At 55.3% G+C, this 105,791-nt stretch carries 104 protein-coding genes, 1 tRNA gene and 3 pseudogenes (1 of these 108 only partly in view); 73 read left to right on the forward strand and 35 right to left on the reverse strand.

Annotated features, from left to right (window positions below):
* Nucleotides 1-184 carry the 3' end of a phosphatidylglycerol--membrane-oligosaccharide glycerophosphotransferase gene (gene opgB / locus QLG07_RS20430; protein WP_048914555.1) on the forward strand. The gene continues 2,108 nt to the left of window position 1, outside the view, so 184 of the gene's 2,292 nt are visible here — the last part of the coding sequence; its start codon lies beyond the left edge, outside the window; it ends in the stop codon at nt 182-184.
* Between the two features lie 39 nt (nt 185-223).
* Here the strand turns inward: opgB and asnB are convergent, their stop codons facing one another.
* Nucleotides 224-2,074: an asparagine synthase (glutamine-hydrolyzing) gene (asnB, locus tag QLG07_RS20435; RefSeq protein ID WP_282470055.1), complete on the reverse strand. Its 1,851-nt coding sequence runs from the start codon at nt 2,072-2,074 to the stop codon at nt 224-226.
* A 322-nt stretch (nt 2,075-2,396) separates the two neighbouring features.
* On the opposite strand from asnB, the gene ampH reads away from it, so the two are divergent.
* Nucleotides 2,397-3,572 carry a D-alanyl-D-alanine-carboxypeptidase/endopeptidase AmpH gene (gene ampH, locus QLG07_RS20440; protein ID WP_048914554.1) on the forward strand — a complete coding sequence of 392 codons (1,176 nt, stop codon included), beginning with the start codon at nt 2,397-2,399 and terminating at the stop codon, nt 3,570-3,572.
* Here ampH and QLG07_RS20445 read toward each other — a convergent pair.
* On the reverse strand, nt 3,559-3,861 hold the full coding sequence (locus tag QLG07_RS20445; protein WP_187497443.1) for a helix-turn-helix transcriptional regulator: 303 nt from the start codon (nt 3,859-3,861) through the stop codon (nt 3,559-3,561). The two genes, ampH and QLG07_RS20445, sit on opposite strands and share 14 nt — an antisense overlap.
* A 119-nt stretch (nt 3,862-3,980) precedes the next feature.
* Between QLG07_RS20445 and QLG07_RS20450 the strand changes: the two genes are divergently transcribed.
* Entirely contained in the window at nt 3,981-4,238 is a 258-nt protein-coding gene (locus QLG07_RS20450; RefSeq protein ID WP_048914552.1) for a helix-turn-helix transcriptional regulator, read from the forward strand.
* Nucleotides 4,239-4,385: 147 nt separating this feature from the next.
* Entirely contained in the window at nt 4,386-5,192 is an 807-nt protein-coding gene (nlpA, locus tag QLG07_RS20455) for a lipoprotein NlpA (protein ID WP_253537465.1), read from the forward strand.
* 46 nt (nt 5,193-5,238) lie between these two features.
* On the opposite strand, the gene QLG07_RS20460 is transcribed toward nlpA, so the two are convergent.
* The 4 genes from QLG07_RS20460 to QLG07_RS20475 all read right to left on the reverse strand — a co-directional run bounded on the left by QLG07_RS20460 (nt 5,239) and on the right by QLG07_RS20475 (nt 8,016).
* Entirely contained in the window at nt 5,239-5,859 is a 621-nt protein-coding gene (locus tag QLG07_RS20460) for a hypothetical protein (protein ID WP_048914551.1), read from the reverse strand.
* A gap of 116 nt (nt 5,860-5,975) precedes the next feature.
* The gene (locus QLG07_RS20465) at nt 5,976-6,536 is read right to left on the reverse strand and encodes a UPF0149 family protein (RefSeq protein WP_053110389.1); all 561 of its coding nucleotides are present in this window, start codon (nt 6,534-6,536) and stop codon (nt 5,976-5,978) included.
* A 117-nt stretch (nt 6,537-6,653) separates the two neighbouring features.
* On the reverse strand, nt 6,654-7,337 hold the full coding sequence (locus tag QLG07_RS20470) for an RES family NAD+ phosphorylase (RefSeq protein WP_282470056.1): 684 nt from the start codon (nt 7,335-7,337) through the stop codon (nt 6,654-6,656).
* Nucleotides 7,330-8,016: an integrase gene (locus QLG07_RS20475; RefSeq protein ID WP_282470057.1), complete on the reverse strand. Its 687-nt coding sequence runs from the start codon at nt 8,014-8,016 to the stop codon at nt 7,330-7,332. Before QLG07_RS20475 ends, QLG07_RS20470 begins: the two co-directional genes overlap by 8 nt.
* Before the next feature lie 191 nt (nt 8,017-8,207).
* On the opposite strand from QLG07_RS20475, the gene QLG07_RS20480 reads away from it, so the two are divergent.
* Together QLG07_RS20480 and QLG07_RS20485 are read left to right on the forward strand one after the other, a co-directional pair.
* Nucleotides 8,208-9,179, forward strand: coding sequence for a hypothetical protein (locus QLG07_RS20480; protein ID WP_282470058.1), 972 nt, complete (start codon nt 8,208-8,210; stop codon nt 9,177-9,179).
* 444 nt (nt 9,180-9,623) lie between these two features.
* Nucleotides 9,624-9,962 (forward strand): SymE family type I addiction module toxin, encoded by a 339-nt coding sequence (locus QLG07_RS20485; protein WP_187497448.1) that lies wholly within the window; start codon nt 9,624-9,626, stop codon nt 9,960-9,962.
* A 24-nt stretch (nt 9,963-9,986) separates the two neighbouring features.
* Here the strand turns inward: QLG07_RS20485 and QLG07_RS20490 are convergent, their stop codons facing one another.
* The 4 genes from QLG07_RS20490 to QLG07_RS20505 form a co-directional block, all read right to left on the reverse strand.
* Nucleotides 9,987-10,313, reverse strand: coding sequence for a DUF1493 family protein (locus QLG07_RS20490; protein WP_282470059.1), 327 nt, complete (start codon nt 10,311-10,313; stop codon nt 9,987-9,989).
* Between the two features lie 210 nt (nt 10,314-10,523).
* Nucleotides 10,524-11,015, reverse strand: coding sequence for a type VI secretion system tube protein TssD (tssD, locus tag QLG07_RS20495; protein WP_187499082.1), 492 nt, complete (start codon nt 11,013-11,015; stop codon nt 10,524-10,526).
* Nucleotides 11,016-11,540, reverse strand: a complete 525-nt coding sequence (locus tag QLG07_RS20500; protein ID WP_282470060.1) for a hypothetical protein — start codon at nt 11,538-11,540, stop codon at nt 11,016-11,018. It abuts the gene before it with no gap.
* Complete coding sequence (locus tag QLG07_RS20505; RefSeq protein WP_187499080.1) at nt 11,537-11,896, reverse strand: tlde1 domain-containing protein; 360 nt, start codon at nt 11,894-11,896, stop codon at nt 11,537-11,539. Before QLG07_RS20505 ends, QLG07_RS20500 begins: the two co-directional genes overlap by 4 nt.
* Before the next feature lie 387 nt (nt 11,897-12,283).
* On the opposite strand from QLG07_RS20505, the gene QLG07_RS20510 reads away from it, so the two are divergent.
* From QLG07_RS20510 to QLG07_RS20550, 9 genes are all read left to right on the forward strand, one after another.
* The gene (locus tag QLG07_RS20510; RefSeq protein WP_282470061.1) at nt 12,284-13,297 is read left to right on the forward strand and encodes an HNH endonuclease; all 1,014 of its coding nucleotides are present in this window, start codon (nt 12,284-12,286) and stop codon (nt 13,295-13,297) included.
* The gene (locus tag QLG07_RS20515; protein ID WP_282470062.1) at nt 13,297-13,887 is read left to right on the forward strand and encodes a class I SAM-dependent methyltransferase; all 591 of its coding nucleotides are present in this window, start codon (nt 13,297-13,299) and stop codon (nt 13,885-13,887) included. Before QLG07_RS20510 ends, QLG07_RS20515 begins: the two co-directional genes overlap by 1 nt.
* Before the next feature lie 532 nt (nt 13,888-14,419).
* The gene (locus QLG07_RS20520) at nt 14,420-14,938 is read left to right on the forward strand and encodes a helix-turn-helix transcriptional regulator (protein ID WP_282470063.1); all 519 of its coding nucleotides are present in this window, start codon (nt 14,420-14,422) and stop codon (nt 14,936-14,938) included.
* A gap of 533 nt (nt 14,939-15,471) precedes the next feature.
* Entirely contained in the window at nt 15,472-16,263 is a 792-nt protein-coding gene (locus QLG07_RS20525) for a phospho-2-dehydro-3-deoxyheptonate aldolase (protein WP_282470064.1), read from the forward strand.
* 14 nt (nt 16,264-16,277) lie between these two features.
* Nucleotides 16,278-16,829, forward strand: a complete 552-nt coding sequence (locus tag QLG07_RS20530) for a glycerol-3-phosphate responsive antiterminator (protein WP_099754715.1) — start codon at nt 16,278-16,280, stop codon at nt 16,827-16,829.
* 20 nt (nt 16,830-16,849) lie between these two features.
* A complete protein-coding gene (locus tag QLG07_RS20535; RefSeq protein ID WP_282470065.1) occupies nt 16,850-18,388 on the forward strand; it encodes an FGGY-family carbohydrate kinase in 1,539 nt (512 codons plus the stop codon).
* 10 nt (nt 18,389-18,398) lie between these two features.
* Entirely contained in the window at nt 18,399-19,160 is a 762-nt protein-coding gene (locus QLG07_RS20540; protein ID WP_048917471.1) for an SDR family oxidoreductase, read from the forward strand.
* A gap of 16 nt (nt 19,161-19,176) precedes the next feature.
* Entirely contained in the window at nt 19,177-20,178 is a 1,002-nt protein-coding gene (locus tag QLG07_RS20545) for a 2-hydroxyacid dehydrogenase (protein WP_282470066.1), read from the forward strand.
* An 83-nt stretch (nt 20,179-20,261) separates the two neighbouring features.
* Nucleotides 20,262-21,524 carry a PTS transporter subunit IIC gene (locus tag QLG07_RS20550; RefSeq protein WP_282470067.1) on the forward strand — a complete coding sequence of 421 codons (1,263 nt, stop codon included), beginning with the start codon at nt 20,262-20,264 and terminating at the stop codon, nt 21,522-21,524.
* 83 nt (nt 21,525-21,607) lie between these two features.
* On the opposite strand, the gene QLG07_RS20555 is transcribed toward QLG07_RS20550, so the two are convergent.
* The gene (locus QLG07_RS20555) at nt 21,608-21,940 is read right to left on the reverse strand and encodes a DUF1493 family protein (RefSeq protein ID WP_282470068.1); all 333 of its coding nucleotides are present in this window, start codon (nt 21,938-21,940) and stop codon (nt 21,608-21,610) included.
* Nucleotides 21,941-22,150: 210 nt separating this feature from the next.
* Here QLG07_RS20555 and QLG07_RS20560 point away from each other — a divergent pair, with 210 nt between their 5' ends.
* Complete coding sequence (locus QLG07_RS20560; protein WP_282470099.1) at nt 22,151-22,504, forward strand: DUF1294 domain-containing protein; 354 nt, start codon at nt 22,151-22,153, stop codon at nt 22,502-22,504.
* A gap of 227 nt (nt 22,505-22,731) precedes the next feature.
* On the opposite strand, the pseudogene QLG07_RS20565 reads toward QLG07_RS20560, so the two are convergent.
* Nucleotides 22,732-22,875: pseudogene (locus tag QLG07_RS20565) on the reverse strand (DUF4942 domain-containing protein); the annotation flags it as partial.
* A 78-nt stretch (nt 22,876-22,953) separates the two neighbouring features.
* On the opposite strand from QLG07_RS20565, the pseudogene QLG07_RS20570 reads away from it, so the two are divergent.
* The 4 genes and pseudogenes from QLG07_RS20570 (at nt 22,954) to QLG07_RS20585 (ending at nt 25,956) form a co-directional block, all read left to right on the forward strand.
* Nucleotides 22,954-23,863 (forward strand): annotated as a pseudogene (locus QLG07_RS20570) (IS5 family transposase).
* Between the two features lie 195 nt (nt 23,864-24,058).
* Entirely contained in the window at nt 24,059-24,967 is a 909-nt protein-coding gene (locus tag QLG07_RS20575) for a WYL domain-containing protein (RefSeq protein WP_282470069.1), read from the forward strand.
* Between the two features lie 3 nt (nt 24,968-24,970).
* Nucleotides 24,971-25,417: a hypothetical protein gene (locus tag QLG07_RS20580; protein WP_282470070.1), complete on the forward strand. Its 447-nt coding sequence runs from the start codon at nt 24,971-24,973 to the stop codon at nt 25,415-25,417.
* Entirely contained in the window at nt 25,417-25,956 is a 540-nt protein-coding gene (locus tag QLG07_RS20585) for a hypothetical protein (protein WP_282470071.1), read from the forward strand. The genes QLG07_RS20580 and QLG07_RS20585 overlap by 1 nt, the downstream gene beginning before the upstream one ends.
* A gap of 335 nt (nt 25,957-26,291) precedes the next feature.
* Here QLG07_RS20585 and QLG07_RS20590 read toward each other — a convergent pair whose 3' ends face one another.
* The 7 genes and pseudogenes from QLG07_RS20590 to QLG07_RS20620 form a co-directional block, all read right to left on the reverse strand.
* The gene (locus QLG07_RS20590) at nt 26,292-29,354 is read right to left on the reverse strand and encodes an HsdR family type I site-specific deoxyribonuclease (RefSeq protein WP_282470072.1); all 3,063 of its coding nucleotides are present in this window, start codon (nt 29,352-29,354) and stop codon (nt 26,292-26,294) included.
* 1 nt (nt 29,355) lies between these two features.
* Complete coding sequence (locus tag QLG07_RS20595) at nt 29,356-30,531, reverse strand: restriction endonuclease subunit S (RefSeq protein WP_282470073.1); 1,176 nt, start codon at nt 30,529-30,531, stop codon at nt 29,356-29,358.
* Nucleotides 30,532-32,022 carry a class I SAM-dependent DNA methyltransferase gene (locus QLG07_RS20600; RefSeq protein ID WP_282470074.1) on the reverse strand — a complete coding sequence of 497 codons (1,491 nt, stop codon included), beginning with the start codon at nt 32,020-32,022 and terminating at the stop codon, nt 30,532-30,534.
* 5 nt (nt 32,023-32,027) lie between these two features.
* On the reverse strand, nt 32,028-33,527 hold the full coding sequence (locus QLG07_RS20605) for a class I SAM-dependent DNA methyltransferase (RefSeq protein WP_211744101.1): 1,500 nt from the start codon (nt 33,525-33,527) through the stop codon (nt 32,028-32,030).
* Nucleotides 33,527-33,754 carry a helix-turn-helix transcriptional regulator gene (locus tag QLG07_RS20610; protein WP_282470075.1) on the reverse strand — a complete coding sequence of 76 codons (228 nt, stop codon included), beginning with the start codon at nt 33,752-33,754 and terminating at the stop codon, nt 33,527-33,529. The genes QLG07_RS20605 and QLG07_RS20610 overlap by 1 nt, the downstream gene beginning before the upstream one ends.
* Before the next feature lie 248 nt (nt 33,755-34,002).
* Nucleotides 34,003-35,243, reverse strand: a pseudogene (locus QLG07_RS20615) (integrase arm-type DNA-binding domain-containing protein).
* 205 nt (nt 35,244-35,448) lie between these two features.
* Nucleotides 35,449-35,533: transfer RNA gene (locus QLG07_RS20620), tRNA-Leu, on the reverse strand.
* Between the two features lie 445 nt (nt 35,534-35,978).
* Here QLG07_RS20620 and QLG07_RS20625 point away from each other — a divergent pair.
* The 20 genes from QLG07_RS20625 (at nt 35,979) to QLG07_RS20720 (ending at nt 55,858) form a co-directional block, all read left to right on the forward strand.
* The gene (locus tag QLG07_RS20625; RefSeq protein WP_048917466.1) at nt 35,979-36,491 is read left to right on the forward strand and encodes a DUF2501 domain-containing protein; all 513 of its coding nucleotides are present in this window, start codon (nt 35,979-35,981) and stop codon (nt 36,489-36,491) included.
* A gap of 597 nt (nt 36,492-37,088) precedes the next feature.
* On the forward strand, nt 37,089-37,646 hold the full coding sequence (locus QLG07_RS20630; RefSeq protein WP_048917465.1) for a fimbrial protein: 558 nt from the start codon (nt 37,089-37,091) through the stop codon (nt 37,644-37,646).
* Between the two features lie 76 nt (nt 37,647-37,722).
* Nucleotides 37,723-37,938, forward strand: a complete 216-nt coding sequence (locus QLG07_RS20635) for a hypothetical protein (protein WP_282470076.1) — start codon at nt 37,723-37,725, stop codon at nt 37,936-37,938.
* 105 nt (nt 37,939-38,043) lie between these two features.
* Entirely contained in the window at nt 38,044-40,527 is a 2,484-nt protein-coding gene (locus tag QLG07_RS20640; RefSeq protein WP_282470077.1) for a fimbria/pilus outer membrane usher protein, read from the forward strand.
* 41 nt (nt 40,528-40,568) lie between these two features.
* Nucleotides 40,569-41,315 carry a molecular chaperone gene (locus tag QLG07_RS20645; protein ID WP_048917463.1) on the forward strand — a complete coding sequence of 249 codons (747 nt, stop codon included), beginning with the start codon at nt 40,569-40,571 and terminating at the stop codon, nt 41,313-41,315.
* 21 nt (nt 41,316-41,336) lie between these two features.
* Nucleotides 41,337-41,960: a fimbrial protein gene (locus QLG07_RS20650; protein ID WP_282470078.1), complete on the forward strand. Its 624-nt coding sequence runs from the start codon at nt 41,337-41,339 to the stop codon at nt 41,958-41,960.
* Nucleotides 41,960-43,018, forward strand: a complete 1,059-nt coding sequence (locus QLG07_RS20655) for a fimbrial protein (RefSeq protein WP_099754639.1) — start codon at nt 41,960-41,962, stop codon at nt 43,016-43,018. Before QLG07_RS20650 ends, QLG07_RS20655 begins: the two co-directional genes overlap by 1 nt.
* A 9-nt stretch (nt 43,019-43,027) precedes the next feature.
* The gene (locus tag QLG07_RS20660; protein ID WP_099754638.1) at nt 43,028-43,576 is read left to right on the forward strand and encodes a fimbrial protein; all 549 of its coding nucleotides are present in this window, start codon (nt 43,028-43,030) and stop codon (nt 43,574-43,576) included.
* Between the two features lie 23 nt (nt 43,577-43,599).
* A complete protein-coding gene (locus tag QLG07_RS20665) occupies nt 43,600-44,265 on the forward strand; it encodes a DNA-binding response regulator (protein ID WP_187497119.1) in 666 nt (221 codons plus the stop codon).
* An 88-nt stretch (nt 44,266-44,353) separates the two neighbouring features.
* Nucleotides 44,354-44,551 (forward strand): DUF4762 family protein, encoded by a 198-nt coding sequence (locus tag QLG07_RS20670; RefSeq protein ID WP_048917458.1) that lies wholly within the window; start codon nt 44,354-44,356, stop codon nt 44,549-44,551.
* A 74-nt stretch (nt 44,552-44,625) separates the two neighbouring features.
* Nucleotides 44,626-45,291 carry a DsbA family protein gene (locus tag QLG07_RS20675; RefSeq protein WP_133625004.1) on the forward strand — a complete coding sequence of 222 codons (666 nt, stop codon included), beginning with the start codon at nt 44,626-44,628 and terminating at the stop codon, nt 45,289-45,291.
* Nucleotides 45,292-45,296: 5 nt separating this feature from the next.
* Nucleotides 45,297-46,247 carry an ABC transporter gene (locus QLG07_RS20680; RefSeq protein WP_282470079.1) on the forward strand — a complete coding sequence of 317 codons (951 nt, stop codon included), beginning with the start codon at nt 45,297-45,299 and terminating at the stop codon, nt 46,245-46,247.
* 8 nt (nt 46,248-46,255) lie between these two features.
* Nucleotides 46,256-48,370: an ATP-binding cassette domain-containing protein gene (locus QLG07_RS20685; protein ID WP_282470100.1), complete on the forward strand. Its 2,115-nt coding sequence runs from the start codon at nt 46,256-46,258 to the stop codon at nt 48,368-48,370.
* The gene (locus QLG07_RS20690; RefSeq protein WP_282470080.1) at nt 48,360-49,511 is read left to right on the forward strand and encodes an efflux RND transporter periplasmic adaptor subunit; all 1,152 of its coding nucleotides are present in this window, start codon (nt 48,360-48,362) and stop codon (nt 49,509-49,511) included. The genes QLG07_RS20685 and QLG07_RS20690 overlap by 11 nt, the downstream gene beginning before the upstream one ends.
* Nucleotides 49,512-49,514: 3 nt before the next feature.
* Nucleotides 49,515-51,446 carry an ABC transporter permease gene (locus tag QLG07_RS20695; protein ID WP_282470081.1) on the forward strand — a complete coding sequence of 644 codons (1,932 nt, stop codon included), beginning with the start codon at nt 49,515-49,517 and terminating at the stop codon, nt 51,444-51,446.
* Nucleotides 51,443-52,837, forward strand: a complete 1,395-nt coding sequence (locus QLG07_RS20700) for a TolC family protein (RefSeq protein WP_282470082.1) — start codon at nt 51,443-51,445, stop codon at nt 52,835-52,837. Before QLG07_RS20695 ends, QLG07_RS20700 begins: the two co-directional genes overlap by 4 nt.
* Nucleotides 52,824-54,077, forward strand: a complete 1,254-nt coding sequence (locus QLG07_RS20705) for a beta-ketoacyl-[acyl-carrier-protein] synthase family protein (protein WP_253537564.1) — start codon at nt 52,824-52,826, stop codon at nt 54,075-54,077. The genes QLG07_RS20700 and QLG07_RS20705 overlap by 14 nt, the downstream gene beginning before the upstream one ends.
* Nucleotides 54,074-54,865 carry a MaoC/PaaZ C-terminal domain-containing protein gene (locus QLG07_RS20710; protein WP_187497125.1) on the forward strand — a complete coding sequence of 264 codons (792 nt, stop codon included), beginning with the start codon at nt 54,074-54,076 and terminating at the stop codon, nt 54,863-54,865. Before QLG07_RS20705 ends, QLG07_RS20710 begins: the two co-directional genes overlap by 4 nt.
* 14 nt (nt 54,866-54,879) lie before the next feature.
* Nucleotides 54,880-55,119: an acyl carrier protein gene (locus tag QLG07_RS20715; RefSeq protein WP_048917451.1), complete on the forward strand. Its 240-nt coding sequence runs from the start codon at nt 54,880-54,882 to the stop codon at nt 55,117-55,119.
* Nucleotide 55,120: 1 nt separating this feature from the next.
* Nucleotides 55,121-55,858 (forward strand): SDR family NAD(P)-dependent oxidoreductase, encoded by a 738-nt coding sequence (locus QLG07_RS20720; protein ID WP_282470083.1) that lies wholly within the window; start codon nt 55,121-55,123, stop codon nt 55,856-55,858.
* Between the two features lie 117 nt (nt 55,859-55,975).
* On the opposite strand, the gene QLG07_RS20725 is transcribed toward QLG07_RS20720, so the two are convergent.
* Nucleotides 55,976-56,461: a FidL-like protein gene (locus QLG07_RS20725; RefSeq protein WP_282470084.1), complete on the reverse strand. Its 486-nt coding sequence runs from the start codon at nt 56,459-56,461 to the stop codon at nt 55,976-55,978.
* Complete coding sequence (locus QLG07_RS20730) at nt 56,454-57,188, reverse strand: helix-turn-helix domain-containing protein (RefSeq protein WP_282470085.1); 735 nt, start codon at nt 57,186-57,188, stop codon at nt 56,454-56,456. Before QLG07_RS20730 ends, QLG07_RS20725 begins: the two co-directional genes overlap by 8 nt.
* Before the next feature lie 172 nt (nt 57,189-57,360).
* Between QLG07_RS20730 and QLG07_RS20735 the strand changes: the two genes are divergently transcribed.
* From QLG07_RS20735 to QLG07_RS20745, 3 genes are all read left to right on the forward strand, one after another.
* Entirely contained in the window at nt 57,361-57,708 is a 348-nt protein-coding gene (locus QLG07_RS20735; RefSeq protein WP_048918870.1) for a FaeA/PapI family transcriptional regulator, read from the forward strand.
* A gap of 431 nt (nt 57,709-58,139) precedes the next feature.
* Entirely contained in the window at nt 58,140-59,642 is a 1,503-nt protein-coding gene (locus QLG07_RS20740; protein WP_282470086.1) for a helicase HerA-like C-terminal domain-containing protein, read from the forward strand.
* A gap of 7 nt (nt 59,643-59,649) precedes the next feature.
* Nucleotides 59,650-60,927, forward strand: a complete 1,278-nt coding sequence (locus QLG07_RS20745) for a DUF445 family protein (RefSeq protein WP_282470087.1) — start codon at nt 59,650-59,652, stop codon at nt 60,925-60,927.
* 252 nt (nt 60,928-61,179) lie between these two features.
* Here the strand turns inward: QLG07_RS20745 and lptG are convergent, their stop codons facing one another.
* Both lptG and lptF read right to left on the reverse strand, forming a co-directional pair.
* Complete coding sequence (gene lptG / locus QLG07_RS20750) at nt 61,180-62,256, reverse strand: LPS export ABC transporter permease LptG (RefSeq protein ID WP_048914532.1); 1,077 nt, start codon at nt 62,254-62,256, stop codon at nt 61,180-61,182.
* Nucleotides 62,256-63,356, reverse strand: coding sequence for an LPS export ABC transporter permease LptF (gene lptF / locus QLG07_RS20755; protein ID WP_048914531.1), 1,101 nt, complete (start codon nt 63,354-63,356; stop codon nt 62,256-62,258). The genes lptG and lptF overlap by 1 nt, the downstream gene beginning before the upstream one ends.
* Before the next feature lie 256 nt (nt 63,357-63,612).
* Here lptF and pepA point away from each other — a divergent pair, with 256 nt between their 5' ends.
* The 3 genes from pepA to QLG07_RS20770 all read left to right on the forward strand — a co-directional run bounded on the left by pepA (nt 63,613) and on the right by QLG07_RS20770 (nt 68,509).
* Complete coding sequence (gene pepA, locus QLG07_RS20760; protein ID WP_048914530.1) at nt 63,613-65,121, forward strand: leucyl aminopeptidase; 1,509 nt, start codon at nt 63,613-63,615, stop codon at nt 65,119-65,121.
* A gap of 70 nt (nt 65,122-65,191) precedes the next feature.
* Nucleotides 65,192-65,641: a DNA polymerase III subunit chi gene (locus tag QLG07_RS20765; protein ID WP_048914529.1), complete on the forward strand. Its 450-nt coding sequence runs from the start codon at nt 65,192-65,194 to the stop codon at nt 65,639-65,641.
* Between the two features lie 12 nt (nt 65,642-65,653).
* Entirely contained in the window at nt 65,654-68,509 is a 2,856-nt protein-coding gene (locus QLG07_RS20770) for a valine--tRNA ligase (RefSeq protein ID WP_048914528.1), read from the forward strand.
* 88 nt (nt 68,510-68,597) lie between these two features.
* Here QLG07_RS20770 and QLG07_RS20775 read toward each other — a convergent pair whose 3' ends face one another.
* Together QLG07_RS20775 and QLG07_RS20780 are read right to left on the reverse strand one after the other, a co-directional pair.
* Nucleotides 68,598-69,620: a M48 family metallopeptidase gene (locus QLG07_RS20775; protein ID WP_282470101.1), complete on the reverse strand. Its 1,023-nt coding sequence runs from the start codon at nt 69,618-69,620 to the stop codon at nt 68,598-68,600.
* A gap of 2 nt (nt 69,621-69,622) precedes the next feature.
* Complete coding sequence (locus QLG07_RS20780) at nt 69,623-70,810, reverse strand: YjgN family protein (RefSeq protein ID WP_282470088.1); 1,188 nt, start codon at nt 70,808-70,810, stop codon at nt 69,623-69,625.
* A gap of 224 nt (nt 70,811-71,034) precedes the next feature.
* On the opposite strand from QLG07_RS20780, the gene QLG07_RS20785 reads away from it, so the two are divergent.
* Complete coding sequence (locus QLG07_RS20785) at nt 71,035-71,538, forward strand: GNAT family N-acetyltransferase (RefSeq protein WP_048917313.1); 504 nt, start codon at nt 71,035-71,037, stop codon at nt 71,536-71,538.
* A 38-nt stretch (nt 71,539-71,576) separates the two neighbouring features.
* On the opposite strand, the gene miaE is transcribed toward QLG07_RS20785, so the two are convergent.
* Both miaE and rraB read right to left on the reverse strand, forming a co-directional pair.
* Nucleotides 71,577-72,335: a tRNA isopentenyl-2-thiomethyl-A-37 hydroxylase MiaE gene (gene miaE / locus QLG07_RS20790; RefSeq protein WP_099754124.1), complete on the reverse strand. Its 759-nt coding sequence runs from the start codon at nt 72,333-72,335 to the stop codon at nt 71,577-71,579.
* 51 nt (nt 72,336-72,386) lie between these two features.
* On the reverse strand, nt 72,387-72,809 hold the full coding sequence (rraB, locus tag QLG07_RS20795; protein ID WP_048917315.1) for a ribonuclease E inhibitor RraB: 423 nt from the start codon (nt 72,807-72,809) through the stop codon (nt 72,387-72,389).
* 156 nt (nt 72,810-72,965) lie between these two features.
* Here rraB and argF point away from each other — a divergent pair, with 156 nt between their 5' ends.
* The 5 genes from argF (at nt 72,966) to ridA (ending at nt 76,385) form a co-directional block, all read left to right on the forward strand.
* Nucleotides 72,966-73,976 (forward strand): ornithine carbamoyltransferase, encoded by a 1,011-nt coding sequence (gene argF, locus QLG07_RS20800; RefSeq protein ID WP_048917316.1) that lies wholly within the window; start codon nt 72,966-72,968, stop codon nt 73,974-73,976.
* A gap of 92 nt (nt 73,977-74,068) precedes the next feature.
* Nucleotides 74,069-74,254: a hypothetical protein gene (locus QLG07_RS20805; protein WP_187498591.1), complete on the forward strand. Its 186-nt coding sequence runs from the start codon at nt 74,069-74,071 to the stop codon at nt 74,252-74,254.
* Nucleotides 74,255-74,352: 98 nt separating this feature from the next.
* On the forward strand, nt 74,353-75,291 hold the full coding sequence (gene pyrB / locus QLG07_RS20810; protein ID WP_099754123.1) for an aspartate carbamoyltransferase: 939 nt from the start codon (nt 74,353-74,355) through the stop codon (nt 75,289-75,291).
* A 10-nt stretch (nt 75,292-75,301) separates the two neighbouring features.
* A complete protein-coding gene (gene pyrI, locus QLG07_RS20815) occupies nt 75,302-75,766 on the forward strand; it encodes an aspartate carbamoyltransferase regulatory subunit (protein ID WP_048917318.1) in 465 nt (154 codons plus the stop codon).
* A 232-nt stretch (nt 75,767-75,998) separates the two neighbouring features.
* Nucleotides 75,999-76,385 (forward strand): 2-iminobutanoate/2-iminopropanoate deaminase, encoded by a 387-nt coding sequence (gene ridA, locus QLG07_RS20820; protein ID WP_048917319.1) that lies wholly within the window; start codon nt 75,999-76,001, stop codon nt 76,383-76,385.
* 50 nt (nt 76,386-76,435) lie between these two features.
* On the opposite strand, the gene QLG07_RS20825 is transcribed toward ridA, so the two are convergent.
* Nucleotides 76,436-78,808 carry a family 20 glycosylhydrolase gene (locus tag QLG07_RS20825; protein WP_282470089.1) on the reverse strand — a complete coding sequence of 791 codons (2,373 nt, stop codon included), beginning with the start codon at nt 78,806-78,808 and terminating at the stop codon, nt 76,436-76,438.
* Nucleotides 78,809-79,000: 192 nt separating this feature from the next.
* Here QLG07_RS20825 and treC point away from each other — a divergent pair, with 192 nt between their 5' ends.
* On the forward strand, nt 79,001-80,662 hold the full coding sequence (gene treC / locus QLG07_RS20830; RefSeq protein WP_282470090.1) for an alpha,alpha-phosphotrehalase: 1,662 nt from the start codon (nt 79,001-79,003) through the stop codon (nt 80,660-80,662).
* A 26-nt stretch (nt 80,663-80,688) separates the two neighbouring features.
* Here treC and QLG07_RS20835 read toward each other — a convergent pair whose 3' ends face one another.
* From QLG07_RS20835 to uxaC, 3 genes are read right to left on the reverse strand one after another with little or no spacing between them, the layout of a single operon-like run.
* Entirely contained in the window at nt 80,689-82,179 is a 1,491-nt protein-coding gene (locus QLG07_RS20835; RefSeq protein WP_282470091.1) for an altronate dehydratase family protein, read from the reverse strand.
* Nucleotides 82,180-82,188: 9 nt separating this feature from the next.
* Nucleotides 82,189-83,637: a tagaturonate reductase gene (locus QLG07_RS20840; RefSeq protein WP_282470092.1), complete on the reverse strand. Its 1,449-nt coding sequence runs from the start codon at nt 83,635-83,637 to the stop codon at nt 82,189-82,191.
* A 12-nt stretch (nt 83,638-83,649) separates the two neighbouring features.
* On the reverse strand, nt 83,650-85,059 hold the full coding sequence (uxaC, locus tag QLG07_RS20845) for a glucuronate isomerase (RefSeq protein WP_048917324.1): 1,410 nt from the start codon (nt 85,057-85,059) through the stop codon (nt 83,650-83,652).
* A gap of 367 nt (nt 85,060-85,426) precedes the next feature.
* Here uxaC and QLG07_RS20850 point away from each other — a divergent pair, with 367 nt between their 5' ends.
* The 11 genes from QLG07_RS20850 (at nt 85,427) to QLG07_RS20900 (ending at nt 92,557) form a co-directional block, all read left to right on the forward strand.
* On the forward strand, nt 85,427-86,737 hold the full coding sequence (locus QLG07_RS20850) for an MFS transporter (protein WP_282470093.1): 1,311 nt from the start codon (nt 85,427-85,429) through the stop codon (nt 86,735-86,737).
* Nucleotides 86,738-86,884: 147 nt separating this feature from the next.
* Entirely contained in the window at nt 86,885-87,661 is a 777-nt protein-coding gene (gene exuR, locus QLG07_RS20855) for a transcriptional regulator ExuR (RefSeq protein ID WP_048917326.1), read from the forward strand.
* 315 nt (nt 87,662-87,976) lie between these two features.
* The gene (locus QLG07_RS20860) at nt 87,977-88,648 is read left to right on the forward strand and encodes a DedA family protein (protein WP_048917327.1); all 672 of its coding nucleotides are present in this window, start codon (nt 87,977-87,979) and stop codon (nt 88,646-88,648) included.
* The gene (gene mzrA, locus QLG07_RS20865; RefSeq protein WP_048917328.1) at nt 88,648-89,037 is read left to right on the forward strand and encodes an EnvZ/OmpR regulon moderator MzrA; all 390 of its coding nucleotides are present in this window, start codon (nt 88,648-88,650) and stop codon (nt 89,035-89,037) included. Before QLG07_RS20860 ends, mzrA begins: the two co-directional genes overlap by 1 nt.
* Before the next feature lie 167 nt (nt 89,038-89,204).
* Nucleotides 89,205-89,573 carry a DUF1090 domain-containing protein gene (locus QLG07_RS20870; protein ID WP_048917329.1) on the forward strand — a complete coding sequence of 123 codons (369 nt, stop codon included), beginning with the start codon at nt 89,205-89,207 and terminating at the stop codon, nt 89,571-89,573.
* Between the two features lie 41 nt (nt 89,574-89,614).
* Nucleotides 89,615-89,920 (forward strand): YqjD family protein, encoded by a 306-nt coding sequence (locus tag QLG07_RS20875; RefSeq protein WP_048917330.1) that lies wholly within the window; start codon nt 89,615-89,617, stop codon nt 89,918-89,920.
* Between the two features lies 1 nt (nt 89,921).
* Entirely contained in the window at nt 89,922-90,314 is a 393-nt protein-coding gene (locus tag QLG07_RS20880; protein WP_048917331.1) for a phage holin family protein, read from the forward strand.
* Nucleotides 90,314-90,595 (forward strand): YqjK-like family protein, encoded by a 282-nt coding sequence (locus QLG07_RS20885; protein WP_048917332.1) that lies wholly within the window; start codon nt 90,314-90,316, stop codon nt 90,593-90,595. Before QLG07_RS20880 ends, QLG07_RS20885 begins: the two co-directional genes overlap by 1 nt.
* A gap of 208 nt (nt 90,596-90,803) precedes the next feature.
* Complete coding sequence (locus tag QLG07_RS20890) at nt 90,804-91,193, forward strand: DoxX family protein (RefSeq protein ID WP_048917333.1); 390 nt, start codon at nt 90,804-90,806, stop codon at nt 91,191-91,193.
* Between the two features lie 77 nt (nt 91,194-91,270).
* A complete protein-coding gene (locus QLG07_RS20895) occupies nt 91,271-92,257 on the forward strand; it encodes a glutathione S-transferase family protein (protein ID WP_282470094.1) in 987 nt (328 codons plus the stop codon).
* Nucleotides 92,258-92,410: 153 nt separating this feature from the next.
* Nucleotides 92,411-92,557 carry a hypothetical protein gene (locus QLG07_RS20900; protein ID WP_166643151.1) on the forward strand — a complete coding sequence of 49 codons (147 nt, stop codon included), beginning with the start codon at nt 92,411-92,413 and terminating at the stop codon, nt 92,555-92,557.
* 22 nt (nt 92,558-92,579) lie between these two features.
* Here QLG07_RS20900 and QLG07_RS20905 read toward each other — a convergent pair whose 3' ends face one another.
* Complete coding sequence (locus QLG07_RS20905; RefSeq protein WP_099754119.1) at nt 92,580-93,485, reverse strand: LysR family transcriptional regulator; 906 nt, start codon at nt 93,483-93,485, stop codon at nt 92,580-92,582.
* A 127-nt stretch (nt 93,486-93,612) separates the two neighbouring features.
* Between QLG07_RS20905 and QLG07_RS20910 the strand changes: the two genes are divergently transcribed.
* Nucleotides 93,613-94,317: a pirin family protein gene (locus QLG07_RS20910; protein WP_048917336.1), complete on the forward strand. Its 705-nt coding sequence runs from the start codon at nt 93,613-93,615 to the stop codon at nt 94,315-94,317.
* Nucleotides 94,318-94,360: 43 nt separating this feature from the next.
* Here the strand turns inward: QLG07_RS20910 and QLG07_RS20915 are convergent, their stop codons facing one another.
* Nucleotides 94,361-95,839 carry a SulP family inorganic anion transporter gene (locus tag QLG07_RS20915; RefSeq protein WP_282470095.1) on the reverse strand — a complete coding sequence of 493 codons (1,479 nt, stop codon included), beginning with the start codon at nt 95,837-95,839 and terminating at the stop codon, nt 94,361-94,363.
* A complete protein-coding gene (locus QLG07_RS20920; RefSeq protein WP_048917338.1) occupies nt 95,836-96,459 on the reverse strand; it encodes a carbonic anhydrase in 624 nt (207 codons plus the stop codon). Before QLG07_RS20920 ends, QLG07_RS20915 begins: the two co-directional genes overlap by 4 nt.
* Nucleotides 96,460-97,192: 733 nt before the next feature.
* Between QLG07_RS20920 and QLG07_RS20925 the strand changes: the two genes are divergently transcribed.
* The 4 genes from QLG07_RS20925 to aroQ are packed head-to-tail and all read left to right on the forward strand — an operon-like array spanning nt 97,193 to nt 101,128.
* Nucleotides 97,193-98,572 (forward strand): aromatic acid/H+ symport family MFS transporter, encoded by a 1,380-nt coding sequence (locus QLG07_RS20925; protein WP_048914525.1) that lies wholly within the window; start codon nt 97,193-97,195, stop codon nt 98,570-98,572.
* Nucleotides 98,573-98,589: 17 nt separating this feature from the next.
* Entirely contained in the window at nt 98,590-99,849 is a 1,260-nt protein-coding gene (locus QLG07_RS20930) for a gallate dioxygenase (protein WP_048914524.1), read from the forward strand.
* Nucleotides 99,849-100,685 carry an amidohydrolase family protein gene (locus QLG07_RS20935; RefSeq protein WP_282470096.1) on the forward strand — a complete coding sequence of 279 codons (837 nt, stop codon included), beginning with the start codon at nt 99,849-99,851 and terminating at the stop codon, nt 100,683-100,685. The genes QLG07_RS20930 and QLG07_RS20935 overlap by 1 nt, the downstream gene beginning before the upstream one ends.
* Nucleotides 100,685-101,128 (forward strand): type II 3-dehydroquinate dehydratase, encoded by a 444-nt coding sequence (gene aroQ, locus QLG07_RS20940; RefSeq protein WP_282470097.1) that lies wholly within the window; start codon nt 100,685-100,687, stop codon nt 101,126-101,128. The genes QLG07_RS20935 and aroQ overlap by 1 nt, the downstream gene beginning before the upstream one ends.
* 19 nt (nt 101,129-101,147) lie before the next feature.
* Here aroQ and epmA read toward each other — a convergent pair whose 3' ends face one another.
* A complete protein-coding gene (gene epmA / locus QLG07_RS20945) occupies nt 101,148-102,125 on the reverse strand; it encodes an elongation factor P--(R)-beta-lysine ligase (RefSeq protein ID WP_099754289.1) in 978 nt (325 codons plus the stop codon).
* A 252-nt stretch (nt 102,126-102,377) separates the two neighbouring features.
* On the opposite strand from epmA, the gene frdA reads away from it, so the two are divergent.
* The 4 genes from frdA to frdD are packed head-to-tail and all read left to right on the forward strand — an operon-like array spanning nt 102,378 to nt 105,667.
* Nucleotides 102,378-104,168, forward strand: a complete 1,791-nt coding sequence (gene frdA, locus QLG07_RS20950) for a fumarate reductase (quinol) flavoprotein subunit (RefSeq protein ID WP_282470098.1) — start codon at nt 102,378-102,380, stop codon at nt 104,166-104,168.
* Nucleotides 104,161-104,895: a succinate dehydrogenase/fumarate reductase iron-sulfur subunit gene (locus QLG07_RS20955; RefSeq protein WP_048914519.1), complete on the forward strand. Its 735-nt coding sequence runs from the start codon at nt 104,161-104,163 to the stop codon at nt 104,893-104,895. Before frdA ends, QLG07_RS20955 begins: the two co-directional genes overlap by 8 nt.
* A 10-nt stretch (nt 104,896-104,905) precedes the next feature.
* On the forward strand, nt 104,906-105,301 hold the full coding sequence (frdC, locus tag QLG07_RS20960; RefSeq protein ID WP_048914518.1) for a fumarate reductase subunit FrdC: 396 nt from the start codon (nt 104,906-104,908) through the stop codon (nt 105,299-105,301).
* Between the two features lie 9 nt (nt 105,302-105,310).
* Nucleotides 105,311-105,667, forward strand: a complete 357-nt coding sequence (gene frdD / locus QLG07_RS20965; RefSeq protein WP_187497209.1) for a fumarate reductase subunit FrdD — start codon at nt 105,311-105,313, stop codon at nt 105,665-105,667.
* Nucleotides 105,668-105,791: the final 124 nt, after the last annotated feature.

Genomic DNA, 105,791 nt, shown 5'->3' on the forward strand with positions numbered 1-105,791 from the left:
GCAGGTGACCTTCGGCGCGCAGGACACCACGATGACGCTGCAGGTGGATAACCCGTCACGGGCGCGCAGCATCGTCATCACGCCGCCGGAGCCGATTGAAACCAGTGAAGGTACGGTAGATGGTTTTGCGGCACGTAAGCTGGGTATAGGGCTGGTCAGCCTGAAGGTTACGGCTCAACCCTGAGATTAAGGTGGCCCCGGCATGCGCGGGGCCACCCTGACTTTATAGTGCCAGCTCAACCTGGTAGTTTTCCATCCAGCGATTCAGGCCTACCACCATCTCCAGCCCGACGCGAATATCCATTGAGCTGCTGCTTCCCATCGGCAGCGCTAACTTATCTTTGACCTGTTTATCATCCAGCAATGCCCGCACGGGCGCATCCTTATCCGCCATAATCGCGGACGTCAGCTCGCGCAGTGCCTGCTCGTAAGCCGGATCCTGCGTGGAGGGATAAGGGCTTTTCACCCGTTTAACGATCGACTCGGGCAGCAGGTCCTGACCCGCGGCACGCAGGATACTCTTCTCACGACCGTCAAAGCACTTCATCTCCCATGGAATATTGAACACATATTCCACCAGCCGGTGGTCGCAGAAAGGCACCCTGACCTCCAGCCCCACCGCCATACTCATGCGGTCTTTACGATCGAGCAGGCTGCGCACAAACCGCGTCAGGCTCATATAGCTGATTTGCCGCATACGCTGATTGGTCGGGCTTTCACCTGGCAGCAGTGGCGTCTCCCGCTGTGCCTGGGTGAAGCTGTCGTGCAGGAACTCATCAATATGCAGCTGCTGCAATAAACTGGCATCCAGCAGCGTTGTACCATCAAAATACTTACCGGAACCCTGTGCCAGCCACGGGAAAATCTGGCCCTGCACCGCCTCGACATCGTGGAACCAGCGGTAGCCACCAAACACCTCATCCGCTGACTCCCCGGATAGCGCGACGGTGGAGTGATGGCGGATCGCCTCGAACAGCAGGTAGAGTGACGGCCACATATCTCCCCAGACTACCGGCGGCAGATCCAGCGCGCGGATAATCTTGTCGCGCAGTTTGCAGTCGGCCATGCTGCGGCTATCAAGCACAATTTCACCGTGCTGTGAGCCGATCATCGCCACCAGATCGCGTACGAAGGGCGCATCGGGCGTGCCGCGTAGCTCGTCCTTAACGAAATCAATGCCGTGTGAACGAAAATCCACTGAGAACGAGCGAATATTCTCTCTCCCCTGGGACAGCAGCTTTTTTGAGGCCAGCGCGGTGATGAGAGAGGAGTCCAGCCCGCCGGAGAGCAGGCTACACAGCGGGACATCGGCGACGATCTGCCGCCCGACGATATCATCCAGCAGCTCGCGCGTATGGGCAATTGTCTGCTCTAGCGTATCGGTATGCTCCATCGCCTCAAGCTGCCAGTAGCGGTGATATTGTTTTCCGCGTCTGGAAAAGTGAATCATCTCACCCGGCAGCACTTCATATATTCCCTTAAATATCGCCTGCCCGGGCGTTTTAACCAGCTTGAGTAATTCACGCAGTCCATCGGCATCAACCCTGGCCTTTACCAGCGGATTTGCCAGCAGGGCTTTAGCTTCTGAACCAAAAATAACCCCATCCTCAGTGGGAAAATAATAGAGCGGCTTCACCCCCATGCGATCGCGTACCAGCAGCAGGCTCTGGCGGCGGATATCCCAGATAGCAAAGGCAAATATGCCATTAAGCCGTTGGACAAAATCATTGCCCCATTGCAGCCAGGCACGCAGCACCACCTCAGTGTCGCTGCGGCTAAGGAAGCGCTGGCCAGCTGCTTCCAGTTCTGCGCGTAGCTCTTTGAAATTGTAGACTTCTCCGCTGTAAGTCATTACTGCCTCCAGATTGCCGCGATTGCCGGCCATCATCGGCTGGGCACCGCCGGCCAGATCGATAACCGACAGCCGCCGATGCCCTAACCCTACCGGCCCGTCAATCCATAGCCCGCCTGCATCAGGGCCGCGCAGCGCCATGGTATCGGTCATGTTTTGCAGTACATCTCGTTGCTGCTGCATTTGGCGACTAAATGACAACCATCCTGTTATTCCACACATGAAAAGCTCCTTTTAATTGCACAATAATTTGCCTGTTAATATGTAGCGAAAAAAAATCAAATAGTCCTGCCGGAGCAACTTAATTAGTAAAAGCATGAAGTAAAAAGGCAACAAAACATTAAAAATATATCGAAGTTTATTTAATGACAAAAATGGCTTATTCGATTTCAATTACAATTATGGACGTCTGGCGAGTTAATTATTTTTTTGATAAAAAAATGAACAGGCATGACACTTTTTTTTACTCAGGAAAGGCTTGCAGTTAGGACCAGAAAATCTACTATGAAGCGGTCAATCATTCACTTACAGGGATGCACGCCCGTTGAAATCTTCGCTCTATGCTTTTCTGCTGCTTCCCGCCCTAGCTCTGCCACTGCTGAGCCAGGCGCGAACCACGCCGGACCCGCTGCTGGCTTCGCAGACCGTCGAACGCTACGCCGATAATATTTTCTACAATACCAAGGCCAGCGGTATGGCGATGGTAGCGATTGATGCCAACCAGCGGGTGTTCGTCAGCCGCGGTTCCGTGCGCCCCGGCAGCAGCCAGCGGCCACAAAAAGATTCGCTGATCCGCATCGCCTCGCTCAGCAAGCTGATGAGCAGCGAGCTGATGGTTAAACTGGCCGAAGAGGGGCGCTTACAGCTCAATGACCCACTCAGCAAATACGCCCCGCCCGGCAGCCGTGTACCGAGCTACAACGGCCAGCCTATCCGCCTGATCAACCTGGCCACTCACACCGCCGCCCTGCCGCGTGAACAGCCCGGCGGCAAAGCAAACCGTGCGGTATTTACCTGGCCAACTTACAGCCAGCGCTGGGCCTGGCTGCGCAGTGCACAGCTAAAATATGCGCCGGGCGAACGCGCCGCTTATTCGAACCTGGGCTTTGACCTGCTGGGCGATGCGCTGGCGCGCGCGGGCGGCAAGCCCTATCCCGCGCTGCTGCAGGAGAAGATCACCCGACCGCTGGGAATGAAAGACACCACCTTTACCCCTTCTCCTGACCAGTGCGCACGCCTGATGATCCCGGCGAAAAGCCCAAGCCCGTGCAACAACTCGCTGGCGGCGATTGGCAGCGGGGGCGTATACTCAACGCCTGACGATATGGGCCGCTGGATGCAGCAGTTCCTCTCCTCCGACGTTCACACCCGCAGCCCGCAGGCTGACCGCCTGCAGACCATGATCTACCAGCGCGCGCAGTTGACCAAAGTCGACGGCATGGACGTGCCGGGCCGCGCCGACGCGCTCGGCATGGGCTGGGTCTATATGGGGCCGCGTGACGGCCGACCGGGCATTATTGAAAAAACCGGCGGCGGCGGCGGCTTCATCACCTATATGGCGATGGTGCCGCAGTACAGCGTGGGCGTCTTTATCGTGGTAGCCCGCTCAGCAGAGACCCGCTTTACGCCAATGAGCGATGGGGTCAACAACCTGCTGACCGAGCTGATAGGTAACAGTTCTGGCAGCGCACAGCTTGCCGCCAGCATTATGGCGCAGTGATATCCTCATCCTCTGCGCGATCCGTCGCCACCGACCGTTGGCGGCGGATCAGATTTTCTCTTGGCAGCAGGCGCCCCCGCCTGTCGTAGTACCGCGTTGGCCAGATGTCCGCCGGATGCTTGCCTAACGCCACTGCAATAATAAACTCCCCTTTCGGCCAGGGCCGCTTCAACGCATTGCCCAGCGTTCCCGAACTCAGCCCAACCTGGCGCGACAGCTGCGCCAGGGAGATCCCCTTTTTCTTAAATGCCGCAATGATATCGGCCGGATGCATATCTTTTCTTTTCATCGCTCCCTCTGCTGCTGGCTAAACTCCTGAGTCTGTAAAATTAACACTAAGTATAACTTAGTACAATTTGCATAAGCAGCTAAGAGAATCCTGTTACTTGTTAACGCATCAGGATCGCCATGCTGTCACACCGTTTAAAGGAAGCCCGCCTGCGTAAAGGGATCTCTCAGCAAAAACTCGGCGTGTTGGCCGGGATTGATGAAGCGACCTCCAGCGCGCGTATGAACCAGTACGAACGCGGCATTCATGTGCCGGACTTCGAGCTGGTGTGCCGCCTTGCGTCGATACTGAACGTGCCTTCCTGCTATTTCTACACCGTTGAAGATGAGCTGGCCGAGCTGGTGCGCCAGTGGTATTTACAACAGCACCCAGAGTAACGCCTGCGCTTTACCTGCCGCGATAACCCCTCTTACTCCTCCTGCTTATATCATGTGCTTTTTTAGCCTGGACTGCGCCGTTGACTCAGCGGCGGATTCACGGATAGTGGTTAGCTTTCTACCTCTTTGTATTTAAGGACAAATAACGTGAAACTGCCTGTACTTACCGCCGCGGCACTGATGCTGGGCATGCTGCTGAGCGGCTGCGATCAGAAAAGCGCCGACGCGCACCATATTAAGGTCGGCGTGATTAACGGTGCCGAGCAGGACGTGGCCGAAGTGGCAAAAAAAGTGGCGAAGGAGAAGTACGGGCTGGATGTGGAACTGGTTGGCTTCAGCGGCTCGCTGCTGCCTAACGACCCGACCGCGCATGGCGACCTCGATGCCAACGTCTTCCAGCACCGTCCGTTCCTTGAGCAGGACAACAAAGCCAAAGGCACCACGCTGGTCGCGGTCGGTAACACCTTCGTCTTCCCGATGGCGGGCTACTCGAAAAAGATTAAGCAGGTCAGCGAATTAAAACAGGGCGATACCATCGCCATCCCTAACGACCCGACCAACCTGGGCCGCGCCCTGCTGCTGCTGCAAAAAGAGCAGCTGATTACCCTCAAGGCGGGCACCGGCCTGCTGCCGACCAGCGCCGATATCACCCGCAACCCGCTGCAGCTGAAGATTATGGAGATTGAGGGCGCGCAGCTGCCGCGCGTACTGGATGATGCCCAGGTCGCCGTGGCGATTATCAGCACCACCTACCTGCAGCAGACCGGGCTGAACCCGGTGCGCGACAACGTGTTTATCGAAGATAAGCAGTCGCCTTACGTCAATATTATCGTGGCGCGGGAAGACAACAAGGATGCGCAGAACGTGCAGGATTTTGTGAAGTCGTATGAGTCGCCAGAAGTGGCCAAAGCAGCGGAAGGGATCTTTAACGGCGGCGCGGTGCCGGGCTGGTAACAGTAGATGCGTTCTGTAACTGGGCAGAACGCACTTATCGCAGAAGCTAAAGCAGTTTGATGATCAGGCAGGCAGCGCCCCAGGCGCCATATTCACCTTCATCATGAATATCGGAAACCACCTGCTCAACCTGGAATTCATGGGAAATTTTTTCCCTGACAAAGTCTTCAACGTTAGAAAATTTATTTAACACACGCTGCTCGGCACTCAGACGCTCGCCGTTTGGGGCTGAAAAGTAATAGGCAAAAACGCCGAACTTGATGCTGGATGCACCATTACCCATTTTGAGAACGGAAGTAATACGATCAATATCTTTATACCAGCCAGATTGCCCGCCCGGCTGATTTTTAACTTCAATCACCGCTCTCGGCGTTGAGTTTCCCCACCAAAGCAAAATATCGAAGCGGCCGCGCAGGCGCGCTTTGCGTGGCTTAGGCCCCGGCATCGTTGCACCGGCTTCCGAAATTGATGACAAACCGTTACTCTCGATGGTAACGAACTTGGCGCCATCGATATCTCCCAGCTCTTTAGCGATATAGGTTGTGAGCATATATTCCGCTGCTGCCCATACCCACTCACCGCCGGAGATACGCTCATAATCAATTTGCGCTTTTTCGATGCCGTTAATGATGGCACCGCTGATAACATCTTGTGCAACTATTGCCATTATTTGGTTCTCCCTGTTTAAAAATTGGCAGGGAGACATTACGGCAATCGGGGTACAGGCAATAGCGCGGATAGCCCGCGTTATTGCCGTCAGTTACAGAGATTATCTTGAATTGTTTAGTGCAGAACCTTGGGGCTGAACAGGCTGAGTGCCGCCGGGCGGATCGCCTCGATACTCTGCTCATGCTCTTCCGGGCTCATGCTTTCCAGCTTGTCGAAGTTCTCTTCGCTGCCGTGCAGAGCGATAGCCGCCAGCGCAGGCTTCAGCGCTTCCGACAGGGTTGGCCAGTTGTTGCCCAGCGCCACGCCCTTCATATAGCCGTAGCACCACTCCTCAACCACCACAAACTCGGTGCCTTCCATCTCGTTGAGGCCAAACAGCGGTTCGAACTGCTCCGGGTACTCGCTCAGGCGGTCAGCAATATCATTCATATGCTGCGCGATCAGCTCCATAAACTGCTCGAACTCTTCTTCCGATTCCCACTCCGGGTCGTTCTCTTCGCCGCCCCAGATCGCCGGCAGCCACACCTGCGGCTCCACCAGCGTTGGGCCGGAGAGGATAGCGGTGAACATACCGTCGAGTTCAGAGGCATCCAGCACCGAATCGTCATTACCGTACTTGGTTAAGATTTCGTCCAGGAACTCGAGTTCCTCTTCGGTTAAGGGTCCTTGTTGCATGCTGTACCTCCACGGCGTATTAAATTGCGTCTGCGAGTATTCTGGGTGCCCGAGAGAGAAAAAGCCAGTTAACTGACGGCAAACTTTACCAATTCCGGGCAAGCATACATATCAACATCACTTATTACTGGCAGTATCAACACGACTGTCCGCAATAAGTACCACACCTAACTGATCGGCTTCTGCCTCAATCGCCTCTATCACCGCCTCCGATCCCTGTACAGACTCAGATTCAATCATTACAGCAAGCTGTGCAGTATTGATCCTGTCCCCAAACAGCATTAACGCTGAATCACCATGCTGCTTAGAGGACCACTGCATCCCATCAGCAGTGGGGCAAGTCTGATGAATGGCGTCAGAGTATTCTCTGGTGAAAACATATTGATCGGCAGAGGAGTCAAGCAGCTGTGCTCTCTTGATGCCCATTTTGCGCAGTGTTTTGGGATTAAGATCGACCAGATTGAGTGCTTTCTCGGGTTTGATCACTGAATAGACCAGACCGGTCAGCTTGGCCAGATCGTAAGGCGCCCCGGCTGAATCTACGGGCAGATCGTGGAACAGGGTTTCCATGATCGCCACACCGATGCTGTCACCACCATACAGCGTTGCTACGCCATTTTTCATCGGGCTAAAGCGCGCTCGTCCCTTACCCGGGTTGAACTGAACGGCGGTATATGCCGCAGAATGAATGCGATAGATGGGTTTTCCTGCCTTCCAGCTGATGAAGTTGACCTCAAGATCTTTCTTCGGTGCGGGTATTTTCCTGACAACATCGTCCCTGTCGTTATCGGAATCAGCCATGGCTGCCTCCCTCCATTTCTGCCTCAGCGGCTGCCATGACCTGTTTAGGCATCGTTGCCAGAACCTCTTTTGGCTTCCTGCCGCCTAACCAGCTATTAGCCGACGCAAACCAGATAGCCAGGCCCCACGGCGTTTTGCTATCGCCAAACAGAGAAATAATCTGTTTAACCACCGGGATGGGCCGGAACCCCTCGTCTAATGCATATTCCGGGTATTTATCTTTACCGTTAAGCTGTAGCGCAAAAATACGCCCTTCCGCCTTCCAGCGATTGGGACCCGCGCTGGGGTTGTTACTCTGAAAGTTGGCTTTTTCAGACAGCTCACGAGATGTTAACCATCTGTCCTCCGACAGAATCCGGGCGTTAAGCTGCTCGCGTCGCTGGGTATTGCGCTGCGCCCGCGCCTGCTTTTCGGCCTGACTGGCGCTGTTTTGGGGCGTGCTGGCGGCTGCCGGTTCGCCTTGTGGCAACGCTGCCAGTACCGCATTCACCGCTGCATTCATTGCCACTTTCAGCGTTTCATTAAAACCCGGCAGGCGCCCCTGGAACGGGCTCAGATCAATAACTAAATATTCGGCGTGGGACTGAGTATCCAGGCAGTGTAGCTCATCTCCGTTCAGCGTTTTGATGTCAAAGGATCGTGCTTCACGCAAGGTGCGGTTCACTTTAGTGGTCATCATTCACCTCAGGCGATTAAGAGATATTAGTGATATTCATTATATAGTGCTGCAGATGATTGTCATGGTTTTTGAGTAAATTTTCATCACCCGGTAAGCTGATGCATTCAGAGATGCGCGGGATAAGAACTGCGCGCAACGGACAATTTTCACCACAGGAGTTAACCACCATGGGGTTCAGGCAGCGAGCGGCAATGATTTTAAAAGGGATAGCGGGTGCCATCAGGAAAGAGCCGTCACTGACCGCACTGTGCCTTTTTGGCCTGCTAAATATCTGGCTGGTCGGGGTGCAGCTGCCGGGCAAAGGCATCATCCTGCTGCTGAGCCTGGCGGTGCTGCTGCTGTTTCTGTTCTGGCGCGATGACTGGCGCTGGCTGGACCGGTTCCGGCGCGGCTGGCTCTGCTTCTCCCTGCACTCCCTTGAGGAGAATGCGCACACGCTGGCAACCTGGGCACTGCTGGCGTTCTTCCTCTCAATATTTACCGTGAACGGCGGCTGGATATGGCCGGGGCGCTATCTGCTGCTCGGCTTTGTCGCGCTGGGGATGCTGTCCGCCCTGCTGCTGCTGATCGCCTTAATGCGCAACGAGAACCAGACGTTAAAAAAGGCGGGATATATTCTGGGTGCCGCCGTACCGGTGATTTACGCTATTACCAGCAGCTACGCCGCCAGCGATTTTTATATGATGAGCGGCATTAAGCTGGATGACTCACCGGTACTGAATCTGTGGGTCAAGGTGCTCTACTTTTCAGTGTGGTTCTCGCTGCTTATTTACCCCGCCGCCAGTATCACCTTTCTGGTGGTGATGAAAGGCAGCAGGCCGAGAATGATGCTGACCCTCACCACCTTCTTTTTTATTATCGTGCTGTCGATGCAGGGGCTGGTGCAGTGGTTCGGCAAGATAATGGTGGAAACGATGGATTATGCAATTAACCGCGAATGGCAGAGCAGCTATTACTGCGCCGGTGAAGCGCGGCGCAGCGACCACGAGCGCTATTTCGCCATCGATGATGAGAACTGGGCGCTCTACTACTCCGGCCGTGACGGCAGCTGGGGCTTTGAGCGCCTGCACTGCACGACAGGCAGCGATGGGCAGCCCGATGCACTGCGCCGCCCCATGGAAGGCCCGCACCCCGTGCCGCAGTGGTTTAAGGATGTGCGCTGAGGGCTGACTGTATCCGTCACGTTGTAGGGGCCGATCCTCTTTTTCGATCGGCCCTCTATTACCGCCCGGCATGAATCCTGTAGGGGCCGATCCTTTTTCCGATCGGCCCCATATTACCGCCCTGCATGAACCCTGTAGGGGCCGATCCTTTTTTCCGATCGGCCCTATATTACCGCCCGGCATAAATCCTGTAGGGGCCGATCTTCTTTTTCGATCGGCCCTCACTATCAATGATATTAATTTTTCACATCCATTATTCGGGAAGGGTTGTTTCACGGCTTGCATTTATTTTTTCGAGCCGCTTTGCATTTTCCAACACGGCTTTTATTTTTCGCTGTTTTCCTTTATCCCGCTGGATATAATTACAGGGTATTAAGTCGCGGCGTAAATGTGTTCGAGCACAATTACGCCGCTAGCCACAACAACTAGAGTGAGGTAGTTATTATGGATGAGCAGGATTGTAATGCAGAAATCATTGAACCAGAAGCCGCAGCGCCGGAATTGCATCATTGCCGCGTGGGTTATGTGAGAAACCCTCCAAAATACTGGGATGTGCCCTTACTGCGCATCAGCGGTCAGTGGCTGGCTGATGCGGGCTTCCCACGGGGCACACCGGTGGAGATGCGCGTCGTGAACGGCTGCATAATGATCACCGTACGCGAGCAGTATGAATCACGTCTGCAAAAAGGGATCCGCATCGTGCGCAGGCTCCCGGAATCCAAGCAGCGCCGGGTGGAGAAGTATGTGGCGCGGCTGGCGGGAATAAAGATTAAAGAGTCGTAAATCACTCAAGGGGCTGACGGCCCCTTAATCATACAGCCAGCGGCCGGCTTTGGCTGAGTCGGCAAACATTCTGGTCGAGAGCGTTATTTTCGTCTGTAAGAAAGACTGACGGAAAAGCCATCGGCGGATCGCAGAATCCCTTCGCCTGGGATAGTAGTTTGCCCAATGGATCCGCGTGACATCCAGCTGAAACTTTTCGCCGTATGCTGCAATGGCATCGACGAGCTCCCCTTCATTTGCATACTCTTGCAAAATATCATCCATCTCGAGTGGGACGTGCCTTAACTTCCATGTTGTGACTATTGATAACTCCTCATGAAAAAACTCAAGCACGCCATCCTCAACATCCATGTTCCTCACCTCCCTGCTTAAAAATTTTTTCCACTTAGTTATCTACGCACATGCGCTTTTAGTTCTTCCGCCAGTGCTTCTATCGTCCACAGGCAGTCTACTCCCTGCGGCCCGACATCTAGCAACGCCAGAAATAATAATACGGAGATGGCGATTAGAGTTAGCCACTATTTCATTGAGCCCGCACTGACAGTTTACAATGACACCACTTTATGCGGTTTTTCTCTCATTCCAGCTATCAGAATGTATGATGTTTCCATCAACATATTTCCAGCTGATTTTTTCATAGATAAATTCAACGATTTCCATATGATTGAAATTTTCTTTTAAAGGATCTTTCACATCATGCATTAGCGGCATTATATACTTTACCCGTGCATTTTCCAAAAGAGTATTAAAATACTCAACTTCATATCCGGCATCATTAATTTTAAAAAATTTCAACGCTACTTTTTTCAACAAACGCCCAGAACTTAACGCCTGATACAGATACGATGAAGATGCATCAACCTCCTTTTCGATAAGATAAGCTAAGTGCTTACGCGTGCTAATAGTCTTACCGGATAGATCATCCGTTGGCAGATGCACTTCATGATGCAGCCCTAAAACTTCAATACTATTTTCTCTCCCGTAAATATCAACACTCCCTTTAATGAGATTACCGGAATCATCGTGTATAAACATATAAACTGGAATTGCCATCTAATCCACCATTTTAAATGGGCCAGCCCGGCCGACCGTGTTGATAAGCTGCCACAGACATCTTTTAGCCTGTGGTGTACCGTCTTTGTAAAGCGCCTGAACTGCTTTGACAAAGTACTCGTTTTTCTCTGGAATCGTTTCGTTATAAAGCGGCATCGAACAGACGTTAGAAATACTAACAGGAGGTATTTTGTCATTGATTACATCCATCACCCCCTTCGCATTTTTAGGAATAGCCTGGGCCAGCGCAGTAGCAATATCCTCTGCGAACCCTGCATCTGTGTTGCCAGCAATAAGGGGAACTATCTTCAGCCAGGTGACATCCCCGCTAGATATATTTTCAACAATAGATTCCCAACTGCTCGTTGAAGTGGCCGTTGCATTTTTATTCGCTAATTCTCGCAGGTAAATTTCTGCACCATCGCGGTGGATATTTTGCAATACGATTTCAGGCGTAATCATAGTGGTTTCAGCTGTGGAATTGCAGGCTAGCAACAACAGTGATAAAAAAATTAAACCTTTCATCTGACCACCAGTATATCGTCACCAGAACTATAAATATTTTTTCTGAGATTTGCACCATTGATGACAATACAACCTTCAGAACTGCTTCCGATTGTATTGGGGTTATCCCCATGAATTCTGAAAGCAAAGCGTCCATAGGTATTCGTACCAGCGATAGGTTCCAGCTCTATCGTCCAGGGTCCTTTATTATTAGTATGCCTTGTAATACGCCAGTAGCCATGAGGTATCGGACCAACGAAACCTACATCTTCCTTTGAAGGATCATTCTTACCTCGAGGACTTCCGCTGTAACCATTGGCATAGTGAGCTCCATTATGAGTCATTTCACCTGTTCTTTGATTATACTCCCACGTCATAACGCATCCTTATGTTATTTTAAAAAATCAATCGAGACTTTAATTTCGTCATTATTGATATCATACTCGCTGCATAAACCTCAATAAAAAAGGCACGTATAATCAATGTAATTAAATTAACAACCGAAATTTACAAGTCAACGCGGAAATTTATTAATCGTTTCGATAGTATATTAAACACCATTAGGGAAGTGACATTTTAATAATGTCCTCTTAGTTCAATCCAATAGCAATACCAACACCTAAACCTTCCCGTTATCTTCACTCCTTTCACGATTTTGCGAGCCATCCCGCATTTCTGGTTTACATCGCCGCCATTTTGCTATGTGATCACGTTACTCGTTTAACCCACTTATCGGGCGCTAACCGTAGCGGGATCCATAACCTATGCGCTTCTATCAGGCCGACCCGACGCTGGCGAACTACTGGCGCGGAGTGATCCTGTTTGGCAAAAACGTTGCCTCCTATAAGTTCGCCCTCGCCCATGCGCTGTATGACCTGCAGCAGCATCAGGACGACCTGATCCCACTGGAAACCTTAGCCGCACCGTTTGCCCGCCACCTCTGCACGCACCTGCGCCATGCGCCTAAACAGATCACGGTGAGTCGAAGCCAGTTTCTCGATGCCTGCGTGCAGTTCAACAAGGAGGAGATCGGCGAAGCGCAGCTGATTGAGCAGACGGTACGCCGTGGCTTTGCCAACGTGATTGACGCTTTCCATAACGTGAACAGCGCCGAGATCGATAAACGCTTCTTTATCGACGAGCGCAAAACCGCCAAAGGGATTCGCCTGACCGATAACTTCTACCAGCTGACGCAGACCGCGCAGTTTAACAACCTGGTGCAGGAGACGGATGCCCGCTGGCGACTGGTGGAACAGGCGTGGGCGATGGGCGTATCGCGCAACCTGATCGCGCTGGAATACGATCAACAGGAGCAGCTGCTGTTCAGCCGCCAGCAGCAGCGACGCATCAACATCACCAGCTGCCGCGACAGCCTGAACGGCTACCAGAAGGGGCGCTGCTTCTACTGCTATCGCGACATTAGCCTGCAGGCGGGCGATGACAACCTCGCCGACGTCGACCACTTTATTCCCTGGTCGCTGCACGCCACGCACGCTAACCTCAACGGCGTCTGGAACCTGGTGCTGGCCTGCCAGTCATGCAATCGCGGCCACGAAGGCAAGTTTGCGCGCATCCCGTCGCTGCAGCTGCTGGAGCGGCTACATCACCGTAATGAATACTTTATTAACAGCCACCTGCCGCTGCGGGAAACGCTGATCCAGCAAACCGGCAGCAGCAGCCAGCAGCGCCACAACTTCCTGCAACAGCGCTGGCAGAGCGCGCTCAATGCGCTGCTGCACACCTGGCAGCCCGCCGCACAAGGGGACAGTATTTTCTGATGAACAGTGACTATTACCAGCTGCACGCACAGCGCTTTTTCAGCGAGACGGTGGATGTCGATATGTCCGAACTGTATCGCCCGTTCGTCGCCCACCTCAAGCCGGGCGCGCGGATACTCGACGCCGGTTGCGGCTCCGGTCGCGATGCCAAAGCGTTTAGCGAGATGGGCTATGAAGTGGAAGCGTTCGATGCCTCCGCCGAACTGGTCGAGCTGGCACACCAGCACACGGGATTACCGGTTAAGCAGATGCGCTTCGAGGACATCACCGAAGTGGAGCGCTACGACGGTATCTGGTGCTGCGCTTCCCTGCTGCACGTGCCGCTGGCGGAACTGCCGGGCGTAATGGCGCAGCTGGCAAAGGCGCTGAAGCCAGGCGGGGTTTGGTATCTGTCGTTTAAGTACGGCTGCGGGGAGAGGGAGAAGGATGGAAGGAGGTTTACGGATATGGATGAGTCTGGATTTGCAGAATTTCTCTCTGGGTTATCCGGGGTTGAGGTGATGGAGTGCTGGCTAACTGGGGACAAACGCGCGGAACGGCAGAACGAGAGATGGTTTAATGCTCTAATTGCAAACAAACCCTCTCACTAACCCTACTCGAAATAATCCATATCCAGTTTTGGTACGCGCAGCAGACGGGAAGAGCCCCCACTTCACTCTAGCGAAGCGGCTCATGCGATCACAGACTATATCGTCCGGTTTTACAGCCTGTTAAAGCCGCATGAATATAATGGTGAGTTATCTCCAAACGAATCGGAAAACCGATACTTGAAAAACTCTAAAGCGGTGGGCAGTTTTAGTGGGCCACTTCGCATCGCATCATAATTTTTTTGCACCTGGAAGGGAGTTAAAGCTGGAATTAGATGTGCTGGTAGAATGGCCTGCCCAAGCAATCGGTTAGAAATCCTTTCGCCATCAAGTGTATAAATGACCTTCAAAACTCAGTTTGCCATCTCCGCCTGACCCACTACCACCCTCATAAAGTGCTAATATTCTTTTTCTTTCCATCCTAAAAAACAATAATATTATCTTTTCATCATCTCCTATCAGCTGCCATGCCTACCACAATATATGTGCTATTATTATTTCCACAAAAACCATAAAAAGATAAAATATTAGCACCATGGCAAAAAAAACAGCACCTCTACTTCCTGTCACAGCCCGGCTGCTTACCGATTTTGGTGAGAGGCTCAAGCTGGCCCGCCTGCGCCGTAAACTAACCGCCAAACAAGTTGCGGAACGGGCAGGTATGACGCCAATGACGCTGCGTTCGCTTGAAGCAGGGGGGGCCGGTGTCACAATAGGTGCCTACTTGTCCGTCATGCAGGTGTTGGGGCTGGAAAACGATGTTAATAAGTTAGCCGCTGAGGATGAACGGGGCCGCCAGCTCCAGGATTCCCGCCTGTTAAAAAATGATAGCGTTGCGGCAGCTAAACCCAGGATGCCCCGCAAGCCCATTGCGGATAAAACTCCACTCAGCGATGCCGCTACCGCTGTCACCGATAAAGGATCTGACGTTCCGGCAGGGCACGCGGTAAAAAATCATCGCGCCTCGTCCCTCCAACGGAAAGAGGCGGGTACCACATCAGCGGATCTGGCTGCACTGCTTAAACCGCCGAATAAACCGACAAAAGGAAGCTAATGATGGCAATGATCGGTGTCTACGCAGACTGGAATGGATTATCCGGGCCAAAACGAGTCGGTTTTCTGCATAATGCCCCCATAACACTGTCCAATCCAGCACTGAGCCGCATGAGGTTAGTATTATCCGATACTTTCGTCTGAACCTGGCGGAGGCTGATAAAATCATTCAGGACTTTATTGACATCGTGAGTCAGTGGAGGACCATTGCCAATGGTTTACAACTCCCTCAGCGGGAACAGGAATATATGGCGGAAGCATTCAGGCTTGCGGTGAATTAGCCACTTACCAAGTCGTGATGAACATCTCATTTTATCTATCCCGACTGGACAGGGCGAACGGCCACATGCTAGTTGTTAACCGCACGGAAGAGTGAATTTATATTGTAAATATAAATGCCTCTTTCCAGGATAAATAATTCAAGAGTAATGGTTTGGCCCCCCGAACCATTATCATCAGGGTACGTGAAGAGTAAGCCCTCAGAGATTCGTTTCTCTGAGGGCTTTTTTTGTTTTTCTACTCAGGAGGAAATCAATGTCTAAACAACGTCGTCTGTCGAGAATTTTTGCAAAAGATGGCAAATCGGTCACGCTGGCGCTGGATGGTTATCACTTTTCAACTAAAACAGCGGGTATTGATAATACACTCAGTCAGCTGCCAGATTTGGTCGCGCAGGGTCTGGACTGCGCGCTGGTCACTTACGGCATGCTGAAAAACTTCGGTGAGGCATTAAGCCACGTTCCGGTGGTATTACGCGTCGATAGCACGGTGAGTATTTTTGATAATAGCGTGCCCGATACCGTTGCGGTGTTCTCCATTGAAGATGCGCTGAAAGTCGCGGCGGAGGGCGTGGTGTGCATGACCTTCCCCGGCGCCTTCAACGAAGAGAAGACCCACCTTATGGCGATGCAGCTGGCGCAGGCGGCCGACCGCTGGAATATGCCGCTGATTGTTGAATCCCTCCCTTACGGCTATGCCGTGACCAGCGACGACTCGAACAACCCGACGATCATTGCGGCGGCGGCCAGAGCCGCGGTGGAGCTGGGCGCAGACGTGATCAAAACCCGCTTTAGCGGTACTGACGAAGACCGGCTGATCGTCGAGGCTGCGGGCGTACCGGTGCTGGCGCTCGGCGGGCCTAAAACCGGTATCGAGGGCTACTTTCAATTCGTACAGCACTGCATGCAGGCTGGCGCAAAAGGGGTGGCGGTGGGCCGCAATATCACGCAGGACCCACAGCCAGCAAAAGTGGTAGCAGGTCTGAATGCCATCATCCATCACAATGCCACGGCGGAAGATGCTTACAGCCTCTACATGGCTCATTAACATCGGAAATCACTATGCAGTTAAATAACACCATTATTCCCTCAGTCAGAAAGTATAAGCACCTGGATAAGGCGCTCGCCTGCCCGTCGGAGTATCTGCTGTTGTCGGAGGCCAATATCGGCAACCTGCAGTCGCTGATTGGCAAATGTCATCAGGGCGGTAAAAAAGTGCTGGTCCATCTCGAACTGCTCGGCGGATTTAAACCGGACCAGGCAGGGATCGCCCTGCTAAAAAATTATTACCGGGTTGATGGTGTTATCTCATCCAATCTTTCCGCGCTGCGCTATGCCAAAAAAGAGGGGCTGCTGACCATCTTTCGCGTGTTGCTTATTGATTCGCGCTCGCTCGATCACTCTATTGATATCGTTAAGCACAACCCGCTGGATGCGATTGAAATTCTACCTGCCGAATACGCCTGTCAGTGCCTGGAATTAATCAGCCGCAATTTAAACGGCTGTGAGGTGGTATTTATCGCCGGGGGCTTCGTAAAGCGCAAATACCTTGTCGAGAAAATATTCCATGCCGGATTTAAAGGGATCACCACCAGCGAACCTGGCTTATGGTAACCAATCAGGAGTCCACGCTAATGAATGATGAATTCGTCATGGGCATTGATAATGGCGGCACCTTCACTAAGGCCGCCATCTACGACCGCCGCGGTAAGGTTATCGCCAGCGCCGCACAGTCCACCCGCATGCTGACCCCGCAAGAGCATCACACCGAACGCGATATGGATGAACTCTGGGCCGCCAATCTTGCCGTTATCCGGCAAGCGCTTGAGCAGTCCGGCATTGCCGCCAGCCAGATCAAAGGCATTGCCGTGACCGGCCACGGCAACGGGCTGTATCTGGTCGATAAAAGCGGTCATCCGCTGCGTAACGGCATTATCTCTACCGACAGTCGGGCAAAAGAGTATGTGGAGAGATGGCAAAACTCGCCGGAATTTATCTCCCACGTTCTGCCCAAAACCATGCAGTCGGTCTGGGCCGGGCAGCCCGTCGCCCTGCTGGCCTGGCTGCAGGACCACGAGCCGGAAACGCTGCAAAAAACCGACGCGATTTTTATGGTGAAGGACCTGGTCCGCTTCTGGCTGACCGGGGAAGCCTGCGTGGAGCTGACCGATATCTCCGGCACCAGCCTGATTAACGTGCGCGAGCGCCGCTACGACGACGAACTGCTGGCGTGGTGGGGCCTTACTGAGCTGCGCGACAGGTTACCGCCGATTAAGCTCTCCACCGACTGCTGCGGCACCCTCAGCGCGGAGATCGCCCGCCAGACCGGGCTGCAGGCGGGAACGCCGGTTGCCGGGGGCGTGTTCGATATCTCTGCCTCTGCTATCGCCTGCGGCATCAACAGCGTGGATAAGCTGGCGATCGTCACCGGCACCTGGAGCATCAACGAGTACGTCACCGATCGACCGGTGATCGACAAAGATCTGTTTATGACCTCCATCTATCCGATCGACGGTAAATGGCTGATCACCGAGGCCAGCCCCACCTCGGCCAGTAATCTGGAGTGGTTCATCAATAACTTTATGGAGGGCGAGCGGGATAAAGCGGCCTCGGAGGGTGCATCCGTTTACGACCTGTGCAGCGCGCTGGTCTCCTCCACCACGCCGCAAGAAAGCCACCTGCTGTTCTTTCCCTTTGTGTTTGGCTCCAACACCATCCCGGATGCCTCCGCCGGCTTTATCGGCGTCAGCAGCTTCCATAAAAAAGCCCATTTCCTGCGGGCGATCTACGAGGGCGTGGCCTTTAGCCACCTCTATCACACCGAGCGTTTACGCCACATCAACCCGCAGTTAAGCCGCACGATTCGCATTGCGGGCGGGGTAACTAACTCCCCTGCCTGGCTGCAGCTGTTCGCCGATATCTTCCAGGCGCGGCTGGAAATCGTCGATGTCAAAGAGCACGGCACGCTGGGCACGGCGATGACGGCAGCGGTGATGATCGGCTGGTTTGACGACGTCTTTAGCGCCTCTCACGCGATGGTCCACGTCTCGCGCACCGTGCTGCCCAACCCGGACAATCAGCAGGTCTATCAGGACAAATATCAGCTGTATAAAAATCTGCTGTCAGAGATGCAGTCCCCGTGGCGGCGCTGCAGCCACTTCATCACCGATTAATGAGGCAAGCATGGATCTGAACTTAAAAAACCGTAGCGCCATCGTCACCGGGGGGGCCAGCGGGCTGGGGAAAGAGCTGGTGCTGTCGCTGGCAAATGAAGGGGTCAACATCTGCTTCAGCTATTTAACGCATGAAGAAAGCGCGCAGCAGCTGGTTGCCAGCGTGAAAAATGCCACCGGCGTTAACATTATCGCGGTGAAAACCGATCTGGCGGATGAGCAAAGCCGGGAGGCGCTGTTCGCAACCTGCGTTGCAAGGCTGGGTAGCGCGGACATCCTGATCAATAACGCGGCGATCTGGCTGAGCGGCTACGTCACTGAATTATCCCAGCAGGACTGGGACCGGGTGATGAATATCAATCTGAAAGCGGTATTTCACCTCAGCCAGCTGTTTGTTAATCACTGCCTGCAGCGGGACCAGGCGGGCAGCATTCTGAACATTACCTCCCAGGCGGCCTTTCACGGCTCTACCACCGGGCATGCGCACTACGCGGCCAGTAAAGCGGGCCTGGTGGCGTTCGCCATTTCACTGGCGCGCGAGGTCGCCAGGCAGAAAATCAACGTCAATAACCTCGCCGTCGGAATGATGGATACCGCGATGGTTCGTCACCAGCTCGAACGGGATCCTGACTATTACCTGAAGCGCATTCCGCTGGGCCGGGTGGCCCAACCGGAAGAGATCGCCGATATCGGCGTGTTTATGGTCTCCCCTAAAACCCGCTATATGACCGGAGCCACGGTCGATGTCACTGGCGGGATGTTGATGCGTTAACCCATGGAGAACAGTTATGAAATGTCTGGCGATTGCCGATCTTTTTATCAATAAAGCGATGATGGAATCTGGCCTTAAGGCGCTCAGGGATGAAGGTATTGAGGTTGAAGTGCGCGAGTGGACGCATCCCTCCGTCGAGAAATTACAGCAGGATAATCTGCGGGTTGAGCAGCAGGGTGCCGAAGCCGTGGCGTTACCCGCAGAACTGCTGCTGGCAGCGGAGGACGCCGACATCCTGATCGTTCAGTTCGCCCCGGTGAATACCGCCGTCCTCAACCAGCTGCCACAGCTGAAAATTATCGGCGTGCTGCGCGGCGGCGTGGAAAACGTCAATCAGGATGCTGCGCAGGCGCGTGGCATTGAGGTGATAAATACGCCGGGGCGCAATGCGCGCAGCGTGGCAGAGTTCACCGTGGGCATGATCCTCGCGGAGATGCGCAATATTGCCCGTTCGCACGCTGCGCTGCGCGCTAAAATCTGGCGCGGGGAGAGCCCTAACCATCGGGCGATCCCGGAGATTGGCGGTAAGGTGGTCGGCCTTGTCGGGCTGGGCAATATCGCCCGGCGGGTCGCCGGTTACCTTAGCGCGTTTGGTACGGAGATTATCTTTTACGATAAGTACGTTAGCGGACACGATCGCTATGAAAAAGTCGATTCGCTGGATGAGCTGGTCAAACGCGCCGATGTTATCTCGCTGCATGCCCGGCTGACGCCGGAAACCGCGCAGATGATTAACGCGCATCATTTTTCCCTGATGAAAAGCAGCGCGATTATCGTCAATACCGCCCGCTCCGGGTTAATCAATGAGGGTGACTTAATTGCGGCCTTACAAGCCGGGAAAATTATGGGTGCCGCGCTGGATACCTTTGATGACGAACCGCTGCCGGATAACAGCCCCTTTTACACGCTGAGTAACGTGACGATTACGCCACATATTGCCGGTAGCACTATGGATGCCTTCAGCAACTCGCCCAAACTATTTTCTGAGGCGCTGCTGGCCTGGCTTAATAAAAAATAACCCTCACGCTGTATTCAATCCACATAGCCAACCGGGCGCGGAATATTCCGTGCCCGTATCTTCCGCACGCTGAAGGAATGATTATGGATATTATCAACAGTATTATCAGTCTGGGGGCATCCGTCATGATGCCCGTAATATTCTTTATTATTGCGCTTTGCTTTGGGGTCACCCTCGGCACGGCATTTAAAGCCGGGATGCTGGTTGGAATCGGGTTTGAAGGGGTCGGACTGGTGATTGGCCTGCTGCTGACCCATCTCGGCCCCGCCTCGCAGGCGATGGTTGAACGCATTGGCCTGCATCTGACGGTGGTTGATACCGGCTGGCCCACGGCCTCAACCATCGGCTGGGGCTCGCCGCTGATGCTGCCGGTGGTGGTCGGTTTTATTATCATCAACCTGGCGATGCTGCTGCTGAAAATCACCAAAACGGTGAATCTCGATATCTTCAACTACTGGATATTCCTGCTTGTGGGTTCAGTGGTGTATGCCGGAACCGGTAATTACTGGCTTGCTGTCGGGATTACCTTCGGCATATTTATCCTGACGCTGCTGGCGGCAGATTTCACCGCGCCCTACCTGCAGAAAAATTATCACCTCAAGGGGATCTCATTCCCCCATCTTACCTGTATAGGCTACGTGCCCTTTGCCATGGTCTGTAATTACCTTATTGATAAGACTCCGCTGATCAGAAAAATAAACTTCGACCCGGAAACGATTAATAAAAAGTTTGGCGTTTTTGGTGAGCCGCTGACGTTAGGCTTTGTGCTGGGGTTACTGCTGGCGCTGCTGGCCGGATATGGTGCGTCGGCGGCGGTTGCGCTGGCGATTAAGGTCGCGGCGGCCATGCTGCTGCTGCCAAAAATGATCGAGATCCTGGTGCAGGGATTAATGATCCTGCGTGATGCGGCGGAAGCAAAGCTGAAGGCGAAATTCCCCGGTCGGGATTTCTACATCGGTATGGATACGGCGTTACTGATTGGCGAACCTTCGGTGCTGGCAACCGGGCTGCTGCTTATCCCTGTAACGGTAGTGCTGTCCGTCATTCTGCCGGGCAACCGCGTGCTGCCGTTCGTTGACCTGGCGTCACTGATGTTCCTGCTGGCGATGGTCACGCCCTTCTGTAAACGCAATATGTTCCGCATGTTTATTACCGGCACGCTGATCGTCACCTGCATTTTGTACGTCGGCAGCGACATTTCCCCGGAGTACACGCAGGCGGCGCGAAACGCCAATATCCCGATCCCGGAGGGGATGTCTGAGGTAACCAATATGGTCGGGGGCGCAACCACTCCCGTCGGCTGGCTGGCAGTGAAGTTCGCGGAGCTGTTTGGCACGGCGCATTAGCGGCGAAGGATTGGGGTGGGCGGAGTGAGCAGGACTGAGTTGATACAGTTGCAGGGGCAACCGTATCAACCCGATGCCATTGATTAGTCGTACAGCCACTTCCCTGCCTTAGCCGATTCAATCAGCATCCCAAGAGTGAAGTCGGGTACGGGAGTGACTGGAAGTTTCTTGAAGGGATTCCACGAAAAAGGCTCATCAGGATAGTAAGTTTCAATCATGTAACTCCCCCGTTGAACCTTGAATTCTCTAAAGAACTCGTCCATTAAATCTTCGGCTTCACCAACATCTAAGCGCATATCCGTGTCTAAATCAGTTGCGGGTGTGAGCAGCCGTTGCTTCTTTTCGTTGTTAAATAAATAAACACCGTTGTAGCGCCTTGCCAGTGCGATAACCCGCTGCTCAATATCATCGTCCATGCTTTATCGTTCCTCCCTTTTCGTGAGGGAATGGCAGTTGCGCCCCTCAATGAATCCAAAATCATAGCGATCAAATTATCAGCGTTCTGGAGTTTAAAAGCGATCTCATGCCTTGGATATCGCTCCTTCCCCTCTCTTGCTTTCTCGCGAATCATGCGCAAAATCAGCTACAATCGCCCCTCTCTATCAACAGTGGCCACCGTAAATCCCATGACCCTCAATACCTTCTGTTACCTGCTTCTGGCCTTAGCGGCAGTCGCCAGTGCACTGTTGCCGCACCCGCTGGTGATGTGGCTGCTGCTTGTCAGCGTGCTGACGTTTGTCATCTACGGCGGGGATAAAATGGCGGCGCGCAAAGGCTGGCGCAGAGTGCCGGAGTTAACGTTGCTGGTGTTGGGACTGGTGGGGGGATGGCCGGGTGCGGTGCTTGGTCAGCAGCTGTTTCGCCATAAAACGCAGAAGCAGCCGTTTAAGCATTACTTCTTTATTACTGTTCTGCTGAACATCGCTGCGCTGGTCGCGCTTTACTGGTTTTATCCGAACGTCATCAGCCTGGTGATGTGATTGAGGAAAGCTGAATCTCAGGCACAAAAGAACCACCTCGCGGTGGCTTAAATGTTCATACCTGATTTATGGTGCGAAGGCCGGACTCGAAAATAATAACTAACCATCTAATTTAAAATAATAAAAAATAGACATTTAGATAATGTACCAACATCGATACCAACACATTAACTCGTTGATTTTGGGACTCGAATCGGGGCGAAGACACGATTTGATCCAGTATGAATCTAACGTGCTGCTAGCATCCCCGGGTAGTGCTTCGCAATAATGTCATTCATCCTCTCTATCAGTTCCAGACGCTTAAACGTCAGATGCGCGGTACCCTTCTGAAAGTAACGAATGCTGAAGAACTCATCCTCGTAAACGTCCTTAGGCTTTGTTGAATAAATCGAACTTTTACTGAATGGAAGGATCAGATCACGCATCCTCCCGACAACACAGACCGGTCCGTGGCAAAGCAAAAGTTCAAAATTACCAACTGGCCCACCTACAACAAAGCCCTCATCAACCGTGGCTCCCTCACTTTCTGGCTGAATGATGAGGTCATTAAGGCTTGGTATGAATCAACTATACCTTCATCACGAGGAAGACCTCAGCGTTATTCTGACCTTGCCATCACCACTGTCCTGGTCCTCAAACGCGTATTCCGGCTGGCCCTGCGGGCTGCACAGGGTTTTATTGATTCCATTTTCTCCCTGGCGCTGCCCGGATTACACCAGCGTCAGTAAGCGGGCAAAGTCGGTTAATGTCAGTTTTAAAACACCCACCCGGGGTGAAATCGCACACCTGGTGATTGATTCCACCGGGCTGAAGGTCTTTGGTGAAGGGGAATGGAAAGTCAAAAAGCACGGCAAAGAATGCCGTCGAATCTGGCGGAAGTTGCATCTGGCCGTTGGCAGCAACACACACGAAATCATCTGTGCAGATCTGTCGCTGAACAATGTCACGGACTCAGAAGCCTTCCCGGGTCTTATCCGACAGACACACAGAAAAATCAGGGCAGCAGCGGCAGACGGCGCTTACGACACCCGGCTGTGCCATGATGAACTGCGGCGCAAGAGAATCAATGCGCTCATCCCGGCCCGAAAAGGAGCGGGTTACTGGCCTGTGGAGTACGCAGACCGTCACCGTGCTGTTACGAATCAGCGGCTGAGCGGGAGTAATGCGCGGTGGAAATGGACAACAGAATACAACCGTCGCTCGATAGCGGAAACGGCGATGTACTGGATAAAACAGTTGTTTAGTGGTTCACTGACGCTGCGTGACTACGATGATCAGGTTGCGGAGGCCATGGCCATGGTGCGGGCGCTGAACAAAATGACGAAGGCAGGTATGCCGGAAAGCGTGCGTATTGCCTGAATATGCGATCAGCTACAGGGACGCTCGCCCGGTATCTGATTTATTCAACAAAGCCCATTGATGCATGAAATCTTTAAGATAAACTGTTTTTGAGCCGATATAGAAAAAGGAGGCTCTCCATTTTTCTGTCGCTTACTGACATAACCTGTCAGTAAGTAAGATTACCATCAGGGAAAAGCTATCAAGGGAAGACTTATGAGCGGGCATGAAGTCATGGTACAGAGAATAACCGTCATTATCTCAGAACTTTATCAATACGGTTTTGTGTCTCGCCAAAAGTTGATGAACGAATTCAAAATAAGCGAACGCACCTTGTATCGGGATCTTAACCGCCTGGGCGATCGTATTATCCATAATGGAGAGGGTATTTACAGGCTGGCACCTGCTTATGCCAAACCTCAATCACTAAAAGAACTGCAAAATCTCGTCCGTATTTTAGGTATGGAAGCGTTATTTCCCGCAAAAAAACTCTTGTCCCAGCCTGATTTAACGTCGTTAAGTATCCGTGCTTTACCGAGCGATCCTGAGGCTCAACGAGTACTTGAGAATAACTTTAGTCTGTTTGATAAAGCGATTCGCGAAAATAACATTTGCGAATTTCACTATAAAGACAAGCTCCGTACCGTTGCCCCTTATAAGCTCATTAACATAAAAGGTGTCTGGTATCTCGGTGCTGTGGATAGAGGAAATGTGAAGGGTTATCAGCTCAGTAAAATTCGCTGGCTGAATCTTACTCCCGTACATTTCACGCCAGAGCGGCACATAACCCAGTACTTTGCTGAAGAAGATGATGTCTGGTTTTCTCTGAATAAGCAGACGGTACACGTCAAAACCGCAGCCGAGGTTAGCTACTACTTTCAGCGCCGCAACTTATTACCTGCGCAGAAATTAATACGACAAGAATCAAACGGTGATTTGATTGTGCAAACCGAAATGGCGCACGAAAACCAGCTCTTCCCTCTATTACGATACTGGTTACCCAATCTCATTATTATTTCCCCTATTAGCATGCAACATCGTTTTCAGCAGAAGCTCAATCAACAGATGGATGAAATGGAAACAAAATACGGCATGGCTATTTTTGACGACATGCAACAGGAGTAAATCATGCTACGCGGTTCAGAAAGAAAAGAAGCATTAGCCAGTCTCACCAGAGCAACTAACCAATATGAAGCACAGGCAAAAGATACTCAGGAGGAGATCACTGCGCTCTTTTTGCTGCGCCAAAAGTGCAGTAAAAATTTGATTACTCGTGGTGAAAGCTTTGTAAACCGACTGGCGAATAAACCCAAAGAATTTGATAAATCCTGGAGCGAACTGAAAGCGGAAATTGCTGAATTCGATAACGTCGTCGAAAAACTGGAAGAAGAATACCGAACATCACACGTTGGAAAAGGGACCGCTGCCGCAGGGGTTGCAGTCGGAGCGGGAGTCGCAGCATTTGCCCCCACGGCAGCCTTAGCCATTGCAACGACTTTTGGTACGGCCTCAACGGGTACCGCAATTGCAACTTTAAGCGGCGCTGCGGCAACTAATATGGTAGGGAGGTTTTAATGAAAGATATAGACGGAGTTCATCAGATTTTAGAAATAATGAAACCTCACATGGATAGTATCGAGAAACATTTCTCTGAAATGAATGGTATTTTTATTAATTTAATGGAACAACCGCATGATAATATTGGTAGGGTTCTGAAATGCCATCTTGTGGTGGAGCATTTTTTGACAAAATTCTTAGTGGATTTTTACAGAATAGACGGACTTGAAAATCTACAATTACGTTTTGCTCAGAAAATTGAACTTGTTCCTAGGGCTGGTGGAAGTGCATCATTTGTCAGGCCAGGAATTATTCAATTGAATAAAATAAGAAACAAGCTTGGCCATGATTTGAGTACGCAAATTGAGAGGCACAACATCTCAGCAATTTACGAAGTGTTAGCTATCGCAAGGAAAGGTATCAATCTCGATGACCCGATTAAAGCGATCGAAGCCTTTACGCCAATTGCATGTGCTTTTCTTTCTGTGCCGCCTCCTGAACTACAGAAGATATTCATGGAGGCTTTTCAAACAATCGTAACCCATGACCCTGAATAAATGTTGATGCTATTTTTTTAATTTAACACCACGTTGTTTTAGCTCTTTTCTGACAATTCCATTAGCCATGCAGAAAGTATTTCGTCACCCTCTTCTTACATGGCTAAAAGCATAGTCTCCTCTAGTGAAGGGTCTATCCGGAAGCTATTTGTTTATTGGTCCTATCCGCGTAATATGGACACAGCCCTTTTATCAAAGTAGTTTTATCATCTCACCAACTTATCCATTTATAAACTAACTTACCTATCACTTAGTGTGCAACCTAGACCAGCGGTGCTCAAAGTGTCTCAGTTACATTCTGTAATCAGTGAATAAAGTTAATTCATTGAATAAATTCAATAATACTCCTCAATGTACCCATACGCCTTCCTGAATAACTCTTTATCTTTACCTAATCCAAACTGAGCCAAAGTCAGTAATAGTGCCTTTTGGATTTCACGCGGACCGCTGTTAGAATTCTGCCAGCCATCAAAGCGGGTAGCTTTCACGATTTTATCAATTTGCTCTACAACATCACCGATTAACTTAGGGGTAGTTTCCGGGCGTGTTTCCAGAAAAAGCTTGGTCAAAGCCTGTTTATTATCAGCTTCAGTTACTGGGCGCTCACCCGTTTCGCGCTCGGCTTGAACTGTATCTTTCGCAGCATCCAATAGGCCTTTCAACCAGTCGATAGCCTTGATAACACCAGCTTCATAATCCTGACGAAGTTTTTCCAGGCGCTCGCCCAATGCCACAAATTTAGGATCATGACTGCCACGCAAACGCCCCATAAGATCAATCTCCAGGCGTTTGGCGCGTTGTTCCTGTTCTTTAGCGGTCAGGGTAAAAATAGCATGCTCGTCCATGATCAACTCGTCAATATCATCGCGAATACGATTGATATCAGTATGCTCATGGATCATCTTAATTGTTTCGGGGCCAAGGGCAGCCCAAACAAGCGCACCTGTCTGCCCCACCGGACGCACCGATTCATAAATTTGCGCCAGCCATTTATAGTCCTGACGATAAGGGGTCAAAAAAGGATCTGGGTTGATAGCTGACCATAACTTGGATAACACACCAAAGCTGGCAGCGAATTCATCGCGTTTCTCGTTGGTCGGCAGGCATTCCTGTGCAGCCATAATACCTTCAAAACCTGCTATGGACCGATCCACACCAGGGAAGAAGGACAAACATTTATTCAGTTGTAGCGGCAATAGCTCTTTAAATGCCTCAATGCCTTCCACAACCCCTTCAATTTCTTCAGGGTTATAGGCCAGAGCGGTGCGCAGATTTTCGAAAACGCCGAGGTAGTCAATAATTAATCCCATGTTCTTGCGTACATCATCGGTTTCGTACAATCGGTTGGTGCGACACATAGCCTGCAGAAGCGTATGATCGCGTAAAGGCTTATCGAGGTACATGCAGTAGCAAATTGGTGCATCAAAGCCCGTAAGCAGCTTGGCGGTAACGATGATAAGCTGTAAAGGATGCCCAGGATCTTTAAAGCATTCAATCAGATCCTTTTGTACCTGCTCTTCTGCATCAATGTGCTGCCAGCGTTCGAAATCAGCTTGTTTAACAGGTAGCTCCAGTTCGTCATGCCATTTGAGCCAGTCCTTGTTGAGCTTATCTTTTTTACCACCCTCTTCAGCTTTAACCGGAGCCTGGTCAACGTTCATAACCACTTCAACTGCATCAAAACCGAGCTTTTCACCGAGCAAATAATACATCTGCACACAGGCTTCGCGATCGTATACCACAACCATGCCTTTCATCTTTTTCGGCATAACATGGCTGGTAAAATGCTCAACAATGTCATTACTCACCGCAGCCATGCGTCTCGGAGATTTCAGCATGATGGCCAGCTTGCCGGCGCGTCTGGACAATGCTGCTTTTTCTTCTTCATCCAGGTTGTTTTCGGTAGCCAGTTGCTCGAATTCTTCGTTGATAGCATCACGATCCACTCGGAGTTCAGCCAACCGAGGTTCGAATTTCACCGGGTTAGTCGCGCCGTCACGGATCGACTGCTTATAGCTATAGCGGCTCATATAGCGGCCAGGATCTTCTTCGGCACCGAACAACTTAAATGTATTACGATCAATGCCAGAAATCGGAGTACCCGTCAGGCCATAGAAGTGGGCATTGGGCAACGCCCAGCGCATTTTCTCGCCTAATCCACCCTCCTGAGTCCGGTGAGCTTCGTCAACCAACACAATGATGTTGTCACGATTGTTCAAGCCATTAGGGTTGCTATCGTCAATTTCGATATCTTTAAATTTAAAGATGGTGGTGATTAAAATGCCACGGCTGTCTTGCTCAATGTATTCGCCCAACTTTTTGCAGCTTTGCACTTTAATCAGATTCTTAACGTCGGCCCCACCAAAAGTTTCATTAATTTGGCTGTCCAGATCTCGCCGGTCCACAACGATAAGTACCGTCGGATTTTTTAACGCATTATCGGCACGCAGCATTTTGGCGGCGTAAAGCATCAACAAGGATTTACCCGACCCCTGGAAATGCCAAATAAGACCTTTTTTTGGATAGCCTCTACGAACACGCTCAACGATTTGTTTTGCTGCTTCAAATTGCGGGTAACGCGGCAGGATTTTAACGCGTTTAGGCGGAGTATTTTTGCCCATTTTGACGGTTGAAAATAATGCGAAAGATTCCAGTAGCTGCAATAAGGTCTGTGGATTTAACAAACTCTCGCAGCTGTTAAGTACCGATGCCAGGCCTGACAGAATCTCTTCACGAAGCTCAGTATTATGCCAGGGCCCCCAGTCCTTAACTCGGGCATTAATGGCGCCATAGGCAAAGGTTTTTCCTTCGCTGGCAAAGCACAGCAAGTTAGGTACAAAGAAAGATTCAACGTTTTTCCAGTAGTACTTTTTGCCGCCCATGAAGTCGGCGGCCCCGTCTTGCCAGGTCACACTGGGGCGAGTTGCGGTTTTAACTTCCCCCACGACTAACGGTATACCGTTCACATAAAGGACAATATCAAAATAGACTTCAGTGGCCGCGATATAGTGAACCTGCTGTGCCACCACAAAGTGGTTATTTTCTATATTGTCAAAATCAATAAGATTAATGGTGATATGGTCGCCGTTCTCACCGAAGGGCAAGGTTTTGTCGGCCATCAACCATTCCTGGAAGTTTTCATTAGCCTTTACCAGACCGGTATGGCGGGCTTCTAAAACTACTCCCCGCAATTTATAGATGACCTCATCGGCATAGTCAGGCTGTCTGCCGATATCGGGGTTTAACGAACAAAGCGCGTCTTTTAGCCACTCATCAACGAAGATATCCTGCGCTTGTTTAGGCAGTTTTTCACCGTAGCAATATGTCCACTTGACCCCGCTTAAACCTTTTAAACGGTCGATAATTCCATTTTCTGTGACGGTTTGTTCGTTAAACATATTATACTCCGTTAATTATGCCTGAAGCCAATCGAATCGTAGCAGCTTTTGCTTCATTGCAAATCGCTATATTAGATCTAAATGTATCCCAAGCATCTACTATTTCTACTTGTTGCTCTATGCTTAACATGGGAACCGGAAACTTTTTCTGAGCTGTTATTCCTATATATGCACGAGTAGACTGTGCGGATAGTGATTTAAGTATTCGTTGAAAAATTCGGCTCCGAAAATAAACCTCTAGAAATCTAGGCGATATTCTTCCATTTTTATTTACGCGGTAGTACGTAACTTGTGGAGTAAGCATGATATAATCATCCACATCTGGCGTAACTGCAACAAGCCCAACAGTACCTTTGTGACTAAGTAATATATCTCCCGGAAACGAAAACCCTACTCTTAATTTATTCACACGTTCTCTCGGCAATTTTTTACAACTTGAAAGGTTAACTTCACCTAAACTTAGGTCACTGGCCATAACAAAAGGAATACCACCCGAAACATACTCAGATGCTTTTGGGTGATCATTCCCATGATTTCCATCCTGAATTTCTAAAATATCGCCAGATGCAATCAAATCGCCAATGTTTGTTTGATAACCAATAGAATTAGCAATTCTATTTTCTATAAATCTCTCACACAACTCAGCCCCAGAAACAGCCATCAAATCATATTTATCAATACATTCATTTACTTTTTTCAGTAAACGTACCGATTTTTTTTGCGCTTCTATTGGAGGAAATCTAAATTTTTGAGATGATAACGTTTTCCACTTTATGGTTGGAGAAAGGGAACCTTCGGAAATAGCTATCGCTCTTTCCATAAACGCATCTGACTGCATGAAAAAAGCCAAAAAATCAGGTATCACTTTATCAGAATTAGCTTCTAAAACCATCGCATGAGCTGAACAAATACAATCCCAATCCGCTACGGCTACCTTACGTTGATAAGCACGACGCTTGCCAAATATAATCTGCCCTTTCTTCACCAAAAGCTTTTGCCCTTCGACATCACATGGTACGCCATGTCGCTTAATCTTCAGGCTATCAGGATCTAGGTGCTCTAAACCAACATAAATTTCAAGGTATGTCTCGCTCGGTTCCACTCGTTTAGAGATATGTTTAGCGATATCGCCAAACCTCACCATTTGCCAGCCTTCCGGTAATTGCTGCTCCATCATTTACTGCTCCACCTTGCTTTCAACGTTATATCCAAGCTCTGCAAGGCTTTGGAATAATTTATTAGTTTGTTTTTTTAGCTGAGCGCGACTTACTTTCCACGCCTCAATTGCATATTCAATATTATGTACTTCACCGTTGCTTTGTGCTTGCACATACAATGGAATCGACAGGTTGTAGAGATTCTCTTTAATAACTTCGATATCCACTAAAGCGGTAATGTCGCTTTGCTTTGCCGGTGTAAAATAAGCCTCGTACAATACTGCTAAATCATCATCGGATAGACGGCTATGAGCACGTTCGCGGGTGACATGGTCTACTCCATTAATAAACAGCACCTTATTTTTTCGTTCAGCAGGTTTATTGCAGTTAAGCACCACCACACAAGATTCCATTGGCGAGTTATAAAATAGGTTAGGCCCCAAACCAATCACCGCTTCAATAATGTCTGATTCAATCACCTGTTTACGAATGGCCTGCTCAGAATTACGGAACAGCACGCCATGTGGCCAGAGCATGGCTGCGCGACCGGTATCTGGCTTCAGGCTTTTGATAATATGTGTGTAAAACGCATAATCAGCGCAACCCTGCGGTGGTACACCATAAAGATTACGACCATATGGGTCAGCGGCAAACTTATCACGATTCCATTTTTTGATGGAGTACGGTGGGTTCGCAAAAATCACATCAAACTGCTTGAGCCGATCGTTTTCAATAAACTTTGGTTCAGCCAAAGTATCACCGCGCACTACATCAAACTCTTCAATATCGTGCAGGAACATATTCATACGGGCGATAGCGGAAGTGAGCAGGTTAACTTCTTGGCCATAAAGGTGCACAGAGCGCCACTCTTCCCCCCTTGCACGAAGATCCATCACTGCATTTAACAACATCCCTCCAGTGCCGCATGTCGGATCATAGGCAGTTTCCCCCGGTTTTAAGCCCATAATGCGCGTCATTAAATGCACGACTGTTCGATTGGTATAAAATTCTGCTGCCGTATGACCGGAATCATCAGCGAATTTTTTAATCAGGTATTCGTAGGCTTCACCAAGATCATCCTGGGCGACAGATTTAATGCCTAGCGGAATTTTACTGAAATGTTCAATCAGATCAGCCAGCAGATGATCGGGAAGGCGCTCTTTATTGGTCCACTGCGCATCACCGAAGACGCCATGTAAACGCGGGTTATTGGCTTCAATTAGTCGAAGCGCATTCTGAATCGCTTCACCAATGTTTTTACTGGTATTGCGGACCTTTTCCCAAGCTGCCTCAGAGGGGATGTTGAAACGATGAAACATCGGCATAGCTGCGTATTCAGCATCGCCTTCATGGAGTTCCAGCGCTTCGTTGTATTCTTCCAGATAGACATCTGACAGGCGTTTGTAAAACAGCAACGGGAAGACATATTGCTTGTAGTCTGATGCGTCGATTTGGCCGCGAAGAAATTCGGCGGCTCCCCAGAGCAGCTCTTCCAGCTTTTTATTACTCATAGTACTCATACCTCGAACCCTTCTTTGATAAGCAGGGTTTCCAGCTCCTCTTCTGCTTTTTCCAGTTCAGCCAGCTTCCGTTGAAAATCTTTGAGCGCCTCTTCCACAGTGATAGTTTCTTCTTCGAGTGGCTTTTGCACATAACGAGCAATATTTAGATTGAAGTCATTTTCTTCAATCTCCTTCAGAGGTACCCAGCGCGTAACGCCTTCGATTTCTTTTGCATCTGGCCCCTGCTGAGCCTGGTCACGATAGATTTGGTATATGTCATCGGCCTGCTTGTTGGACAGCGTATTCTGCGCACGCCCCTTGGTATAGATTTCTTCAGCATTGATAATCAATACATGATCTTTATGCGCTGCCTGGCGAGATTTGCGCAGCACCAAAATACACGCTGGAATACTAGTCCCATAGAACAGATTGGAAGCGACACCAATAATCGCCACGATGCGATTTTCTTGCAGCAATTTGGTTCGAATTGCCCCCTCAGCTCCGCCACGAAACAGCACACCATGAGGTAACACGACAGCCATACGCCCATTGTCGTTAAGTGAAGCAAACATATGCTGCACCCAGGCAAAATCACCATTTGTTTTAGGTGCCAGACCATATTGCTTGCGGCCATAGGGATCGTTCGACCACAGATCGTATCCCCACTCCTTTAAGCTAAACGGAGGGTTGGCAACAACGCAATCGAAGGTTTCTAAACGATCACTTTGTAAAAACTTAGGTTCACGCAGCGTATCCCCGCGAACAATATCAAAATCCTCCTGACCGTGTAAAAACAGGTTCATCCGTGCAATAGCTTCTGTTGTCAGGTTTTTTTCCTGACCTTTGATTTTTAGCAAGCGCGGATCGCCACCGTTTTCTTTTACATGGTGGATAGTCTCGAGCAACATACCGCCTGTGCCACAGGCGGGATCGTAGACACTCTCACCGGCTTTTGGATCCAGTATGTTAACCATCAAGCGAACGATAGTACGTGGGGTATAGAACTCACCGGCTTTCTTGTTAGCTTTGTCTGCAAAGCGTTTGATCAGGTACTCGTATGCACGCCCCATATCATCATCACGGACACTTGAAACGCCAAGGTTCACCTTATTGAAGTGATTAAGTAACGTAGCCAGCAACTCATCAGAAAGGCGTTCTTTATTGGTCCAGCTGGCGTCCCCAAAAATGCCATGCAGTTTAGGATTTGCCAGTTCTATACCACGGAAGGAGTCTTTTAAAGCCTGACCGATGTCTTTGGTCTCAGCGAAAACATCACGCCAGTGGCAATTTTCAGGTATCTGAATTCGGTGAAACATCTTACCTTTGGCAAGCTCTGCATCCCCAACGCTCTCCATCGCATCGGCAAATTCTTCGTCATATACATCACAAATACGTTTGAAGAACAGGATGGGGAAAATGTACGTTTTGTAATCTGACGCATCAATAGGCCCGGTGATAATATGGGCAGCATGCCAAAGATGGGCCTCGAGATCTTTTAGATTAATCAGTGTCATTAATTTTTCTCTGTACGATTCTGCGAAGCAGGAACCTTTTGCAGTAAATCGTGTATTTCACATTCAAAAAGCACGCAAAGCCTTTCTAATGTATCCAGGTCAACCTTCTGAGCCGTCTCTTTGTAAAGCAAAGTGATAGTGTTGCGACTCAGGCCAGTTTCCCTGACAACATCGGCTATTCGCATCTTATGTTCGCCTATGAGCCGAGCAAGATGGCAGCGGATCATAATGGTCCTTATCGTTGTGCTTAACGATGCAAATCGTATCCCAAAATGCGAAGATAACAAAAAAAATTCAATCTCAAATGAAATTATATCAGTTGGGAAAATATTGAACGTATGGACAGGAAGACATGCATATTCAACATGTTTAAGTACAGGATACATGTCGGGCATAAATACCCGACATAGGTTCCAGTGAGGTCATATGCCAATTAGCGACACTTTGGCCTGCAGGAACTTATAACTAATCATTACTATCGTTTTTTGTCTTTAGAGGATTCAAACGGACTCACCCCCTTCTCACGGTTCGCATCCAGGTAATCCGCCCACCACTGCAGCATTAGCCTACGCTCCCCCAGATGCTCCGCCTTATGGATATAAGCCGCACGCACAGAACTACGCTCCTGATGGCTCATCTGCCGCTCCACTGCATCCCTCAACCACAATCCTGAGTAAATCAACGAACTACACGCCATTGTCATGAACCCATGCCCACAGACTTCCGTTTTTGTGTCATTGCCCATCACCGCAGAGCTTTATTCACCGTATTTTCACTCATCGGCTTACGCGGATAGTGATCGCCAACGAAGATCAGCTCTCGATTCCCACTCATGCCTTTGATCTGTACCAAAATGCCTAAAGCTTGCCGCGACAACGGAACAAGATGAGGTGTCCGCATCTTTGAACCACGTTGAGAATGCTTAACACCTTCCAACGGTTCACGCTCACCCGGAATCGTCCACATGGCTGTTTCAAAATCCACTTCCGACCAACGAGCAAAACGCAGCTCACTTGAACGGATGAAGACCAACAGTGTGAGTTCGGCCACAAGTCGAGTTGACGGCCTGCCTGAGTAATGATCAATACGATGAAGTAGTTCAGGAATGCGGTTAAGCTCCAGAGCAGCACGGTGCTGTCTTTTCGCCGTAGCAACTGCACCGGCAATCTCTTGTGCTGGGTTGTAATCGATTAAGCCGCTCTGAACGGCAAACCGCATAATAGCGCTAGTACGCTGCTGTAAACGGGCGGCAACTTCGAGCCGCCCGGATGATTCCACCGCTTTGGTGGGCACAAGCAAATCCCGTGTCTTCAACTCAGCAATATTCCGCTTACCAATAGCAGCAAAGAGATTATCTTCGAGACTTTTTAATGCACCAGACTATGTGATGCAGACCACTTCTGATTACTGGCGTGCCAGTCTCTGGCGACCACTTCAAACGTGATCGCCTCTTGTTCGTGTTCTACCTTAACGGCTTTCTTGCTCTCACTGGGATCGACGCCATTAGCTAACCCCTTACGGGCTTCATCCCGGCGTGCCATGGCATCAGCCAACGAGACTTCAGGGTATTTCCCCAACGCCAGCATCTTCTCTTTACCGCCAAAGCGATAATGTAGTCGCCAATATTTTGAACCGTCAGGGTGAACCAGTAACACCATGCCTGCCCGTTAGTAAGCTTATAGGTTTTGCATCAGACCTAGCCGTACCAACCTTCACATCACTAAAGCCATTATATGTGACCTTTCAAGGGTTCACAGTGGTTACAAAAAGTATCGAACCGGGATATATCCGCATCACCAAATTGAGGCAGTTTGAATCAGGTTTTCTGAGCCGAATGAAAAGCGAGGAAAGCCATGCCGAGGCTGAATCTCAGGCACAAAAAAACCACCTCGCGGTGGCTTAAATGTTCATACCTGATTTATGGTGCCGAAGGCCGGAATCGAACCGGCACATCTCTCGATGGTTGATTTTGAATCAACTGCGTCTACCGATTTCGCCACTTCGGCACTGAAGGGTATGCGGAAAACGTTGTGGATTATACCGTTACCCCCTGTATACGCAACCCCATTCCGCACGTGCTGGGTGTGAATGCTGAAAAAACACGCGCTGGGGGCAGTGAATAACGGGCCGGGCATGCCCGGCCCCTACGAAAAACGGTGGGTGACAGGTGTGAGAATGGCCGAGCATAAAAACGGTTGGCAACAGCGAAAACGGTGGATGACAGGTGTGAGAATGGCTGACCAAAAACGGAAAACGGTGGGTGATGGGGGTATAACGGGCCGACCCTAAAAGCGGTCGGCCACTACAAAAACAGGGCGTAGGTAGAGGTGGCGGCATGAGTTACGGAACATTCCTAAAGGAACTCAGCGCGGATAACAGGGTCCGAAAGGGAAGCTATCGTTGCAGCGCCACGGAGGGCTGCGCGCCACATCACATTGTATAGGTCACCTCATGAAAGCAGCTTCTCAGTTTGTTCTGGCACTGTCCGTCTCCACCGCCCTGTTCACCGCTGCGGCGGGGGCTGCCAGCTGGCAGGATCAGCTTAACTCGGCCGCCAGCGCGCTGGGGCAGAACGCCAACGGCAACTCCGCCTCTTCTACTACCACCACTCAGAGCGGCACCTCGCTGGGCGCGCTCACCGGGCTGCTGAACGGCGGCAGCCAATCGCTCAGCTCCGGCACCATGACCAATGCGGCGGGCGTGCTGCAGTACTGCGTGCAGAACAACATCGTGGATAACAATGTCTCCTCGGTGAAGGATAAGCTGCTCGGCAAGCTGGGCCTGGCGGATACCCAAAAGCAGCAGGAAACCACCGACTACAAACAGGGGCTGATGGGCCTGCTGAATACCAGCAACAATCAGCAGGTTGACCTGAAGTCGCTGGGCGATACCGCCATCGGCAAAAAGGTGAAAACCAAAGCCTGCGATCTGGTTCTCAAACAGGGTAAACAGTTTATCTCGTAACCTCTCTCTCAGGCGGTGAGGCTGTCCCCTCCCCGCCTCTTTCTGCCGTGCCGGGCAAATAACCCGTACCGGGTAATGTCACTATTTAGCCCTAAAGTTTATGGGGATAAAACCCATCGTAATCCGTCGCTAACCTATTTCTCAAGTCAGCCTGCGGGCGCTCTTATTACCCGGCTTTTGCATCGCTCTAATTCCATTGCTGGAGATGGATAATCCCCATAAGAGCCCCTACGACCAGGAAATATCTTAAAAAAAATAGGAAATAACACCTCAATTCATCTTTATACAATCTTATAAGCCACGGGTTAGGATTATTCTAACCTCTTCGCGAGATATACCTTAGAAAAAGACCCCGATCTTAAATTTTGATGGCGTATATCACTGAGCTAGTGCGCAACTCTTTTAGGATTTTCTTTATTTTGATAGCATCCTTTCCAGTTCGGTTAAGCACTTTCACTCATTACTGATTTACAAGGGATGGGCGAAACATCACTTAAGCGAACAATACGGATAGCACCTGACAAGGATCGAATTATAGATTGATCGTGAGGTTGTGACTCTTTATTTCTCAGGATTTTAATATAAACAGGATGAATTATGAAAATGACTAAAGTAGTTATGGCTGCTGCTTTCACTGCTGCTCTGAGCTCTGGGGCTGCTTTTGCCGCTGATACCACCACAGGGCAGATCAAATTCGAAGGTGAACTGGTCAATACCGCCTGTGGTCTTTCTGCAAACTCCAGTCCAGTGAACGTTAATTTCTACCAGGTTCCTGTATCAGCACTGGCAAATGGCCAGCGTGCAGCCAGCGTTCAGAAAAACATTGAACTGCAGTACTGCGACACCACCGTAGCGCAAAGTGCTGTTGTTACCTATAACCCAACCAGCCCAAATGCCGTTGATGATTCACTGGCAGCATTTACTTCTGGTACTGCCTCTGGCGCGGGTATCGGCATGCTGGACAGCGCTAACCAGGAAGTTAAGTGGGGCCAGCCTACTGCATCCGTGAAGCTGGTTAACGGCACGACGACCATTCCATTTGTTGCTTTCCTGCGTTCTGAAAAAACCACAGATGCTGAGAATAATGTTGCTTACAGCCCGGTTACAGCAGGTTCTTTCGAGTCGACCATTAATTTCGAAATCGCCTACCAGTAATACGCAATAAAGATACAGTGCGGGGGGATCCCCCCGCACATTTTCACATTCGATGGCAATGCCAGGGAGAGTCAGAATGGAGATCGGCAACGCAATAAGTAGCGATGAGCGCCTCATTGCTCTTTTTTCTGCGCGAGCTGAAGCAGGAAAAAATCATACCCGATCGGGCCATAACCAGAAAAATAAAATATCACCACAAAAAAGAACCCCAGCTAAGAGCAGAAAAATTAAACTCAGAGCATTAAAACACTTATCATTGAGAGCGCTAACCAATAAAAAAACACCCCGATGATATTACGGAAGGCATCTGTTTTCGGGGGGTAGGTTTACGCTATCCGTACTGAAAAGTTCGTTATGAAACGCAGAGCATTTAAACATTTTTTCCAGGATTGAAATCATGTTGGGAACTTTCAGAGTTAAATCAACCGCGGCAATTTTGCAGGCAATCAGCGTCTGCTACGCCACGGCAATATATGCTGACGATAGCGTTGAATTCAATACCGACGTGTTAGATACCGCCGATCGTACCCATATCGATTTATCTCGTTTCTCAACGGATAACTACATCTCGCCTGGCAGCTACCTGCTTGATATTCGCGTTAACGGCAAGTCGCTGGATCAGGAAAAAATTCGCTATATCGAAACCGCAAAGGGAAAAAGTGCCCAGCCCTGCATCAGCAGCAGCCTGCTGAATAAGCTGGCGCTGAAAGAAGAAGCGCGGCTGAAGGTCGCCCAGCCCTATGAGAATTGCTACTCGCTGCAAACGCTGCCGGGTGTGCAATTAAGTAACTATGCCGGTTCGCTCGACATTACCGTGCCCCAGGCATGGATGAAATACGACGATCCTGACTGGACGCCCCCCGAGCGCTGGGATAACGGCATCGCCGGGCTGATTTTTGATTACAGTCTCAATGGACAAATGACCCGACAATTCGACGACAGCCATAATTACAGCACGGTATCAGGCTACGGCCAGGCCGGCGCTAATCTTGGCGCGTGGCGTCTGCGCGGTGAGTACCAAACCAGCTATTACAGTGACAATCACCAGTTTGCTTTCGACTGGAATCAGATTTACGCCTATCGTCCCCTGCCGATGATGGCGGCCAAACTGACGCTGGGTGAAATCTCGCTCAATTCGCAGGTTTTTAGTACGGTGCGTTTTACCGGGGCAAACCTTGTCAGTGACGAACGCATGCTCCCCCCCGCCCTGCAAGGCTACGCGCCTGAAATTCAGGGAATTGCGCGCGGGAACGCCACCGTAACGGTCAGCCAGAGCGGTCGTATTATCTACCAAACCACCGTGCCTGCGGGACCGTTCAATATTCAGGATTTGCGCAGCTCGGTGCGCGGCACGCTGGACGTTCGCGTCGAAGAGCAGGACGGCTCGGTGTCTACCTTCCAGATTAATACCGCCGACATTCCCTATCTGACGCGCCCGGGATACGTACGCTACAACCTTGCCGGCGGCACGCCGTCGACTTACAGCCATAAGCTGCAGGGGCCTTCGTTCATTTCCGGGGATTTTTCCTGGGGGGTCAGTAATGCCTGGTCGTTATACGGCGGGCTGCAAACGTCTGGTGAGGAATTTTCCGCCTCTACAGTGGGCGTCGGGCGCGACCTGAGCGTGCTGGGGGCCCTTTCTGTCGATGCCACCCAATCCCTGAGTAAACAGCGTGATGGCGAGCGTCTTACCGGCACCTCCTGGAAGCTGAGCTATGCGAAAACCTTTGACGAATACCACAGTGCGATCACCTTCGCAGGCTACCGCTTTTCGCAAAAAAATTACCGAACGATGGCGCAATACCTCGACGATCGCTACCGCGACTATCAGGACTCACCGTTTTTTGGCCGTGAAAAAGAGCTGTACACCATCACCGCCAATAAAACCTTTTGGCCGGATAGCGCAGACCAGGCTACCACGCTGTTTTTGTCCTACACCCATCAAAATTACTGGGAAAACAAGCGCAGGGAGCGCTACGGCATGTCTGTCAGCCGCAGCTTCCGCGTGGGGGATACCAAAGGTATCAGCGCTAATCTTTCGGCATACCGCTCCGACTATCGGGGACGCACGGATGATTCTCTCGCCCTCTCGCTCTCGATCCCGATAGGTGACAGCCGCTGGGCCGGTGTGGATGTACAGAGCTATAACGGCAAGAGCAGCCCGATGGCGTCCTACACCGATAACAGCGACGCTAACAATCTGTGGCGTATCCGCAGCGGCGCCAGCCAGGACGGCAACGCCAGCGTTGACGGCTACTATCAGCGGCGCGCGCAGATGGCAGATATCAACACCAATGCCAGCTACCAGCAAAATCGCTTTGTGGCGCTGGGCACATCAGTGCGCGGCGGCTTTACCGCCACACGTCATGGCGCGGCGCTGCACAACGGCGGAGCCACCATGAACACGGCGCGGGTGATGGTCGACACCAACGGGATCGCCGGTGTGCCGCTTAATGACAAACGTTCAAGAACCAACAGTTTTGGTATTGCCGTGGTGCCGGACATCGTGAGCTACAGCAGTTTTGATACCCGCGTTGACGTTGACGCGATGGATGGCGACATCGAACCCGCCAAAGCCATTACCACCGCAACGCTGACCGAAGGGGCCATCGGCTATCAGGCTTTTGGCATGGCAAGGGGATTGAAAATCATGGCCACGCTGCGCCTGGCTGACAATAGCGTACCGCCATTTGGTGCCGAGGTTTATAACGCAGACGGTGTCAGCGTGGCGATGGTGCTGGATAACGGGCAAGCCTGGCTGGCCGGGGTCAATCCTGACGAGACGCTGAACGTGGTCTGGAATGGTAAAAATCAGTGCCGCATTGCCATGCCGTCGGATATCAACGAGCAAGCCACCAGCTTGCTGCTGCCGTGCCGCTAAGCACGCCCATGATGTTAATTCACAGTCATAAAAGGTCAAAAATGAGCATGAATAAATACACAACCCATTGGATGGCCGCCGTGGCGCTGAGCGTACTCAGTGGCCAGGCCGTAGCGGGTATTTCACTCGATCGGACCCGGCTGATTATTACCGAGAAAGAGGCCTCAGCTAGCGTAAATCTCTCGAATACCAGTTCAGCCATTCCTTTTCTTGCCCAGTCATGGGTAGAGGATGAAAAGGGCAATAAGATCACGGCACCGCTGCTGGTTTTACCTCCGCTGCAGCGCATTAATGGCGGGCAAAAGGGAATTGCACGCGTCACAAAGACTTCGGGAATAGAGCAGCTGCCCAAGGACAGGGAGAGTCTGTTCTTCCTCAACGTGCGTGAGATCCCGCCGAAACCCGATAAGCCGAATACGCTGCAGCTGGCGATGCAGTCACGCATCAAGCTGTTTTACCGGCCGGCTGCCGTGATCCCAAAAAGTAAAAGCGAGGTCTGGCAGGACCAGGTGGTGTTCCAGAAAAACGGCAATCAGATAACGGCACAGAATCCGACGCCTTATTACATCACCCTTCTTGGCTTGTCGGACGATGCGAAGCGCAAACTCACCCACTTTCCGGGGATCATGATTGCGCCGAAATCGAGCCAGCAGTTTGCTATCACGGAAGCGAGCGTCAGCACCTTCTCCATGATGTTCGTCAACGATTACGGCGGCCACCCGGAGCTGAAATACCGCTGTGACGGCAACACCTGTAAAGCGCTACCGCCTGCGCAGCAGGATCAGTAACCAGGTAACAGGGAGCCGACAATGCGCCACACACTTTCATCTCTGTCTCTGTTGATGATGAGCCTGACACTTCCGCTGCAGGCAGAGACGTTACGGCTGCCAGATCTTAAGGCCGGGGAGCAGGCTCGCGAGGTCAACGGCATTGTCCGGTTCCACAGTCTGGATCTTACCTTGCCGTGTACGGTGATAACGCAGAGCCATATGCGGTATATTGCGCTGGGAGCAATCGACGCGGGACGTTTTCATCAGGCTGGCGATCGCAGTCAGCCGGTACACATCAGACTGAATCTGAAAAATTGCCTGAAAGGAGCCGCCGGTGCGCCAGCCCCTAACGGGGCGAAGCGGGTGGTCAGTAACAGGGCGGCCAATCCCGCGGGTGAGCGAACTATCCAGCTGATTTTTATGGGAGAGGCCGATCCCATCAACGCGGAACTGCTGCGCATTCACGGAACCGTGCAGGGCGCAGGCATCCGGCTGCTGGATATCAACGGCAACGCGCTGGCGTTCAATCAGACAGCCCGCTCTTATCTGATCAATGCCGGCGACAGCGAGTTTGACTTTATGGCCGCGCTGGAATCAACGGGCGGTCACGTCAGCAATGGCGAATTTAGCAGTCTGATCCGCCTGAAAATGGAGTATCTGTAATGAAAAATTCCACGCTGTTACGCCAGCCACGCTGTCGGGGCCTGCTCTCTGCTGCTGCACTGCTGCTGCCTCATTTAGCCTGGTCCGCCGAGCCTCATGGCGCCATTGAGCCGACGGCGGGCACCTATGACTACAACATCAACCTGGAAAATCAGGACATTACCGATAATCGCATAGGTGCCACTATCCCGCGCGCTTATAGCCTGAGCGGAAGCTACTCGGCCAGGGTGTTTTGCAACAGCAATATTAGCAATGCGCCTATCTACTTCTCCTCCACGGCGACGCTGCCACAGGACAGTCGCTACGCAGGATTTCTCAAGCTCAATGACTACCTGTCCGTCAAAATTGAGATCTGGATTAGCGGCGCGCGGCGCGAGTATTTTGCCGTGCCGTTTAATAACGTTTCAAATATGTTGGCGAACAGCTGCACCGCGCCCTCCTCAAGAATAACGCCCGATATGGACTCGGGCTCGATGGGCCGCGTGACCTTTATGGTGACCAAACCCATTATTAACGGCATCAGGCTGGAGGGTACCGAGATTGCCAGGCTGTTCGGCAGCCTCGTCGCGGGTAACCAGGGCACGGTGGCCCTTTCGCGCACCAACATCAATTCCGCCATCATTACCGTTCCGGACAAGTGCATCATTAATCAGGGCACGCCTGTGGTGGTGGATTTTGGCACCATCCCCGGGACGGGCAGCAAGCTGAACGGCATTAATTACAGCCAAAATATACCGATCCACGTGAAGTGCCAGGGAGGAAGTTTTGCCAGTGGCGCACTGAATATCAAGCTGGGTATTCAACAGCCCTCGCCGGCTTTTGACGACGGTCGATATCTCAGCGTCAGTGGCTCTCCTGCGCGTCCCGAGCTGGGTATCGCCCTTAAGGACAGTCAGGGTAAAGCCATCATCCCCAATACTTTTTATGACGTTCCGGGCTTTACCAATAATGAAGGGAACTGGAATCTCGTGGCCGCGCCGATTGCAAAAAGCGCCACGTCGATGATTCAGGAAGGCGAATTCAGCGCCTCGGCAACTATCGTCGCGCAATTCCAGTAAGGGAAGAGAATGAAAAATATCATTATTGGTCTCGTACTGATGCTGCCTCTGCTTCTTGCGGGTCCCGCGCAGGCCGCTGGCGAACTGATTGGTGGCCAGCTGGATTTTAAAGGCGTTGTGGTGGCTATCCCCTGCAGCATCGCTCCGGAATCGGAAAGTGCACCGGTAGATTTTGGCAAAATTTCAACGCGCGATCTTTATCACTCTGAGAAAAGTGAGCCCATTGCTTTCACGCTCAAGCTACAGGACTGTAATCCGCAATTGGCAAGTACCGTCACCGTAACCTTTAGCGGCAGCGAAAACCCCAATCTGAAAGACCACCTGGCGATAAAGCCCTCGACATCCAATGGGGCCAGCGGTATTGGCATCGGACTGCTGGAAGAAGATAACACGCCGATCCAACTGGGAGTGGCAACGCTTCCTGTCACGCTTAAAAGCGGGATGATGCAGCTGAACTTTAAAGCTTTTGTCGCCGCAGAGCCTGAAGCGCTATCAAAAGAAACCTTGACCACCGGGCCTTTTACCGCCACGGCAAACTACATATTGAATTATCAGTAACGGCATCAAAAGGGATTTTCAGCATGACGTATCGATGTTTTTTTTATGACGAAAATGCCTACTTTTTTGAGGGGATGAAGGCGAGCATTTCATCTTTATTTCGTGAAACAAGAAATGTGTCATTTTCGCTAACGGATGATTACGAACAGCTTATTGATCGAACTAAAAGCAGGATCGAGGGTAACCAACACCTGTGGCTTTTCTGCGATTTAGATATGCTCCCTATGGAGCGTTTTGTGATGCTGAACAGAATGCAGGGTTGTTATAAGCACCAGAACAAAAAGCTGGTCATTATGCTAAGCAATCATCATATGCCATTTTTTTTAACCATCTACAACCTGTTTCCACAGGCGCACTGGTTAATGAAAAATGAAAAAATGGAGCATATCCCTGCTTTTCTTAATGGACTGAATCAAAAAAAAGCCAATGAAAACCGGTTCAGCTACTCGCTGATAGATTATACCCGTAACACTATACGTAGTGGTGATGTACATCATTTAATCTCCTGTAATGAGTGGTGGTTAATTGAAGAGATATTGAGAGGGAAATCCCTGTCAAATATTGCTCATCAGGCGGACACGGACATCCGAAAAATAAGCTATGTAAAGCGCAAGCTAATGAAAAGGCTGAATATAAAAAATAACATCGCTCTTTTTGAGAAGTTCAAATGGCTTACGCCCTCAAGATAAAGCAATAAATTCGATATTTACCGCCGGGTTTTCCGTCGGTATCGCGCAGCACCTGTCTGCAAAATCAACCTAAAGTAAGGAAATAAAGATGAAAAAAGTGACCGCTGTTGAAGCCGCACGCATTATTGGTGGCACCTGTAAGACCTGTGAAAGCACCTATCAGCTGATTACATCAGGTAGCGTGAAGTCCTGTAAGCTGGTAACAACCTGCACCGATAAGCACGGTACGGTTATTTCCAGCACATCAAAAGATGCGGCCAGCAGCAATTGTGGCGTGTTGAACTAAACCCTTGAAGGGCTAATACCCGGAGTCACTCTTTTCCGGGTATTTTTCTGTTTCATAACGAGATGAAGATGACTATCCAGATTAAACGCCGCACATTTATCGGCTATTCCCTGTTGCTGATAATAATCTCTGTACTGATAACCGTACTGTGCTATCACCTGTTTGTGTTTAATACTTTTTCCTCTGACGTTAACCAGACGCAAGCTTTTCGTGAGGTCAGCGATGAAGAGGTTAAAAATAGCCCTATTAAGGACAACAAAACCATTATTGAGGTGATGTCTCTTGGCTGCCACTACTGTGCCGCGAATGAAGATAACCTCGCCGAATTCGCACGTTCGCTGCCGGCGGGAAGCCAGTTCAAAGCGATTCACATCACCAGCGACGATAATGGCCTGGCCGTCTACGCTCCGCTATTTGCCACGCTGGAGGAGATGGGTATTGAAGAGAAGTATCGCGACAGCGCCTATAACGCCATCATTACGCGCAATATCAACCTCAGCGATGGCGAAGCGCTTGAAGCCTGGCTAACAAAAAATAATATCGACGTGGGGGAATATCATCGTGTCAGTCAGAGTGACGCAGTAAAAAACCGCCTGAACTATATGGCGGAGGTGACCCGCCATTACGCTATCCGCTCCACGCCAATTTTTATTATTAACCGGCGTTACGTCGTCGCTCAGGATCGCGATTTCCCGGCGTTTGCCGACCGAATGCGGCAACTGCTCAGCGAGGATAAGTGATCCCGGTGCTGAAGCTTCTGTTGATCCGTATCGTCTTTAGCGTCAGAAATGGCGTTGAGCGGACGGGTGCATTACGCAGTCTGGGGTCGCGCGCGGCCATGGTGATACTGCGCAAAATTTTGCGATACGGCTATCTGCCCGCGCTACTCGCGGTCGCCAGGGCGCTCTGCGCACTGCGTATTGTCGGCCGGGGCTGGCGTTTGCAAAATGCGGTGGCAACCGAGAACTACCGCTGTCTGACGGGGCAGACTGAGCAGATCAACGCCGCGTGGATTGCGGTGCGCCGTCGCCTGCTGGAAGAAGCGGCCACCTGGGGACAGAACCCGGCACTTCTGCAACAGATCCAGCGCTGCGCCAGACAGCTTGATGCGGTCGTCGCACCGCTGCACCGCGAAAAGCACCCGATTATTCTCGCGCCGTTACACTCCGTCTCCGATGTGCTGGCCGCGATGGTGGGCGCCAGCGTGACGCCGGGGAGAGCCAGCGTGGTCGTCTCCGCCAGTGCGGCGCGCTATAACCGCCACACGCGGGCGCTGGGTGGGATCCAGCTCTCCTACTGCTCAATTCATCAGCAGAATAAGGCGCTGGCTGGCGATCTGATGTCGCTGCTGAACGATGTCATCGATGGTCAGCAGAATATGATCATTTTCCCGGATATCTCTCCGGACTATACCCTGCAGGCAGAGGGCGCGCTGGCGGCTAAGCTGCCCTGCCGTCTGTTTGGACGCGCGGCAAAGTTACACAACGGCGTGGTACGCCTATCTGCTGCCATCTCCGCCCAGGTGGTTTTTTATCATCTCTATTACGATCGCGGCCTGCATATCCATATTCATGCCCCCGTGGCGGCTAAAGCGGTGCCCGGCGCCCTGCCTGGCATTATCGAACAGACGCTGCGAACCCGTCCCCAGGACTGGTTGCTCTGGCACAACCACTCTCTCTATTTTATTAATCACTGAACATCATGATGAAAACGACGATCCCCGATGTTATTTTTCAGGAAGAGACCAACGAGTGCGGTCTCGCCTGTGTAGCGATGCTGGCCCAAACCCAGGGGCACCGCGTCTCTCTGGAAACCTTGCGCGAGCTGTTTCCGGCTTCCGATCACGGCACCTCACTTGATGCACTGATGAAAATGATGGCCCGCCTGGGCGTGGCCACTACGCCGGTCCTGTTTGAACATGCTGAGCTGCGGGATCTGCCGCTACCGGCCATTTTGCACTACGGTGCCAGCCACTTTGTGCTGCTGGCTTACCGCAAAGGCAATCATGCCTGCGTGATGAATCCGGCGATAGGAGAGCAGTGGCTGCCGCTGGCGGCGCTGAAGCAGGAGATCAGCGGCTATGCCCTGATTGTCGATCCCGACACGCATCTGACCGCTCAGATCGCTGACCCCCCGCAGAGCAAAGCGCCGCGCGCGCCGCGTGCTATGAGCCTGAAAGAGACCGCCGCCGTACCGGGGATCTACCGGCTGATGATGCTGACTTTTCTGGTGTCGCTTAGCCTGTTTTTGATGCCAACGATGGTGAGCAACGCGATTAACCAGGCCTTCTCCAGTAGCGGGAGCGACACCTTCCCCTACGGGGCATTTATCGTGGCGTTTATTGTCTCCACGCTGATGGCAATGGGTGTCAGGATCGTCAGCGAAAGATTTATCAAACGCTTCGTGCTGATCAACAGCAGCCTCGGCTTCTCGCGTCTGCTGAACAACCCGCTGCGCTTTTTTGAAAAGCGCGCGCCGGGGGAGATTTTCAGCCGTTTCACCGCCTGGCAGTCGGGAATGCTACAAAAGATCGAGCTCGACAATAGTCTGCGCTCCGACTGGGTGATCGCCGTCATCTCCCTTGCCATCATGTTCTGGATCGCCCCCCTGCTGGCGGCCATCTCTGCCGTCGGCGTGACGGTCATGGGCCTGATCAGCATCTGGGCGGTGATCCGCGATCGCTGGTACACCCAGCAGCTACAGCTGAAGGGAGCGGCACTGAACGATTTCTTTATGGAGACGTTACAGGGCGTTCTGACGGTCAAAACCGCCGGGCTGGAGAGCCAGCGCCAGATCGCCTTCGCTGCCTATAGCCGCGATCTGTTCTCCTGCCTGCAGCGGCAAAAAATCTATCAGCAGGTAAAAGAGGGGCTTTACCAGCTGACGGGCAGCATAGAGATGGTGATTTTTATGCTGCTGGTGCTGCCCATGGTCCACAGCAAGCTGATCTCGCTGGGCGATTTTTTTGCCTACAGCTTTCTGCGCCAGATCTTTACCTCATACATTACGCGCATCTTCTACTCGGTGATCCAGAAGTCTCAGCTGCACATCATTGACGGCCGCGCGCACAGCCTGTTTCTGCCAGCGGAAAACGGTGCAGAAGCCGCCCCGCCCGAACCGGTCCTGGCGCACAGCCCGCCACATCTCCACTTTGAGGCCATTCGCTATGCCTGGGATGCGGAAAAAACGATTCTCGATTCGGTCTCTTTCTCTCTGGCGGCCGGTGAGCAGATAGCCATTTTCGGTGAGTCCGGCGCGGGGAAAAGCACCTTACTGCGGCTGATTGCCGGGCTGTTTTCGCCGCAGGCGGGCACCTGCTATGCCGGTGATATTCCGCTACCTCGCCAGCAGCTGGCGCAGTTTGTCTGCCTGCAAAGCCAGGAAGATATCCTGTTTAACGCCTCCGTACGCGAAAACATTACCCTGTTTGACGCCGCCTACCGCGAGCGCGACCAGCAGCGCATTGAGGCACTGCTGGAGTCGCTTGCGCTCGGGGAGGCGGTGCGCGGCTTGCCCGGTGGGATTAATGCCCTGATCCGCGAAAGCCATGCCGCACTGTCGCTGGGGCAACGTCAGCGCCTGCTGCTGGCGCGGGCGATGTACAGCTCGCGCCCGGTTCTGCTGCTTGATGAACCGACCGCCAATCTTGACGACGAAACGGCAGCCATCGTGATGGCGGCCCTCCACGCCCACTGTCAGCGCAACGGAAAATCGTTGATTGTCGTGACCCATAGCGAACAGGTGATGTCCGGTTTTCATCGCGTTTATCGTCTCGCTGAAGGCCAACTGACGCCACAGGAGCCGCGACGTGAAGCTTAGACCCCGTTGGATAGCGACAGGCTGTGTGCTGGCGATAGCCGTGACCCTCGCCGTCATTGCAGCCTTCGACACCTCATCTTCCCCACAGGAAAGCCTTCAGCTTGAAACGCTTGAACGTGGTGACATCACAAAAATAGTCATGGTCACCGGCATACTGAAACCCGCCGTGCAGGTTAACGTCGGAGCCCAGGTGAATGGCCAGCTGCGCAAGCTCTACGTGCAGCAGGGTGACACTGTGCGTAAAGGCCAGCTGCTGGCCGAGATCGATCCCACTCTCCAGGAGTCAGAGCTGAACAATGCGCTGGCGCAGTTAGCCAGCGCGAAGGCGCAGAAGCTGGCGGCGCAAGCCACGCTGCTGCGCTACCGCCAGGAGTATCAGCGGCAGAAGATGATGATGCGCGATGGCTCCGGCATTCGCAGTGAATTTGAACAGGCGAAGGCACAGTACGATGCGCAGCAGCAGCAAATTGCGGTAAACGACGCGCTGATTGTGCAGGGTGAAATGGCGGTGAAAACGGCCAACGCGAATCTTGGCTATACCCGCATCGTCGCCCCAATGGATGGCGAGGTACTCGGTATTGTGACACGCGAAGGTCAGACGATTGTGTCGTCGCAAACCGCACCGACGATCCTGGTGCTGGCCGATCTCGACACCATGCAGGTACAGACGCGCATTTCCGAAGCGGATATTCAGAAGATCCATCCTGGCCAGCCGCTGCAGTTTTACGTTATCGCCAATCCCGACAAACGCTACGACAGTGAGATGGGCTACGTGCAGCCGGCCCCCCAGGAGGCGCTGGAAGAGCAAAACAGCCGGGGAAATAGCACCAATCAGCAGGCCTCTGCGGTCTATTACACCGGCACCTTTACCGTGCCCAACGCCGACCGCGAGCTGAAAACCTCAATGACGGCTCAGGTGTTTATCCGCATTGCTGAAGCGAACAACGTGCTGCGCATTCCGCTGGCCGCACTGGGGCAGCCGCTGGAGGCCAACCACTACCGCATCCGCGTCTTTAATCACGGCAAACTCTACTCGCGCACCGTACAGATTGGCATCTCCGACCGTCAGTACGCCGAAGTGCTGGCGGGGGCTCAGCCCGGCGATCGGGTGGCACTGACCCCGGACGGAGGCCAGGCGTAATCCATGGAACCCATAATCATCTTACGCCATGTCTGCCGGGCGTTTCGTGCCGGAACGCAAACCCTACCGGTATTAAGCGATATCTCACTCACCATTGGGCACGGGGAGATGGTGGCCATCGTCGGCGCTTCCGGTTCCGGTAAATCTACCCTGATGAATATCATTGGCTGCCTGGACCGCCCGACCTCCGGCGAGGTGCTGATCGATGGCGCGGCGGTACACCTGGCCGACAGCCAGCATCTTGCCGAACTGCGCAGTCGCTATCTGGGCTTTATTTTTCAGCGCTACCACCTAATGCCCTATCTGACGGCGGAAGAGAATATCGCCATGCCGGCGCTGTATACCGCGATGCCGGAAAAAGAGCGCTACGCCCGTATTCATTCCCTGGCAGACAAGCTGGGCCTGCGCGAACGCCTCCATCATCGCCCGACCCAGCTTTCAGGCGGTCAGCAGCAGCGCGTCAGCATCTGCAGGGCGTTAATCAACGGGGCGCAGGTCATCCTCGCCGACGAGCCGACCGGTGCGCTCGATAGCGTCAGCGGCAAAGCTCTGATGGACGTACTGCATCAGCTTCATGCCGCAGGTCACACGGTGATTATCGTCACCCATGACCACCAGATTGCCCGCCAGGCGCAGCGGGTGATTGAGATCCGCGACGGCAGAATCATCAAAGATGCCCGTCAGACCCGGCCAGCTACGCCCGTCTCCCTGCCTGAGCAGGATAACGGGCGTGCCTCGCTGACGCGCAGTCTGACGGAATCTTTCCGCATGGCCTGGCGCGCCCTGCGCGGACACCGCATGCGCGCCTTTCTCTCCATGCTGGGGATTATTATCGGCATCTCCTCCGTTGTCTCCTCCATGGCCGTGGGTGAAGGCGCCCGTCAGACCATCATGAATGAAATTGGTAAGTTCGGCACCACCACGCTGGAAATCCATCCCGGTAGCGGCTGGGGCAATCAGCGCCCGGATATGACACGTGCTCTGTCAATGGATGATGTCAGCAGCCTGGAAAAACTCCCGTGGGTGGTGGGCGTCTCCCCGCTGCTGAGCAGCATGACGACAGCCGTGCGCAAAGGCTACGACGCTTCCGTCATGCTGAACGGCGTGTCGCAGAACTACTTTGCCTTACAGGGACTGCAGTTCGTACAGGGACACGGCTTTGGCGCACGGGATGTGGTTGAAAGCGAACCGGTGTTGATCCTTGATGAAACCGGCCGTGATGCCCTCTTTCCGGATGGTGAAGATCCGCTAGGGAAGATCGTACAGATTGCCGGGGCGCCGTGGCGCGTGATCGGCGTGGCCTCACGCCCCGGGCCGAAGATGATCGGCGGTTTTGTCAGCGGCTGGATACCCTACACCTCGCTACAGCAGCGCATCACCGGCGACAAACCGCTCGAAGCCATCACACTGCGCTTTCAGGAGACGCTGAAGCCCGCCGAAGCGACGCGCAGAGCGGTGGATCATCTGGTACGCAGTCATGGCAAAAAGGATTTTTTTACCCAGACCGACGATAAGCTGGCAACGGCACTGCAAAAAACCTCGGACTCGATGTCGCTGCTGATTACGGCGATTGCCGCTATTTCGCTGCTGGTCGGCGGCGTCGGCGTCATGAATATCATGCTGGTATCGGTTACGGAACGCACCCATGAAATCGGCATTCGCCTCTCTGTCGGTGCGCGGCCGTCGGACATTATGAATCAGTTTCTGATCGAGGCCGTCACCATCTGCGTGCTGGGCGGGCTGGCAGGCATCGCCGGTTCGTGGCTGGTAGGTACGCTGTTTTCTCTGATAACGGATGAGTTCACGATGGTTTTTACCCTCTTCCCGCTGGTCATCGCCTGCCTGTTTTCCGCGGCTATTGGAGTGACGTTCGGCTATTTTCCGGCGCGCAGAGCTGCCCGACTTAACCCGATGGAGGCGCTGGCGCGAGAATGAAGATCCCCGCCTTACTTACCGCGATATTGCTGCTGAGCGGCTGCGGTCATCTCGGCAAGAGTGACTATCAGCGCCCGCTGCTTTCACTGCCCGAGCGCTGGCCCGCTGTGGATCGGTCCGATCGGTTCGATCGGCGGTATGACAACTGGTGGGAACGTTTCGACGACCCCACGCTGTCGCGCATCATCACGCAGGTTCTGACCACTAATAACGATGTGGCCGCCGCGGCCATTACCCTGCAGCAGGCGCGCGTGGCCGCCGGGCTAACCGCCACTAACCTGTCGCCGAACGTGGAGCTGACCGGCAGTGCCAGCAACAGCCAGCACCTGCGCGGCGCCGCCGCGACCAGCGAGAGCTACAGCAGCCAGTTAAGCCTGAGCTACGAGCTGGATCTGTGGGGCAAGCTGGCGCGTATTCGCGAGCAAAGCGAATGGCAGGCCGTCGCCAGCGCTGAGGACTATCAGGCCACGGTGCTCTCCACCATTGGCACCACCGCGCAGCTTTACTGGAACATTGCCCTCTATAACCAGCAGATCCGCAACCGGCAACAAAGCCTGGCGATCTCGCAACAGACGGCGCAGCAGGTGGCATCCTGGTTCCGGGCAGGCAAGGTCGGACAGCTGGATGTGCTGCTCTCTCAGCAGGCGCTGATTGAGCATCAGAACCAGCTGCGCACGCTGCAGCAACAGCGTGAAAACGCGCGCAATGCGCTGGCGCTGCTGCTTAACCGCCCTGCGGAGCAGCACACGGCGGAGGCCGACTTCCTGCTGCCCAGCCAGCGCGTGCCGGTGCGGGAAAAAACGCCGCTGCAGGTGATTGCCCATCGCCCCGATATTCAGGCGGCTGAGTCACGCCTGCGCGCGGCACTGGCGGGCTATGACGCCTCGCGTCTGAGCTTCTACCCTTCGCTGTCGTTAAATGCTGCTCTGAATGCCGGAAGCCAGGCGTTCAGCCAGTGGTTCCGCGACCCCGTTCGCACCGTCGGCACGTCACTCGCGCTGCCCTTTATCCAGTGGAATACCACACAGCTCACCGTCAGGCAGTCGGGGCTGGCGATCCAACAGGCGGCCATCACTTTTCGCCGCACCGCGTATACCGCTCTCGCCGAGGTGGATAACGCGATGGAGAAGCGCCTCAGCGCCGCGGAGCAGCGCAGCCGCCTGCAGCAGTCGCTGTCGCTGGGCCGCCAGCGTTTAACCCTGACTGAAAGCCGCTATCGCGCTGGCGCGGTGGATTTTAAAACGCTGCTGGACGCCCAGGACGATCTGCTGACGCTGGAAAATACCCTTGCACAAACGCAATACGATTACCTCTACGCCACGCTTCAGCTCTGGCTGGCGCAGGGGGGTGGCAAAACGCAATACAGGATATTAAATAATGACGTTAAATAATCAGGGAAAACGCGTGGTTGTGACCGGATACGGTGCCGTCACGCCGCTTGGCGCAACGGCAGCAGCTAGCTGGCAGTCGATCATGGAATACCGCCGGGGCTACCGCTACGTGGATAAAACTGAGCTGGGCATTCATACCCGTTTTCTCGGGCTGATCGATGAGGAGCCAAGCCTGAAAGGTGTACCCGCAGCGATCCGCCGTAAGCTGCCGCGCTTTGCGCGTCTGACGGTCGGCGCAGCGCGCCAGGCGATGGCGATGGCCTTTGGTGAGGCGCTGCCGCGGGCATTTTATTCTGCGCTGGATTGTGGGGTGATTATGGGAACAGGCTGGGCGGGACTGGATGAAAGCTACAGCGCCCAGGAGGAGTTTGCCACCACCGGCGTCACCTCGCCGTTTAACTGTTTCTTCGCGATGCCCAGCGTGACCACGGCCGCGTGCAGCCAGTTCTGGGGGCTAAGCGGCTATCAGAATACGGTTATTGCTGCCTGCGCCACCGGTACAATGGTGATTGGCGATGCCTGCGAGGTGATCCGCAGCGGTAGAGCAAAAATGATGCTGGCCGGCGCCGGAGAGTCGCTGACCAGCCACTGTGCGGTGTGGAACATCGACGTTCTGGGGGCGTTAAGTAAGGAGCAGTCCGATCCACAACGCGCCAGCTGCCCGTTCAGCGCCCACCGCAGTGGGTTTGTGCTCTCCGAAGGCGCGGCGGTACTCTGCCTTGAAGAACGCGAAAGTGCCCTGGCGCGCGGCGCAACGATCCTCGGGGAGATCACCGGTTACGCAAACTTCTCCGATGCCTGGGACTTCACGTCGCCCGCCGGGGATTGTCTCGCGCGCGTTAAAACCATTACTGAAGCCCTGCATCAGGCGCAGCTGGCGCCCACGCAGCTGGACTATATCAATGCTCACGGCACTTCAACGCCGCTGAACGATCTCAATGAAACCCAGGCGCTGAAGATGGCGCTCGGTGAGGCCGCGTATGCGATCCCCGTCTCCAGCACCAAGTCCTACTCGGGCCATCTCATCTCCGCTGCAGGCGTTTTTGAAAGCATTGTTTGTCTGCAGGCGATGGCACAGAGCACCATGCCGGCAACCGCCAACTATCAGCAGCCGGACGAGCTCTGTGACCTCGACTATATCGTTGAGGGACATCGCGCCGGGAACATTCGCCGCACGCTGAACCTGAGCTTTGGTTTTGGGGGAGCCAATGCGGCACTGATTCTGGAAAAACACCCATGATGCCGCTGCACTACACCCTGAGCGATGCACACGGCTGGGCAGGCTTCTCCGGGGATTACAATCCTGTCCATTTCGACGCGTCCTGGGCAAAAAAACAGGGCGCAGCGCATCTTAGCGTACACGGCATGCGCGCGTTACTTGATGTTAAAGCCGCAATCAGTCCATCTGCCAGCGATGCCCCCCTGCTGAAATGCACGGTGCGCCTGCGCAGACCGCTGTGGTGTGACATGCCCTATCAGCTGATACGCGATGAGAAAAAAGCGGCAGCGGCCATCGTTCGCGACCCGACCAGCGGAGAAACCTGTCTCACCTGCCAGATCGCACCCACCGCTGCCCTGCCGGACGTCGACAGCGTCAACGTCAGCCGCGGCGAGCTGGATCGCCCCACGCTGACGCGACTTCAGCAGAAGTTTGCCTCGCTTTTACCTGCCGGACAGCGCTGGCACTTCCTCGACGCGCTGCTGTTTCGCCACCTGATTCAGGATGAGGCGCTGCTTCGTCAGGAGGCCGTCGCCGCTATGCTGCCGCAGGGCACGACGCTGGAAGCCCTGTTCGCCCACATTCCCGTGATTCAGACGCATCAGGAAAGCCTTTTTGACCACCGCCTGCTGGCAGACTGGCATCCGCACGACCCGGCAGAAAATCTGACGCTGGAAACGCTGCCGGTGATGGTCATCGGCGATCTTCAGCAAGGTGCGATTATTCGTATTGCAGCCAGAACTCACTCGCGCAATCACTTTATCAGCACTGCCGTCACTCTCAAGATTGGCCCGGTGGCCATAGCATAAATAAGGATAATATTATGACTGTATACCGCAAAATCAGCGAAATGATCTGCGATGCAAAAGATCTGGAACCCGGCGAAATCACGCCAGAAACGACGCTGCCACAGCTTGAGCTGGATAGCCTGGATTATGTCGAACTCATGGTGCTGGCAAAGCGCGAGTTTAAGGTCACGCTGACGGCCGATATGTTTATCAATCATCCCTTTATGACCCTCAAAGAGCTTTGTCAGCTTATTGAGCAGGAGATGGCGCGTTAATATGACCAACAAATGGATATTGATAACCGGCGGCAGCCGGGGAATAGGCAAGGCGCTGGTTATGCACCTGCTGACCGAGTGGAACATCGTCTTTACCGGCCGCAGCGCAGAGAGCATTGCGCCGACGCTGGCGCAGGCACGGAGTATGGGCACCGACACCTGGGTTGAAGGAGTATGCTGCGACGGCACGGATGACGGGCGCGTCGCGCAGGTCGCCGGGTCGTTACTCGAACAGTTTGGCGCACCGCACGCCATTATTCATAACGCGGGGATCGCCCGCGATGCCCTGCACATTCATCAGAATGCGCAGGACTGGCGCGCAATTCTTGATAACAATCTGGTCTCAGTGATGAACTGGCACCAGGGGCTGCTTGCCGAGATGATGACGCAGGGAAGCGGTTCGATCGTGCTGATGTCGTCCGTCACAGCGCTTCAGGGCAACAGCGGGCAGACGGCCTATGCCGCCAGCAAGGCGGCGATGATTGGCATGGCTCGTTCGCTGGCGCGGGAGGTCGGCCGGTTTGGTATTCGGGTCAACTGCCTGGCCCCGGGATTAATCGCCAGCGAAATGATTGAGGCTGTGCCCGCCGCGAAACTGAAAACGATGCGGCAAAATATCGCGCTACGGCGGCTGGGCGATCCTGTGGATGTGGCCCAGGCCGCCGCCTTTCTGATTGGTGATAACAGCAGCTATTTAACCGGGCAGACGCTGGTGCTTGACGGTGGGCTCTCGGCCTGATTAACCCACGCCGCGAAATAGCTGATTTCGCGGCATCATCAGCTGTGATTGAGCCCACCGTTTGCGGTTAACCTGCTGCACCTGGACAGAGAATTTCCTGTTAGCGCAGCGAGGGGATTAACTGTGGGCCTCCGCTGGATTGCGTAGGCAACCGAACTGCGGAAAGGTATTATTGCCGAACAAAATGACACTATCCCCGACACGCTTAAGGAAAATAATTTTTTCCTTCTGCCTCATACCGAAAAGCAAGCCCGAGACCAGCCCATCATCAATATTGTCTGTGTCGTCGCGCACAGTGTCGAGGCTGACAACTTTATAGAGGTCGGCCTTAAGATTATAGCGTTTATACGCTAGCTCAATCGTGCGGGCGATAATATACTTTTTGCTTTGGTGAGTGAGCAGGCCATCCATTTTAATAAACAGTTTATCACCTTCAACATGGACAAACATGACGCCCTGGGCACGAATCACCTCATTATTTACATTTTGAGTCATGGTGAATGGCGTTTCACAGATAAAAACGGGATCCTTGGAAAAATAAATTACTCCGCCTACCGACAGCAGACAGGTAATAATTGCAAGCAAAGCTGACAGCTTAAGCATTGTGAATCTCTCTTATATACTCACTGGTACAACGATTGCCATTTCGTTCGCATTCAACCATCAAAATTTGAACGTGGTAACCTAAATCACTTTCTATAACCTGACTGTAAAGATAGATTTTTTTTGGCACCGAGCAGTCCAGCACTCTTCCGGACAAAGAAAAAGCGTTATGAATATCCTGCATTGACATGGGAAGATAGACATAAAAACTGCATTGATTCAGTGACATCTTTGAGGGAATTAATTCTGTGATGTGCTCTTCCACCCTGAAGAAAAAGACAATAAATGCTAAAAAAACAACACTCCCTCCGGCCATAAAATAGATCCGACCCGCGATGAGCTTTTCGTATAAATAAGGCAGCCATCGTTGATTGACGGCTACACTGGGAGCGTTGACTTCTTCATTAATTACCGCATGTTCCGAGATCGTAAACCCAACGCGAGGAACAGTAATAATAATCTCCTGTTCGATCCCCAAATCATGTAAATTTTTTCGCAGTATTGAAATATATTGATTCAAATTACTGTTAGAAGCCCGTGCGCCAAACTTATCAAAAATAGACTGAAAAATCTCATCGCGCGCTAATACCTCTCCGGAATGCGTCAGCAATGCAGCCAGCAGGCGCGCCGATGTTTGGGATAACTCGATACAATCTCCCGTGAGCAGATTGACAAGTAAAGCCTTTTCGGTATCAAAAATAACTACGCCTTCGATATTGAATCTCATATTCTCCTCCAAACTTAGATTTACTGAACACCCAAAAACAGAACAATAAAATAAAAAAATGATAAATTTTAGATAAAACTTCTGATTCAAGCTTCATTTCACGTTAATGTTGCTAACGAATTACTGGGATCTCATACTACGAGCTTCCTTTGAAGCCCATGGAGTAGGCAAAATGAAAACCTCTGTATGTTCTTACAGTTCAGGTGAGTTACGCAAAGGTCACCACAATCATCTTAAAAATCTGCTTATGCTGGCAATGGAAATGGGTATTAGCAATGTCGAGATTAAAAAGGTTAATATCCCCGAACAGATCTTTATTCTCAACTCGTTAAAAGAGCACTCTTCTGAGGGGTTGTCGACAAGAGAAATTGCCGACCTATGCGGCATTTCCATTTACAAAGTCAGACATTTGCTTCTCCCGTTAGAACAACGCGGCTGTGTGAGCAGAGATAAAATAAAAAAGTATCATAAATGGTACTTACTCAAGGACCAACAGGATCTTAAAATATTGCAGCGATGAATGTTCCCTCTTAGAACAGAAAATCACGTTATATTCATCGCATTTAGAGCATTAAGAGCCGTTGCATCCAAAATGGGGTGCAACGCTCTTTCATTTAAATTGTAATTATTAATAACATCCTGTCTAAGACGGATGATTTAACTTTAAAAAACACCCCTGCCCATCAGCACATTTTTTAACCTTCCTGGCTTTTATTTTCATCATAAAAATAAAAAGAGATGAGGAGTTGTTATTATCTCCGCCATCCTCCCCTGCCGTGACATCTTGAAAATCCGCATTGACAGAGAGTAAATAGCGCTATTAATTTATCCTTTACACTACGCGATGATTTCCTCATCATCGCCTTATGGTTATGTATTTTTTGTAGAAAAATGGATGCCTGCCAGGCTTACAGGGGGCCCCTCCTCTTCCAACCCGATGGATAACTCACTATGACCGAGCCGCTGCTGATTGCCCAGACCACCGAACACCAACTGCACCTGCTGCCCGCTATGGCCAACCGTCACGGGCTGATCACCGGGGCGACCGGCACCGGAAAAACCGTCACGCTGCAAAAGCTGGCGGAGAGCTTCTCCAACATCGGCGTGCCGGTGTTTATGGCCGATGTAAAGGGTGACCTGACCGGCATTGCCAAAGAAGGTGCGGAGTCGGAAAAGCTCAGCGCCAGGCTGGCAAAAATCGGCGTCAGCGGCTGGACGCCGCAGAGCAACCCGGTGGTGCTGTGGGATATTTTCGGCGAGCGCGGCCACCCGGTGCGCGCCACGGTGTCCGACCTTGGCCCGCTGCTGCTGGCGCGCCTGCTGAACCTTAATGAGGTGCAGAGCGGCGTGCTGACCATCATCTTCCGCGTGGCCGATGACCAGGGGATGCTGCTGCTCGACTTTAAAGATCTGCGCGCCATGACGCAGTACATCGGCGACAACGCTAAAGCGTTCCAGAGCCAGTACGGCAACATCAACAGCGCGTCGGTCGGGGCGATCCAGCGCGGGCTGCTGGCGCTGGAGCAGCAGGGTGCGGAGTATTTCTTTGGCGAGCCGATGCTGGATATCAAAGACTGGATGCGCACCGATGCCGACGGCAAAGGGGTGATCAACATCCTCGCCGCCGAGAAGCTGTACCAGATGCCGAAGCTGTATGCCACCAGCCTGCTGTGGCTGCTGTCGGAGCTGTACGAGCAGCTGCCGGAGGCGGGCGACCAGGAGAAACCCAAGCTGGTGTTCTTCTTCGACGAGGCGCACCTGCTGTTTGATGAAGCGCCCGCCGTTTTGCTGGATAAAATTGAGCAGGTGATCCGCCTGATCCGTTCCAAGGCGGTCGGGGTGTACTTCGTGTCGCAGAACCCGGCGGATATTCCCGATGCGGTGCTCGGCCAGCTGGGGAACCGCGTGCAGCACGCGCTGCGCGCCTTTACGCCGAAGGATCAGAAAGCGGTGAAGGTCGCCGCACAGACCATGCGCGCCAATCCGGCGTTTGATACTGTCACAGCAATTCAGGAGCTGGGCACCGGCGAAGCGCTGATCTCCTTCCTGGATGAGAAAGGCAGCCCGTCGGTGGTGCAGCGCGCCTCGGTCATCGCCCCCGGTTCGCGCATGGGGCCGGTCACCGACGATGAGCGTAACGGGCTGATCAATCACTCGGCGCTGTCGGGCAAGTATGAAGAAGCGGTCGATCGTGAGTCGGCTTACGAGCTGCTGCAAAAAGGGGTGCAGGCAGCCACCGACAACGCCAGCGCGCCGGCGGCGAAAGGCGATGCGGTGGCGGTCGATGACGGCATTCTCGGCGGGCTGAAGGATATCCTGTTTGGCAGCACCGGGCCGCGCGGCGGCAAGCGCGAAGGCGTGGTGCAGAGCGTGGCAAAAAGCGCCGCCCGGCAGATCACCAATCAAATCATTCGCGGAGTATTGGGCAGCATTATGGGCGGCCGCCGCAAGTAGGGAGTTTATGGATAAGGAACTGGAACTGCGGCAGGCCAGGCGCCTGCCGCTGATACTGCTGGGCGTGGCGGCGCTGCTGTTTATCGCCACGGTGGTCTGGCCGCTGTACTACCCGCCAAACCTGTGGATAGCCGGGCTGAAGGCGGTGTCGGAGGCGTCGATGGTTGGCGCGCTGGCCGACTGGTTTGCGGTCAGCGCACTGTTTCGCCGCGTGCCGATCCCGCTGGTTGGCCGCCACACCGCGATCATTCCGCGCAACAAGGACCGCATCGCTGATAACCTCGCGCTGTTCGTACAGGACAAATTCCTCAACACCGAGTCGCTGCTGGCGCTGATCCGCCGCCACGATCCGGCGCAGATTATCGCCCGCTGGCTCAGCAGCGCTGAGAACACCGCCCGCCTCAGCGGCTATCTGCTGAAGATGGTGCGCGGCTTTCTCGACCTTGCCGATGACCAGCGTATTCAGGCATTCATGCGCCGCGCCATCCACAAGGCGATCGACAAAGTGGACCTCACGCAGTCGGCCGCGATGATCCTGGAAAGCCTGACCAAAAATAACCGCCACCAGCAGCTGCTGGACGATGCGCTGGCGCAGGTATTGCAGCTGATCAACAAGCCCGGCACGCACGAGTTTATCGCCCAGCAGGTGGTGCGCTGGCTGAAGCGCGAGCACCCGCTGAAGGAGAAGATGCTGCCGAGCGAGTGGCTGGGCGAGCAGAGCGCTGGCGTGGCGGCGAAAGCGGTGCAGTCGATCCTCAGCGAGATTGAAAATGATGAGTCGCACCAGCTGCGCCAGGGCTTTAACCGTGCGGTGCAGCGGCTGATTACCCGCCTGCGCACTGACGCGGAAATGGCAGAAAAAGCGGAGGAGATTAAAACCTACCTCAAGCAGGACGAGGCGCTGAACGGCTATATCAGCCAGCTGTGGCGCGATCTCAGAGCCTGGCTGAAGGCCGATCTCGACCGTGAGGACTCACAGCTGCACGCCAAAGTGAGCGCCGCCGGGCAGTGGTTTGGCGAAACGCTGATGCAGGACAGCGCGCTGCGCAGCTCGCTTAATCAGCATATGGAGGACGCCGCCAGCAGCGTGGCGCCGGAGTTCTCGGCGTTTCTCAGCCGCCATATCAGCGATACGGTAAAAAGCTGGGATGCTAAAGATATGTCACATCAGGTGGAGCTGAATATCGGCAGCGATCTGCAGCGCATCCGCATTAACGGCACGCTGGTCGGCGGGGTGATTGGTTTGATTTTGTATCTGCTGTCGCTGTTGCCGCTGGTGCTGTAAGAAAAAAGGGCTGACCGGTAAAGAGGGTCAGCCCCTACAGGGGACAGTGAACGGTGCGCCATCATCACGGGCTGACCGGAAAAGAGGGTCAGCCCCTACAGGGGGCTGTGAACGGTGCGCCGTCGTCACGGGCTGACCGAAAAAGAGGATCAGCCCCTACAGGGGGTAGTGAACGGTGCGCCATCATCACGGGCGGCACGTACCGATCTTGTAGGGGTCGACCGCTTTTCTGGTCGACCCGCAACCCAACAATTACCTGCGTTTCAACAGCATATACACGCTGATGGCGAAGAACGCCGCGCTGGGCAGCAGCGCGCCGAGGATCGGCGGGATGTTATACACCAGGCTCAGCGGGCCGAAAATCTGGTCCAGCACGTAGAACAGGAAGCCAAAGCTGATCCCGGTCACCACGCGCATCCCCATCGACACGCTGCGCAGCGGTCCGAAGATAAACGACAGCGCCATCAGCATCATCACCGCCACCGACAGCGGCTGGAAGATTTTGCTCCACATATTCAGCTGATAGCGCCCGGACATCTGGCCGCTCTGCTTCAGATACTTCGAGTAGTTATACAGGCCGGTGATCGACAGCGCCGCCGGGTCCAGCGCCACCACGCCCAGCTTGTCAGGCGTCAGGGTGGTTTTCCACTCGCCGGTCAGCGTCTGGCTGCCTCTCACCTGCTGCGGGTCAGTCAGATCTGATTCATCTACCTGCGCCAGCGCCCACGCTTTTTTATTCGCATCGTACTTGGCCGATGCCGCGTAGCGTACCGACTGCAGGCGGCGCTGCTGGTTAAAGCTGTAGATGCTGATGCCCGCCAGCTGGTTGTCGTCGCGAATACGTTCAATAAAGATAAAGTTATTCCCGTCCTTCGCCCACAGCCCGCTCTGCGTGGAGAGCAGCGAACCGCCCACCAGCTGCTGCGCACGGTAGTTACGCGCCATCTGCTCGCCCTGCGGGGCAACAAACTCACCAATCGCCATGGTCAGCAGCACCAGCGGGATGGCGGTTTTCATCACCGAAGCGGCAATCTGCATACGGGTAAAGCCGGATGCCTGCATCACCACCAGCTCACTGCGCTGAGCCAGCGTTCCGAGGCCCAGTAGCGCCCCCAGCAGCGCCGCCATCGGGAAGAAGATCTCGATATCTTTCGGCACGCTGAGGATGGTGTAGAGCCCGGCGCCGAGCGCGGTGTAGTCACCCTGCCCGGTTTTACGCAGCTGATCGACAAACTTAATGATGCCGGAGAGCGACACCAGCATAAACAGCGTCGCCATGATGGTGTTAAAAATCGTTTTACCGATATATCTGTCAAGAACGCCAAACATCAGACCGATCCTCCGCGAGTAAAGCGCGCGCGCAGGCGGCGCATCGGTACGGTATCCCAGGCGTTCAGCACTATCGCCAGCCCCAGATAAGCCAGGTTAACCACCCACATCCAGAGTGCCGGGTCGAGGCGCCCTTTGCCGCCGCTGGAGCGTAACGAGCTCTGCAACAGGAAGAAAATCAGGTAGAGCAGCATGGCGGGCAGCATCGACAGCACGCGCCCCTGGCGTGGGTTGACCACGCTGAGCGGCACCACCATCAGCGCCATCACCAGCACCGAGAACACCAGCGTCAGGCGCCAGTGCAGCTCGCTGCGGAAATCGGGTTTATCGGACTGCCACAGGGCTTTCATGCTCATCTGCTCGGAATCATTGGGATCCAGAATCGCTTCCTGATGGCCGACAATCGCCTGATAGTTCTTGAAGTCGGTAATGCGGAAGTCGCGCAGCAGCGCGGTGCCTTCGAAGCGCGTGCCGCTATCCAGCGTCACCACCTGGGAACCATCGGCACGCTGCGACATATGGCCATGATCGGCCACCACCACCGACGGGCGGGCATTGCCCTTCGGCCGCATCTGCGCCAGGAACACGTTGTCAAAGGTGTTGCCTTTGGTGTTCTCGATAAACAGCACCGACTGGCCATCGCCCGACTGCTGGAACTGCCCGGCCGCGAGTGCAGCGGCACCCGGGTTGGCTTTGGCGTTCTGCATCACTTCGCTTTGATAGCGCGAGGACCACGGCCCGAGGAAGCCAACGTTGACCGCTGCCACCAGCGCGGTAAACAGCATCAGGATCATCGCCGCCTTCACCAGCACGCTTTTGCCTAAACCGCAGGCGTGCATCACCGTGATTTCACTCTCGGTGTATAACCGGCCAAGCGTCATCAAAATGGCTAAAAACAGGCTTAACGGCAGGATAAGCTGCGCCATTTCCGGCACGCCAAGGCCCAATAATGTGAGTACTAAATTTGTTGGAATCTCGCCATCCACCGCGGCTCCCAAAATCCTGACTAACTTCTGGCAAAAGAAGATCAGCAGCAGGATGAACAGGATAGCCAACTGGCTTTTGAGCGTTTCCCGAACCAGATATCTAATGATGATCACGCTGAGTACGCCTGTGAAAACTTGTCTTTTTGCAGGAAAATCGCTAGTTTCATCGCTTACACGCCATTTTTTCTATCAATGGCCCAAGTCATAGCTAAAATAGTATGACAACAATCGCGTTCTGGTGATGCAAAAAAAAACTTATTATCACCAAAACTCAATCTGACAGCGACATATTGCACCAGCGCTATACGGTACGAAAGCGGTCCATTCTAGCCGGAGCAAGCGCCGTTGTCTTTAAGATTCAGGAGAGTGCATGGAGTTCAGTGTAAAAAGCGGTAGCCCGGAAAAACAGCGCAGTGCCTGTATTGTAGTGGGCGTGTTTGAACCGCGCCGCTTGTCACCGATTGCTGAACAGCTCGATAAAATCAGCGATGGCTACATCAGTGCCCTGCTGCGCCGTGGTGAACTGGAAGGAAAAGTCGGTCAGACGCTGCTGCTGCATCATGTACCGAACATTCTCTCTGAGCGCATCCTTTTGATCGGCTGCGGCAAAGAACGTGAGCTGGACGAGCGCCAGTACAAGCAGGTTATTCAGAAAACAATTAACACTCTGAATGATACCGGTTCGATGGAAGCCGTCTGTTTCCTGACCGAGCTGCACGTAAAAGGTCGCAATACTTACTGGAAAGTGCGTCAGGCGGTGGAAACCTCCAAAGAGACGCTGTACAGCTTCGACCAGCTTAAAAGCAACAAGGTCGAGCCGCGCCGTCCGCTGCGTAAAATGGTGTTCAACGTGCCAACGCGCCGTGAGCTGACCAGCGGCGAGCGCGCTATCCAGCACGGCCTGGCCGTTGCGGCGGGCGTAAAGGCAGCGAAAGATCTCGGCAACATGCCGCCAAACATCTGTAATGCCGCATACCTGGCCTCGCAGGCGCGCCAGCTGGCGGATGCGTGGAGCAATATCACCACCCGCGTGATTGGCGAGCAGCAGATGAAAGAGCTGGGCATGAATGCCTACCTCGCCGTCGGAGCCGGATCGCAGAACGAATCGCTGATGTCGGTGATTGAGTACAAGGGCAACCCGGATGCGGATGCGCGCCCAATTGTGCTGGTCGGTAAAGGCGTCACCTTCGACACCGGCGGGATCTCGCTGAAGCCGGGCGAAGCGATGGACGAGATGAAGTACGATATGTGCGGCGCGGCGTCGGTGTACGGCGTGATGCGCATGGTGGCCGAGCTGGGCCTGCCGCTTAATGTGGTCGGCGTGCTGGCAGGCTGTGAGAACATGCCTGGCGGCCGCGCCTATCGCCCGGGTGACGTACTGACCACCATGTCCGGCCAGACGGTGGAAGTGTTGAACACCGATGCCGAAGGTCGCCTGGTGCTGTGCGATGCCCTGACCTACGTTGAGCGTTTCGATCCGGACGTGGTGATCGACGTGGCGACCCTGACCGGCGCCTGCGTGATTGCGCTCGGCCACCATATCAGCGGCCTGCTGTCGAACCATAACCCGCTGGCGCACGAGCTGATTGGCGCGTCCGAGCAGGCGGGTGACCGCGCATGGCGTCTGCCGATGGCCGATGAGTATCAGGAGCAGCTGGACTCCAACTTTGCCGATATGGCCAACATTGGTGGCCGTCCCGGCGGTGCGATTACCGCGGCCTGCTTCCTGGCGCGCTTCACCCGTAAGTACAACTGGGCACACCTCGACGTGGCCGGTACGGCCTGGCGCTCCGGCAAGGCCAAAGGCGCAACGGGTCGCCCGGTCGCCCTGCTGTCGCAGTTCCTGCTTAACCGTGCGGGTCTGAACGGCGACGATTAATCGTTAAGCCTTTGCAGGGGCCAGGTATGCCTGGCCCCTGCGGAAACCACCGAACCCAATTGGCATCATTATGAAAAACGCAACTTTCTATCTGCTGGAAACCGACACCCCGGTTGACGGGCTGAGCGCGCAGGAAGCGCTGGTCTGTGACCTGGCCGAGGCGCGCTGGCGGGAAGGGAAACGCGTGCTGGTCGCCTGCCAGGATGAAGCCCAGGCTATCCGCCTGGATGAAGCCCTGTGGCAGCGTCCGGCCAGCGCCTTTGTGCCGCATAATCTGGCGGGTGAAGGCCCGAAATATGGCGCACCGGTCGAACTGGCCTGGCCGCAGCGGCGCGGAAACTCGCCGCGTGACCTGCTGATCAGCCTGCTGCCGCAGTTTGCAGATTTTGCCACCGCTTTCTATGAAGTGATAGACTTCGTTCCCTATGAAGCATCCTTGAAACAGCTGGCGCGCGACCGCTACAAAGCGTATCGCAGCGTTGGATTCCACTTGAATACGGCAACGCCGCCCCTTGCCTAAGACATAGCAGAAATGGAAAAGACATATAACCCGCAAGATATCGAGCAGCCGCTCTACGAGCACTGGGAACAACAGGGCTACTTCAAACCGAATGGCGACACCAGCCAGGAAAGCTTCTGCATCATGATCCCGCCGCCGAACGTCACCGGTAGCTTGCATATGGGGCACGCCTTCCAGCAGACCATCATGGACACCATGATCCGCTACCAGCGCATGCAGGGTAAAAACACCCTGTGGCAGGCGGGTACCGACCATGCGGGCATCGCCACGCAGATGGTGGTTGAGCGTAAAATCGCCGCCGAAGAGGGCAAAACCCGTAAAGATTACGGCCGTGATGCGTTCATCGAAAAAATCTGGCAGTGGAAGGCCGAGTCTGGCGGCACTATCACCCGTCAGATGCGCCGTCTGGGCAACTCCGTGGACTGGGAGCGCGAGCGCTTCACCATGGATGAAGGCCTGTCGAACGCGGTGAAAGAAGTGTTCGTGCGCCTGCACAAAGAGAACCTGATCTACCGCGGCAAGCGCCTGGTGAACTGGGATCCGAAGCTGCGCACCGCGATTTCTGATCTCGAAGTGGAAAACCGCGAGTCGAAAGGCTCGATGTGGCACATCCGCTACCCGCTGGCCGACGGCGTGAAAACCGCTGACGGTAAAGATTACCTGGTGGTCGCCACCACCCGCCCGGAAACCGTACTTGGTGATACCGGCGTGGCGGTCAACCCGGAAGATCCGCGCTACAAAGATCTGATCGGCAAATTCCTCGTGCTGCCGCTGGTCGGTCGCCGCATTCCGATTGTGGGCGATGAGCATGCCGATATGGAGAAAGGCACCGGCTGCGTGAAGATCACCCCGGCGCACGACTTCAACGACTACGAAGTGGGCCGTCGTCACAAGCTGCCGATGATCAACATTCTGACCTTCGACGGTGATATCCGCGAAAGCGCCCAGGTTTACGACACCAACGGCGAAGAGTCTGACGCCTGCGACCCGACCATCCCGGCGGCGTTCCAGAAGCTGGAACGCTTCGCGGCGCGTAAAGCGATTGTCGCGGCGATTGATGCACTCGGCCTGCTGGATGAGATCAAACCGCACGACCTCACCGTGCCTTACGGCGACCGTGGCGGCGTGGTGATCGAGCCGATGCTGACCGACCAGTGGTACGTGCGCACCGCTCCGCTGGCGAAAGTGGCGGTAGAAGCGGTGGAACAGGGTGATATCCAGTTCGTGCCGAAGCAGTATGAGAACATGTACTTCTCCTGGATGCGTGACATTCAGGACTGGTGCATCTCCCGCCAGCTGTGGTGGGGCCACCGTATTCCGGCCTGGTACGATGCCGAAGGCAACGTCTATGTGGCGCGCAGCGAAGCAGAAGCGCGTGCGGAAAACAACATCGCGCCCGAGGTGGTGCTGACCCAGGACGAAGACGTGCTCGACACCTGGTTCTCCTCCGGCCTGTGGACCTTCTCCACCCTCGGCTGGCCGGAGAACACCGAAGCGCTGCGCACCTTCCACCCGACCAGCGTGCTGGTCAGCGGCTTCGATATCATCTTCTTCTGGATTGCGCGCATGATCATGCTGACCATGCACTTCATCAAGGACGAAGACGGTAAGCCGCAGGTGCCGTTTAAAACCGTCTACATGACCGGCCTGATCCGCGACGACGAAGGGCAGAAAATGTCCAAGTCGAAGGGTAACGTGATCGATCCGCTGGATATGGTTGACGGGATTTCGCTGGAAGACCTGCTGGAAAAACGCACCGGTAACATGATGCAGCCGCAGCTGGCGGAGAAGATCCGCAAGCGCACCGAGAAGCAGTTCCCCAACGGCATTGAGCCGCACGGCACCGATGCCCTGCGCTTCACGCTGGCGGCGCTGGCCTCAACCGGCCGCGACATCAACTGGGATATGAAGCGCCTGGAAGGTTACCGCAACTTCTGTAACAAGCTGTGGAACGCCAGCCGCTTTGTGCTGATGAACACCCAGGAGCACGACTGCGGCTTCAACGGTGGCGAGCTGGAACTGTCGCTGGCGGACCGCTGGATCCTCGCGGAATTCAACGAAACCGTGAAGGCCTACCGCGGCGCGCTGGACAGCTACCGCTTCGATATCGCCGCCAACATCCTGTATGAGTTCACCTGGAACCAGTTCTGCGACTGGTATCTGGAGCTGGCGAAGCCGGTGATGAACGGCGGGACTGAAGCTCAGCTGCGCGGCACGCGTAATACGCTGGTGACGGTTCTGGAAGCGTTGCTGCGCCTGGCGCACCCAATTATTCCATTTATTACCGAAACCATCTGGCAGCAGGTGAAAGTGCTGAAGAACATCAGCGATGACACCATCATGCTGCAGCCGATGCCGGAGTTCAGCGCAAGCCGCGTTGATGCCGCTGCAATGGCCGACACCGAATGGCTGAAGCAGGCTATCGTCGCGGTGCGTAATATTCGCAACGAGATGAATATCTCCCCGGCTAAGCCGCTGGACGTGCTGCTGCGCGGCGCCAGTGCTGACGTGGTGCGTCGCGTTAACGACAACCACAACTTCCTGAAAACCCTGGCGCGCCTTACCACGCTGGCGCTGCTGCCAGCGGGTGAAAAAGGCCCGGTTGCCGTGACCAAGCTGGTTGACGGTGCTGAACTGCTGATCCCGATGGCGGACCTGGTGGATAAAGCGGCGGAGCTGGAGCGTCTGGCGAAGGAAGTGGCTAAAGTGGAAGTGGAGATGGAAAAAATCACCACCAAGCTGGGCAACGAAGGGTTTGTGGCGCGCGCACCGGAAGCGGTGGTGGCGAAAGAGCGCGAGCGCCTGGCCGATTTCGAGCAGGCTAAAAGCAAGCTGATTGAGCAGCAGGCGGTTATCGCCGCGTTGTAATCGCGGCCGGTGTGAGACTGGCGGGCGGACCGGAAAAAAGGGTCCGCCCCTACAACACCCGTAGGGGCGCGGCATGCCGCGCCCTTTTTTATTGCCGCGATCCGTCCTGAATCGCCCTGATGCGCGCAGGCATATCCGGGTGGGTACTCATCCATTCCGGCAAACTCAACCCGCCGCTCACCTTCTCCCCCGACTGCGCCAGCTGCTGATAAATCTGCACCATCGCCGCCAGAGAGCGCCCCTGCGCCTTCATCTGTGCCACCGCGTACTCGTCCGCTTCGCGCTCCATACTGCGCGAGAACTGCAGCTGGTTAACAAAGGCGGCGGACTGCAGCAGCGTATCGCCGATGCCGCTGACGTCCCCGGTTAGCCACAGATAGCTGAGGCTGACCAGCGAAGAGCGCACCAGCATGCGCATCGGGTGACGGTAAGCGTGATGGCCGATTTCGTGCAGCATCACCGCCGCCAGCGCATCGTCGCTTTTCGCCATCTGCACCAGCTCATCGCTGATAATCAGCGTGCCGTCCGTCAGCATAAAGGCGTTGGGACCGCCGGAGAAATGCATCACCTTCAGCCGCAGCGGCGTCGGGTCATCTTTCATCTCAGCGGGCACGGTGGCGGCGAACAGGCCCTGTATGCGCTTAAGCTGCCCGGGCGTCAGCTGCCCGCTGCTAAAGCCGCTGTTTTGTAGCAGGGTGAAAGTCTGCTGCCCCACCTGACGCTCAACGTAGCTGGGGATATGGCGCGCCAGCACGCTGCTGACGGCGGGCAGGATCACCCAGACATATAGCGCGATAGCCGCCAGCGTGGCCAGCAGCATCAGGCCGACGCCGCGACGATGCTGCTCCAGCCGGTGAACCAGCCCCGGGCGATGGCGCTGCTGCCACCACTGGCGAAACGCAGCGTCATCCTGCGGCACAAAGCGGCCGCCGTCGGCAAAGGTCAGCGTCAGGGGGATGGTGCCGAGCGCAGCGGAAACCTTAACCGCGCTCAGCAGCTGGATCTGCTGCTGCCCACCCTGCTCCAGCGTCAGATGGCGCTCGCCCAGTGTGAGACGGGCAGCCTCGCGAGCTGCCCGTCCAGGGTACTGATAGTAGCCGTTCAGCTGCAGCATCAGATGCCCGGGTTAAGATCGAACGCCGCCACCACTTCTTCCGCCACGGCGGTACGCGCCGATTCGTGGTGCGCACTGATATCCAGCAGGGAGATATCGCCTTCCAGCGCGGTGGCGTTCGCCAGATAGCGCGCCAGACGAATTTCAGCAATTGGCGCACCCAGGCCCAGCGTGAAGATCACAATCAGGGTATTAGTCAGCGTCAGCGCAAGGAATGAACCTGTCGATAAAGTTGACTTAAGGCGCAGTTTTTCACCAAGCTGAGTCTGGCCGAAAACATAATTGCGCTGTGCGGCAATTAAATAGGCGGAGGAAACCAGCCCGCCGAAAATTAACACCACAAAGGTCAGGAAAATATTAAACAGATTGCCGCCCATCAGGTTGCCCATCATCGCTGGATCGCTCATGCCCATCGCGGCGGCATAAATAAGCGAAATAAACAGCGAGCCAATCAGCATCCCGGCGACAATCAGGAATGGCAGCATAATCGCGAAGCTGATTAATACCATTTTGATAAAGGTCTTTTTCTGCAGCTCAGCCTTAAAGGGCTGCTGGCCGTAAAACATATTATTGATATACAGGTCGTGATTCATTGCCGCAACCGTGCCCTGCACCGCTGCCAGCCCGGCGAGGAACAGCACAAAGCACAGCACGCCGACGGTCAGGGCCGCGCTGATATTGCCGCTGGTCGCCGCCATCATGGCAATCATACCCACCACCAGATACAGGGCGGCAATCATCAGCACCGGTGCCAGATACATGGTCCAGTAAGCGCGGCCAATGCGGCAGTGATAGTTAAAGCGCACGCCGCGGAAGCTGCTCATCAGCGCGTTGTAGCGCCAGCTGCGTACCACAATCCACGGCACCAGCGCAAAGAACGCCAGCAGGAACACCAGTGAAATGGTCGGCAATGCGGCGGAGAGAATAAAGAACAGCACCAGACCGACAAAGACAATAATGCGCCCTTTCAGAATGTCGACCGGGCGGGCATGATAATCAAAACGGTCACCGGCGATTTCGGTATTGCCATAGAAATAACGGCGGCGGCGCACGGTCGCCCAGGCGGAATAAATCCCCAGGGTAATGATGGTCAGTAATGCGTTGACCAGCCAGATAGAGAAATATTCGCCGGAACGGCCATGAAACAGCACAGCATGGCGCTGTGAAGTCGAGGTATTGTTTTCCATTAGATTTTCTTCCTGAAAATAAGAATAGTTATCTGCCAGGCAGATTATTAAAGTTAAATAAGTAGCGCGGCTATTTAAGCATGCCCCTCAGAAACGGACAATAAATAATTATCATTCAGCTTAATAGCGGTCCCTCAGGGGCGTTGCCACTGCGCAGGCATTGCATCAATACGCCACCAGTGTTATTACACTTACCTGCTGCCGAACTGCTATGAGCCTGAGTTATGACTACCGCTATAAATTCCACCCTGCTGGTGCGCCCGATCGCTGCTGCGGATAATCCCCACATTGCCGCCGTAATCCGCGCCGTGTCTGCCGAATTTGGCCTGACGGCGGATAAAGGCTATACCGTCTCCGACCCGAATCTCGATCATCTGTTTGAGGTTTACAGCGCAGCCAGCTGCGCCTATTGGGTGGTCGAACTGGAAGGGAAAGTGGTGGGCGGTGGCGGTGTCGCACCGCTGGCGGGCAGCGATGCCGATGTCTGCGAGCTGCAGAAAATGTATTTCCTGCCGCAGGTGCGCGGCCTCGGGCTGGCACGTCGCCTGGCGATTCAGGCCATGGATTACGCCCGCGAGTGCGGCTTTAAGCGCTGCTACCTGGAAACCACCGCTTCGCTCACGCGCGCAATCCGCCTGTATGAGCACCTCGGTTTTTCCCATATCGACGGGCCGATGGGCTTTACCGGCCATGTCGACTGCGAAGTGACGATGCTGAAAAGTTTGTAACCGTGGCGGGCGCACCACCCAAGCGCCCCCCAACCCTGTCAGACCGGCACGCCGCTGTGAAAGCGCAGCTGGCTGTCCGGTTCGCTGATTAAGCGCGCTTCGACCTCACCCATCTTCTGCACTCGCGCCGTGATATCCGTCGGCGAAATCAGCGCCGCCAGCGCCAGATAATCCTGATAGTGGCGCGCCTCGGAGCGCAGCAGCGAGACATAGAATGCCGCCAGCTCCCGATCGAGATGCGGCGCCAGGCTGGCAAAGCGTTCGCAGGATCGCGCCTCGATATACGCCCCGCAGATCAGCTTATCCACCAGCGTTTGCGGCTCATGGGTTGCCACTTCGCGCAGTAATCCTTTGGCATAGCGGCTGGCGGTAATGCGCGCATACGGGATGCCGCGCGCCTGCATAATCTCCAGCACCTGATAAAAGTGGTGCAGCTCCTCTTTAATCAGCAGCACCATCTTATCCACCAGCTCGTCGCCGTAAGGCACCTCTTCGCGGCTGATAATGGTCTTCGACAACCCTTTGTGCTGTTCAAGGAAGGTGAGATCGGCCTGGTCGTTGTGGACAAAGTTTTCCCACGGTTTCAGCCACGCCAGCAGCGCATCGCCGCTCTCTTTGTCGGCCACGTATTTGCGGATCAGCCACATTGCGGTCTGGGCCGCTTTCAGCTCGCACACCAGGTGGTCGGTGAGCAGCGTTGCCAGGTTCTCCGGCTGGCGCGCGGCATCAATCCAGGCTTGCGGGGTGCGGCAGTGCAGGAAGCGGGTGACGGGGGCAAGAAGGTGTTCGATGTTCATCAAAGCAAACTCTGTAGGGGTCAGGCATGCCTGACCCGTCCTGATACAAAATTAATGGCGGATGCCGTTGTCTTCGCCGTCGATCTCTTCGCCGTCTTCGTCGTCTTCCTCTTCGCCGTCGGGATCTTCGAAGTAGGTGCCCCAGCCGTCGTAGTCGACGTTAAACTTCGCCACCAGGTCAATCAGCTGCTCGACCTGCGCGTCAATCAGCTCGGCGGTCAGCGCGCTCTCACTGATGATGTCGCAGCACTGCACTTTGGTGCCATCTTCCAGATCCAGCTCTTCTGGTTCAGTCACTTCATAGCCCAGCTTGAAGGCTTCTACCGCGGCTTTTTCCAGCGCGTCGAAGCTGTCACAGGAGAGATGATGCTCAATGGTGTACAGTGCATCAGGGTCGCTGCCATCATCCAGCAGCTCTTCAATAATCAGCCGCGTCTCTTCACGCTGCTCTTCCAACAATGCTTCGTTAGCCATGATCCATTCCTCATTAGGGCGTTATTTCCAGTATTTTCCCACAGTGCCCTCCGCGCCACTACCTTTAAACAAAAGTTTCTTCACGCCGGGGTTGAAAATGCATATTCATACGGTTAAATTGAATTTTAATTCATTAAAGGTTATCCGGAGTGCGTTATGAGTCACTTATATCACCGTCACTTTCTCAGGCTGCTGGATTTCACTCCCGCTGAAATCACCGGCCTGCTGGCGCTGGCGGCCACGCTGAAGACTGACAAGAAAAATGGCGAAGAAATTCAGCACCTGAAAGGCAAGAATATTGCGCTCATCTTCGAAAAAGACTCGACCCGTACCCGATGCTCTTTCGAAGTTGCCGCATTCGATCAGGGCGCCAACGTCACCTATCTTGGCCCGAGCGGCAGCCAGATAGGCCATAAAGAGTCGATGAAGGATACCGCCCGCGTGCTGGGCCGCATGTACCATGCCATTCAGTATCGCGGCCACGGCCAGGCGCTGGTGGAGTCGCTGGCTGAACATGCCGGCGTGCCGGTATGGAACGGGCTGACTAACGAGTTCCACCCTACCCAGCTGCTGGCCGACCTGCTGACCATGCAGGAACATCTGCCGGAAAAAGCGTTCAGCCAGATGACGCTGACCTACGTCGGTGATACTCACAACAATATGGGTAATACCCTGCTGGAAGCCGCCGCGCTGATGGGCATCGACCTGCGCCTCGCCGCGCCGGAAAGCTGCTGGCCGGACGCGGAGCTGGTCGCCGAGTGCCGCAAGGTGGCGGAGAAAACCGGCGGCAAAATCACCCTGACGGCCGATATTCACGCGGCGGTCAAAGGTGCCGACTTTATCTATACCGACGTCTGGGTGTCGATGGGCGAGCCGAAAGAGGTGTGGCAGGAGCGAATTGCCCTGCTGCGCCCTTACCAGGTCAATATGGCGATGCTGCAGGCTACCGGCAACCCGCAGGTGAAGTTCCTGCACTGCCTGCCTGCGTTCCACGACGACCAGACCACGCTCGGCCAGCAGATGGCGCAGCAGTACGATCTGCACGGCGGCATGGAAGTGACGGACGAGGTGTTTGAATCAGCGCACAGCGTGGTGTTTGATCAGGCGGAAAACCGTCTGCACACCATCAAGGCAGTGATGGTGGCGACCCTGGCGCAGCCCGGCTAAATCAGCCAGAGCAAACGATTACCTGCGCGGCGATTTTCGCTTGCCGCCGCCAGGTGAATGCGTATAATGCACCCCGTTTGCCGGGAGGATGCATGAAATCAAACAGCCAGAAAAATGCCGAACTGACGCACCGTAATCGTGGCGGGCAGCATGCTTTTTCCTTCCGTGGCACTCCCGATCATCAGGAAAAGCCCCTCATTGAGGGGCTTTTTTTTGCCCGAAATTCAATGCAAATGCTTTGCTCTATAGCATTCCTGATGCAGCAAGGCGGCAACTGAGTGAATCCCCGGAAGCTTACATCAGCCAGTGACCGGGGTGAACAAAGGCAGCCAACACCGCTGGATCATGAATGATGACGAGCAAGAGGAGAGTGAAGATGGCCGCTAACCCGCTCTATCACAAACATATTATTTCAATTAACGACCTCAACCGTGACGAGCTGGAGCTGGTGCTGCGTACCGCCGCCAGCCTGAAGGCCAACCCGCAGCCGGAGCTGCTGAAGCATAACGTGATTGCCAGCTGCTTCTTTGAGGCCTCCACCCGTACCCGCCTGTCGTTTGAAACCGCCATGCATCGCCTTGGCGCGTCGGTGGTCGGTTTTGCCGACGGTGGCAACACCTCGCTGGGCAAGAAAGGCGAAACCCTGGCGGATACCATTTCGGTGATTGGCACCTACGTTGATGCCATTGTGATGCGTCACCCGCAGGAAGGGGCCGCGCGCCTGGCGACCGAGTTCTCCGGCGGCGTGCCGATCCTCAACGCCGGCGATGGCGCTAACCAGCACCCGACCCAGACGCTGCTCGACCTGTTCACCATTCAGGAGACCCAGGGCCGCCTGAGCAACCTCAACGTGGCAATGGTCGGCGACCTGAAGTATGGCCGTACCGTGCACTCGCTGGCGCAGGCGCTGGCGAAGTTTGACGGCAACCGCTTCTACTTTATCGCCCCGGATGCGCTGGCAATGCCGGCCTACATCACCGATATGCTCGATGAGAAAGGCATTGTCTGGACGCGTCATGACAGCATCGAAGAGGTGGTGCCGCAGGTCGATATTCTGTATATGACCCGCGTGCAGAAAGAGCGCCTGGATCCGTCGGAATACGCCAACGTGAAGGCGCAGTTTATCCTGCGTGCTGCCGATCTGGCGGGCGCGCGCGACAACATGAAGGTGCTGCACCCGCTGCCGCGCATTGATGAAATTGATACCGACGTCGACGCCACGCCGCACGCCTGGTACTTCCAGCAGGCCGGCAACGGCATTTATGCGCGTCAGGCACTTCTGGCGCTGGTACTGAACAGCGAAGCGGCTCTGTAAGGGGATAATCATGACGCAAGATAATAAATTACAGGTTGAAGCAATCAAACGCGGCACGGTGATTGACCATATCCCGGCGCACATCGGCTTTAAGCTGCTGTCACTGTTCCGCCTGACGGAAACCGACCAGCGCATCACCATCGGCCTTAATCTGCCATCGGGCGAGATGGGGCGTAAAGACCTGATCAAGATTGAAAACACCTTCCTGACCGACGACCAGGTGAACCAGCTGGCGGTGTATGCGCCGCATGCCACCGTGAACCGCATCGACGATTACAATGTGGTGGCGAAGATAGCGCCGACCCTGCCGGACCGCATCGAGCGCGTCCTGACCTGCCCGAACAGCAACTGCATCAGCCGCAGCGAGCCGGTGTTTTCCAGCTTCGCGGTGAAACAGCGCCAGCACGAGCTGCACCTGAAGTGCAAATACTGTGAGAAAGAGTTCGCGCACCATGTGGTGATGGCCAGCGATTAACCCCATTGCAATTGCCGTGTTGCGTGGGCAGGATGTTCCACGTGCCCGGTAAATACCAGGGCGAGGCGTGCCCGGTAAATACAGGGCGAGGCATGCCCGGTAAATACCAGGGCGAGGCATGCCCGGTAAATACCAGGGCGAGGCATGCCTCACCCCTACGGAGAATTGCGTTTTGTAGGGGTCGGGCATGCCCGACCCGCAATCCCCCTAACAAACACCTTCAGGAGAAACTATGTCGCGTGAAATCAGTACGGAAAATGCCCCAGCCGCCATCGGACCTTACGTTCAGGGTGTCGATCTTGGCAGTATGATCATCACTTCCGGCCAGATCCCGGTCGATCCAAAAACCGGCGCGGTTGCCGACGATATCGCTGCACAGGCGCGCCAGTCGCTGGAAAACGTGCAGGCCATTGTGGAAGCAGCCGGTCTGAAAGTGGGCGATATCGTGAAAACCACGGTGTTCGTTAAGGATCTCAACGATTTTGCTACCGTTAACGCCACTTACGAAGCGTTCTTCACTGAGCACAACGCCAGCTTCCCTGCACGTTCCTGTGTGGAAGTGGCGCGCCTGCCAAAAGATGTGAAAATCGAAATCGAAGCGATTGCCGTTCGCCGTTAAGCGGCGCGCATGCGTTAATTTGTCGGGGTCGATCGGCGATCGACCCGCAGTTATTTCCCGTAGCGCAATAATTTCTCAATCGGATAGACCAGCGCAATCACCACTTCATCCTGCGTGAGTGCCGCCTGGTCCAGCAGCTGATGCATCTTCGCCACTTCGCGTGCGCCGAAGGTTCGCTCCGACTCCATCGCATCCAGCAGTGACAGCCCCATCTGACTGATCGCCGCCACCTGTCCCGCCACCGGCAGCAGTGGCCGCAGCTGTGGGTTTTGTGCCAGCAGCGGCTCCACCTGCGGGATATTTTGCTGCCACGCTCTGAGCTGATGGCGAATCGCCTGCAGCGCCTGACGGTCGCCGCGATTGACGATCAGGGCATCGACCTGATGGTCCAGTTCGCGCACTTTATCGCTCTCCGCCGGCAGGATATCGGCCAGGCGATTAAAGGGTTCGGCCAGCGTGTAGTGCCCGGCCTGATATTTCAGGTGCTGGCGGGTATACCACTGCGCGGGCTCCAGCGCCTCGGCAAAAATCTGCAGGGGGATGATGTCGCTGCTGTTCGCCAGCCGGGTCATTTGCAGCTGCGCCTGCGCGTGCTGCTGTAGCCCGACCGACACCACCGACCAGCTGTCGACCGCCGCCAGCCGTCGGTACATGTTCTGCACGTTGTTGACGTCCTGCGCCGACCACAGGCGCTCACCCACCACAAAAGCGCGGGGCCACAGGCGCACATCAATCACGCTCTCATCAACCATCTCGGCCCACAGGGCGGCTTCGCCACCCAGCAGATTATTGCGCAGCTGCGCCTCGTCGGGCACCGGAGGCGCAATGCCGGGCGGCGTCTGTGCCAGGCGGCTGCCCGCCGTCGGATAGCGCACGTTGCCAATGCGCCAGTAGCCGCTGATTTTGTCCCCCGTCACGCTGAGGGTCGGCTGTAGCTCCCCCATCCAGCTGTCGACGCGGAAGGTGAACTGATTCGGCGCCAGCCAGCGCACGTCACGCACCATGCGCCGTGAACGCCCGTCGAAATCAATAAAGCCGCGCCAGCCGCCGACGGCGTCAATCAGCGTAAAGCTCCCGCTCAGCGGCTTACCCTTAAGGCGCGGCAGCGTGAACTGCCAGCTCTGGGCCACCTCTTTGTCCTGCAGCCGATCTGCGCCTTCCAGCCCCTGTGGCCACACTTCATTACGGTAGTGATAGCTGGCGGGCTGCGCCTGGTCGAGATAAAAGCCGGTGGAGAGAATGCCGCGATAGTCGTTTTTCGCCACCTCACCCAGCGCATCCGGCCCCTGCCAGGACTGGATCACAATGCTGCGCGGCAGGTCGGGGTGATAGATCTCATCCCAGCCGACCATCTGGCGCCGATGCTTTTCGAGGATCTTCTCCACGCGCTGATTAAAGTACGCCTGCAGCGCATGGGCATCCTTCAGCCCCTGCTGCTGCATAAACTGCCGGATAGCCTCAGAGCTGTTCCACTGGCTGGCATCGACCTCATCGCCGCCGATATGGATATAGGGGTCGGGGAAGATGGCCGACACTTCACCCACCAGGGTGTCGATAAACTGATAGACCTGCTCATTAGACGGGTCGAGCAGCGGCTTGAATACCCCCCAGCCGCGCTCCATCTGATACGGTCCCGGCGCCGATATCAGCTGCGGCATCGCTACCGCCAGCGCCGAAGCATGGCCCGGGAAGTCGATCTCCGGCACCACGCGCACACCGCGCTCGCTGGCATAGCTGACGATATCGCGCATCTGCTGCTGGCTGTACCACAGGCCGTCGCTGGCCTTTTCCTGCAGCTGCGGGTAGTGGCTGGAGGCGAAGCGCCAGCCCTGATCGTCCGTCAGATGCCAGTGGAACACGTTCATCTTTGCGGCGGCAATGCCGTCGATCTGACGCTTTAGCGTCTCAATGGGCAGGAAGTGGCGCGCAGAGTCGATCAGAATACCGCGCCACGGGAAGCGCGGGCGGTCGTTGATGGTGACCAGCGGCAGCGCGCCGTTATGCACCAGCTGCAGCAGGGTCTCCATGCCGCGCATCGCGCCAAAACGCGTCTCAGCGTCGAGCTGTATCCCGGCGCCGTTCACCGTCAGCCGGTAGCTCTCATCGCTGTCCGGCTGCGGCGTAGGGGCCACCTTTTGCGCAATGGTGATCTTAAGCGTGGTGGCGCTGCTGGAAACCGGCAGGCGCGGATTGCCGGTCTGGCGTGCCAACCTTAATTGCCAGCGCGGCAGCGCTTCGCTCAGGTCGTCGCCGCTTACCTTCACCTCCAGCGGCGTGGTTAGCGCCAGGCTACCGCCGTCCTGCGGCTGCTCCACCTGCTGCGGCCACGGCATCAGCGGGAGATCGCCCGCAGGTGCTGAAAGAACAGAAAATGGCAGGAACAGGGAGCAGACAAGCAGCGCGCGCGGCAGTGACCAGGGCATATTAAGATCCTTTAATAATGGTGTTCCCTTAAAACATAATTCGCGGGTTACATCAAGTTACACTCCTGAAAAGCTGCGCCAGCGCGACCTTTTAACTTTGTCAGTTAAAACCCCCTGACAGAGGGTGCGGGTTAGCCAGACACTGGCTACGCTTATCCCATCAGCCTAACCCACAACTCTCCGGACTGAGCGATGCATAAGATTCCACCCTGGTGGCAGAATGGCGTGATTTATCAAATCTATCCCAAGAGTTTTCAGGATACCACCGGCAGCGGGACCGGGGATTTAGCAGGGGTCATCCAGCGGCTGGATTATCTGCAAACGCTGGGCGTCGATGCCATCTGGCTAACGCCCTTCTACCTTTCGCCGCAGGTGGACAACGGCTATGACGTGGCAAACTACACCGCCATCGATCCGCAGTTTGGCACGCTGAGCGACTTCGACAATCTGGTGGCGGAGACCCACCAGCGCGGGATGCGTATCATCCTCGATATGGTGTTTAACCACAGCTCGACCCAGCATCACTGGTTTCATGAGGCGCTCGACCCGAGCAGCCCTTATCGCTCCTACTATATCTGGCGCGACGGCACCCCGCAGCAGCAGCCCAATAACTGGCTGTCGAAGTTTGGCGGTAGCGCCTGGCGCTGGCATCCGGAGAGCGGCCAGTACTATATGCATCTGTGGGCGCCCGAGCAGGCCGAGCTGAACTGGGAGAATGAAAACTTACGCGCCGAACTGAAGCAGGTGGTGAACTTCTGGGCCGATCGCGGCATCGACGGGCTGCGTCTCGACGTGATTAACCTGGTTTCCAAGCAGCAGGATTTTGCCGATGACCCCGGCGGGGACGGGCTACGCCTGTATACCGACGGTCCGCGCATTCATGAGTTTATGCAGGAGATGAGTCGCGAGGTGTTCCGCCCGCGCCAGCTGGTGACGGTCGGCGAGATGTCGTCCGCCACGCTGGAGCACTGCCAGCAGTACGGGGCGCTGAGCGGGGAAGAGCTGTCGATGGTGTTCAGCTTCGATCATGTCGAAGTGGATTTTTATCACGGCCAGAAGTGGACGCTTACCTCGCTCGATCTGGTGGCGCTGAAGGCGATTTTTACCCACTGGCAGCAGGGCATGCACAATCAGGCGTGGAATGCGCTGTTCTGGTGTAATCACGACCAGCCGCGCGTGGTGTCACGCTGGGGCGACGAAACGCAGTATCGGGTGGAGTCCGCCAAACTGATGGCGCTGGCGCTGCACGGGATGCAGGGCACGCCCTATATCTTCCAGGGGGAGGAGCTGGGCATGACCAATCCGCACTTCACCCGCATCATTGATTACCGCGATATTGAGAGCCACAACATGTACGCCGAGCTGCGAGCGCAGGGGCGCGACAGCGACAATTTGCTGGCTATCCTCGCCAGCAAATCGCGCGATAACGGGCGCACGCCAATGCAGTGGGACAGCAGCGAGAACGCGGGCTTCAGCAGCGGCACGCCGTGGATTGGCATGAGCGACAACTTCACCACGGTGAATGCTGCGGCGGCGCTGGATGACGAGAATTCGGTGTTTTACTGCTACCAAAAGCTGATCGCCCTGCGCAAACGCTATGCCATTCTGACGTTTGGCGACTATCTCGACCTGCTGCCCGACCATCCGCGGCTGTGGTGTTATTGCCGCCGCATAGCGGGGGAGACGCTGGTGGTGGCCACTAACTTCAGCGGCGACACGCAGGTGTGGCATCCGCCTGCCTACAGCGGCCACTGGGAGGTGTTGATCAGTAATTACCCGGACACCCACGTCACGCCGGGCGAAGTGATGCTGCGGCCGTGGGAAGCCGTGTGGTGGTATCAGAAAACAGCGTAAGGGTCTGGGCGGGGACGGCCTCGCCCCTACAGCGTGACCCCACTCTTAAATATCGCCAGCTCGCGGAAATCGTTCACTTCGTTGCGCGTCTGACGGCCGTTGGCGATCGCCACAATGGTATCGACAAACTGCGCCAGCAGTTCGGGCATCGGCGTGCCGTGGATCAGCTGCCCGGCATCGAAATCAATCCAGTGCGGCTTCTTCGCCGCCAGTTCGCTGTTGGTCGCCAGCTTTACCGTCGGCACAAAGCCGCCGTAAGGCGTACCGCGCCCGGTGCTGAACAGCACCATATGACAGCCCGCTCCCGCCAGCGCGCTGGTGGCAACCGCATCATTACCCGGCGCGCTGAGCAGGTTTAACCCCGGCTGTTGCAGGCGCTCACCGTACTTCAGCACGTCCACCACCTGGCTCTGCCCGGCTTTCTGCGTGCAGCCGAGCGACTTCTCCTCCAGCGTGGTGATGCCGCCCGCTTTGTTGCCCGGTGACGGGTTCTCATAAATCGGCTGGTTGTGGGCGATAAAATAGCGTTTGAAGTCGTTGATCATGCGGACGGTACTGGCAAAGGTCGCTTCGTCGCGGCAGCGGCTCATCAGGATGCGCTCCGCACCAAACATCTCCGGCACTTCGGTCAGCACCGTGGTGCCGCCGTTGGCGATCATCTGGTCGGAGAAACGCCCGAGCAGCGGGTTCGCGGTGATGCCGGACAGGCCGTCGGAACCGCCGCACTCAAGGCCGAACTTCAGCTCGCTGAGCCGCCCCGGCTGACGCTTGTCGTGGCGCATCACGGCGTACAGCTGGTGCAGCCGCTCCAGCCCCGCTTCCACCTCGTCGTCCTGCTGCTGGCAGATCATAAAGCTCACGCGCTGCGGGTCGAACTCGCCCAGCGTCTGGCGAAACACGTCCACCTGATTGTTTTCACACCCCAGCCCAATCACCAGCACCGCGCCGGCGTTCGGATGGCGCACCATGTTTTGCAGCATGGTGCGGGTGTTTTCATGATCCTGCCCGAGCTGTGAGCAGCCGAACGGATGGCTGAACAGATGCACGCCGTCGATATCCGCTGCGTTATCCGTCTCTTTCAGGAAGCGTTGCAGGATCTGGCGCGCAATGCCGTTGACGCAGCCTACCGTCGGCAGGATCCACAGCTCATTGCGGATCCCCACCTCCCCGCTGGCACGGCGGTAAATCTGCACTTCACGGTCCGCAGCCTGCGGCGGCAGCGTGGCGAAAGCAGGCTGATAATGATAGTCGTCGAGATCGTTGAGATTGGTGCGCGCATTGTGCGAGTGGATAATCTCCCCGGCGGCGATCGGCTGGGTAGCATGGCCGATAGGTAGGCCATACTTCACCACCCGTTCGCCCCCGGCCAGCGGCTGCAGCGCAAATTTATGCCCGCGCCCGACCGCCTGTATCAGCACCAGCGGCTGCTCACCCTCGCTGATGCTCTCCCCTTCCTGCAGGTCGCGCAGCGCCACGGCAACATTGTCGAGGCTGTGGATCTTAATGATGCTTTGCATGTATCGGCCTTAGTTCAGCTGCGCCAGCGCGGCGCGCATCCCGAGCGTGTTGATGTGGTGTAAGTGAGCGGTAACCTGCGCCGCCAGCCCCGGTAATCGGGTTAAATCCTGCCCCCAGTGCGCCGCATCGCTTAGCACCTCGGCGACCAGCCGTTCGAGAGGAATGTCGCGGCACTCAACCTGCGGCCACAGCGTGGCGAAGCGCTGCAGCCAGTGCGCGTCATCCTGCAGGCTGTAGCGCACGCCCGCCCGTTCACCGCGGTAGTAAGCCAGCAGCGCCGCCAGCGCGAAGCTGAGGCGCGGTGACGGCTGGCCGTGCCGGGCGATCTGCCACAGCAGCGCGGGCAGCAGGCGGGTGCGGAATTTGGTCATGCCGTTCAGCGCGATGGCGCTGAGCGAGTGGCGAATATAGGGATTGCGAAAGCGGCTCAGCACCGCATCGGCAAACGCATTCAGCTCGTCACGCGGCTGCGCCAGCGTCGGGATAATCTCATCACGCAGCGTGCGCTCAACAAACTGCGCCAGCGCGCTGTCGTCCATCGCTTCTCCCACCGCCTCCAGCCCGGCCAGAAACGCCACCGGCACCATGGCGGTATGCGCGCCGTTGAGGATCGCCACCTTGCGCTCTTTATAGGGTTTGATGTTGTCCACCAGGCGGATATTCAGCGCCAGGCTGTCGAGCCGCAGCTCGTCGGCCAGCGCTGGCGGCCCCTGGATCACCAGCTGGTAATAGACCTCCCCCGCCACCAGGTAGTCGTCGCGATAGCCCAGTTCGGCCTGTACCCCGGCGGCATCGTCGGGGTAGCCGGTAACAATGCGGTCCACCAGCGTGGAGCAAAAGAGGTTGTGTTGCTCAACCCACTGCATAAAGGCGGCGGGCAGCTGCCAGTGCTGCGCGGTTTGCCGCACGCAGCTCAGCAGCGCGGCGCCGTTATCGTCGATCAGTTCACAGGGCAGCATCACCCAGCCCTTGTCCGCCGCGCCGTCAAAGTGCTGCCAGCGCTCAAACAGCAACCGCGTCAGCTTCGCCGGGAAGCTGGCGGGCGGTGCGGCGTCCAGCCGATCCTGCGGGTCAAAGTAGATCCCCGCTTCGGTGGTATTGGAAACCACAACACGCAGCAGCGGATCGCGCGCCAGCGCCAGAAACTCGGCAAACTGTTCTGCCGGCTGGATCTCACGATTCAGCGAGCGGATCAGCCGCGGTTCGCTCACCACTTCACCCTGCGCATTGATGCCGCGGATCAGCGTGGTATACAGCCCGTCCTGATGATTCAGGCTGCGCGGGCTGTGGCTGCTGCGCGGCCTGACCACCACGATCCCGGCATCGAGATCGCTGTGCTGGTTGAGCAGATCGATCTGCCAGTCGATAAAGGCGCGTAAGAAGTTGCCCTCCCCGAACTGGATAATGCGCTCGGGATAGTGACGCCCCGGAAAATCGCGGCGGTTCAGCTGCTGCATGTGTATCTCTCCTTACAGCTCGATGGCGAAGTAGTCGCGGGCGTTGTTAAAGCAGATGTTCTGCACCATCTCGCCCAGCAGCGCGATATCGCCCGGCGCTTCGCCTTTTTCCACCCAGCGGCCGATCATCTGGCACAGCAGGCGGCGGAAATATTCGTGGCGCGTGTAGGAGAGGAAGCTGCGGCTGTCGGTCAGCATGCCGACAAAGCGGCTCAGCAGGCCCATCTGCGCCAGCTGGGTCATCTGCCGCTCCATGCCGTCCTTCTGGTCGTTGAACCACCAGGCGGAACCAAACTGCATCTTGCCCGGCTGCCCTTCACCCTGGAAGTTTCCGGCCATGGTCGCCAGCACCTCGTTATCACGCGGGTTGAGGCAGTAAAGGATGGTTTTCGGCAGCGCGTTATCGCGGTTCTGCGCATCCAGCAGTTTCGACAGCGGCTCCGCCAGCGGGCGGTCGTTAATCGAGTCGAAGCCGACGTCCGGCCCCAGCAGCTGCAGCTGACGGCGGTTGTTATTGCGCAGCGCGCCGATGTGATACTGCTGCACCCAGCCGCGACGGGCGTATTCTGCGCCCAGCCATACCAGCACCGCCGTTTTAAACTGCGCGACTTCAGACTCGGGCGGGATAGTCCCGGCCAGGCGGCGGGCAAGAATGCCGTCCAGCGTGGCTTCATCCGCTTCGCCATACAGCACCACGTCCAGCGCGTGATCCGACACCTTACAGCCGTGAGCAGCGAAGTGATCGAGGCGCGTGTTCAGCGCACGCTTAAGGTCGTCAAAGCGCGTGATATCGGTATCGGAGACTGCCGCAAGGGTTTGCAGATAGTCGGTGAACCCTTCCGCTTCGATATTAAAGGCTTTATCCGGCCGCCAGCTCGGCAGCACTTTGGTGGCAAAGCTGCCGTCTGCGGCCAGCGCACGGTGGTGGCGCAGATCGTCAACCGGATCGTCGGTGGTGCCAACCATCTTCACGTTCATCTGCTGCATGATGCCGCGCGCGCTGAAGGCATCCTGCGCCAGTAAATCGTTGCACTGGTGCCAGATAGCATCGGCGGTTTTTGGCGACAGCAGCGTGTCGGTGATGCCAAACGGGCGGCGCAGCTCCAGGTGCGTCCAGTGGTACAGCGGGTTGCCGATGGTGTCCGGCACCGTGCGCGCCCAGGCGTCAAACTTTGCGCGGTCGCTGGCATCCCCGGTACATAACGCTTCCGGCACGCCGTTGGCCCGCATGGCGCGCCATTTGTAGTGGTCCCCTTTCAGCCAGATATCGTAGAGATTGGTAAAGCGGTAATTTTCGGCAATCTGCTGCGGCGGCAGGTGGCAGTGATAGTCGAAAATCGGCTGATCGGCAGCGTAGTCATGATAGAGCCGACGGGAAAACTCACTCTCCAGTAAAAAATCTTCACTCATAAAGCGCGACATAGGGTCTCTCCTGCTTTGTGACAATGCCAGTAAAGTTATCATACCAATTATGGCAAACGCTGAATAAATAGTGAGAATCCGATCACAAATCCACCACTAAATATCGCTGTAAAACGGCTCCACCCGGCAGAAAAGACGCTATCCGGCGCTCTTTTCAGCGATTTTATTATCCCTCATTGCAAAAATGGTTTTTGTGATGGCATTCAACTTTTAAATCTGTATGACAAGTTATCGTGACGGCGTTTTGTCAATCTATGTACAGATTTCTCACTGATGTGCGGGTGCTGATATGCAGCAAGCCGTCCCGCTCGATAGCGGTGTTCACCTCGGGTGCAACATCAATAATAATTACGGGAAGAGGTTTTAAATGCGTAAAATTAAAGGGTTACGCTGGTATATGATCGGTCTGGTGACCATCGGTACCATTCTGGGCTACCTGACGCGCAACGCCATTGCGGTGGCGGCCCCGACGCTGGAATCTCAGCTGCATATCACCACCCAACAGTACTCCTATATCGTTGCCGCTTACTCAGCCTGTTACACCATTATGCAGCCGGTGGCGGGCTACGTGCTGGACGTGCTCGGCACCAAAATTGGCTATGCGATGTTTGCAATTATCTGGGCGATTTTCTGTGCCGCCACCGCGCTGGCAGGCAGCTGGGGCGGGCTGGCGCTGGCCCGTGGCGCAGTCGGTGCGGCGGAGGCAGCGATGATCCCCGCCGGGCTGAAGGCCAGCAGCGAGTGGTTCCCGGCGAAGGAGCGTTCGATTGCCGTCGGCTACTTTAACGTTGGCTCCTCCATCGGGGCGATGATTGCTCCCCCGCTGGTGGTGTGGGCGATTGTCGCGCACAGCTGGGAGATGGCCTTTATCATCACCGGCGTGCTGAGCCTGATCTGGGCGCTGTGCTGGCTGGTGTTCTATAAGCATCCGAAAGACCAGAAGAAGCTCGAGCCGGAGGAGCGCGACTACATTCTTTCCGGCCAGGAAGCTCAGCATCAGACCAATAACGGTAAAAAGATGTCGGCCTGGCAGATCCTGCGCAACCGCCAGTTCTGGGGCATTGCGCTGCCGCGCTTTCTTGCGGAACCCGCGTGGGGCACCTTCAACGCGTGGATCCCGCTGTTTATGTTTAAGGCTTACGGCTTCAATTTGAAAGAGATCGCCATGTTTGCCTGGATGCCGATGCTGTTCGCCGATCTCGGCTGCATCGTTGGGGGTTACCTGCCGCCGTTTTTCCAACGGGTGTTTGGCGTGAACCTGATTGTCTCACGCAAGCTGGTGGTGACCATGGGCGCGGTGCTGATGATCGGCCCCGGTACTATCGGCCTGTTTACCAGCCCGTATGCGGCGATTGCGCTGCTGTGCGTCGGCGGCTTTGCCCACCAGGCGCTGTCCGGCGCGCTGATTACGCTCTCATCCGACGTGTTTGGCCGTAATGAAGTGGCGACAGCCAACGGCCTGACCGGGATGGCGGCGTGGACGGCCAGCACCCTATTTGCGCTGGTGGTCGGGGCGCTGGCGGATACGCTCGGTTTCAGCCCGCTGTTTGCCGCGCTGGCGGTGTTTGACCTGCTGGGCGCGATAGTGATCTGGACGCTGCTGAAGAACCAGCCGATTTCCGAGCTTGAGCAGAAGAAGAAGGAGCGCGTGGTCGGGGCGGTGACGCAGCATTCGTGATTGATATGACGGGCGGACCGAAAAAGAGGGTCCGCCCCTACGGCTCCGCCAAATGCCAGAGGTCGACATTTTTTCGGTCGACCCTTCACCGCCAAAAGTGGTATAACAAATTCCATTATCACCCTGTCCTCAACCGGAGCGTGGATCATGGAACCGACCGACTCGCGTCGCCTTTATCAACAGCTGGCCGCCGAACTGAAACGCCGCCTTGAACAGGGTGTTTATCAGGTAGGCGACAAGCTGCCCGCCGAGCGCTTTATTGCTGAAGAGATGCGCGTCAGCCGTACCGTGGTGCGTGAGGCGATCATCATGCTGGAGGTGGAAGGCTATGTGGAAGTGCGTAAAGGCTCCGGCATCCACGTCATCTCCCAGCAGCAGCAGAACCGCGTTAACACCGACAGCAATCTTGAATTTGCCCATTTCGGTCCGTTTGAACTCTTGCAGGCGCGCCAGTTAATTGAAAGCAATATTGCCGAGTTTGCCGCCACGCAGGTGACGCGCCAGGATATTGTGCAGCTGATGGACATTCAGGCACAGGCCCGTAAGGAGGACCGCTTCCGCGACTCGGAATGGGATATGAAATTTCACGTGCAGATTGCCCTCTCCACCCAGAACAGCGCGCTGGCCGCAATTGTCGAAAAGATGTGGCTGCACCGCCGCCACAATCCTTACTGGCTGAAGCTGCACGAGCATATCGACGACAAATCAATTGAGAGCTGGTGTGAAGATCACGACAACATCCTTAAAGCGCTGATGCGTAAAGACCCTGCCGCCAGCAAGCTGGCGATGTGGCAGCACCTGGAAAACACCAAGCAGATGCTGTTTCATGCTACCACCGACGATTTTGAATTTAACGTCGACCGCTATATGTTTGCTGAAAATCCGGTGGTCACCCTCGATACCGCTGCCAACGACGAAAAATAGCACTCTTGATCCAGGCTGGCCTAACCCATTGAGTAAAATACGTTCAATAGTGTCAGCCTGTGTAAAACTCCTTCCTGCCAGCCGATTCCAACGGTAAAACATCGTTGGCCCGGTGTTTCTTCCTGTCCAGGCTTACGTAATTTTGTTACAGTTATCTGGCTTTTTTTACCCTTGCAACAGGGTGCAAAAAGCACAGTGATTTTCACTGGCTTCGCTGTTCAGCCGCTCGTTACATGGCAAAAAGCACCGCTAAAATGATTAATTAAGTGTGTAAATAGCTGTAAGACGAGCCTACTTTGGTGTACGGGACGATTAATGGATATTTTCAAATCTCTGGTGCAGGCGCTGTGGCAACAGGATTACGCCACTCTGGCTGACCCGACGCTGGTCTGGGCCATCTATTTTGTACTGTTTATGATCCTTTTTCTCGAAAACGGCCTGCTGCCCGCCGCTTTTCTGCCTGGCGACAGCCTGCTGATTCTGGTCGGCGTACTCATTGCCAAAGGCACCATGAGCTTCCCGTTGACGATATTTATTCTTACCACCGCTGCCAGCCTCGGCTGCTGGGTCAGCTATATTCAAGGGCGATGGCTGGGCAACACCGCCACCGTGCAGAAATGGCTGGCGCATCTGCCGGCGCAGTACCATCAGCGCGCGCATCAGATGTTTCACCGCCACGGGTTGTCAGCCCTGCTGATTGGCCGTTTTATTGCTTTCGTCCGCACGCTGCTGCCCACCATCGCCGGCCTGTCTGGCCTGAGCAATGCGCGCTTTCAGTTTTTTAACTGGATGAGCGCCCTGCTGTGGGTGCTGATTTTGACCGTGATGGGCTTTGCGCTCGGTAAGACGCCGATTTTCCGCAAATATGAAGATCAGCTGATGTTCTGCCTGATGTTACTGCCGCTGGTGCTGCTGGTGTTCGGCTTGTTTGGTTCGCTTTACGTCCTGTGGCGCAAAAAACATTCTAATGAGAAAGGAAACTCATAATGCCTGATTTTATTAAACTGCCCGCACGCTCGCTGCGGCTGCTTCCCTGGCTGGCGCTGGCGGTGGTGGCGCTGCTTGGCCTGGCGATGGTGCCCGCGCTGTTTCGCAGCGATACCGCCCTGCAAATTCGCGCGTCGCGCCAGGGGATCAGCCTGCCCGACGGCTTTTATGTCTACCAGCGCCTGAACGCGCAGGGCATCCATATCAAAAGCATCACCCCGGAGCAGAATTCCCTGGTGATCAAGTTCGACTCCCAGGAGCAGAGCGCCGCCGCCGAAAAGGTGCTGCGTGAACTGCTGCCTTACGGATTTGATATCGCACGGCTGGATAATCAGGGTGCATCGAACTGGATTAACCGCATCAGCCTGCGTACGCAATCCATCGGCTAAGCCCTCTCGCCCCGCGCTCGTGCGGGGCTATCCCTAAGAATCCTCTCTCTTTTTGAGCTTTCGCCGTTTTCTGTCTATGCTTTATAAGCCGTAAATAGCGACACCCCTGTTTCAGGAACACGATATCTTCGATCCCGATATCCGCGCAAAGGAAGGTTACGACCACTATGACATACCGCATTATCCTCGGTGCAAGCCTGCTGGCTCTGGCCACCTTTAGCCAGGCGGCGTCCTTGTGCGAGCAGAAAGAGCAGTCTATCCAGCACGAAATCGACCTTGCGCAGAAGCATGATAACCAGCGCCGGGTCACCGGACTGGAACGTGCGCTGACGGAAACTCGCGCCACCTGTAGCGATGCCAGCCTGAGAGATGCACGTCAGGAAAAGATTAAGCAGCATCAGCAAAAAGTGGCCGAGCGTCAGCAGGAACTGAAACAGGTTGCGGACGGTGATGACCAGGAAAAGATCGCCAAGCGTGAAAAGAAACTGGCCGAAGCCCAACATGAATTGAAGGAAGTGCAGGCTGCCCCCTATTAAGGCCCTGTCAACGCTACTTAATATTATTAAAGGAGTTTTCCATGTCTAAAGATACTACCTCAGAACATCTGCGCGCCGAGCTGAAAAACCTGGCTGACACGCTGGAAGAAGTGCTTAGCTCCTCAACCGAAAAATCCAAAACCGAGCTGGATAAGCTGCGCAGTAAAGCACAGAGCGCGCTGAAAGATACCCGTGCCCGCCTGGGTGACTCTGGCGACCGCATCGCGCAGACCACGCGTGAAGCAGCAGAGCGCACCGATGTCTACGTGCGCGATAACCCATGGACCAGCGTGGGTATCGGTGCTGCTGTCGGTGTGGTTCTGGGCGTGCTGCTGACCCGTCGTTAATATGGCTGATAACCGTCAAAGCCAGGGCCCCGGCAAAGGGGTCATTAACATCGGGCAGCGCATCGTCACCACGCTGGTCGGCATGGTTGAAACCCGTATCCGTCTGGCGGTGGTGGAGCTGGAAGCTGAAAAAGCCAATCTGATTCAGATGCTGCTGATGATTGGCCTGACTATGCTGTTCACCGCGTTTGGTCTGATGAGCCTGATGGTGCTGATTATCTGGGCAGTGGATGCACAATACCGGCTGATGGCAATTGCCATTACCACCGGCGTGCTGTTCGCTCTGGCCTTGATATTGGGCCTGTGGACGCTGGCTAAATCGCGGCGTTCTACCCTGCTCAGCGCCACCCGCAAGGAGCTGTCGGAAGACCGCAAGCTGCTGGAGGATGAGTGATGAGCCGTGAACGTGAAGCCCGAAAGGCGGCGCTGCTGAAGGAGATCCAGCAGCAGCGCCTGGACCTGAGTGCCGGGCGTAAAGCCTGGCTCGTAAGGACCGAGCGCTACGACCACGGCTGGCTGGCTCTCCTCAGCGCGAAACGCTATCTGGCGCTCGGCAGTGGTCTGATGGCCATCTGGTCGGCGCGCAACCCGCGCAAACTCGGGCGCCTGGCCCGACGTGGCCTGGGCCTGTGGAGTACCTGGCGCGTAGTGCGTAACTATCTGCCCCGCCGTTGATCGTTCTGCTTTTACAGCCGCGCTTAACCGGCGGCTGCACCTCACCAGTTTTCTTGAACAACTTCGACAGATTATCTCGCTTACAATAATTTCATCCCGCGCATATTATCTCCAGCAACGAACGGCACTGTGCGCTTAAGACGCCTCAGGCCTACGTAAAAGCTCGGTCGGGCTGCTGCACGGCCTTCAATTCTTGTTTGGGGTAATCATGAAAAAATTAGAAGATAGCGGTATGGTACTGGCGCGTATCCTGATGGCTGTGCTGTTTATTGTGGCAGGCTGGGGCAAACTGACCAACTACGAAGGTACGCAGCAGTTTATGGCCTCCATGGGCATTCCGGCGCTATTTGTGCCGCTAACCGTGCTGCTGGAGTTTGGCGGTGGTCTGGCTATCGTATTTGGCTTTTTCACCCGTACCACCGCGCTGATTACTGCGGTGTTCACCATCCTGACGGCGATTCTGGCGCACAGTAATTTCGCCGTTGATGGCTCAACCATGTTCCTGAAAAATGTCAGCATTGCAGGCGGTTTCCTGCTGCTGGCTATCACCGGCCCAGGCGCATTCAGCATCGACCGGGCGTTGGGTAAGAAGTGGTAAGTTCGCTATACTGATTTTATCGGGGGCGGGGATCATATCCTCGCCCCTTTTCATTTGCAGCAGCACAGGGAGGAAGTATGGGACAACTTATTGACGGCGTCTGGCACGATCAGTGGTATGACACCAAATCGACCGGCGGCCGCTTTAAACGCTCCGAATCGGCCTTTCGCAACTGGGTCACTGCCGATGGCAGCGCAGGCCCGCACGGCAAGGGTGGATTTCAGGCGGAGGCGGGGCGCTATCACCTGTATGTTTCACTGGCCTGCCCGTGGGCGCACCGCACGCTGATTATGCGCCAGCTGAAAGGGCTGGAGGAGATGATCACCGTCTCCGTGGTGCATCCGCTGATGCTGGAGAACGGCTGGACGTTTGATGAAGATTTCCCTGCTGCTACCGGCGACAGCCTGTATCAGAACGAATATCTTTACCAACTTTACCTGCATGCAGACCCGCAGTATAGCGGGCGCGTTACCGTGCCGGTGCTGTGGGATAAACATCAGCACACCATCGTGAGCAATGAGTCCGCCGATATCATCCGCATGCTGAACAGCGCGTTTGATGGCGTAGGCGCGCGCGCCGGGGATTATTATCCGGCAAACCTGCGGGCAGAAATTGATGAGCTGAACGCCTGGATCTACGACAGCGTCAACAATGGCGTGTATAAGTCAGGTTTTGCCACCAGCCAGGCGGCTTACGATGAGGCGGTGAATGCGCTATTCATCGCGCTGGATCGGCTGGAGTCGATCCTCGGCAAGCATCGCTATCTGACCGGGGAGCAGCTGACCGAAGCCGATATTCGGCTGTGGACCACGCTGGTGCGCTTCGACCCGGTGTACGTCACCCACTTTAAGTGCGACCGCCATCGCATCGGCGACTATCTCAATCTCAACGGCTACCTGCGCGATCTGTACCAGATGCCGGGCCTGGCCGAGACGGTGAATATTGAGCATATCCGCCATCACTACTACTGCAGCCACAAAACCATCAATCCGAGCGGCGTGATCTCACTCGGCCCGGCCTGGGACTGGGATGAGCCGCACGGACGCGACCGTCACTTTGGCTGATTTTTGACATAAGGAGCGAAATCAACTTTCGCTTCCGGCTTCTCCGGCCATTTCTTGATCTGGCACAACTTCCCGCCTCTGGCGCTTACGTATCTTTATTGATGTATTCGCCTGATGCGGGATATCCGCCAGATTTCAACCCGGAGAGAAGCCATGATCAAACCCCTCGCTTTCTGCCTTGCCGTCGTGATGCTGTGCTATGTGGCGTTTGTCGGCCACTATTACTATCAGACTTTTTCAACCTTCAGCGGTATTCAACATAGCCAGGAGATCGCTGCGTCAGATAATCCCGCGTCCTGATCCCTCAGCGTGCTGCGGGGGGTTAACTCTGGCGCTGTTTTGCCAGCAGCTTTGGTATCTCCCGCAGGCACCATGACTTCGCTTCACCCATACTGTCACGCCGCCACGCCATAATAATATCCACTTCCCGCGTATATTCCGGGCTGACCACCCGCAGGCGCCCTTCGTTAATATCCTTTTCCACCATCGAATACGGCATGGTGCCGACGCCCAGCCCCGCCAGCAGCGCACGATGCTTATCTTCAATGGTACTGACCGTCAGGCGCTGCTGCTTGTCGAGCAGCGTTACCGTCAGCACCGGACGTTCGCGGGCGGTATCCGCCACCGCAATGCCGCGATATTTAACCCGGGTGGTTTCCGACAGCGGTTCAGGTTCCTGATGGATCGGGTGTTCCGGGCTGGCAACATAGACGCTGAGCAGCGTATACAGCTTGCGGGTGTTAATTTCAGACGAGGCGCGAAAATGCAGGTCCGGGGCAATCACAATATCGGCACGCCCCTGCTCCAGGCGCTCCCACGCGCCGGCCAGCACCTCCGTCATCAGCGACAGTTGGGTATTGGCTTTGTCTGCCAGCCTCTCCACCAGCGGGAACAGCAGCTCGGTCGAGACCAGCGCCTCGGCGGCAATGGTCAGATGCGTTTCCCAGCCGCGCGCCAGCGCTTCCGCATCGGTGGTCAGCTTATCGGCCGCTTCCAGCAGCACGCGCCCGCGCTCCAGCAGCATGCGCCCGACGTTGGTGAACTTGGTGCGGTGACCCGAACGGTCAAACAGCACCACATCCAACTCCTCCTCCAGCTTCTGCATTGTATAACTGAGGGCGGAGGGAACTCTGCCGAGTTCGTCGGCGGCGGCGGCAAAACTGCCCCGACGATCGATGGCATCCATGACACGCAGCGCTTCCAACGTCAGAGCACGATCTTTGGCCATAGTAATTCTCTGTCAGGAAATTTGAATATAGCCAGCAGATTAACTGGCTAACAATCCGCCGTCCAGAAACTTACCATAACAGGATAATAAAGGCTGGCGATCCAGTCCGGCCAATAAGGAGAAACGTATGATTACCAGTCGAACCGCAGAGCAGTGTGGCACCGCCGATTATGGCTGGCTGCAGGCGCGCTATACCTTCTCCTTTGGTCACTATTTTGATCCAAAACTGCTCGGCTACGCGTCATTGCGCGTGCTGAACCAGGAAGTGCTGGCACCAGGGGCTTCCTTTCAACCACGCACCTACCCGAAGGTCGATGTCCTCAATCTGATTTTGCAGGGCACGGCCGAGTATCGCGACAGCGAGGGCAACCACGTCACGGCGCAGGCGGGTGAAGCGCTGCTGCTGGCGACGCAGGCGGGGGTGAGCTATTCAGAACATAACACCAGTAAAGAGAGCAGCCTGACGCGTATGCAGCTGTGGCTGGACGCCTGCCCGCTGCGCGAGAACAGCGCAGTGCAGCGCATGGCGCTACCTGACTGCCAGCGCTATACGCTATTAGCCTCTCCGGACGGCAGCGACGGCAGCCTGCAGCTGCGCCAGCAGGCGTGGGTGCATCAGGTGCTGCTGGAGCCGGGCGAAAGTTTCAGCCTGCCGCTGCACGGCGCACGCGCCTACCTGCAATCGATCCACGGTTCACTAAAGGCGGTAACCCAGTCGCAGCAGCAGGAAAGCCTGACCTGCGGCGACGGCGCCTTCCTGCGCGAAGAGCAGAGCGTGACGCTGACGGCAGAAACCCCGCTGCGCGCGCTGGTGATTGATCTACCGGTTTAACCACAGCGAGCACGCCGATCCCCTCCGCGCAGCGTGAATTTGCCTACGCCAGCTTAACCGGCCACTGGTTGAGCTGGATCCCGCGTTTCTTCGCCCCTTCGCCAAAATCTTTCAGCAGCGCTTTAACGTCCGGGTCGATATATTCCGCGCTGTCGTGATCGACAATCACCACGCTATTTTCCGGGATCTCCGCCAGCAGCCCCTTCAGCCGTGGATTATGCATAAAGGTCAGATTCTGCTGGAAGCTCAGCACGTAGTGGTCGTCGTAGCGCGTCAGATGCATCGCGTTGCGGTGGCTTTGATAGATGCTGAACAGCAGCTGCGTCGCGAGGCCAATGCCGATCCCCGCCAGCATGCCAAATATCAGAATGCCGCCAACGGTGGCGAGGAACGGTACCGACTGCTGCGCCCCCTGACGCATCTGCGCGACAAACAGGCCCGGCGCCGCCAGCTTATAGCCGGTATACAGCAGCACGGCGGCCAGGCTTGCCAGCGGAATGGCGTTAAGCATGCCGCTGAACCACAGCCCGCAGATCAGCAGCAGCACGCCGTGCAGCAGGATCGACAGCTTGCTCTGTGCCCCCGCGCTGACGTTGACCGAACTGCGCACGATCACCGCGGTGATCGGCAGGCCGCCGAGAAAACCACAGAGTGCATTACCGATACCCTGCGCGCGCATCTCTTTATCCGGCGACGGCGGCGGGTTTTGCGGCCGCAGCTTTTTCAGCGCTTCCTGGCTGAGCAGCGTTTCCAGGCTGGCAACAATCGCCAGCGTCAGCGCCACGATATACACCGCCGGGTTCTGCCACGCCAGCCAGTCGGGGCGCTCCAGCTCGCCGGTCAGCGCCTGAATGCTGTCAAACGCGGGCAGTGAAATGCGCGGCAGAGCGGCGGAGAGCTCGGGCATCAGCCGCGCGCCAAGCACGGTCGCCAGGCAGCCCAGCAGCACCGCCACCAGCGGGCCGGGCGCCCAGGCCAGCCATTTATTGCGCTTCACGGCGGGCGTGGTCCACAGCCAGAGGATCAGCAGCCCGCTCAGCGACACCGCCACCGCCGGCAGGGAGATATTTAGCGAACCGCCGGTCAGCAGCGAGGTCAGCTCGCTCTCCCCTTTTGCGCCCAGCGCCACCGGGATCTGCTGGATAATCAGCAGAATACCAATTGCCGCCAGCATGCCTTTGATCACCGTGCCCGGCACCAGGCTGATAAAGCGCCCGGCGCGCAGTACGCCGAACATAAACTGCAGCACCCCGGCGATAATCAGCGCCAGCAGCAGCGCGGAGAACGACCCCAGCGTTTCAATCGCGCCGGTGACGATGGTCACCAGCCCGGCCGCCGGCCCGCTGACGGCAAACTTTGACGGACTGAACGTAGTCACCACCAGCCCGCCGACCACGCCGGTCAGCAGCCCGACAAACGGCGGCAGCCCGCTGGCCTGCGCAATGCCAAGGCACAGCGGCAGCGCCACCAGAAACACCACCAGCCCGGCCGGAATATCCTGTCGTAAGGTTTTCAGGTTCACGCGCTGGCCTCCTCTGTTTGCTGAATCAGCTCCTTCAGATGGCCGCTGTGCAGGTCATAGACGCAGCCAAACAGGTCAAGATCGCTCTTCTCCCGCCAGGCTTTCACAACCGGGGCGGTTTTGACCAGCTGGGCAAACTGCGCCAGCACGTTCGCTTCCACCAGCCGGTTAAGATGCTCACCCTGCTGCTCTTGCGCGCTCAGCGGAGCCAGATCGGCCGACAGCGCCTGGCGCAGCTGGCTGATGCGCCGCGCCAGCGCGGAGTTCTCGTCGCACAGCGGCATATCCGGCAGCGTCAGGGCCGCCTGCACCCCGCCGCAGCCGTAGTGACCGCACAGCACGATGCGTGAAACCTTCAGGTATTCAATTGCATACTGCAAGACGCTCATAAAATTATCGTCGTTGCTCACCACCATATTGGCGATGTTGCGATGCACAAACAGCTCGCCGGGATGCGCCCCGGTCAGCACTTCCGCCGGGACGCGACTGTCGGAGCAGCCGATCCACAATGAGTGCGGCTGCTGCCCATCTACATTTTGCCGGAAATAGTGCGGATGACGTTGGCGTCGCTGTAATGCCCAACTGCGATTTTTAGCTAACAAGGGTTTAAGTGTCGTCAAAATAGCCTCTCTTCTCCGCAAAACGGATTATCGCTGTCATCGATTAACTGATGGACCTGGAAATAAGTTTTAACATCTTAGTTAATAGAAATGGATTAAGACTAATCTTAACTAGCAATAAATAGTGCATTTGTAATTTTAATTAAATTCGCTTTCTATTGCGTGGATATTCCTGCATGAGCGCGTCATACCCTTTACTTATCGATATATAAAAACACCATCAATTCATAGAGATATAAAAAATAAGATTTCAGATTACCATCTAAATAAAATACCCAAGTCTCTTAAAGTAATTAATTTAATCATAATTATTATCCGCCCTGCGCAACGCGCAATATTATCTTATTGCTCTACAACGCTTTATTATTTAGTCACTCTGTTTATCAATAATTGTCAGCAGATGCGGATTTATTTAATCAGATTTACATTCTTCCTCTTTCGGCGTTTCCCGCCCTTGTTGCCTGCTTCCCCCGATTGATAAAATTACGACACAGCTCACCAAATAAACAAAACTCATACCCTCATAACGATTTTATGGCAGACAAATCTATGGGCTATCCCTAAGTTGGTAGTGGAAGTAAAAACAATGAAACTCGTAACAAACTGTTTTAACAGCAGAAAATAATAATACTTATCCCTGTAATCGGGTTAGAGTGAATTCCTTAAGGTGAGTCACGCCAGAGAAAATTCTTAACCCGTAGACGTTATCAATAAAAAAATCAGAGCGTATCCTATGAGCAATCACGACATTATCGATGTAAAAGGCTGGATTGACTCCCGCCCGATCACCGGATACCAGTGGCTGACCCTCGCCCTGTGTTTCATCATCATCATGTTTGATGGCTACGACGCGGCGGCGATGGGTTTTATTGCTCCGGCGCTGATTGAGGACTGGGGCATCAGCCACGCAGAGATGGGGCCTATTTTGGGTGCTGCCATGTTTGGCGTGGCGCTTGGCGCGCTGATTGCCGGCCCGTGGTCCGATAAATTTGGCCGCAAGCGCGTCCTGCTGCTGTCGATTGCCGTCTTCTCCAGCTTCAGTCTGCTGAGCGCCTTCGCCCGCACCCCGCTGGAAATGGGCGCGCTGCGCTTTCTTACCGGCCTCGGGCTGGGTGCGGTCATGCCCAACTGCGTGACCCTGGTATCAGAATATATGCCGGAGCGCCGCCGCAGCCTGATGATCACCGTGATGTATAGCGGTTTTAATATTGGTTCGGGGCTGGGCGGGTTTGTCGCGGCCGGAATGCTGCCGCATTATGGCTGGCAGTCCGTGCTCGGTTTGGGCGGCCTGCTGCCGCTGCTGATGCTGCCGCTGCTGGTGTGGTTACTGCCGGAATCGGCGATGTATATGGTGGTGCGCAAGGTCAGCCGCGACAAGATCGCTGCCGTGCTGCAGCGGCTGGGGGGCGAGTTTTCCGCAGGCACCGCCTTTATTCTTAATGCTCCGCTGATCCCGAAAAAAGCGCAGGTGCTGCAGCTGTTCAGCCGCGGCTATGCGGGCGGGACGCTGGTGCTGTGGCTCACCTACTTTATGGGGCTGTTCGTCATCTATCTGCTGAACGGCTGGCTGCCGACCATTATGCGTTCTGGCGGCGTAACGCTGGAGCGGGCGGCGATCGTAGCCGGTCTGTTCCAGCTGGGCGGCACGGTTGGCGGACTGCTGGTCGGCGGGCTGATGGACCGCTTTAAGGCGAAATACGTTATCGCGCTGTTCTATCTGATGGGCAGCCTGTGCCTCGTCTCCCAGGGCATTTGGGGCTTTGGCCCGTCGCTGCTGGCGCTGCTGGTGTTCCTTGCCGGGGTGTGCATCAACGGTGCGCAGACCGGCCTGCAGGCATTTTCTCCGGCATTTTACCCGACCGAAATGCGCGCCACCGGCGTGTGCTGGATGCACGGCATCGGCCGCAGCGGGGCCATTATCAGCTCTTCCCTGGGCGGCGTGCTGCTCGGCGTGTTCCCGGGGCAGACCGCTATTTTTATCGTTTTGTCGCTCCCGGCTGTATTAGCGGCGCTTTCAATCACCCGACATCACCCCGCTCAGGTGTCCCGTCAGGTCAAAGGCATCGACCTTAATGACCTGCCGTCCCTGTCGCGTACCCTGAATAACCGTTAAACCAGAGGTCACCACTCATGGCAAAAATTATCGGCGGTTTGGCCGTTTCTCACACCCCTACGATTGGCTTTGCGGTCGATCACAATAAGCAGCAGGAAGGCGCCTGGGCGCCCATTTTTGACGGCTTTGCGCCGATGCAGCGCTGGCTGGAGGAGAAGAAACCGGACGTGCTGCTGTACGTGTTCAACGATCACGTCACCTCATTCTTCTTCGACCACTATTCGGCCTTTGTGCTGGGCATTGACGACCAGTACGCCGTTGCGGATGAAGGGGGCGGCGCGCGCGATCTGCCTCCGGTGCGTGGTCATGCCGCCCTGTCGCAGCATATTGGCGCCAGCCTGATGGCCGATGAGTTCGATATGTCCTTCTTCCAGGATAAAGCGCTGGATCACGGCCTGTTTTCGCCGCTGTCGGCGCTGGCGCCCTGGCAGGGTGGCTGGCCGATGCAGATCGTCCCGCTGGCGGTCGGGGTGCTCCAGTTCCCCATCCCCACGGCGCGGCGCTGTTACAAGCTGGGCCAGGCGCTGAAACGCGCGGTTGAAAGCTTCCCGGAAGATTTAAAGGTGGCCGTGGTGGCGACCGGCGGCGTGTCGCACCAGGTGCACGGCGAGCGCTGCGGGTTTAATAATCCCGAGTGGGACGCGCAGTTTATCGACCTGCTGATTAACGACCCTGAGCGCCTGACCGAGATTACGCTCGCCGAATATGCCACCCTGGGCGGTCTGGAGGGGGCGGAAGTGATTATGTGGCTGATTATGCGCGGCGCGCTGTCGGCCAACGTGGAGAAACTGCATCAGGACTACTATCTGCCGTCGATGACCGGGATTGCCACGCTGATCCTCGAAAACCAGTCGCGCGAGGCGCCGGTCGATGTGCATCAGCGCCAGCGTGATAAGATCAATCTGCAGATGAACGGCGTGGAAAAGCTGCCGGGCACCTATCCGTTCACCCAGGCACGCAGCCTGAAGGCCCTGCGCATCAATCGCTTCCTGCACCGCATGATCCAGCCGGAATGGCGCAAGCGCTTCCGCGAAGCGCCGCAGGCGCTGTTTGATGAGGCCGGGCTGACCGCTGAAGAGCAGACGCTGATCAATCAGCTCGACTGGCGCGGCATGATCCACTACGGCGTCAGCTTCTTCCTGCTGGAAAAACTGGGTGCGGTGGTGGGTGTCTCGAACCTGCATATCTATTCGGCGATGCGCGGAGAGACGCTGGAACAGTTCCAGCAGACGCGCAATCAGCAGGTCCTCTACTCTGTAGCGGGGAAAGCAGACTGATGTTGACGCAACCGGTTATCGACTGTCATCACCACGTGTTTGATCCGGCGAATTTTCCCTGGGCGCCCGAGAGCGCCTATAACCCTGACGGCCACGAGCTGGCGACGCCGGATTACTACCGCGCGGTGATGCAGGCTTACCACATTCGCCACTCGCTGATTGTCGGCCCGACCTCAGGCTACAACACCGACAACCGCTGCCTGCTGGATACCATCAAGCGCGGCGCGGGGCGTTTTAAGGGGATTGCGGTGGTGCCGCGTGACGTGGACAGCGACACGCTCGCCAGCCTGCAGGCGCAGGGAATTGTCGGCATTGCGCTGAACGTGGCGATGCTGGGCACTGAACCCTTTTTCCAGCTGGATGCCCTGATGGGCAGGCTGGCAGAGCTGGATCTCTTCGCCCAGATTCAGGTGCAGAACGATCAGCTGCCCGCGCTGATGCCGATGCTGTCGCGCACGCGCACGCGCCTGCTGATTGACCACTCTGGCAGGCCGGACGTCAGCGCCGGGCTGGCGCAGCCCGCGTTTCAGGCGCTGCTGTCGCTGGCAGGCCAGCAGCGGACCAGCGTGAAGCTCTCCGGGCTGGCGAAGTTTTCCCATCAGCACTATCCCTGGAAAGATGGCCACCCATACCTGCTGGCGCTGCTGGAGGCGTTTGGCGCGGAGAACTGCATGTGGGGCTCTGACTGGCCGTTTCTGCGTGCAGGAGAGCGGATGGATATGGGCACTCAATTGATGCTGATTGAACAGCTGATCCCCGACGAGAAACGCCGCCGTCAGGTGCTGTGGCACACGCCAAAGCGGCTGTTTGGCTTTACTGAATCACAGGAGTCATGATGAGAACTATCTATGTACTGAACGGCCCTAACCTCAACCTGCTGGGCACCCGCGAACCGGAAACCTACGGCTCTGATACCCTCGCCAGCGTTGAAGCGCTGTGTCGCGCCAGCGCCCGGGAGCTGGACGTGGCGATTGAGTTTCGCCAGACCAACCACGAAGGCGAGATGATAGAGTGGATCCAGCAGGCGCGCCTGCACGCGCAGGCGCTGGTGATCAATCCCGCGGCGTGGACGCACACTTCGGTGGCGATCCGCGATGCGGTCACCGCCGTCGCGCTGCCGCTGTGGGAGGTGCATATCACCAACGTGCACAAGCGTGAGCCATTCCGTCACCATTCGTATCTGTCTGACGTGGCGCAGGGCGTGATCTGCGGTTACGGCATTCGCGGCTACCGCTATGCGTTGATGGAAGCGGCGCGGGCAATCGGGATACCAAGCTGACGCCAGGGTGAAACCTGGCTTAGCAACGATCGACGGTAAAGGCGATCACATCGCTCAGCTTTTCCGCCTTCAGCGCCAGCATCACAATACGATCGACGCCCAGCGCCACGCCGGAACAATCCGGCATACCGTGCGCCAGGGCGTCCAGCAGGTTGGTATCAATCGGCTGCTGCGGTAGCCCGGCTTTGGCGCGCTTGCGGTTATCCTGCTCAAAGCGCAACCGCTGCTCGCGGCTGTCGGTCAATTCACGGAAGCCGTTCGCCAGCTCGATGCCCTTGAAGTAGACCTCAAAACGCTCCGCCACGCGGTGATCTTCGGTGCTGATCTCCGCCAGCGCCGCCTGGGTCGCCGGGAAGTGGTAAACAAAGGCGGGTTTCTCTTTGCCGATCTCCGGCTCCACGCCGAGCATAAACAGCAGCTGCAGCAGGGTATCGCGATCTTCCTCGCGGTTGGCCAGATCGCCTGCGCCGAGCTTCTCCGCCACTTCGCGCAGCTGCGCTTTATCCGCCGACAGGGGGTCAATCTCCAGATGGCGGATAAATGCCTGCTGGTAAGAGAGGGTTTCCGCCGGGGCGCACTCCAGCACCTGCTGCATCAGGTCATCAACCTCATTCATCAGGCGGTACATATCGTAGTGCGGACGATACCACTCCAGCATGGTGAATTCCGGGTTGTGGTGACGGCCCATCTCTTCATTGCGGAAGCTGCGGCACAGCTGATAAATCGGGCCGCTTCCCGCCGCCAGCAGGCGCTTCATATGGTACTCCGGGCTGGTCATCAGGTAGAGATCCACCCCTGCCGCCGCCCCCGGACCGACAAAGCGCGTCTGGAACGGGAACAGGTGGACATCGGTCACCGTCGCCTGGCTCATCGCCGGGGTTTCCACTTCCAGAACGCCACGATCGGCAAAGAAACGCCGGATTTCAGCCATAATCGCCGCACGTTTTAATAAGTTTGCGATGGGTGCGCTTGGCTGCCAGCTGGACGTTTCGCTCATGTTGCTACCTCTAAGTCAGTCAGGGGGAGGAAGTCTACCTGTCGCCGCAGCAACACACAATTCACCACGAAATAAAACCCTCATCTCCCTTTATGGCACCTGCGCTGACTTTTTGCCAGCAACCCACCCAAATGCCCGAACACATCAAATTAGCGCATTTTTAACCCACCTATACTGGGCGACGACTGGCGGGCTAAGCCTGCCGCTATCTCTCTGGTAAGCCTGAAAAACATCCATAATGGGGAGTAAACCGTGCAGACCCTGAATACCGATCTGGTGATTGTCGGCGCTGGTGGAGCGGGACTGCGGGCGGCAATCGCCGCCGCAGAAGCCAACCCGAAACTGAAGATTACACTGATTTCCAAAGTCTATCCGATGCGCAGCCACACGGTTGCCGCCGAGGGCGGGGCTGCCGCCGTGACCCAGCAGCAGGACAGCTTCGATTCCCACTTTCACGACACCGTAGCGGGCGGCGACTGGCTGTGCGAGCAGCCGGTGGTCGACTACTTTGTTGAACACTGTCCGCAGGAGATGGCGCAGCTGGAGCTTTGGGGCTGCCCGTGGAGCCGCAAAGAAGATGGTTCGATCAACGTGCGCCGCTTCGGCGGGATGAAGATCGAACGCACCTGGTTTGCCGCTGATAAAACCGGCTTCCATATGCTGCATACCCTGTTTCAGACCTCGCTGAAATATCCGCAGATCCAGCGCCTGGATGAGCATTTCGTTCTCGACCTGCTGGTGGATGACGGCGTGACGCACGGTCTGGTGGCGATGAATATGATGGAGGGCACGCTGCTGGAAGTGCGCGCTCAGTCGGTGATCCTCGCCACCGGCGGGGCGGGCCGCGTCTACCGCTACAACACCAACGGCGGCATCGTCACCGGGGACGGCATGGCTATGGCATTCCGCCACGGCGTGCCGCTGCGCGATATGGAGTTTGTGCAGTATCACCCAACCGGCCTGCCGGGTTCCGGCATCCTGATGACCGAAGGCTGTCGCGGTGAGGGCGGCATTCTGGTCAATAAAGACGGCTACCGCTACCTGCAGGATTACGGCATGGGGCCGGAAACGCCGCTCGGCGAACCGAGAAACAAATATATGGAGCTAGGCCCGCGCGATAAGGTTTCACAGGCTTTCTGGCACGAGTGGCGTGCTGGCCGCACCATTTCCACGCCGCGCGGCGATGTGGTGTATCTCGACCTGCGCCACCTCGGCGAGAAAAAGCTGCGCGAGCGGCTGCCGTTTATCTGCGAGCTGAGCAAAGCCTATGTCGGCGTCGACCCCATCGTCGCGCCGATCCCGGTGCGCCCGACCGCACACTACACCATGGGCGGCATTGAGACGAATGCGCAGTGCGAAACGCCCGTTCAGGGGCTGTACGCCGTCGGTGAATGCTCGTCCGTCGGGTTACACGGTGCCAATCGACTGGGTTCTAATTCGCTGGCCGAGCTGGTGGTGTTTGGCCGCCTGGCCGGTGAGCAGGCCGCACAGCGCGCTTCGCAACCGCATAAAGCGCAGGATGCCGCGCTGAGCGCCCAGAGCGGCGACATTAAAAAGCGGCTTTATGGGCGGGTTAATCCGCAGGGTGGCGAGAACCTTGCGCAGCTGCGCGATGAGATGGGCATGGCGATGGAAGAGGGCTGCGGTATCTACCGCACCACCGGGCTGATGCAGAAAACTATCGACAAGCTGGCCGAGCTGAAAGAGCGCTTTAACAACGTGCGCGTGACCGATAGCTCCAGCGTATTTAACACTGAGCTGCTCTACACCGTCGAGCTGGGGCACGGTCTGGACGTGGCCGAATGCATGGCGCACTCGGCTATTCAGCGCAGAGAGTCGAGAGGTGCGCACCAGCGGCTGGATGAAGGCTGCACCACCCGCGATGACGAACACTTTCTGTGCCACACCCTGACCACATTCAACCCCCAGGGGGCGCCAACGGTGAGCTATCAGCCGGTCGCCATCACCCGCCTGCCGCCTGCCGCCCGCGTTTACGGTGCGGCGTCTGAGGAGAAAGCCAACAAGGAGCCCGCCCATGAGTGACATCAGGCAGCGTGAAATTGAAATTCTGCGCTACAACCCGGAAACCGACCGCCTGCCGCGCCACGAGTTCTTTACCGTGCCGTGGGATGAGCAAACCTCGCTGCTCGATGCGCTCGGCTTTATCAAAGATAACCTCGCCTTTGACCTTTCGTACCGCTGGTCATGCCGCATGGCGATCTGCGGCTCCTGCGGCATGATGGTCAACGGCGTGCCGAAGCTGGCCTGTAAAACCTTCCTGCGTGATTATCCTCATGGCATCAAGGTTGAGCCGCTGGCGAACTTCCCGATCGAGCGTGACCTGGTGGTCGATATGACCCACTTTATCGAGAGCCTGGAAGCGATCAAACCCTGGATCATCGGCAATACGCGCAGCGCCAGTGAAGGCCCGGGTCTGCAGACGCCGGGGCAGATGGCGAAATACCACCAGTTCTCCGGCTGCATCAACTGCGGCCTGTGCTACGCCGCCTGCCCGCAGTTTGGTCTTAACCCGGAATTTATTGGCCCGGCGGCCATCACCCTCGCCCACCGCTATAACCTTGACAGCCGCGACCGGGGCAAGGCAGAGCGCATGCCGCAGCTCAACGGCGCCAACGGCGTGTGGAGCTGTACGTTTGTCGGCTTCTGTTCGCAGGTGTGCCCGAAACACGTCGACCCGGCCGCCGCCATCCAGCAGGGCAAAATTGAAAGCAGTAAAGATTTCCTGATTGCCATGCTGAAACCCCATTAAGGAGGCTGTGATGACCACAAAACGTAACGCTTATGTTCGCCCGATGCGCGGCAGCTGGTGGCAGTCGCTGGCGTTTTACCGTTTCTATATGCTGCGTGAAGGCACGGCGCTGCCGGCGCTGTGGTTCAGCATTGAGCTGATCGCCGGGCTGTTTGCCCTGAAGAACGGGCCGCAGAGCTGGGCGGGATTCGTTGATTTCCTCCAGCACCCCATCGTGCTGCTGCTGAACCTCGTCACGCTGGCGGCAGCGCTGCTGCACAGTAAAACCTGGTTCGATCTGGCCCCCAAGGCGCAGATTATTATCGTTAAGGGGGAAAAGCTGTCGCCGGAGCCGGTGATCAAAGGGCTGTGGGCAGCATTTATCGTTATCACCGCCGTGGTGCTGAGCGTGGCGCTAAACGCCTGAGGAGAGAAGATGAAAACGCAACCGCAACGTTCGGATGAACCCATTTTCTGGGGGCTGTTTGGTGCTGGGGGGATGTGGGCCGCGCTGGTCAGCCCGGTAGTGGTGCTGCTGGTCGGCCTGCTGCTGCCGCTGGGCTGGGCTTCAGCCGATGCATTCAGCTATCAGCGCATTCTCGGCTTCGCGCAGTCGCCCGGCGGCAGGCTGCTGCTGCTGCTGGTGATTGTGCTGCCGCTGTGGTGCAGCCTGCATCGCCTGCACCACAGCCTGCACGACCTGAAAGTGCACATCCCGCGCAGCAAACTGCTGTGCTACGGCATTGCCGCCGTGCTGAGTGCAGTCGCGGTGATTGGGGTGATTGCCGTGTAATGGCTGGCCGGGCATTTCACAGAGGGATCTTTAGAAAAGACCTCCATTGCTAAACGTTCAGTAATCCGGCTGAGCTCGGCCTGAGCACGCCGGAACGGCAAAAGACGCTCCCTGCGGGCCTCGG

The organism is Erwinia sp. V90_4 (genome assembly GCF_029967685.1).
Taxonomy (GTDB): Bacteria; Pseudomonadota; Gammaproteobacteria; order Enterobacterales; family Enterobacteriaceae; genus Erwinia; species Erwinia aphidicola.

Bases quoted from the DNA above. Each gene is read 5' to 3' on its own strand.
- asnB (WP_282470055.1), bottom strand. From the start codon at position 2,074: ATGTGTGGAATAACAGGATGGTTGTCATTTAGTCGCCAAATGCAGCAG.
- QLG07_RS20445 (WP_187497443.1), bottom strand. From the start codon at position 3,861: ATGAAAAGAAAAGATATGCATCCGGCCGATATCATTGCGGCATTTAAG.
- QLG07_RS20450 (WP_048914552.1), top strand. From the start codon at position 3,981: ATGCTGTCACACCGTTTAAAGGAAGCCCGCCTGCGTAAAGGGATCTCT.
- QLG07_RS20460 (WP_048914551.1), bottom strand. From the start codon at position 5,859: ATGGCAATAGTTGCACAAGATGTTATCAGCGGTGCCATCATTAACGGC.
- QLG07_RS20465 (WP_053110389.1), bottom strand. From the start codon at position 6,536: ATGCAACAAGGACCCTTAACCGAAGAGGAACTCGAGTTCCTGGACGAA.
- QLG07_RS20470 (WP_282470056.1), bottom strand. From the start codon at position 7,337: ATGGCTGATTCCGATAACGACAGGGACGATGTTGTCAGGAAAATACCC.
- QLG07_RS20475 (WP_282470057.1), bottom strand. From the start codon at position 8,016: ATGATGACCACTAAAGTGAACCGCACCTTGCGTGAAGCACGATCCTTT.
- QLG07_RS20480 (WP_282470058.1), top strand. From the start codon at position 8,208: ATGATTTTAAAAGGGATAGCGGGTGCCATCAGGAAAGAGCCGTCACTG.
- QLG07_RS20485 (WP_187497448.1), top strand. From the start codon at position 9,624: ATGGATGAGCAGGATTGTAATGCAGAAATCATTGAACCAGAAGCCGCA.
- QLG07_RS20490 (WP_282470059.1), bottom strand. From the start codon at position 10,313: ATGGATGTTGAGGATGGCGTGCTTGAGTTTTTTCATGAGGAGTTATCA.
- tssD (WP_187499082.1), bottom strand. From the start codon at position 11,015: ATGGCAATTCCAGTTTATATGTTTATACACGATGATTCCGGTAATCTC.
- QLG07_RS20500 (WP_282470060.1), bottom strand. From the start codon at position 11,540: ATGAAAGGTTTAATTTTTTTATCACTGTTGTTGCTAGCCTGCAATTCC.
- QLG07_RS20505 (WP_187499080.1), bottom strand. From the start codon at position 11,896: ATGACGTGGGAGTATAATCAAAGAACAGGTGAAATGACTCATAATGGA.
- QLG07_RS20510 (WP_282470061.1), top strand. From the start codon at position 12,284: ATGCGCTTCTATCAGGCCGACCCGACGCTGGCGAACTACTGGCGCGGA.
- QLG07_RS20515 (WP_282470062.1), top strand. From the start codon at position 13,297: ATGAACAGTGACTATTACCAGCTGCACGCACAGCGCTTTTTCAGCGAG.
- QLG07_RS20520 (WP_282470063.1), top strand. From the start codon at position 14,420: ATGGCAAAAAAAACAGCACCTCTACTTCCTGTCACAGCCCGGCTGCTT.
- QLG07_RS20525 (WP_282470064.1), top strand. From the start codon at position 15,472: ATGTCTAAACAACGTCGTCTGTCGAGAATTTTTGCAAAAGATGGCAAA.
- QLG07_RS20530 (WP_099754715.1), top strand. From the start codon at position 16,278: ATGCAGTTAAATAACACCATTATTCCCTCAGTCAGAAAGTATAAGCAC.
- QLG07_RS20535 (WP_282470065.1), top strand. From the start codon at position 16,850: ATGAATGATGAATTCGTCATGGGCATTGATAATGGCGGCACCTTCACT.
- QLG07_RS20540 (WP_048917471.1), top strand. From the start codon at position 18,399: ATGGATCTGAACTTAAAAAACCGTAGCGCCATCGTCACCGGGGGGGCC.
- QLG07_RS20545 (WP_282470066.1), top strand. From the start codon at position 19,177: ATGAAATGTCTGGCGATTGCCGATCTTTTTATCAATAAAGCGATGATG.
- QLG07_RS20550 (WP_282470067.1), top strand. From the start codon at position 20,262: ATGGATATTATCAACAGTATTATCAGTCTGGGGGCATCCGTCATGATG.
- QLG07_RS20555 (WP_282470068.1), bottom strand. From the start codon at position 21,940: ATGGACGATGATATTGAGCAGCGGGTTATCGCACTGGCAAGGCGCTAC.
- QLG07_RS20560 (WP_282470099.1), top strand. From the start codon at position 22,151: ATGACCCTCAATACCTTCTGTTACCTGCTTCTGGCCTTAGCGGCAGTC.
- QLG07_RS20575 (WP_282470069.1), top strand. From the start codon at position 24,059: ATGAGCGGGCATGAAGTCATGGTACAGAGAATAACCGTCATTATCTCA.
- QLG07_RS20580 (WP_282470070.1), top strand. From the start codon at position 24,971: ATGCTACGCGGTTCAGAAAGAAAAGAAGCATTAGCCAGTCTCACCAGA.
- QLG07_RS20585 (WP_282470071.1), top strand. From the start codon at position 25,417: ATGAAAGATATAGACGGAGTTCATCAGATTTTAGAAATAATGAAACCT.
- QLG07_RS20590 (WP_282470072.1), bottom strand. From the start codon at position 29,354: ATGTTTAACGAACAAACCGTCACAGAAAATGGAATTATCGACCGTTTA.
- QLG07_RS20595 (WP_282470073.1), bottom strand. From the start codon at position 30,531: ATGATGGAGCAGCAATTACCGGAAGGCTGGCAAATGGTGAGGTTTGGC.
- QLG07_RS20600 (WP_282470074.1), bottom strand. From the start codon at position 32,022: ATGAGTAATAAAAAGCTGGAAGAGCTGCTCTGGGGAGCCGCCGAATTT.
- QLG07_RS20605 (WP_211744101.1), bottom strand. From the start codon at position 33,527: ATGACACTGATTAATCTAAAAGATCTCGAGGCCCATCTTTGGCATGCT.
- QLG07_RS20610 (WP_282470075.1), bottom strand. From the start codon at position 33,754: ATGATCCGCTGCCATCTTGCTCGGCTCATAGGCGAACATAAGATGCGA.
- QLG07_RS20625 (WP_048917466.1), top strand. From the start codon at position 35,979: ATGAAAGCAGCTTCTCAGTTTGTTCTGGCACTGTCCGTCTCCACCGCC.
- QLG07_RS20630 (WP_048917465.1), top strand. From the start codon at position 37,089: ATGAAAATGACTAAAGTAGTTATGGCTGCTGCTTTCACTGCTGCTCTG.
- QLG07_RS20635 (WP_282470076.1), top strand. From the start codon at position 37,723: ATGGAGATCGGCAACGCAATAAGTAGCGATGAGCGCCTCATTGCTCTT.
- QLG07_RS20640 (WP_282470077.1), top strand. From the start codon at position 38,044: ATGTTGGGAACTTTCAGAGTTAAATCAACCGCGGCAATTTTGCAGGCA.
- QLG07_RS20645 (WP_048917463.1), top strand. From the start codon at position 40,569: ATGAGCATGAATAAATACACAACCCATTGGATGGCCGCCGTGGCGCTG.
- QLG07_RS20650 (WP_282470078.1), top strand. From the start codon at position 41,337: ATGCGCCACACACTTTCATCTCTGTCTCTGTTGATGATGAGCCTGACA.
- QLG07_RS20655 (WP_099754639.1), top strand. From the start codon at position 41,960: ATGAAAAATTCCACGCTGTTACGCCAGCCACGCTGTCGGGGCCTGCTC.
- QLG07_RS20660 (WP_099754638.1), top strand. From the start codon at position 43,028: ATGAAAAATATCATTATTGGTCTCGTACTGATGCTGCCTCTGCTTCTT.
- QLG07_RS20665 (WP_187497119.1), top strand. From the start codon at position 43,600: ATGACGTATCGATGTTTTTTTTATGACGAAAATGCCTACTTTTTTGAG.
- QLG07_RS20670 (WP_048917458.1), top strand. From the start codon at position 44,354: ATGAAAAAAGTGACCGCTGTTGAAGCCGCACGCATTATTGGTGGCACC.
- QLG07_RS20685 (WP_282470100.1), top strand. From the start codon at position 46,256: ATGAAAACGACGATCCCCGATGTTATTTTTCAGGAAGAGACCAACGAG.
- QLG07_RS20695 (WP_282470081.1), top strand. From the start codon at position 49,515: ATGGAACCCATAATCATCTTACGCCATGTCTGCCGGGCGTTTCGTGCC.
- QLG07_RS20700 (WP_282470082.1), top strand. From the start codon at position 51,443: ATGAAGATCCCCGCCTTACTTACCGCGATATTGCTGCTGAGCGGCTGC.
- QLG07_RS20705 (WP_253537564.1), top strand. From the start codon at position 52,824: ATGACGTTAAATAATCAGGGAAAACGCGTGGTTGTGACCGGATACGGT.
- QLG07_RS20710 (WP_187497125.1), top strand. From the start codon at position 54,074: ATGATGCCGCTGCACTACACCCTGAGCGATGCACACGGCTGGGCAGGC.
- QLG07_RS20715 (WP_048917451.1), top strand. From the start codon at position 54,880: ATGACTGTATACCGCAAAATCAGCGAAATGATCTGCGATGCAAAAGAT.
- QLG07_RS20720 (WP_282470083.1), top strand. From the start codon at position 55,121: ATGACCAACAAATGGATATTGATAACCGGCGGCAGCCGGGGAATAGGC.
- QLG07_RS20725 (WP_282470084.1), bottom strand. From the start codon at position 56,461: ATGCTTAAGCTGTCAGCTTTGCTTGCAATTATTACCTGTCTGCTGTCG.
- QLG07_RS20730 (WP_282470085.1), bottom strand. From the start codon at position 57,188: ATGAGATTCAATATCGAAGGCGTAGTTATTTTTGATACCGAAAAGGCT.
- QLG07_RS20735 (WP_048918870.1), top strand. From the start codon at position 57,361: ATGAAAACCTCTGTATGTTCTTACAGTTCAGGTGAGTTACGCAAAGGT.
- QLG07_RS20740 (WP_282470086.1), top strand. From the start codon at position 58,140: ATGACCGAGCCGCTGCTGATTGCCCAGACCACCGAACACCAACTGCAC.
- QLG07_RS20745 (WP_282470087.1), top strand. From the start codon at position 59,650: ATGGATAAGGAACTGGAACTGCGGCAGGCCAGGCGCCTGCCGCTGATA.
- lptG (WP_048914532.1), bottom strand. From the start codon at position 62,256: ATGTTTGGCGTTCTTGACAGATATATCGGTAAAACGATTTTTAACACC.
- pepA (WP_048914530.1), top strand. From the start codon at position 63,613: ATGGAGTTCAGTGTAAAAAGCGGTAGCCCGGAAAAACAGCGCAGTGCC.
- QLG07_RS20765 (WP_048914529.1), top strand. From the start codon at position 65,192: ATGAAAAACGCAACTTTCTATCTGCTGGAAACCGACACCCCGGTTGAC.
- QLG07_RS20770 (WP_048914528.1), top strand. From the start codon at position 65,654: ATGGAAAAGACATATAACCCGCAAGATATCGAGCAGCCGCTCTACGAG.
- QLG07_RS20780 (WP_282470088.1), bottom strand. From the start codon at position 70,810: ATGGAAAACAATACCTCGACTTCACAGCGCCATGCTGTGCTGTTTCAT.
- QLG07_RS20785 (WP_048917313.1), top strand. From the start codon at position 71,035: ATGACTACCGCTATAAATTCCACCCTGCTGGTGCGCCCGATCGCTGCT.
- miaE (WP_099754124.1), bottom strand. From the start codon at position 72,335: ATGAACATCGAACACCTTCTTGCCCCCGTCACCCGCTTCCTGCACTGC.
- rraB (WP_048917315.1), bottom strand. From the start codon at position 72,809: ATGGCTAACGAAGCATTGTTGGAAGAGCAGCGTGAAGAGACGCGGCTG.
- argF (WP_048917316.1), top strand. From the start codon at position 72,966: ATGAGTCACTTATATCACCGTCACTTTCTCAGGCTGCTGGATTTCACT.
- QLG07_RS20805 (WP_187498591.1), top strand. From the start codon at position 74,069: ATGAAATCAAACAGCCAGAAAAATGCCGAACTGACGCACCGTAATCGT.
- pyrB (WP_099754123.1), top strand. From the start codon at position 74,353: ATGGCCGCTAACCCGCTCTATCACAAACATATTATTTCAATTAACGAC.
- pyrI (WP_048917318.1), top strand. From the start codon at position 75,302: ATGACGCAAGATAATAAATTACAGGTTGAAGCAATCAAACGCGGCACG.
- ridA (WP_048917319.1), top strand. From the start codon at position 75,999: ATGTCGCGTGAAATCAGTACGGAAAATGCCCCAGCCGCCATCGGACCT.
- QLG07_RS20825 (WP_282470089.1), bottom strand. From the start codon at position 78,808: ATGCCCTGGTCACTGCCGCGCGCGCTGCTTGTCTGCTCCCTGTTCCTG.
- treC (WP_282470090.1), top strand. From the start codon at position 79,001: ATGCATAAGATTCCACCCTGGTGGCAGAATGGCGTGATTTATCAAATC.
- QLG07_RS20835 (WP_282470091.1), bottom strand. From the start codon at position 82,179: ATGCAAAGCATCATTAAGATCCACAGCCTCGACAATGTTGCCGTGGCG.
- QLG07_RS20840 (WP_282470092.1), bottom strand. From the start codon at position 83,637: ATGCAGCAGCTGAACCGCCGCGATTTTCCGGGGCGTCACTATCCCGAG.
- uxaC (WP_048917324.1), bottom strand. From the start codon at position 85,059: ATGTCGCGCTTTATGAGTGAAGATTTTTTACTGGAGAGTGAGTTTTCC.
- QLG07_RS20850 (WP_282470093.1), top strand. From the start codon at position 85,427: ATGCGTAAAATTAAAGGGTTACGCTGGTATATGATCGGTCTGGTGACC.
- exuR (WP_048917326.1), top strand. From the start codon at position 86,885: ATGGAACCGACCGACTCGCGTCGCCTTTATCAACAGCTGGCCGCCGAA.
- QLG07_RS20860 (WP_048917327.1), top strand. From the start codon at position 87,977: ATGGATATTTTCAAATCTCTGGTGCAGGCGCTGTGGCAACAGGATTAC.
- mzrA (WP_048917328.1), top strand. From the start codon at position 88,648: ATGCCTGATTTTATTAAACTGCCCGCACGCTCGCTGCGGCTGCTTCCC.
- QLG07_RS20870 (WP_048917329.1), top strand. From the start codon at position 89,205: ATGACATACCGCATTATCCTCGGTGCAAGCCTGCTGGCTCTGGCCACC.
- QLG07_RS20875 (WP_048917330.1), top strand. From the start codon at position 89,615: ATGTCTAAAGATACTACCTCAGAACATCTGCGCGCCGAGCTGAAAAAC.
- QLG07_RS20880 (WP_048917331.1), top strand. From the start codon at position 89,922: ATGGCTGATAACCGTCAAAGCCAGGGCCCCGGCAAAGGGGTCATTAAC.
- QLG07_RS20885 (WP_048917332.1), top strand. From the start codon at position 90,314: ATGAGCCGTGAACGTGAAGCCCGAAAGGCGGCGCTGCTGAAGGAGATC.
- QLG07_RS20890 (WP_048917333.1), top strand. From the start codon at position 90,804: ATGAAAAAATTAGAAGATAGCGGTATGGTACTGGCGCGTATCCTGATG.
- QLG07_RS20895 (WP_282470094.1), top strand. From the start codon at position 91,271: ATGGGACAACTTATTGACGGCGTCTGGCACGATCAGTGGTATGACACC.
- QLG07_RS20900 (WP_166643151.1), top strand. From the start codon at position 92,411: ATGATCAAACCCCTCGCTTTCTGCCTTGCCGTCGTGATGCTGTGCTAT.
- QLG07_RS20905 (WP_099754119.1), bottom strand. From the start codon at position 93,485: ATGGCCAAAGATCGTGCTCTGACGTTGGAAGCGCTGCGTGTCATGGAT.
- QLG07_RS20910 (WP_048917336.1), top strand. From the start codon at position 93,613: ATGATTACCAGTCGAACCGCAGAGCAGTGTGGCACCGCCGATTATGGC.
- QLG07_RS20925 (WP_048914525.1), top strand. From the start codon at position 97,193: ATGAGCAATCACGACATTATCGATGTAAAAGGCTGGATTGACTCCCGC.
- QLG07_RS20930 (WP_048914524.1), top strand. From the start codon at position 98,590: ATGGCAAAAATTATCGGCGGTTTGGCCGTTTCTCACACCCCTACGATT.
- QLG07_RS20935 (WP_282470096.1), top strand. From the start codon at position 99,849: ATGTTGACGCAACCGGTTATCGACTGTCATCACCACGTGTTTGATCCG.
- aroQ (WP_282470097.1), top strand. From the start codon at position 100,685: ATGAGAACTATCTATGTACTGAACGGCCCTAACCTCAACCTGCTGGGC.
- epmA (WP_099754289.1), bottom strand. From the start codon at position 102,125: ATGAGCGAAACGTCCAGCTGGCAGCCAAGCGCACCCATCGCAAACTTA.
- QLG07_RS20955 (WP_048914519.1), top strand. From the start codon at position 104,161: ATGAGTGACATCAGGCAGCGTGAAATTGAAATTCTGCGCTACAACCCG.
- frdC (WP_048914518.1), top strand. From the start codon at position 104,906: ATGACCACAAAACGTAACGCTTATGTTCGCCCGATGCGCGGCAGCTGG.
- frdD (WP_187497209.1), top strand. From the start codon at position 105,311: ATGAAAACGCAACCGCAACGTTCGGATGAACCCATTTTCTGGGGGCTG.